The sequence below is a fragment of the Pseudomonas sp. 2995-1 genome (genome assembly GCF_002742505.1).
GTDB lineage: Bacteria > Pseudomonadota > Gammaproteobacteria > Pseudomonadales > Pseudomonadaceae > Aquipseudomonas > Aquipseudomonas sivasensis.
This window is the reverse complement of record NZ_LJSA01000377.1, coordinates 285,673-399,854: the sequence shown is the minus strand read 5'-3', so window position 1 is coordinate 399,854 and position 114,182 is coordinate 285,673. Positions and strand designations below refer to the sequence as shown.

Sequence of the window (114,182 nt, the reverse complement as noted above, 5' to 3'; positions counted from 1 at the left end):
AGCCGTGCATATTGCGAGCGTGCTCGTCGATATCGCGGGTCAGAAAACGTTGGAGCGCTGGCGCCCCTCGGGCAACCACCGCGGCCTCAGGCATCAGCACATTATTGTTGTTCATTGACCCAACCTTTTTCAGTTGCAAGGCTTACCGGTCAGGTACAAGGCAAGTTCCATTCCGAACTCAGGTGATGCGGCACATTTGTGCCGAAAACGGATAGCGATCGGTGCTGCGCGGGGCGAACACATTCACTTATTAACTAAATTTAGCCCATCAAGGCTTTATGTTTTTCAGCTCGTTGAGCAAACCCAGCAGTTGCTCCATTTTTTCCGCGCCAAACTGTTCCTCGATTTTCTGGTAGTTGCTTTCCATGCCTTCACTCATGGAAACGAAGCACTGCTGGCCGCGTTCGGTGAGGGCGACGAACACGCGGCGCTGATCCTGGCTGGACTTCTGCCGACGCACCAGGCCGTCACGCTCCAGGCGACTCAGCACGCCAGTCATGCTCGGTTTGAGAATGCATGCCTGCTGGGCGAGTTGATGGCTTTCAAGTTCCCCCTGCTGGCGCAGTATGCGAATGACGCGCCACTGTTGTTCAGTCAGTTCGTGCTGGTTCAGGGCGGGTCGGAAAAAAGCCATTGCGGCTTCACGGGCTTGCAGCAAGGTCAGGGTCAGCGAAGGTCGGGGGTTGGCCATATCGGCACCACTTGAGGGGGCGAGTCGGCAGCTTAGTGTCGCCGGCCTGTCCGTGCAAGCCGCGCGCAAGCCTGTGAAAAGTGCAATCGGTTCCGTGTAAAAGCCATTCTGTCGCACCGCTGCGCTGGTCATGCTGATCCGTACAAGATCAACAAGATCAAGGCGCAGTTCCCCATGCCTGTCTCAACGCAGCCCCAATTGTCGCTGGCGGTACTCCCCCGGAGTGAGCTGTGCGTAGCGCTGGAAAAACCGACTGAAGTAGGCCGGGTCCTTGAAGCCGAGCTGGTAGCAGATCTCGTTGGCGGAGCTGCCCGTGAACATCAGCAGCCGCTTGGCCTCCTGCATGAGCCGCTCCAGGATCAGGCGCTTGGACGGCAGGTCGGCGATGCGCCGGCACACATCGTTGAGTCGCGCCTCGGTCACCCCGATGCCTTGCGCATACCGGGACAAGGGCCAGTGTTGCTGGTAGTGCGCTTCGATCAGCTCGTTGAAACGGTGGAAAATCCTCAAGTCTTCGTGCCGCGCAGGCGTGGCTTTCAGCGAGTGGGAGCACAGCCGCAACAGGCTGATCATGATCAAGCGCGTCAGGCTGTCCAGGGCCGCACTGTGGCCTGGGCGCTGGGCCTCGACCTCTGCACTGAGTTCCTCGAACAGAAAATCCAATCGACGGACCTCACTCGCGTCATGCAGGCCCAACTGCGCCAGCGCCACGCACGCGGCCGGGAGTTGCGCGCCCGCCGGCGCCAGGCTGGAATCAGCATCGATCAGTTGCCAGACCAGTTGCTGGCGCACCGTCAACACATGCCCGTCACTGTCGGCCTCGGTCACAAAGGAGTGCGGCACCGTGGGCGGCGTGAGAAAGAACATCGGCCCCGACTCGACGTATTGCTGGTCGTCCAGATACACCCGCACCGTACCGCTTTTCACGTAGTGAACCTGGAAGAACCGGTCGTGCCGGTGGATCGGCATATTGCGCCCGAAGAAACCCGCAAGGTTGGCCAGCCGGTCGTAGTGGACCTGCGCGTCGCTGTAGCGCTGGTCGTACACCTGGCCAATGTTGATGTTGGGAATGGGTTGTCGGTCGGTCATCGCACGCTACTCATTTTTATTCTGATTGCCGGGGTGCTGCCACGCTCATCCTGCACCGATTTGGGCAGCGCAACCACCGCGAGAACAGTCTGCCACGCTTGACGATAGTTAACATCTTAATTATAACTATTAATACATTAACAATATTCAGAGCCTTCCCATGGCTCTGCCAGGAGAAAGCATGAGCCATGCCTTGCATGACGTCGCGACCGGCACTCTTTTCGGTGTGGCGCTCAACTACCAAGGGCTGCTGAAACAGCGCCTCGCCGAATTCGAACAGCCGCCATATCAGAAGCCGCCGGTCAAACCGGTGCTGTTTATCAAGACGCCCAATACGCGCAATCAGCACGGTGCAGCGGTGGTGCATCCAGGCCAGGGCGAGCGTCTGCAACCCGGCCCCGCCCTGGGCGTGGTGATGGGCAAGAGCGCCAGCCGCGTCAGCCAGGGCGACGCACTCGATTACGTTGCCGGATTCACCGTCATCAATGAATTCAGCCTGCCGGAAGACAGCTACTACCGCCCCGCCGTCAAAGCCAAATGCCGGGATGGCTTCTGTTCCGTCGGGCCCGAATTGATCCCTACCGCTCAAGTCACAGACCCGCACAGCCTGGCGATCACGCTGTACGTCAACGGCGAGATTCGCCAGCAAAACACCACGGCTAACTTCGTGCGCAACATTCCTTTGCTCATCGCCGAAATCAGCGAGTTCATGACCCTGCACGCTGGCGATGTGTTGATCACTGGCACTCCGGAAGGTCGCGTGGATGTGCTGCAGGGTGACACCGTCGAAGTCGAAATCAGCGGTTTGGGCCGCCTCGTCAACCACGTCGTGGCCGAGTAACAGGAGCTTCCATGAAACACGCCCGTATCCAGTTTGAAGGCGAAGTGCACCTCGCCCATGTCGAAGACCACAACGCCGTGCGCCTGGCCGATGGCCGCCTGCTGGCCGAACATCAAGTGCAATGGCTGCCACCGGCCACAGGCAGCATGTTTGCCCTGGGCCTGAACTATGCCGATCACGCCGCCGAGCTGGCGTTCACGCCGCCGACCGAGCCGCTGGCCTTCATTAAATCTCCAGGCACTTACACCGGTCACAACCAAGTGACATGGCGCCCGGACAACGTCGCCTACATGCACTACGAGTGCGAGCTGGTGGCCGTCATTGGCAAGCCCGCGCGCAACGTCAAGCGCGAAGACGCCCTGGACTACGTGGCGGGCTACACGGTGTGCAACGACTACGCGATTCGCGACTACCTGGAAAACTACTACCGCCCCAACCTGCGGGTGAAAAACCGCGACGCCACCACGCCTGTCGGCCCGTGGATCGTCGATGTGGCCGATGTGCCGGACCCGAGCAACCTGACCCTGCGCACGTGGATCAACGGTGAACTGCGCCAGGAAGGCAGTACCAGAGACATGATTTTCGACATCCCCTACCTGATCGAATACCTGTCCAGCTTCATGACCTTGCAGCCCGGCGACATGATCGCCACCGGCACGCCGGAAGGCCTGGCCGACGTGGTGCCCGGTGATGAAGTGATCGTGGAAGTCGAAGGCGTCGGCCGCCTGGTCAATCGAATTGTCAGCGAAGCGGCGTTCTTCAACGCCCGTAAAGAGGCTTGAGCAGCATGATCAAACATTGGATCAACGGCCGTGAGGTCGAAAGTAAAGACGTGTTCGTCAACTACAACCCAGCCACCGGTGAAGCCATCGGCGAAGTCGCCAGCGGCGGTGCCGAGGAAGTCGCGCAAGCTGTGGCCGCCGCCAAGGAAGCCTTTCCCAAATGGGCTGGCACACCGGCCAAAGAGCGTGCGCGCTTGATGCGCAAGCTGGGCGAACTGATCGAACAGAACGTGCCGCACCTGGCCGAACTGGAAACCCTCGACACCGGCCTGCCGATTCACCAGACCAAAAACGTGCTGATCCCCCGCGCCTCGCACAACTTCGATTTCTTCGCCGAAGTCTGCACCCGCATGGACGGGCACAGCTACCCGGTCGATGACCAGATGCTCAATTACACCCTGTACCAGCCAGTGGGTGTGTGCGCGCTGGTCTCGCCGTGGAACGTGCCGTTCATGACGGCTACCTGGAAGACCGCGCCGTGCCTGGCGCTGGGTAATACTGCCGTGCTGAAAATGTCTGAATTGTCGCCATTGACCGCTAACGAACTGGGGCGCCTGGCCGTCGAAGCCGGCATCCCCAACGGCGTCTTGAACGTGATCCAAGGCTATGGCGCAACGGCGGGTGATGCGTTGGTGCGTCACCCGGACGTGCGCGCGATTTCCTTCACCGGCGGCACCGCCACCGGCAAGAAAATCATGCAGACCGCCGGCCTGAAAAAGTACTCCATGGAACTGGGCGGCAAGTCGCCGGTGCTGATCTTTGAAGATGCCGACCTGGAACGCGCCCTCGATGCCGCCCTGTTCACGATCTTCTCCCTCAATGGCGAGCGCTGCACCGCCGGCAGCCGCATCTTTATCCAGGAAAGCGTCTATCCGCAGTTCGTCGCCGAGTTTGCTTCGCGCGCCAAACGCTTGATCGTCGGCGACCCGCAAGACCCGAAAACCCAGGTCGGCTCGATGATCACTCAGGCCCACTACGACAAGGTTACCGGCTACATCAAGATCGGCCTCGAAGAAGGCGCCACCCTCCTCGCCGGCGGCCTCGAACGTCCGGCCAACTTGCCGGCGCACTTGAGCAAAGGCCAGTTCATCCAACCGACGGTGTTCGCTGACGTGAACAACAACATGCGTATTGCCCAGGAAGAAATCTTCGGCCCGGTGGTGTGCCTCATTCCCTTCAAGGACGAAGCCGAGGCCCTCAAACTGGCCAACGAAACCGACTATGGCCTGGCGTCGTACATCTGGACCCAGGACATCGGCAAGGCGCATCGTCTGGCCTATGGCATCGAAGCCGGGATGGTGTTCATCAACAGCCAGAACGTGCGCGACCTGCGTCAGCCGTTCGGCGGCGTGAAAGGCTCCGGCACCGGCCGTGAAGGCGGCCAGTACAGCTTCGAAGTGTTCGCCGAGATCAAGAATGTGTGCATCTCGATGGGCAGCCATCACATTCCACGCTGGGGCATTTGAGTCACACCAGCCCCCTAAGACAACAACAATAATTTCAGGAGAATCATCATGGGCGAAGTCGTCCTGGCGGCGAAAATCTGCCACGTTCCCTCGATGTATTTATCGGAGCTGCCCGGCAAGCACCATGGCTGCCGTGAAGCAGCGATTGCCGGTCACAAAGAGATCGGCCGCCGCGCCCGCGAACTGGGCGCCGATACCGCCGTAGTGTTTGACGTGCACTGGCTGGTCAACAGCGCCTATCACGTCAACAGCGGTGAGCACTTCAAGGGCACCTACACCAGTAACGAGCTGCCGCACTTCATCAAGAACATGGACTACGAATACCCAGGCTGCCCGGAACTTGGCGAGTTGATCGCCGCCGAGGCCAATGCGGCCGACGTGCGTACCCTGGCCCACAACATCCCCAGCCTGGAGCTGGAATACGGCACCCTGGTACCGATGCGCTACATGCACATGGGCGTACCGGACTCGCAGAAATTCAATGTGGTATCGATTGCCGCCTGGTGTGCCTGGCATCGCCTGCAAGACAGCTTCACGTTCGGCGCCGCCGTGCGCCGGGCCATCGAGAAGAGCGACCGCAAAGTCGTGGTGCTGGCTTCCGGCTCACTGTCGCACCGGTTCTCCGACGACCGTAATGCCGAAGCCAATATCCATAACTGGACGCGCGAGTTCGACAAACAGGTCGACCTGCATGTGGTGGAGCTCTGGCGCCAAGGCCGCTGGAAAGAGTTCTGCGCGATGCTTCCGGACTACGCCGAACACTGCTTCGGCGAAGGCAAGATGCACGACACCGCGATGCTTCTCGGGTTACTCGGCGGGCCGGATTACGACAAGCCTGCCGAAATCATCACCGCCCCGTTCGGCAGCTCCGGCACCGGGCAGATCAACGCCATTTTCCCCGTTTGACCGTATGGCCGCACGGTGTCCCCGCGCGGTCTGAAGGAGCCGTCCATGCCCCACTTCATCGCTGAATACACCGACAACATCGAGCAGCAGGCGGATTTGCCTGGCCTGTTTGAAAAAGTCCATGCCACCCTGGGCGACAGCGGTGTGTTCCCGCTGGGCGGCATCCGCAGCCGTGGCGTGCGCCTGGATACCTGGCGCATGGCCGACGGCAAGCACGACTACGCCTTCGTGCACATGACGCTCAAGGTCGGCCATGGCCGCGACCTGGCGACCCGTCAGCAAGTCGCCGAACACCTCTTCGAGGTGATCACCGCGCACTTTGCCGAGCTTCAGGCCCAACGCCTGCTGGCCCTGTCGTTTGAAATGATCGAGCTGCACGAGCAGCTCAACTTCAAGCAGAACAACGTGCACGCCTTCCTCAAGGCCCAGCTGGGCTAGCACGCCCTGCCCGTTCACTCCATCGGCCTTCTCAGACAAAAAGTATAAAACCATGAGCACAGCCAATATCGCCGACAGCCTCGGCAGCGTCGCCCGCGACCGCACCCACAGCACCATCACCTGGCGGCTGATGCCGCTGTTGTTGATCTGCTACCTCTTTGCCCACCTCGACCGCATCAACATCGGCTTCGCCAAGATGCAAATGAGCGCCGACCTGAATTTCAGCGACACGGTCTACGGCTTCGGCGCCGGTCTGTTCTTTGTCGCTTACGCGCTGTTCGGCGTACCGAGCAACATGGCCCTGGACCGTGTGGGTCCCAGGCGCTGGATCGCCACGTTGATGGTGGTGTGGGGCGCGCTGTCGACCTGCATGTTCATGGTCGACAGCGCCACGGGCTTCTATGTGCTGCGCTTTTTGCTCGGAGTGGCCGAGGCGGGTTTCTTCCCAGGCATCCTGGTGTTCCTCAACCGTTGGTACCCGGCTGGTCGGCGTGCGCAAGTCACCGCCTTATTTGCGATTGCGGTGCCCATGGCCGGGGTGATTGGAGGGCCACTGTCGGGCGGCATTCTTGAGCACTTCCATGACCTGGGCAGCCTGCGCGGCTGGCAGTGGATGTTTGTCATCGAGGGCGCGCCGGTCATCCTGCTCGGGCTGGTGGTGCTCAAGTGCCTGCCGGACAGTTTCGAGACCGTTACCTGGCTGACGCCCGCGCAGAAGCAACAACTGCGCGAACAACTGACGAAGGAAGAACAGCGCAAATCGATCACCTCGTTCTCCGCGATTCTGCGTAACCCGCAAGTCTGGCTGTTGGTGGCGGTGTATTTCGCGGTGATGCTGGCGGTCAACACCCTGGCGTTCTGGATGCCAACACTGATCCACGGCGCCGGGGTCGGCAGCGACGGCAAGGTCGGACTGCTCAGTGCAGTGCCGTATCTGGCGGGTTGCTTTTTCATGATCGGCTGCGGGCGTTCGTCGGATCGCCAGCGTGAACGCCGCTGGCACCTGTGCGTGCCGTTGCTGATGGCGGCTGCCGGTATTGCCATCGCCGGGCTCGCTCCAGCCAACCCGACCCTGGTGCTGAGCGGCCTGATCCTCGCCGGCATGGGCGCCAGCGCGGCATTGCCGATGTTCTGGCAGTTACCTCCGGCGTTTCTCTCCAACACCACTCAGGCCGCCGGCATCGCCTTGATCAGTTCCTTCGGCAGCATCGCGTCTTTCTTTGCGCCCTATCTGATTGGCTGGATGCGCGACACCACCCACAGCGCCAGCCTGGCCCTTTACGCCCTGGCGCTGCTTATTGCACTCGGTGGCCTGCTGGTGCTGCGCACCCAGGCCGCCATCGTCAACCCTCACTGAGAGACCCTTGTCATGCTTGATCAACAGCTCATCCAGCAAGCCGCCGCCCGTCTTGACCAGGCCGAAAGGTCACGGGAACAGGTGCGCCAGTTTTCCCTGGAGCACCCGACGATCACGATCGAAGACGCCTACGCCATCCAGCGCGCCTGGGTCGCCCAAAAGATCAAGGACGGGCGCAAGCTGGTCGGCCACAAGATCGGCCTGACCTCCCGCGCCATGCAAGTGTCGTCCAACATCACCGAGCCGGATTACGGCGCGCTGCTCGATGACATGTTCTTCGATGAAGGCACCGACATCCCCTTCGAGCGCTTTATCGTGCCGAGGGTCGAGGTGGAGTTGGCGTTCATCCTGGGCAAACCGCTTAAAGGCCCGAATGTGACGGTGTTCGATGTGCTGGACGCCACCGAGTGGGTGATCCCGGCGCTGGAGATCATCGACGCGCGTATCCAACAGGTCGACCCGCACACCAACGCCACCCGCAAGGTGTTTGACACCATCTCCGACAATGCCGCCAACGCGGGCGTGGTCATGGGCGGACGCGCCGTGCGCCCCACTGAAATCGACCTGCGCAAAGTGCCGGCAGTGCTCTACCGCAATGGCGTGATCGAAGAATCCGGCGTATCGGCCGCCGTGCTCAATCACCCGGCCAAGGGCGTGGCCTGGCTCGCCAATAAACTCGCCGCGTATGACGTGACCCTGCAACCTGGGCAAATCATCCTCGGCGGTTCCTTCACTCGGCCGGTGGCGGCCAACCCTGGCGATACCTTTCATGTCGACTACGACATGCTTGGCTCGATTGCCTGCCGCTTCGTTTAACAGGAGATCGCTCGATGGACATGCCTATCAACACCTTCAAGCAACGCCTGCACAGCGGTGAGGCCCAGATCGGCCTGTGGTTGGGTTTATCCGATGCCTATTGCGCAGAACTGGCCGCCAACGCCGGGTTTGACTGGCTGCTGATCGACGGCGAACACGCGCCCAACGACCTGCGCGGCATGCTCGGCCAGCTCCAGGCCGTGGCGCCCTACCCCAGCCACCCGGTGATCCGCCCGGTCATCGGTGACACCGCGCTGATCAAACAAGTGCTCGATATCGGCGTACAAACCTTGCTGGTGCCCATGGTGGAAAGCGCAGCGCAGGCACGGGAACTGGTCAAGGCGATCCACTACCCGCCCAACGGCGTGCGCGGCGTCGGCAGCGCGCTGGCACGGGCGTCGCGCTGGAACAGCATCCCCGATTACCTCGACAAAGCCGACGAGCAGATGTGCTTGCTGGTGCAGATCGAAAGCCGTGAAGGCCTGGCCAACCTGGATGCGATTGCGGCGGTAGAGGGCGTGGATGGTGTGTTTATCGGCCCGGCGGACCTGAGCGCCTCGATGGGTTTTCGCGGCAACCCCGGCCATCCTGACGTGCAGGCGGCGATTGAACACGCCATCGCCCGTATCCGCAGTGCTGGCAAGGCCGCCGGCATCCTCAGCGCCGACCAGGCCTTGGCGCGGCGTTACATCGAACTGGGCGCGGCGTTCGTCGCAGTGGGCGTCGACACCACCGTGCTGATGCGCGGATTGCAAAGCCTCGCGGCGGCCTTCAAAGATGCACCGGCGCCCACAAGCACTGCCGGTGCTATCTACTGACGCTGCGGTATTCGCGTTTGCTTTGGCTTTGCCGGCAAACACGCTGGCCGAACGCAGGCTTGAATCCGTGGGCAACCCGGCAGGACGCCGGGTTAGCCCTATCAACGCTTGAGCGTCTTCAGCTCATTGAGCAACGCCAGCAACGTCTGCAACTTCTCCTCACCAAAGCCCGCCTGCAAGCGCTGATAATTCGCCTCCATGCACTGACTCATCGAGGCAAAACACGCCTGACCTTTGTCGGCCAACCGCACCAGCACACGCCGTTGGTCCTGCTGCGCCTTGCGCCGCTCAACCATGCCCGCGGCCTCCATACGAACCAGCACACCGGTCATGCTCGGTTTGAGGATGCACGCAAGCTCCGCCAGACGATTAATCTCCAGCTCATCGTGCTGGCTCAGGATGCGAATGACCCGCCATTGCTGCTCGGTCAAACCGTGTTGGTTAAGCGAAGGACGAAAAAACCCCATGGCGGCTTCACGCGCTTGGAGCAAAGTAAGGGTCAGGGATTGGCGCGGTTTGGGCATGGGTGCAGGCGTCGCAATTAGTTAACAGATTAACAACATTCTAGCACCCGCGACTGATCACCGTGTGCCGCTTTACCGCCTTGCCGGCTCCAGGGTGGACAGTGGCAGCCAGGGTCAAGACCGACGGCACACAGAATCAAGACACCTACCGCTCGGAAGGCAGTTAATAGACCCCAACAGGCACAGAGCTTCTTGTCGGCTCTGCAGTGAGTTCCCTTTCACTTTTCCAGGCTGCGCCATGATCAATATCGAAACGCCGACCTACTACTCGGCAACCAAAAAATACAACCTCAGTTTCCCAACCCTCGAACAGGACGTGGAAGCGGATGTGGTAGTGATTGGCGGCGGTTTCTCCGGCATCAACACCGCGCTGGAACTCGCTGAAAAAGGCATCACCAATATTGTGGTGCTGGAAGCGCGCTACCTGGGCTTTGGTGGCACGGGTCGCAACGGCGGGCAGATCATGGCGGGGGGCGGCCATGACTTGGAGAAGATCAAGCAACAAGTAGGCGACGAAGGCCTGCGCCAGATTTTTGAAATCAGCGAACTGGGCGCCGGGATCATCAAGGACCGCATCGCCAAATATTCGATTGACGCCGACTTCTGCCACGGCTACGGCTATATGGGCTTCAACGCCCGCCAGGAAAAAACCCTGCGCGCCTGGGAGAAAGACTTCAAGTCGATCAATACCAAAGACGAAATCCGCTTTATGGCAGGGTCCGAGGTCAAGCAGATCATCGGGTCCGACGCCTATACCAGCGCGCTGCTGCACATGGGCGGCGGCCACGTGCATTCGCTCAACCTGCTGCTGGGCGAAGCCAAGGCACTGGCCGGCCATGGCGTGCGCATCTTCGAACACAGCCCGGCCCTGGACGTCAGTTATGGCGAGCGCATCACCGTGCGCACCGGCCGCGGCTCGGTCAAGGCGTCCAAGTTGCTGTGGGCCTGCGACAGTTTCCTCAACAAGCTCGAACCCGAACTGCACAAGACGACCGTTAACACCTACGCCTTTCAGTTGATGACCGAACCGTTGTCGGACGAGATGATCCATCGCATCAGCCCGATACGCGGCGCCTACAGCGATATTCGGCCGGTGATCGACTACTACCGCGTCACCAATGAAAACCGCCTGCTGTTCGGTGCCGCCACGCCGTTTGTCGAGCACATCCCGCAGGACCTCAAGGCCTGGAACCGCAACCTGATGCTGAAGATTTTCCCGTACCTCAAGGACGTGAAGATCGACCTGGCGTGGGGCGGGCCGATGGCGACCGGGGCCAACCTGTTTCCGCAGATCGGCACCCTCAATGGTCGCCCCAACGCCTTCTATGTGCAGGGTTACGCCGGCTTTGGCGTCACGCCCAGCCACATCATCTGCAAGGTCCTGGCCGAAGGCATGAGCGAGGGTTCATCGCGCTATGACCTGATCAGCTCGGTCAAGCATGCGCAGATCCTGGGCAAGGACCATATCCGCCCACTGCTGCTGACCGCCGGTAAAAGCCTTCATCAACTGTCGGGTTACTTCAACGGTCGCCGTTGATGCCCACCGTTTCATTCTCAGGAGAACTGCCATGCCCGTTACGACGCTCAAGAAAGACATCCAATTATCGGACCTCGATGCCTGGGGCACCGTCGCCGACCTTGGTTCCGAGATCCTCGAAGGTGAAGTCAACGCCTTCGGCAAAATGACCTTTGGCGCACCGACCGACCCGGTCTGCAGTGCCTATTTCGGCACCACCCAAGGCAAGTTCCGCATGGTCTATCCGTTTGCCGAACAGGCCACCGTGGTCACCGGCGAAGTGGTATTGACCGATGAAAGCACCGGCCAGAGCAGCCGTTACAAAGCCGGCGACAGCTGGTTCGTGACCAAGGGCACGCCGGTGCTGTGGGAGATTGAGAGCGAGAGCTTTGTGAAGCACTATTTCGCGGTTGTTTGATGGTTCTGCCTGCCGGCTTCGGTCGGCAGCATTTTCTCCGGCGCAGGTGACCGACCATGCACGCCATCCCCGCTCAGGAAGTCGCCGGCCATTGCCTGCAGGCTTTCACCCAGCTCGTCCCCGCCAGCCAGGCCGCGTTTTATTGTGTCGACCGCCAACTCCAAGCCCGCGATTTCCAACTGCAAGGCATGAGTGGCGAGATGCACCGCGACTACCTGGACAACTACCGGCAATTCGACCCGTTGCAGCCGCGCAATTGCCTGTCCACCGGGCTGGCCGTGGTGCCGCTGGGTTTGGCCATGGCCCGCCAACCCCAGCGTGACAGCCGCCGCTATCGCGACTTCCTGCAGCGCTACGGTGTAATCGATGTGGTGGAGATCGTTGCCCATCGCGCCGACCAACCCCAGGCGGCCATCTCGTTACTGCGCACTGCCGAACAAGGCGCCTTCACCCCCGACCAATTGGCGCAGCTCACTGCCTTGCAGGCCCTGCTGCAAATGGCAGTGGCCAATATGCAGCCCTGTGAGGATGCATTCGCCGCCTTCACGCCCAAGGAGCGCCAGATCGCGTGGTTATTGCGTCAAGGCGCGAGCAACAAGCAACTGGCCCTGGAACTGGACGTGGGCCTGCCCACCATCAAGACCCACCTGATCCACCTGTTCCGCAAGGCGGGCGTGAGCAGCCGCACCGAACTGGTGGCGGCGCTGTTTCTGTAGCGGGCTCAACCCTTCGGTTGATAGGCGCGCGCCCTGCTCCACCTCATGCTCCGGGTTGTCCATTCAACCCACCGGAGCCATGCAATGACCACCCCATCCGACTGGATCACCGTAGGCGCCCTCGCCGACGGTTTCGCCCCCGCAGCGTTCATCCTGCCCAACCTCGCCGACCTCAACGGCAAAACCTTCACCCTGCACTTTGCCAACGGCTGGCAGATCGAGCATCGCTTTGAAGCCGACGCGCTGCACTGGCACGCCGCCGACGGCCACTCCAGCGGTTCGGCCGCGTACCGCGCTACATCGGTGCGACCGGGGCTGTACCTGGTCGATTTCATCAAACACGAAGCCGGCCAGGCGTGGTCGATCAGCCTGGTGCTGGACACCGCCACGTCGTCGTTCACCGCCGTGATCGGCCGAATGCCGCGCCGCGAGCACACCGAAGAAGGCCTCTACAGCCGCGCCCTGGCCGGCAAAGCGTTGACCTCGGTTGAGGTGGATTTCCTGCACGGCAGCCTGGACCAACCCTGGCAACCCGGCCATTGCCCCCACGCGCCGACCCAGGAGCTGATCGGCTTGCGCAACCTGTACCGCTACAGCCCGAGCGAAGTCTACGAGCACATCTACCTGAACGATCAGTTCTACGCCTGGCAATGCATCAAGGGCGTGGAGCAAGGCCTGTGCGATACCGACCGCTGCCACTACTACAAGATCGCCGACCAGTTGTACCTGTTTGTCTGGCGCGAAAAGATCATCCCGACCTTGGGCCTGGTATTGATCGACCTGCAACAGCACCGCAGCGACGGCAAGATCTTCGGTTATGCCGACGCGTCCTTTGCTGAGCTGTCGAACTTTCCGGTCAGTTCCTACTGCCAGGTACTCAACCGCACGGAGTATCCCGATGCCTGATCCACGCACCGTCGTCATCACGGGCGCCGGCACCGGCATCGGCGCCGCCTGCGCCAGGATGTACGCCGCCGAAGGGGCCAATCTAGTCTTGATCGGCCGGCGTCGCGAGCTGTTGGAGCAGGTGGCGGCCCAAACCGGTGGCCTGATCCTGGTCGGCGATGCGGCCTGCCCGGACACCTGGAAAGGCTTTATCGCGCAGATTCGCGCGCGCCATGGCCGCCTTGATGTATTGCTGGCGTGTGCCGGTGGGCATGGCGTGGGCAGTGCCAGCCAAACCAGCCCGGCCAGTTGGGAAGCCGCGTTGCGCAGTAACCTGGACAGCGCGTTTTATAGCGCCCGGGCTTGCCTGCCGCTGCTGATCGAAAGCGCCGGCAATATCGTGCTGCTCGGCTCCATCGCCTCCCTGGCCGCCGGGCCTGAAGTGTGCGGCTACACCACCGCCAAGCATGCGCTGCTCGGGCTTAACCGCTCGCTGGCACGGGACTACGGGCCGCGTGGGGTGCGGGTGAACGCGGTGTGCCCCGGCTGGGTCACCACGCCGATGGCCGATCAGGAAATGCAGCCCTTGATGGAGGCTTACGGCGACACGTTGCAGCAAGCCTATGTCCGCGTATGCGCCGACGTACCGTTGCGCCGCCCCGCCAGCGCCGACGAAATCGCCAAGGTGTGCCGCTTCCTCGCCAGCCCTGACGCCTCAATCATCACCGGCGCAAGCGTGGTCGCCGACGGCGGTTCGAGCATCGTGGATGTGCCGACGCTGGCCTATGCCCATATGGAGAACGCCCATGCCTGAAGATTTAAATTTCAGCGGAAAAACCGTGCTGGTCACCGGCGGCGCCCAAGGCATCGGCCAGGCCATTGTCGAGGCGTTTGCCTGGCGCGGCGCGCGCGTGATGATCGCCGACCTGCGCCTGGCGCAAGCCCAAGCGCTGGCCGAAGCGCTGCGCGTGCGAGGCTGTCAGGTCGAAGCCATGGAACTTGATCTGGCTGACGCCGCTGCCGTGTTCGACGGTATCAGGACCATAGACCTGGACTGGGGCCGCCTGGATGTCCTGGTGCACAACGCCGGCTATTTCCCGCTGACACCCTTCGCGCAGATCACCCCCGCCGTCCTGGAACGCACCCTGGCGGTCAACCTCTGCGCATTGTTCTGGCTGACCCAGGCCGCCTTGCCCATGTTTCAGCGCCAGGGCGGTGGCTGTGTGTTGGTCACGTCATCGGTCACCGGGCCACGGGTTGCCTATCCGGGCCTCAGTCACTACGCGGCGTCCAAAGCCGGGGTCAACGGTTTTATCCGCAACACAGCGCTGGAGTTGGCCTGCGACGGAGTGCGGGTCAATGGCGTCGAGCCAGGGATGATCGCCACGCCGGCCATGGGCAATCTGGGCGACGAACAAGTCAACGCCGACATCGCCAGCCGCGTTCCTCTGGGACGACTCGGCGCCCCGGAAGATATTGCCGCAGCCATGTTGTTTCTGGCGTCTGACCTGGCCGCCTACATCACTGGCCAGACCCTCGTGGTGGATGGCGGATCGACGTTACCTGAGGTGAAATAGCCTCTGGGTATCTGTAAACCGAATCAACTGTGGGAGGGGCTTGCCCCCCCTCCCACAGTTGATCTAGCGCTCGGCCCTTTCGAGCATCGACAGTGAGTCACCGAACACCCGCGACAACGCCGCTAGCCGTTTGACGTACCCCTGAGCCGTCGAATAAATCAACTCTACATGCAAGCTGTCGACAATCCCCAGATAGGCATCACAAAACACCTCAAGCGCCTCGGGCTCTACCCGGCTGTACCGACTCCGCGCTGCATGCTGAAAACCCTCGCGTATGCAGGCCAGATACCCCTCGAATCCCGCCGTAATCACGCTGCGAATCCGCGCCGGCGGAAAGTACGCCGTACGCAACAGAAAGCGCAGATGCGCAGAGCCTTCATAGCGGCCGATCAAGCGCTCAAGGTGCAAATAACCCGGCATCCCCGTGTAACCGACCTCGTCCTGAAAGCAACCAACGATAGAGTGGTGTTCATGATCCAGGGCAATCTGGAAGACCGTCTGAAACAACGCATCCTTGCTCACAAAGTGCGCATACAACGACGCCTTGCGCATACCCGCTCCCACCGCGATATCGTTCAGCGACGAGGCGTCATACCCATGATCGGCAAAGTGTTCGACCGCCACCGCACAAATGTTACTGGCCGACAGGCTGAGCGCTTTCATTGATCGATGGACAACCTACGCCGCACCGACCGCTTGCTGCAGATGGGTCGAACGAAAGTCCTTGGGCGACAGCTCGAATTGCTTCTTGAACGAGCGACTGAAGTGAGCCGAATCGGTGAAGCCCCACTTATAGGCAATCGAGGTGATCGACTCACTCTTGAGGAACGGGTTGGTCAGGTCATCCGCGCTACGCTTGAGCCGCGCCCGCTGGATGTAGCGGCAGACGCTGTCGTCCTGTTCTTCAAACAGGCGGTACAAGTGTCGCACCGAGATGTTCAGCCGATTGGCCAGGCCCACGGGGCTCAGGCCCGGCTGGGTCAGGGACTCATCAATAACTTTCTGCACATAGCTGCGCAGGTTGCTGCCGTGCAACGAGGCGGTGCTGTCACCTTGGGTGTCATGCGCGTCAAACGCCGAGCCCAGCAAGGAGACAAAGGCCGCCTGCAGTGCCTGCGCCTCTTCCTCTGAATCCTGGCCTTCCAGCCCTTCCCTGCACAGTTGGTCCATCAACACATGGAGCATCCGCCCACAGGCTTTACTCGACGAGATCTTGCCGAAGGTTTTCGAGGCGTTGCCCAGCTGTTTGCACACTGCGTTGCGCGAAAGAGACAGGGATGCATGTTCAATCAGGCCGAAGGGGCTGATCTCGATTGAACCGGTGGAATCCATCAGCAGCATGTCACCGGGGGCCAACTGGATGACCTCGTCGTTCTGGGTGATCTGGCAATAGCCGCTGCGCTGGCTGACGAGGAAGCAATGCTGGTCCATGTCGTGATCGGCGTTGGGCCGTGGGCGCTTGATCAGGCCGGCATTGGTCCGCAGGGAGGCCAGTGAGAGGCAACCACGGGAGAGCGTGGAGACTTCACCGATGAACAGCGAACGGTTGAAGGCCAGTTCAGTGTCGAAATGGCCACAGGCCGCTCGCAAATCCTGAGTCCAGGTGTCCAATCCAGTGTGCGCAGATTGATAGGTGCTCATGGCAACTCCACAGTGGCTTCTTGTTTTTGTTGGCCAATAGTTAACATGTTATCTATATAGGCGCAACAAGTACGTAGTACCGACTGTGGAAGCAGTATTGATGCCAAGTCGCCAAAAATCAGAGCGCGCCCAGCACCCGGTGTAACCCCGCAAGAACATCGAACAAAGCCCCTCGCTGCGCGCCGCTCAAGGCGATGTAGCGACGAAACGCGGGCATGCGGTTGACCACTTCGCTGCCGCCCATATGTTCAAGCCGAACGTGCCACTGCTGGCCGTCCAGTGCGATGCACAGGCGCTTGAAGTCCAGCGCCATCAACGCTTGATGCAGGGCTTGATCCTGCGTCAACGCAGACTCAAGCCTGGGCAGCAAGTTCGGCGTACCAGCGCGTTGCCGACACGCCAGCCCCGTGCGCCGAATCGACCCGCGGTGGTGCAGCTCGAAGCGTGCATTGCCCTGCTCTGAGGCGGGCACGTTGACCATGAATTCGGTCATGACCAAGTGCATCAGCAACTGCGATTCGGTGCGCTCGCCAACCGCCACCTGCACGTCGCTATCGCCCAAACCGAACACTGCGCTTGTCGGCCCAGTCGAGGTAAAACTCGCCAGGCCAAGGTTGCGTCGCAGGTACTCAAGCGTGACGCCGGGACGATAACCGGCCGGGGCACGTTTGGCACTGAACAGCTCAGACAGCTTTTGCAGCATGCTCGATATACCCAGGGTGAGGGTTGCCAGGCTCATGGGAAAACTCCTTGGCCAGCACGTCTTCTACCGACGCGGGCTTGAATGGATTGACCTTCTGCACCGCCAGTGTCCAGAACAGCGCATAGCTCGCGGTGATCCCAAGCATCACGCCAAACGGCACATAAATGTCGGCGGGGTTCATGCCCGGTGGGGTGATGAACCACATGCCCAGCAAGATGCCGACGCTGGACAGGATCTGCGGCAACGGGAAAAACGGCGAGCGATAGGCCCGTGGCAGATCAGGGCGACGAATCCGCAGGATCACCACCGACAGCGTCACCAGCAGGTAGGAGAAACTCCACGCACACACCGCCGCCAGCACCAGGTGCATGATGTTATCGGTGTTGCCACCCAGCCACAGGGCATACAGGCACGGGATCAGCATCGCCACGAGGATGCACAGCAGCGGCGTCTTGAAGCGCGGGTGCAAGTAGGTGAACACCTTGGGCAACGCACCGTCCACCGCCATGCCATAGAGAATCCGCGGCACACCGGCCATTAACGTGTTGATGGTGGCGGCACCCGCGAACAGAAAACCGATCCCCAGCCACAGCGGGCCTACCTGGCCCATGACCTGCTCGGCAAACTTGGGAATCGCCATCGGCGTGTCGAGCAGGTGCACGCCCGACGCGGCGTCCAGCAGCACGTTTTCGACCTGGCGCTTCATCGCCGCGCCATAGATAAACATGCAGGTTGCCACGCTCAGCAATCCAAGAATCATCGCCTTGGGCATGACCTTGGCCGAATTGCGCAAATCCGGGGCCAACGGTGTAACGAACTCGCAACCGACGAACATGAACATGGCCATGCCCACCAGCGACAGAATGGTGATCAGGTCAGTGCCCACCAGCGACACACCAAACCAGCCCTCCAGCTGCACCGCCGGTGCGGCGATCAGGCCCATCACGCCAAACACCATCAACGTGGTCCACATGCCGAAGGTCAGGATGATCTCGGCCCGGCCAAAGGCACTGACGCCGAAAGCATTGAGAATGCCGAACACCACCACGAACCCGACCCCCAGCAACCAGGAGCCGCCGGCCGACTCCGCCAGGGTATTGAGGTGCTCGAAGTTCACCAGGGCCATGACCCCGGACAGAATGGTCTCGGCCGTGCCCGCGAACACGTGCACGATCAGGTACGCCGACAAAGTGCCGGTAATCGCGAAGAATCGACCCATGCCGCAATTGATGTAGTCGTAGACCGAACCGGTGGTCGGCAGGATCGAAGCCGCCTCGGCAAAGGTAGTCGCCTGGGCCAGCATCATTACCACTGCGATCAGCATGGCCACCGCAAAGGCGCTGCCGCCGATCCCGAAACCCATGGTCGCGGTAAGAATCACCGGGCTGGCCATGATCAGGCCAATGGTGCTGGCCAGCGCGGTTGGAAAGCCGACGCTGCCTCGTTTCAAATGCTGCGTGAGCCGGTCATTGATCGACATGGTGCGGATCCTCGAAAGCGGATTTCTTAGTGGATGCATCGAGCCCTACAGGGAGCCGGCGATAACGCCCTCCCCAACCAGTCCCTGATCAAAACGGCATCGAGCGAAATCACTGTGCGCCCATGACCTATCGAGCGTCTTGCCCATGTCTGCCGTCACTTTTGTTGCTGCCTGCCACGGGCAAAGTAAACAGATAACTCAAATTGATCAGGTGTAACACCCATAAAATGCGGGAGGGGGCTTGCCCCCGATAGCGGTGGATCAGCCATCACATCAGTGACTGACACACTGTCATCGGGGGCAAGCCCCCTCCCACATCTGACCGACTGCGTCTGCCCGCTCGGTGAACGGCTCACCACCTATAGCGCCAGGCCTGCAACATTTCAGATCGGCTTACACTCACCCGCCCATCAGCATTGGCTGATCAACTGCTTAAGTACGGCCTTGAACGTTTCGACCTGAGCTTGGCTGAACTCGGCAAACACCTTTTCCTGCTGCTCCCGTGCAATCGCCCACAGATCTTCGGTTTGCTCGACACCGGCAGCGGTCAGATGCACGCCCTGCTCATCATCATCCACCAACCCCTTGCGCTTGAGGTTGGCCACCGCGTCGTCGATCTCCCGCACCGGCATCGCGACTTCCCGCAGCAGGTCGCCGGGGCTCAGGCGGGCGTCGTTCTCCAGCACCATCAACATCCGCGCCTCGTTGGTGCGCAGGCCGGTGGACAGCTGTCGGGGTTGGTAGCTGGATTGGTAGGCGCGCACCGCCTGGGTCATCAAGTAGTAGAGGTTGTGGCGCAGGCGCCCTTGGAAATGGCTGCTCGGCGGCTGGCTTTCGTCACGCTTGGTCATGCGGGTATGGGGCAAGACCATGGAATAGGCGCCCTGATGGTAGAGCAGCGGCGCACGGCCAAAATCGTCGAAGGCCACCACCTTGCCGATCATGATCCAGTGATCGCCGCCGTCCACTTGTTGGTAGTTCTCGCAGTGAAAGCGCGCCGCACAGTCGGCAAACACTGGCGCGCCACCCTCTCCCGGTTCGTATTCGATCTCAGCGAAGCGATCGTCCTTGGGCCGCGCAAAATTGTTCGACAGGTCGATCTGGTCCGCCGCCAGCACGTTGACGGCGAAATGGCTGGCCTGCTCGAACACCTCATGGCTGTTGGAGCGTTTGTCGATGCTCCACAGCACCAGCGGTGGGTCAAGGGACACCGAATTAAAGCTGTTGGCGGTAACGCCCACCTTGCGACCGGAGGCGTCAGCGGCGGTGACCACGGTGACGCCCGTGGCGAAGTTGCCCAGGGCGCGGCGAAAGGCCCGTGGATCGAAGGTCGATTCAGACATGCAAGACTCCCGGACTGCGGCATGCGCAGCCCCTATTGTTGTTTTCAAAAGCGGGTTCAGATCATGCTCGGATCGGGCTCCAGGCCCATCAGCTCACGCCCGAGGATCTGCGCACAGACGTCGTAGTCGGTGTAGGCATGGGCGCCGGTCATGTGCGAATCGCGGAACAGGCGCTGCATCTCGTTATGTTCGAACCAGGTATTGCCGCCAGCGGCTTCGAACAGGCGGTCCACCGCCTGGATGCACATCTTGGTGGCGTAGGCTTGGTTGGTGCGCCAGAACGCCAGGGTTTCGCGGCTAGGGTAGCGTTGCTGCTCACTGTGCTCAGCGTGTTCGGCCCAGGTCTTTTCCAGGAACGCTCGCGCGGCGCCCACCTGGTGCGTCGACTCGGCCAGGCGCATCAGCGCCGGGGTGGCGGCACCGACTGCGGCACCGGTGTAGGCGCGTACTCGCGTTTTGGTCTTCTCGCGGAACACTTCCAGCATCCGCTCGGCGACGCCCAGGCTCACGGTGGAAAAACCGCTGGCGAAATAGGGTCGATACGGCGAGTAGAACACCTTGCTGTCGGGGTACAAGCCGAAGCCTGCGGACTTGCCTTCCATCATGTCCTTGGCCTTCTGGATGCGGTGCTCCGGCACCCTGGCCTTGTCGATGATCAAGGTCTTGGTGCCGCTGCCTTTCATGCCCGCCGCAAACCAGTCATCGCGGATCTGATAGTCACTGCGCGGCAGCACCGCAAAGCAGTAATCCTGAGTGCCCTCGGCATTGGGCCGACGGAATCCGACAATCGCCCATTCGGCGTGATCGCAGCCGCTGCTCCAACCCATCTCACCGCTGAACAGCACGCCACCCTCGACCTCTTCGGTGCGACCGAACGGCGCGATACTGCTGCTGGCCGTGGCATTCGGGTCCAATCCCCAGACTTCCTGCTGCAACTGGGCAGAAAACAGTGCCAGTTGATGGCTGTGCGTACACAGCAGGCTCATGGCCCAGGCCGTGCTGGCGCAGGCTCCGGCGAGCAACGCGATGCAGTCGGCAAACTGTGGCAGCGACAACTCCATGCCACCGAACGCTTTGGGCTGGAACGCACGGTGCAGGCCGATGCCTTTGAGCAGCGCAATATTCTCGGCGGGCACCTTGCGATCCTGCTCGGCTTGGAAGGCATTGGCGGCAATGGTCGGCAAGACAGACTTGAGGTCTTCGAGGAGCGGGTTTGGCTTTTTCATGGATGGCCCTGCTTATTATTGGATGTCCGGGCAACCCCAAAAAGCGAGGCGTGGCGCCGGATGCAGGGCCAGTATGGAGCGCAGTTTGCCGGCCGAACATGCACCTTCCAGAGTCAAGATTGTACTTTTCAAAGGCTCAGAGTGATCCGTCGCGCACAGGTATTGGCAGCCACAGACATGCCACTCGGCAGCCAGAGTCAAGCCCGTTCCGGCCACTGCAATTAACCTCGGGCTTTTCAATGTCTGCCACCAGGAAAAACCCCATGAGCGATATTCCACTGCTGCCCCAGGTTGAAGCCTTCCTCGGTCGAAACCATACGTTGTTCATCGACGGTGGCTACGTCGAGAGCCATTCGAGCCAGCGGTTGGAGGTAATCAACCCGGCGACCGGCCAGGTCATCGCCGATGTCGTCGACGCCGACCAGGCCGACATCGACGCAGCCGTGGCGTCGGCGAGCCGAGGCTTCAAGCAGTGGTCGCAGGTCGCACCGGCGGTGCGCGGCAATGTACTGCTCAAGCTGGCCGACCTGCTGGAGCAACACCGCGAAGAACTGGCACAGATCGAAACCTGCCAGTCGGGGAAGATCATCCAGATTTCCCGTGCTTTCGAAGTCGACCAGGCCGCGCATTTTTTGCGTTATTACGCTGGATGGGCTACCAAGATCAGCGGCCAGACCATCACCCCGTCGCTGCCCTCCTTCGCCGGCGAGCGCTACACCGCGTTCACCCTGCGCGAGCCGGTCGGGGTGGTGGTCGGCATCGTGCCGTGGAATTTCTCGACCATGATCGCCATCTGGAAACTCGCCTCGGCGCTGGTAACCGGTTGCAGCATCATCATCAAGCCCAGCGAGTTCACGCCGCTGACCATCCTGCGCATCGCCGAGCTGGCGATTGACGCCGGCCTTCCCGCCGGTGCGCTGAACGTATTGACCGGTGGCGGCAGCGTAGGCAAAGGCCTGATCGAACACCCCGGCACCGACAAGGTGTCGTTCACCGGCTCCGTGCCGACCGGGATTGCGGTGGGCCAGAGTGCCATGGGCGCCGGACTGACCCGGGCCACCCTTGAGCTGGGCGGGAAAAACTCGGCCGGGTTCCTGCGCGATGTGGACCTGGACAAGGCCGTCAACGGCATCATCGAAGCGGGCTTTTTGCACTCCGGGCAAATCTGCGCCGCCGCCGAACGCTTCTTTGTGCACCGTTCGCAGATCGAAGCGGTCATGGACAAACTGGCCCAGCGTCTGAGCGCGCTGAACATCGGCTCGCCCCTGGATGAGCGCACCGATTTCGGCCCGGTCACCAACCGCCAGCACCAACTCAAACTCGGCGAGTTCTTCGCCAAAGCCCGCGCCGAAAACAACAGCATCATTCACGGGGGAAACCTGATCGACCGTCCTGGCTGTTACGTCGAACCGACGATCATCCTCGCCAACAACGTCAACGACACCCTGCTCAACGAAGAGACCTTCGGCCCCATTGCCACGTTCTTGCCGTACGACAGCGAAGAAGAACTGCTGGCCTTGATGAACAACACGCCCTACGGCTTGAGCGCCAGCCTCTGGACCAACGACTTGGGCAAGGCCCTGCGCATGGTGCCCGCCATCGAGGCCGGCACGGTGTGGGTGAACATGCACACGATGCTGGACCCGGCGGTGCCGTTTGGCGGCAACAAATCCTCAGGTGTGGGTCGTGAGTTTGGCGGCGCCTTTATCGAGGATTACACCGAGCTGAAGTCAGTGATGATTCGCTACTAAAAACTCTTTATTGGATCCACTGGAGCATATCGACCGATAATCGCCCAACAAAATATCAATACAAGATTGACTCCCCATCCTACGGCCCATTTAATGGATCCATTAAATAAAAATAATCCGTTGCCTGGAGAGTCATCATGTACCCCAAGAACACGTGGTATGTCGCCTGCACCCCCGATGAAATCGCGCACAAGCCCCTGGGTCGACAGATCTGCGGCGAAAAAATGGTGTTTTATCGTGGCCAGGAAGGCGCCGTGGTGGCGGTCGAGGACTTCTGCCCCCATCGCGGTGCGCCGCTGTCGCTGGGTTATGTCGAGAACGGCAACCTGGTCTGCGGCTACCACGGGCTGGTCATGGGCGGCGACGGCAAGACCGTGGAAATGCCCGGTCAGCGGGTACGCGGCTTTCCGTGCAACAAAACCTTTGCCGCGGTTGAACGCTACGGCTTCATTTGGGTGTGGCCCGGCGATCAGGCCCAGGCCGACCCGGCGCTGATCCACCACTTGGAATGGGCCGTGAGTGACCAATGGGCCTATGGCGGCGGGCTGTTTGACATCCAGTGCGACTACCGCCTGATGATCGACAACCTGATGGACCTGACCCACGAAACCTACGTGCACGCCTCCAGCATCGGCCAGAAGGAAATCGACGAAGCGCCGCCCGTGACCACGGTAGACGGCGATGAGGTCGTCACTGCCCGGCACATGGAAAACATCATGGCCCCGCCGTTCTGGCGCATGGCCCTGCGTGGCAACAACCTGGCCGACGATGTGCCGGTAGACCGCTGGCAGATCTGCCGCTTCACCCCGCCCAGCCATGTGCTGATCGAAGTCGGCGTGGCCCACGCCGGCAAGGGTGGCTATCACGCCGCCCCCGAGCATAAAGCTGCGAGCATTGTGGTCGACTTCATCACCCCGCAAACCGAGACCTCGATCTGGTACTTCTGGGGCATGGCGCGCAACTTCAATCCCCACGATGAGGCACTGACCGCAAGCATTCGCGAGGGCCAGGGCAAGATTTTCAGCGAAGACCTGGAAATGCTCGAACGCCAGCAACAGAACCTGCTGGCCCATCCGCAGCGCAACCTGCTCAAGTTGAATATCGACGCGGGGGGCGTGCAGTCACGCAAGATCCTGGAGCGACTGATTGCCAAGGAACGCGCCCTCGAACCGCAACTGATCGCCACCGCCACCGCCTGAACAGCACGACAACTTTGCGAGGACTGAACATGATCGATGTGGTGGTGGTATCCCGTAACAACGAAGCCCAGGACATTTGCAGCTATGAACTGGCCAGTGTCGATGGCCAGCCGCTGCCGGCCTTCAGTGCCGGCGCGCATATTGACGTGCACCTGCCCGATGGGGTGATCCGGCAATATTCCCTGTGCAATCACCCCGAAGAACGTCATCGCTACCTGATCGGCGTGCTCAAGGACCCGACCTCCCGGGGTGGCTCGCGCAGCTTGCACGAGCAGGTTCACGAGGGCGCACACCTGACCATCAGCGAACCCCGCAACCTATTTCCCTTAGTCCACGACGCGCGTCGCAGCCTGCTGTTTGCCGGTGGCATCGGCATCACTCCGATCCTGTGCATGGCCGAACGCCTGGCCCATGCGGGGGCCGACTTCGAACTGCATTACTGCGCCCGCGCCAGCGAGCGTGCGGCGTTTGTGCAGCGACTCAAGGCGTCGCCGTTTGCCGAGCGAGTGTTCCTGCATTTCGATGAGCAGCCGCACACGGCCTTGAATGCTGCCGAGGTGCTGGCGGCGCCCGCTGACGACGTACACCTGTATGTCTGCGGCCCTGGCGGGTTCATGCAGCATGTACTCGACAGCGCACGCGCACAGGGCTGGCAGGAAGACTGCCTGCACCGCGAATACTTTAGTGCGGCACCGGTGGACAGCAGCCTCGACGGCGGCTTTTCGGTGAAGCTCGGCAGCAGCGGCCAGGTCTTCGAAATTCCCGCCGACAAGACCGTGGTCCAGGTCCTGGAAAGCCACGGTATCGAGATTGCGGTGTCCTGCGAACAGGGGATTTGCGGCACCTGCCTGACCCGTGTGCTGGAAGGCATACCGGAGCACCGCGATCTGTTTCTCACCGAGCAGGAGCAGGCGCTGAATGATCAGTTCACGCCCTGCTGTTCGCGGGCGAAAACGCCCTTGCTGGTACTCGATATCTAACCGGGTTACGACGCGGGCAGGATCACCTTCATGCGCGCGTCGGCGGTGGCTGAACTGAAAATCTCAGCATAGCGCAGGGTCGCGTTGGCATGCTCGCGCATGATGGCTTCGGCCCGTGCGCCCTGGCGATTGACCAGGGCGTCGAAGACCGAGTGATGCTGCATATGGGCATAGTTGAAGCGTCGGTACTCGCGGGCCATGTCCTCGCGATCCACCGCCAGCGCGGTCACCGAGGCGAACGGCAAGTGATCATTGCGCGCCAGGGCATCGGCGATCGCCGGGTTGTGGCTGCCTTCGACGATGACCTGGTGAAAGCGCATGTTCAGGTCGTGATAGACCTCAAGGTCGTCTTCGGTCACGTAGCCCTTTTCGAACAGTTGATCGCCCTCGACCAGGCAGCGCTCCAGCGCGGCGCGGGCCTCGTTGGATAACCCAAGCTCCGCAGTTTGACGCGCGGCCAGGCCTTCGAGCACGCCGCGCACTTCAACCGCGCCGGCAATGTCGCTGGGGCTGACCGAACGCACCTGATAGCCGCGCCCGCCAAACGGCACCAGCAGTCCTTCTTGTTCGAGGGTACGAAAGGCCATGCGCACGGGCATGCGCGACACGCCGAACAACTGCGCCGTGGGAATTTCCATCAGCCGCTCGCCCGCCGCCAACTCCCCGCTGGCAATCATCTTGCGCAGTGCAACCAGCACCAATTGACCGGGCTTACTCATCCAGGCAACTTCCAGAAAACGTGGGTCGCCATAGTACCGCAAGCCTCTGCCGCCGTCAGACGAATGCCAGTGCCGCCCGCGCCCCGTCTATCGCGCCCAAGTGCTGGGCCAGCCTCGATGGCAGGTAATCAAAAAAGAACCCGGCGCTTTGCAGCTTGGCGGCGCGCAACGGATCCCCTTCGGGCAATGCCCTGGACACCCGTGCCGCCCGCGCCCAGGCAAAGGCCAGCAGCGCAACGCCACACAGCTGGAGGAAATCCGGCGCAGCGCGATACGGGTATTCGCTGTCTTCCAGGGAGCGTTCGCGGATGGCACTCACCACCGTGCCCAAGGCATCGCACAGGCCGCCAAGTGCCCGGGAGAAGGCCGCGCATTCGACGAACTCGCTGCCCTGCCCGGCCTCTGCACGCAACTCGCCCAGCAGCAGGCCGAACACCCGACCGTCATCCCCAAGCACCTTGCGCAGCAACAGGTCATTGGCCTGGATCTCATTGCTGCCCTCGTAGATCATCGCGATGCGACTGTCGCGCAGGGTTTGCTCGATGGCGAACTCGGCGACGTAGCCGTAACCGCCGAAGACCTGCAAGGCATTGCTGGCCTGGCGGAAGCCCTGTTCAGTGAAAAACGCCTTGATGATAGGGGTCAGCAACGGCGCCAATGGGTCGTCCCGATCCAGCAGGTGCGCCGCCCAGTAACCGATAGCGCGCATGCCCTCGCTGGTGGTGCGCAGCTCCAGCAATACACGCCGCATGGCCGGGTGATAGCGGATCGGATCGGCCGCCTGGGCCGCCACTTCTTCAGGCCTGATCGGTGCGCGCATCTGCACACGGTCGGCGGCGTATTGGCGGGCGTTCTGCCACGCCGCCTCGGCATGCCCCAGGCCTTGCAGGCCCACGTGCAGGCGCGCCGAATTCATCATCACAAACATTGCCGCCAGGCCGCGATTGGCCTCGCCGATCAGCCAGCCCTGGGCAGCTTCGAACGTCAGCGAACAGGTGGCGCTGCCCTTGATGCCCATCTTGTGCTCAAGGCCGTCACAGCGCACGCCATTGACGTGGCCATCGTCCAATCGCTTGGGCACCAGAAACAGGGAAATACCGCGACTGCCGGGCGGCGCATCGGGAAGGCGCGCCAGCACCAGGTGCAGGATGTTGGCCGTGAGGTCGTGCTCGCCACCGGAGATAAACAGCTTGCTGCCGCTCAGGCGATAACTGCCATCCGCCTGGGGTTCGGCGCGACAGCGCAGCAAGCCGACGTCGCTGCCGGCCTGGGGCTCGGTCAGGCACATGGTGGGCAAGGCCTGGCCGCTGACGATTTCAGGCAAGTAGCGCGCCTGCAACCACTGCTCGGCGTGGGTCTTGAGGCACAGGTAAGCGCCGTGGGCGATCCCGGTGTACATGGCCCAGGCGTGGTTGCTGGCGTAGAGCATTTCTTGCAACGCCGCGTCGAGCAATTGCGGCAAGCCCTGCCCGCCCACTGCCTCGGCGCACGCCAGCCCTGGCCAGCCACCGTCCACATAGGCCTGGTAAGCCTCGACAAAACCATCCGGGGTGCTGACCTGCCCCGCCTGCCAACGGCAGCCCTGACGATCACCTTGACTGTTCAGCGGCGCCAGCACGCCCTGACTGAAGCGTGCAGCCTCCTCCAGCACCTGCATCGCCAGGGACAGGTCCAAGGCCTGCCATGCAGAGGGCGCCTGCAGCCAATGCTCCAGGACAAATTGCATATCGCGCAGGGGCGCCTCATAGCTCCACATCGGGACACCTCATCATCGAATAAAACGTGTGTGTTCAAGCGCGCCAGTCAGGGTTCTCGATCAGCAGCGCCATGCCCTGCCCGCCGCCCACGCACGCAGCAGCAATGCCGTAGCGCAGGTTGTACTGACGCAGTTGCCGGGCCAGGCTCATGACCAGGCGCAGACCGCTGGCAGCCAAAGGATGCCCCAGCCCAAGGGAGCCGCCCTGGACGTTGAGCCGGGTGCTGTCCAGCTCCAGCTCCTGGGCCACAGCGAGTACCTGGGCCGACTGCGCTTCGTTGATCTCGAAACGGCCGATATCGCTCAGGTTCAACCCGCTGCGGTGCAGCAACAGACGGATCGCCGGTGCCGGGCCGATGCCCATGAATTCGGGGGCCACGCCGACCACCGCGCTGGCCACCAACCGAGCCAGGGCCGTGCGCGTGCAGTCTGAGGCGCGTCCCACCAACGCGGCCGCCGCACCATCGACCACCGCACAACTATTACCGGCGGTCTGCACCCCGTCCGCATGCACGGCGCGCAAACGCGCGAGTGCCGCAAGGTCAGTGGGCCGTGGGTGACTGTCCTCGGTCACCGCAGCGGCGCGACGTGCCAGGGTGAGGCGTCGGGGTTGATAACCGTCAAGTTCGAACACCTGGTTATCGACGCTGACGATCTCTTGCGCCCAGGCCCCCTCACGCTGCGCCTGCAACGCACGCTGATGACTGTCACAGGCATACCGGTCCACCGCCTCGCGGCTCAGGCCATAACGGCGCGCCAGGTTATCGGCGGTGGCGATCATGTCCAGGCCGGGAGCCGGGTCGTACAGCGCCTCCCACAGAAAATCCTTGAATTGCACCTCGCCTCCCAGACGAAACCCGCCCCGGTGGGTGTAAGCAGCAATCGGATTGCGCGACATGGATTCAGCCGCCACGCACAGGGCCAGTTGCACCTCGTCGCGCAGTTGTTCAGCGGCCTGGCGCAACAGCTCGAAACCGGTGGCGCAGATGCGCTGCACCCCCAGCGCCGGGACTGATTGCGCCACACCGCTGTACAGCCCGATATGCCGTGGCAGCAAGTAGGCATCGAAGCTGGCCTGGGCCATGGAACCCGCCAACACGCTGTCCACCGCCTGCGGATCGATATCGGCCCGCGCCAGCACTTCACGGCCGACCTTGATCCCCAGGTCGATGGGTGAGACCTGGGACAGCGCACCACCGAGGTCGACCCACGGCGTGCGCACCGCCTCGAAAATCGCCGCGTCGGCAAACGCCGAATACTGCCCTGCGCCGCTCAAGGCTTGGGCCCGGCGCGCAGGATGGTGGGGTCTTCACCGCGATACAACGCCTCGACCTTGGCCGCGCGCCACTGCAGTACCGCCCGCTGGTTGATCGAACCTTTATCGGTGATTTCCCCACGGTCGATGGACGCGGGTTCGTCGAGCACGGCAATCCATTCCAGGCGACTGGCATTACCGGTGGCGTCGCGATTAAGGCGTTGCAACCAATCGCCGAACCATTGGCGCACCGGCTCGCTGGCCAATACCTGGGCGTCGCTGGCGTCGGCGCCCAAACCCGCCAAACGGCGGCATTCGTAGGCTCTGGGGAACACCAGCGCCCCCAGGCATTCGCGGTCCGGCGCGGCAATTACCAGGTCTTGCACGTAGGGCGAGCCTTCCAGTACCGCGCGATTGCGCAACGGGCCAACGCTGACAAACACCCCGGAAGACAGCTTGAAGTCTTCGGCAATGCGCCCGTCGAACATCAGCCCCAATTGCGGCTGGTGGGGATCGGCGAGTTTGATCGCGTCTCCGGAACAGTAGAAACCCTGGTCATCGAACACCTCGGCGGTTTGCTCGGGCGCGCGCCAGTAACCCGGCATGATGTGCGGCCCGCGAAAGCGCCCTTCGAACTTGCCGTCCACCGGCACCAGTCGCACTTCGCATCCCGGCGCGGGCAAGCCGATATAACCGGCCATGGACAACGGCCCAGTGGTGAACGTGCAGGACGGCGCGGCTTCGGTCATGCCCAGCCCGGCCATCATGCGGATGCGCTCACCGCAGTGCAGCTCGGCCACGCGGTCGAGGCGATCCCAGATGCTCTGTGACAGGCCCGCAGCGGCAAAGAAGAACAGTGTCATCCGCGCAAAAAAGCGCTCGCGCAACTCGGCATCCTGCTCCAGGGCGCTGACCAGTTCTTCCCAGCCCTTGGGGACAGTCAGGTAGGCCGTTGGCGAAATTTCCTTTAGGTTGCGCAGGGTCTCGGCAAAGCCCTGGACCGTGGGTTTGCCGTCGTCGAGGTAAAAAGTGCCGCCGTTATAGAGCACGATGCCGACGTTGTGGCTGCCGCCAAAGGTGTGATTCCAAGGTAGCCAGTCCACCAGCACCGGCGGTTCCTCGCCGAACACCGGAAAGGTCTGCAACAGCATTTGCTGGTTGGCGCAGAGCATGCGTTGAGTGGTGATCACCGCCTTGGGCAGTTTGGTCGAGCCCGAAGTGAAGAGGAACTTGGCAATGCTGTCCGGGCCGGTGGCGTCAAACGCCGCTTCAGCCTCGGCGCCACTCGGCGTTTGAAGCAGGCTGTCGAAGCTCACCCGAGTGCGCCCAGGCACTTCACCGCGCACACTGATCAACGGCGTTTCGGCGGGCAACACCGCCTCGATTGCGCGCTGGTAGGCGGCCGCATCGCTGACGAACACCAGCCCCGGTTGCAGCAGGCCACACACATGCCGCAGCTTGGCGAAATCCTGGGACAGCAGCGAATACGCGGGCGATACCGGGCAATACGGAATACCGGCATACATGGCGCCCAGCGCCACCTGCAAATGCTCGATATCGTTGCCCGACAACAATGCCAGTGGCTTGTCCGCCGACAGTCCGTAACTCAACAGGCCTTGGGCAATAGAGCGCACGCTGTCGAGCATCTCCCTGTAGCTCACGCGGCGCCAGTCGCCACCGCCCTGGCGTGCGGCGATAAACGTCTGCTCGGGGCGCACCCGGGCCCAATGCACAAGGCGATCGAGCAAGCGCGCAGGCAACTCGGCCAACGGCTCCAGGGAACGCATATGCAGCACGCCCTGCTCTTCGGTGACCTGCACCGGTGCGTGGCCGATGGACACTTCGCGGTATCGCGACGCGGACTGGGGTTGCGGTCTGAATTCGGAACTCACAAGGACGTCCTCCATCAAGGCGAATCAACGCCGCCTTGTTATTGTTATGTCGCAGCGCCTGCTCAGATCGGGTAGTGCCGTGGCCCGTTCTGCAAGGTCACCCAGCGCAATTGCGTGAAGTGTTCAATGGAGGCCTTGCCGCCAAAACTGCCGTAGCCGCTGGACTTGACCCCACCGAAGGGCATCTGCGCTTCGTCGTGCACGGTCGGGCCGTTGATATGGCAAATGCCCGATTCGACCCGCTGTGCCAGGGCCAGGGCACGGCCGGTGTCACGGCTGAAAATCGCCGCCGACAGGCCGAACTCCGAATCGTTGGCCAGGCGCAGCAAGGCTTCGTCGCCGTCACCACGCAACAGCACCGCCACCGGACCGAAGGACTCTTCGCGGTACAAACGCATGTCTTCGGTAACGCCATCGATCAGCGTCGGTTGCAGGATGCTGCCGTCCAGTTGCCCTCCGGCCACCAGCCGCGCGCCTTTGCCCAGCGCATCGTCGATCAGGGCCTTGATGCGCGTACCGGCGCTGGCGTCCACCAGGGAACCCAGTACCGAGTCCGCCGCCGTGGGATCACCGGCGCGCAGGGTCGCAACCTTGGCCGCCAGCTTGGCGACAAAGGCATCGGCGACCTTGGCGTCGACAATCAGGCGCTCGGTGGACATGCAGATCTGCCCCTGGTTGAAGTAAGCGCCAAAGGCTGCTGCCGATACGGCGGCGTCCAGGTCGGCGTCGTCCAGCACCAGCAACGGCGCCTTGCCGCCCAGTTCCAGCAAGGCCGGCTTGAGGTGACGGGCCGAGAGTTCACCGACGATCCGCCCGACATGGGTCGAGCCGGTGAAGTTGACCCGACGCACCGCCGGGTTGGCGATCAGCCGTTCGACAATTGCCGCCGCATCCGCCGGGGCGTTGCTGATGACGTTGACCACGCCATCGCCCAGGCCGGCGTCCTGCAGCACCTGGCCGATCAGGCGGTGCACTGCCGGGCTCAGTTCCGAGGCTTTGAGCACCACGGTATTGCCGCAGGCGAGCGGCATGGCAATGGCGCGGGTAGCGAGGATCACCGGAGCATTCCACGGCGCGATACCCAGCACCACGCCGCAGGGCTGACGCAGGGCCATGGCGAAGCTGCCAGGCACATCGGAAGGGATCACGTCGCCGGTGATCTGGGTAGTCATCGAAGCCGCTTCGCGCAGGATATTGGCCGCCAGGCGCACGTTAAAGCCATACCAGTTGGCCATGGCGCCGGTCTCGCCGGCGGCCGCGATAAATTCGTCGCTGCGCGCCTGCAACTGCTCGGCAGCCTTGAGCAGCCGGGTACGGCGTTCGTTGGGCGCCAGCGCCGCCCACGCGGGGAACGCAGTTTGGGCAGCGGCCACGGCGGCGTCAGCATCTTCCAGAGTGGCAGCGGCGACCCGCGAGACCACTTCACCGGTCACCGGGTTGCGACGCTCAAAGGTTCGACCGTCGCGCGCGGGGCACGACTGGCCGCCGATCAACAGGGGCACGTCCAGCATGGTGATTCCTCTTTATTGTCTTTATCGGGAATACGTTCAAGCAGGGTAAAACGGTGCGGCCCGCAGGCCGCATCCTTCAGCGCTTATACGCCTGCAGACCAGGCTTGATGCTCTTGTCGTCGAGGAATTGCTTCATGCCCTGCTCGCGACCGCCTTCGGTGTCGAGCAGCCGCGATTGGTCGAGCTTGGCGTAAAGGTAATCTTCGTTCTGCTCCCAGGTCAGCTCGCGGCAACGCTTGAAGCCATGCTTGGCGGCACGCAGCACCACCGGGTTTTTCTCCAGCAGGTTGCGCGCCAGGTCAATGGTGACTTCACGCAGTTGCGCCAGCGGCACGCTTTCGTTAACCAGGCCCATTTCAGCGGCTTTCTGCCCGCCGAAGGTCTTGCCGGTCATGATGTAGTACAGCGATTGGCGATGGCCCACGGTGTCGGCCATGGCCTTGCTGACCAGGTTTCCAGGCGGGATGCCCCAGTTGATTTCCGAGAGGCCGAAGGTGGCTTCGTCGGCGCAGATCGCCAAGTCGCACGCTACCAGAGGGCTGAAGCCGCCGCCGAAGCACCAGCCGTTGACCATGGCGATGGTCGGCTTGGCGTACATGCGCAGCAGTTTCCATTGCCATTGGGAGGCTTCGCGGCGGATTTTTTCCTGGAGGATTTCCGGGCCGGCATCCACTTCGCGGAAGTATTCCTTGAGGTCCATGCCGGCGGTCCAGGCCTCACCGGCTCCGGTCAGCACCAGCACACCGGCGGCGGGATCCTGTTCCAGGGTTTCCAGCACGTCGATCATTTCCCGGTTCAGGGTCGGGCTCATGGCGTTGCGCTTTTCGGGGCGATTGAGAATGACCCACGCGATGCCTTCCTCAATCTCAACCTTGACGGTGGTCCAGCGGCCTTCGTAATTGCTCATGGCGGTGTGCTCTTGTTCTGGGTTTGAAGATGATTCGAAATTAAACCGCAAATATAGTTATGTCAATTAACTATTAATCTGAATAACCAATATTTAACGACTGTGAAAAACCGTCGTAGCCACAGCGCGCCAACCCCGGCAAACTAGATAGCCTTGTTAACCGCTACCTTCTGAGGATTGCACTGCTAATGGCCAAGCCTTCCAACATCGCCACCAGCCAGGCCCTGCCCGACCATGACGAGGTACAGCCGCCGCTGGATTCAGCCCTGGACGATCTGATCGGTTATGCCATGCGCCGCGCCCAGCTCAAGCTGTTCCAGAACCTGATCGGCCGACTGTCCGACCACGACCTGCGCCCCGCACAGTTCTCGGCCCTGGCGATCATCGAGCAAAACCCCGGCCTGATGCAGGCCGACCTCGCCCGCGCCCTGGCCATCGAACCGCCCCAGGTCGTGCCATTGCTGAACAAGCTGGAAAGCCGCGCCCTCGCCGTGCGCGTGCGCTGCAAACCCGACAAGCGCTCTTATGGGATTTTCCTGAGCAAACCGGGCGAAATCCTGCTCAAGTCCCTCAAGGACATTGCCGCGCAGAGCGACCTGGACGCCACCGCAGCCCTGGACGTCGAGGAACGTGCAGAGCTGCTGCGTTTGCTCAAGAAGGTGTATCAGGACTGATCCCGCGATCTACCAAAGCGCCACGGTGTAGAGCACCAGGAAGCGGGTCTGGTTTTCATCGCGAAAGGCCGCGCCGCCTGGGAAGTCGTTGCGGTAGATCGACTTGCGTGCCATCAGCCCGACGTTTTTCAGCGGGCCGCTTTGGATCACGTAACCCAACTCCATTTGGAACTCGCGCTCCTTGCGGTCCTCGGCATTGAACGCCGCCAACTCGATGTTATCGCCGCGCACATAACGCAGCCGGCCCTTCAGGCCCGGCATGCCGGATGCGGCAAAGTCATAGTCGTAAATGGCCTGCCAGGTGCGCTCCTTGGCGTTGAGAAAATCCGAACTCATGGTCAGTTCGCTCATGCCCATCAGCTCCGTGCCGGAGATATAGGGCGTGGCAGTGTCGCCGCTGGAATGCATGTAACCCAGGCTGACGCGGTGCCCACCCAAGCGGTAGGCAAACAGCGCCGAGAGGTTACGGTTATCCACGTCCCCAGCCTTGGCACTGCCGTCCTCGCGGCTGAAGAAACTGCGCAGGTCGCTGGTGAATACCCCATCGCCCACCGGCAGGTTGTGCAGCAACGCCAGGGTGTCCTGCTGGTAAAGGTCCGCCACTTGGGAGTGATAGACGCGCAGGCTGAGGTCTTTATTGACCTGGTAATCCCCGCCGACATACGCCAAGTGTGAGGTGGTCGCCGTCGCATTGAACCGCCGGTTGGGCGATGCGATGGTCATAGCCTGGTAGTCAGTGGAATCACGCTTGTTGATACGGTCGATATAGCCCGTGTTCAGGGTCAGCCCGTCGATGTCCTTGGAGCTCAAGGTGGTGCCGCGAAAGGTCTGGGGCAGCAGGCGAGACGGGCTGGCGAAGGCGAATGGCAGGAAGATTGACACGTCACCGGCCTTCACCGTGGTTTGTGCAAACCGCAATTTGGCGGTGGGCGCCAGGCGTGAGTATTCATCGGCGGCACGCTTGTCGCTGGCCGACACCGGCAATAGCTCGGTGCCGCTGCGGTCCGGCGACGAGTCGAGTTTGATCCCCATCAGCCCACGCACATCCAGGCCAAAGCCTACGACGCCAGGGGTGTACCCAGACTCCAGGTTGAGCATGAACGCCTGGGCCCATTCTCGCGCGGCGGTCTTGGCGCCGTCGTCCTTGTAGTCACGGTCCAGGTAGTAATTGCGCAGCGTCAGGGTGCCGTGGCTGTCGTCGATGAACCCCGCCGCCCACAGCGGAGTGGGCAGGATGCTGCACATCAGCAGTGCACTGATCAGGCGTGGAGTGCTGTTCGACACACAGCAGGCCGCCGCGACGGCGTCCGTGGGGAGTTTTGGCATGTTCGATGTCCATTTTTTGTTGTTGTTTTTGGGGGTGGCACAGGCGTGGCCCAGTGGGCTTCGCGGACAGAGAATGGAAACAGCTGGAGCCCTTCGTCAACCGCCACTGACCGATAATCGAACATTAATAAACCTATCTATTTTCATATTTTCGACTGACGTTAATCTCAAACACCTGCGTTAGACGGCTTGCGTCATGATTTTAGACTGGGGCCCGGCACCCTTCTTTTTATAGTTATATTTGTTATCTTAATTTCCAGCAGCCGGTCAGGCTCGCCACCACAACAAAAACAACAACGAGGTTTGCCCATGAACAGTTCATCGCGTCGTTCGACGCTGACGATCGCTTTGTGTTTTATCGTTGCGCTGATCGAGGGTTTCGATCTACAGGCGGCCGGCACCACCGCTGCCGGGCTGCGCAACAGTTTTGCCCTTGACCCGAAAATGCTCGGCTGGGTATTCAGTGTCGGGATCATCGGCCTGCTGCCGGGAGCGTTTTTTGGCGGATGGATCGCCGACCGTATCGGCCGCAAGAAAATCCTGGTGATCGCAGTGCTGCTGTTTGGGCTGTTCTCCTTGAGCACGGCATTTGTGCAGAGCTATTCAAGCCTGTTGCTGGTGCGTTTTCTCACCGGCCTGGGCCTGGGCGCCGCGTTGCCCAACCTGATTGCGCTGTGTGCCGAAGCGGTGAGCGAGCGCAACCGCGGCACCGCCATCAGTGTCATGTACTGCGGTGTACCGCTGGGGGGTGCATTGGCCGCCGTGGTGGCGATGTTTTCCAGTGAACACTGGCAGACCACCTTTATCATCGGCGGCCTGGCGCCGCTGCTGGCCGTGCCATTGATGATCCTGCTGCTGCCCGAATCCAACGCCTATCGCCAACAGGTCGACCACTCGCCAGGTGCCCGCCCATCCACGGGCCAGGCGCTGTTCGGCGAGGGTCGCGCCCGCACCACCCTGGCGCTGTGGCTCAGTTACTTCTTCACCCTGACCGTGATGTACATGTTGCTTAACTGGCTGCCTTCATTGTTGCTGGAACAAGGTTTCAGCAAACCCCAGGCGGGCATGGTGCAGATGCTCTTCAATATCGGCGGCGCCCTCGGTTCACTACTCGGTGGCGTGCTGCTGGACCGTTGCAACGCGCTCAAAGTGGTGCTGTTTGTGTACGCCGGGTTGCTGGCGGCGCTGGCCGGTGTCGGCCTGTCGGTGGGCATCGTGCCCATGGCCGTCGCGGGTTTCGCTGCCGGGTTGTTCGTGATGGCTGCGCAATTGGTGCTGTATGCCAGCGCCCCGCCCTCCTACCCCACGGCAGTGCGCGCCACCGGCGTGGGTGCGGCCGTGGCCATCGGCCGTCTGGGCTCGGTGGCCGGGCCACTGGCGGCCGGGCAACTCCTTGCGGCAGGCGCCGGTACCGCCGGCGTGCTGCTGGCGACCTCCCCCGGCGTGGTGATCGCCGCACTGACCATCATCAGCGTGATGGTGCGTGCGGCGCCACTGAACCTGCCCGGCACCTCCACGTCTAGAACTGGTGCAGCCAGTTAAGCACCAGCTTATTGCCCTGGGTGCGGTTCTGCGCCTCCTGCTCAAAGTACGCGTTCACCGACAGGACATTCTCCTTGTTGAACGCGTACACCAGGCCCGGGCCAATGGCCCAGACCTTTTCCCGCCGACCACTCACCGCATGCCCCTCTACCTCGGTGTCGGTGATCTGCTTCAACCAATAGCCATTCAAGCCCACGCTCAACTGCTGGTCGATTGCGTACTGCAACGTCAGGTTGGCATGCAACGCCTGTCCCGCCTGGGTGTCGGAGACATCGCCAAAACTGGCCGATGGTTGGTCATTCTTGCCATTCCACAGGTACATGAAGCGCCCGCTCGCCGACCACTTCGGGTTGAACCAGTAGGTCGCCGCGTAATACGGGTTGAATGACCAGAAGTTGCTGCCAGGGTTGATCGAGCGCTTGCGATCGTAGGCACCTACCGGGATCGCCACATCGACTTCGACCCGCTGGGTCAACAGCGGGCTGCCATCGGCGCGGTTCAGGGTCGGCAGTTGCAGGAAGGGGCCGACGACCACGTCGCCAAAGCCTGCCCGCGAACTCAGTGCCGCGTTATTCAAACCATCGTCCACATCCACATGGGCCAGGGACGTGTTGATCACGGTGAATCCGGGCATCGCACCATTGGCCAGGGGTTGGCCGACGTAGATGATCTGCGTGGTCGGCGCCACCACTTCCACGTCCTGCTTGGGCAGCGCCAGCTTGTTGCCGTTGGCGTCATTGAAGCGGCTGGCGCGCGAGTACGTCAGGTATTCCTCCAGGTACCAACCGGGTCCGGCAGGCGCTGGCGAGCCATCGTAGAAACTGGTGCTGCCCAGGTTGAGTCCGGGCAGGTCGTAAGCGTGTGCAGTGGATGACAGCGCGACAAATGTTGAGGCCGCAACGGTCCGCAAGATTGGCTTGAGCATCTTGTATGTCCTGTATTTTTGTTGTTGTTCAAGACCCCCGGCGCGGTGGATCCGCCCCGGGGTTTAACGCGGCTGCAGCGCCTACACGTAGGTGGCCGCCAACCCGCCGTCCACCGGCAGATTGACCCCATTGATCCATCGCGCAGCGTCCGAACAGAGGAAGGCAATCACCGACGCCACCTCATCGGCCAGGGCGGGACGCGTCATGCGCTGGCTATCCTGGGCCACCCGTTCCGGGCCGAGCATGCTGACGAAATCCCCCAGAATCGGGGTGAACACCGGCCCCGGCGCGACGCAGTTGATGCGTACCGAATGATCGCGAAACCACCCTTGGGATTGCTGCAGGCTCCAGACAATCAGCGCCTCTTTGAAATACTGATAACAGGTGCCCTGGTCCACCGGATTGGCGGCCAGCCACTGCTGCCCGGCCCTGAAACTTTCGGTCGCCGCCAGCGCCTTGTGCAGCGCCAACCGCTGCGGCCACTGCGCACCGAGTACCGAAGCGACATTGACGATGCTGCCGCCCGCTGGCATGCGCGGCAGCAGCGCTTGAGTCAGATGGCGCAGGCCCAGGTAATTGACCTCGGCCACCGTTTGCATCGGCGCCGTACCGGGCACGCCGGCAATGTTGCACAGGGCATCGACCTGCTGCGGCAGGCGCGCCACCAGCGCATCGATGCTGGTGGGATCGCTCAAGTCGGCATGGAAAAAGCCATCAAGCGTCAACTGCGGTTCATGGCGATCGACGCCGATCACCCTGGCGCCCTGGAAGCGCGCCAATCGCGCGACTTCCGCACCTATGCCCGACGCCACGCCGGTCACGATCAAGGTTTTGCGGTACAGGTTCATGGTCAAGCCCTCTTATTGTTGTATAGGCATGCGCGAGCCGGGGCTCAGAAGGGATAGGTCGGCGGCGTGTTTTTTACGGTGACCCATTGCCACTGGGTGTACTCGTCCCAGTCGGCCGGCCCACCCACACTGCCGCCATTGCCCGAGGCGCCGCGCCCGCCGAAGGGGTTGATGCATTCGTCCGCCACGGTCTGGTCGTTGATGTGCAGCAGGCCGCAATCAAGTCGTTCGCCAATGGCCATGGCGCGCCCCACCGAGGGTGAAATGATCGCCGCCGAAAGCCCGTACTCGGTGCGGTTGGCCAATTCGATGGCCTCCTCGTCCGTGGCAAAACTGACCACCGTGGCCACTGGGCCGAACACTTCGCCCTCAAAGGCGCGCATGCCCGGACGTACGCCACTGAGCACGGTGGGCTGGTAGAACAACCGGTCGTATTCGCCGCCCGCTTCCAACCGCGCGCCGGCTTGCAGGCTGTCGCTGACTATCTCGTGCACGCGCTGCAATTGGCGTTGATTGATCAATGGGCCGAGCGCGGCCTCACCCCGGGCGGCATTGCCCACGGTGAGCGCCCGGGCCTTTTCCACCAACTTGCGCGTCAGGCTGGCGGCGATGGATTCATGGACCAGAATCAACCCGGTCGCCATGCAGATTTGCCCTTGATGCAGCCAGGCGCCCCAGGCGGCATTGCTTGCGGCCAGGTCGAGGTTGGCGTCTTCGAGAATAATCAATGGGTTCTTGCCGCCCAGTTCCAGCGCGACTTTTTTCAGGTGCCGACCGGCCACCTCGGCGACTTTGCGCCCTGCCGCCGTGGAGCCCGTAAACGCGATCATCCGCACATTGGGGTCGCGGCACAGCGCCTCACCGGCCGCCGCGTCGCCGGGCAACACGTGCAGCAGGCCCTTGGGCAAGCCTGCTTCTTCGAAGAGTCGGGCAATGAGAAAACCACCGCTGACCGGCGTCTGTGGGTCAGGCTTGAGCACCACCGCATTGCCCGCCGCCAAGGCCGGCGCCACCGAGCGCAGTGACAGTATCAGCGGGAAATTGAACGGTGAAATTACCCCAACCACGCCATGGGGCTGGCGCCGAGCATAGGACAATCGCCCCGCCGCACTGGGCAGCACCACTCCGTGGGGTTGAGACAACAAGCCCGCCGCCTGATGCAGCAGCACAATCGCCTCGCGCACTTCGTGTTCGCCCTTGAACAGCGCGCCCCCGGTTTCCCGCGCGACGTACAGCGCCAGTTCGGCGAAAGACTGCTCGGCGACGTCGGCCGCCTTGCGAAACACCTCGGCGCGCTCCCGTGGACCGAGTGCGGCCCACGCCGGTTGGGCCAGGGCCGCGCTGCGACTGGCCAGGGCGACATCGGCCGGGCTGGCCATGGCGCAGCGCAGCAGCGGCTCGCCGGTGGCGGGTTCGATCACGGGGCTCACGGATCCCGAAGCGGGTATCCAATCGCCGTTAAACAGGCATTCGGACTCAAGGGCCCGCTGTAACAGGTGGGTGGTTTCAGACACTGACATGGCAACTCCCGGTTCTTGTAATTGTCATCGCCTGCACGAGTGCAAACGCCGCATTTGGCCTTTAGCAAAGGCTGTGCCGCTTGCACGTGCTGACGCAGACATAAACCGCCGAGGGCTCTGGACCGGGGCCTGACACGTGCCGCCCATTGACCACTCGCCCATCGGCCGCAAAAACCAGGGGCCTGGCACTTGTTCAATTGATAAGGTTATGTTTAGTAACTATCTGAGCAGTTACTCATATCGTTCATTCGCTTTGCAGGGGCATAACAATGACTAACCCCCACAGCGCGCCAGCCACCGCGCCCTATCATCCGCGCGGCGACAGTCGCCACCTCAGCGACAGCAGCTCGCCGACGCCTGCGGAACTGACCGACTGCCTGTTTTTTTCTCCCGAAGACGGGAGGATCTGGCTCAACGACCAACGCATGCTGCTGCTGCACAGTTCCTCGTTCGGCGCCCTGCGCAGGGAAGTCATCGAGCGTCTGGGGCTGGAGCAGGCGCGTGGTCTGTTCACCCGTACCGGCTATGCCTCCGGAGCGCGGGATGCCCGGCTGATCCGCGAGCGCTGGCCAAACGCTGATGCCGCTGCGGTGTTTCGTGCCGGGACGCACCTGCACACACTGGAAGGCATGACCAAGGTCGAGCCGCTGCATTTCAAGTTCGACGCCGACTCGGGCTTTTATGAAGGCGAGTTTCTCTGGCACCACTCCTGCGAGGCCGATGAGCATGTGGGCGCCTACGGCATCGGCCAGGACCCTGTGTGCTGGACGGAGACCGGCTACGCCATCGGTTTTGTCAGTGGCCTGTTCGGGCAACTGGTGATCTTTCGCGAAGTAGAGTGCCGAGGCATGGGCCACAGCAGTTGCCGGGTGATCGGCAAGACCGCCGAACAATGGGGTGATGTTGAGCAGGACTTGCGCTACCTGAACGTGTCCTCGACCGTCACCCACACCGCCGACGCCTGTGCGCGCCACAGCCCGGTAGACCGCCTTGCCAGCACCAGCGCGCCCCGACCTTTGGTGGGCGCCAGTGCCGCGTTCAACGCAGCAATGCAGGCCCTGCAACGCGTCGCGCAGACGCCCGCCACCGTGCTGATCAGCGGGGAGTCCGGCGTGGGCAAGGAAATGTTTGCGCGCCAGTTACATCAACTCAGCCGTCGCCACGACAGCCCGTTCGTGGCGCTCAATTGCGCGGCCATCCCGGACAACCTGATCGAGGCTGAACTCTTCGGGGTTGAACGCGGCGCGTACACCGGCGCCACCCACTCACGGCCCGGGCGTTTTGAACGGGCCCAGGGCGGCACGTTGTTTCTGGATGAAATCACCAGCCTCAGCCTGGCCGGGCAAAGCAAACTGCTGCGGGCATTGCAGGAGCGCGAGATCGAACGCGTCGGAGGCATACGCGGCATCACGGTGGATGTGCGGGTAGTGGCCGCCACCAATATCGATCTGCGCAAAGCGGTGTCTGACGGCACCTTTCGCGAAGACCTGTTCTACCGGCTGAATGTCTACCCCATCGCCCTGCCGCCGTTGCGTGAACGCCGCGATGATATCCCGCTGTTGATCAACGCGTTCCTCACCCGCTTCTGCCAGGAGTACGCCCGTACACCCGTAGGCCTGACCATGCGCGCCCTGAAAGTCCTGCTGCGCTACGACTTCGCAGGGAACGTGCGCGAACTGCAAAACCTGATCGAACGCGGCCTGATCGCCAGCGACGAAGGCCAGGCCATCGACTTGGTGCACCTGTTTCGCAACGAGCCACTGCCGGCGGATCCGTACGGCCTGGACGACCATGGCAGCCTGTCAAACACCGCACCTTTGCAGCGACCAGCACTGCTGGACACCCTTGGGCAGTTGGACCAGGGGTTTTCCATCGAGGGCCTTGAATCACGCCTGATCACCGAAGCGCTGCAACAGAACGCTGGCAACCTCGCCGCCGCCGCCAGGCTCGTGGGGCTTAGCCGTGCTCAGTTTGCCTATCGGTTGAAGAAGCACCAGCGGCAACAGCCTTGAAGGGATTGCCTGAAAATGAGTGCTTTAAATGTTTTATCCGATTAAGTATTTTGCACGGGTACCGAGCCCCCTTTGAATCGTGACCAGGAGCACCCGTGACCGGACTGCGTGAACGTCAGAAAGCCGAACGCCGACAAGCCATCAGCAAGGCGGCCATCGAACTGTTTGAGCGCCAGGGTTTCCAGAACACCACCATCGAACAGATCGCTAGCCAGGCTGGCGTATCAGCGCCCACGGTGTTCAAGTATTTCGGCAACAAACAGGAAATCATTCTGGAAATCCTGCACCACGCCGATCAACGCGCGATCACCGACACTCGCCGCCTGATCCAGGAAATCGAAGATCCGGTTGACGCGCTGTGCCACCTTGAACGACTGCTGACCGGCTACGCCCTGGAAGTCATGCACCCCAGCCTGTGGCGTGAATTGCTGCCACTGATCCTGTTCGGCGGCACCAACGAACTCCCCGCCGGCTATCGCGCGATGAACGACGCACTCAGGGCTGAGATCAGCCAACTGCTGCGCGAACTGCAACTGGCCGGCAAGCTACGCCCGCAACTGGACGTGGAAATGGCTGCGTTTTTACTGAACGATTATTCACACCTGCAACTGTTCAGACTGGTGAATCAGGAACACCCGGATATAGAAGCGCACTCCACGCAGGTCAGACGTATTACGGAGCTGGTGTTTTATGGCATGCAGGCCTGACTGAGGGGTTGCCCGCATGAGCATGGTTATCTGCACGATTCTTACAGGCTGACGCCTCACTCTGTGGTGAGCGGGCTTGTCCCGCGCTGGAGTGCGCGACGGCCTTAGAGCCGGCCGGATTTTTGTCTGGTGTCCTCAGGTAACCGTGTGGGAGGGGGCTTGCTCCCGATGGCGGTGGGTCAGTTACAGCTCTGTTGGCTGACACACCGCCATCGGGAGCAAGCCCCCTCCCACATTTTGATCTCCATAGATCAGACAGATAGGTCTCAGTCTGCTTTTGCTCTGCTTTTGCTCTGCTTTTGCTCTGCTTTTGCCCTGCTTTTGATCCGGCCCTTACATCCTTTTCGCTGACGAAGTCAGCGGTCTTTTGATCTGCGCTTTTGATCTTGATCTCAGGCGCCCCATCAAACACGCTGGCCGAACGCAGGCTTGAATCCGTGGGTAACCCGGCAGGACGCCGGGTTAGCCGCGCTGGGCCATGGATGGCCCATCGCGGCGGCCCACGGATTCAAGCCGGAGTGAGGGCACACCGAGCCTAGGCGAGGTGCCGAGTGTTGGGGCGAAGCGTTTTTGGTTACTTTTTGCGCTCTTCAAAAAGTGACCCGCTGTAAAAGCGGAACCCATAGCCGCCGTTACCCAAATAACGGATATGTACACCGACAAACCGCCATCGCGCTCGAACTCGGTACCCCCGGACAGAGCCCGCACATCACTGCACCAAACGCCCTCAGTAAAACCGATAACACCGAACCACCACCTGATCAGCACTGGGGTAATGCACCAACCCAATAAAACTCGCACGCCCAAGCCAATCCAACCGCCCCTTCGGCACCTGAAACACCGGCGTACAGGTACACCGATACTCCGTCTCTGGAATCGGCCACTGCCCCTCACGCTCCAACTGACGCCCATACTCCGTCATGTTCAGAACCCCCCGATTACGCAGATTAATCAGCTCTCCCTGATCAGTCCTGAGGCTATAGCGAGCGTCCAGTTGACCCAGCCCATCCGGGCGCAGAACAAACAAATCCTCGCCGCCCGCCAGCACCTGACCGCGAATACCTACCCCCTCGAAATCCCCCCCCACAATCGGGTAGTTGCAGCGCAAACCGTCAACACTGTCGCCCAGCATCACCCCACGCCCTATGGCCACGCGCAACGTCAGCACGCGCTGCAAATTAGGCGCAACGTCCATCAAGTCCAAATGCTCACTCATGGCACAACTCCAAACCCGGCGCGCATGCACCGGGTCGCAGGGGATCAGCGGTTGGTCTTGATGTTGGTCCAGGTGCGCGTACGGATTCGCTCGATCGCAGGCGGAATCGGCTCCAGGGCAAACAACGTCTTACGCACTTGCTCCGGCACATACATGTTGGGGTTGTCGCGGATACTGGCGTCTACCAGTGCAGTGGCGTCCTTGTTCGGGTTGGGGTAGCCGATCTTGTTGCTGATGCGGGCAATCACTTCCGGACGCAGGATGTAATTGATGAACGCATGGGCCTCGGCCACGTCGGGGGCATTGGCCGGGATCATCATCACGTCCGACCACATCGGCGCGCCTTCCTTGGGCAAGGCCATCTCGACCTTGACGCCCTTGCCGGCGGCATCCGCCAATTGCTTGGCCAGCGCGACGCCACCGGACCAGCCCACGCCGACGCAGATATCACCGTTGGCCAGGTCCATGCCGTAGCGCGATGAGTTGAAATAGGTGATGTAGGGACGGATTTTCATCATCGCCGCCTGGGCCTGCGCATAGTCCTCGCGCTTCTGGCTGTTGGGGTCCAGGCCCTTGTAGTGCAAGGCGATGGGCACGATTTCGTTGCCTGCGTCGAGGAAACCCACGCCGCAATTGGCGAGTTTGGCGAGGTTTTCTTCCTTGAAGATGATGTCCCAGGTGTCAATCTTTACGTCGGGACCCAGGGCCTTGCGCACCTTGTCGACGTTGTAGCCGATCAGCGTGGTGCCCCACAGGTAAGGTGCGGCGTAGCGATTGCCAGTGTCACCCACTGCTTCCAGGGACTGCATGAATTGCGGGTCCAGGTGCTCCCAGTTCGGCAACTGCTTGCGGTCCAGGGGCTGGACGGCACCGGCGGTGATCAGGTGCCCCAGGTTGGCAGTGCCGGGGAAGACCACGTCGTACCCGGAGTTGCCCGTCAGCAGCTTGGACTCCATGGTTTCGGCGCTGTCGAACACGTCATAAATCGGGCGAATACCGGTTTCTTCCTGGAAGCTCTTGAGCACTTCCGGCGGCAGGTATTCGATCCAGTTGTAGATCCGTACGGTCCGTTCTTCCGCCAGGCAAAAGCCACTGATCAGAAGGGAGGCGACAGTGCCCAGCAAGGTGTGACGCAAAAACCTGTTCATGATTAAACACTCCAGCGCGGCCACGATGGCTCGCGGCACTTAGTAGCGATAGGTGAAATACAATTCCAGCGCGCTGAACCTCTGGTCATCGCCAAAGACTTGCTTGGCAGCGGCCAGTGGCTTGACCCAGTTGTAGGACAGCGATGTATAGAACGACGGCGTGGGCGTCCAGTCGAGGAAAACCACGCTCTCATCGGCAAAACGCCGGTCACTGACCGCCGCGCCCAGGTAGTTCTTCTCGTCCAGCCAGAACTGATAGTGAATCGTGCCGAGGGTCACGGTGTCGCTGAGGTGGGTCTTGAGCGAGAACTGCTGGACCTTTTCGTTGCTGTTGAACAGCAGGTAGTTACCGACCACGTCGCCGATAAGCCACGTGCTCCAGTCGACAAAGCCTTTGCTCAGCGGGTCCCAGGCTTTCTGGCGGTTGTCGGTGAGGTTGTCGTCACCGGAAAAACTCGCGTAGCGGTAGCCGATGATCGGTGTCAGCGGCAGCGTGCTGAAGGCATAGTCGGCCTGGCCATACCAAGCGTTGGCATCGTAGTCGGCACCCTCGCCGCTGCCGCGCTCAATGGCGTATTCGGCGTTCAGCGTCAGTGCCTGCACACCGGGCACCTTGGCGTTGAGCGCCCTGATGTTGTAGACCTGCATCCCGTCACGAAGACGCGGGAATGTGCTGCCTCTGGGCCCCAGGGCATGGACCTTCATGGCCATCGCCCCCAGGGTCACCTGGTCATCGACGTTGTAATCGAGGTTGACGCCAGTCATGCGGAAGTCGCCCAAATCGTCATCGGTGCGCAAGGTGAATGCCTGGGATTTGAGTGCGCCATGGTTCCAGGCCAGGACCGCCGAATCCTTGAACGCGGTTCGAGGGCCCAGCCAGTAGGCGGCGTCCTTGTACTGGTCGAGGTTGCCGTCCATGACGATGAACCCGGTGCCGATCATGTAGTTCTGGCGGCCTGCGGTGAAGGTCCACTCGCCGGCCCGAAAACCAGCGTAGAGCTCTTCAAACGCGGCTTTACCGTCGGAACTGCGGGTGAAGCCGCCCGCATCGCCATCGCCGAACGTGCTGGCAGCCACCAGGGAGCCGCCCGCCAGCAGGCTGAAATCGGGCTGCAGCGCGTAGTCGAGTTTGACGCCGGGCTTGATGTAGAGCTCTTGCCAGTTGATGTTCGCGCCGCCGTTTTTACCGCTGCGTGCGTCAACCTGGCCACTGCCAAAGTTAACGCCACGGGTAAACAGCGTCCCACCACCCGCCGTGAAGTTGACTTCGCCCTTGAGATTGCCGTCCTCAAAGGTGTAGCCCGCCAACGCGACGTGGGTGGTCAGGGGTAAGCCGACCGCTAAGAGCGCTCGTGAGAAACGCTTGGTGAAAACCATAAGAAGCTCCTATGGAATTATTGTTGTTACAGGGCAGTCAATGGCGACGCAGCGCGCCGCCAACACCTGGCCGGGGCCAGGTGAATAGAACGCAAGACTCTTATTGTTGGGCGTGTGTCAGGGATTCAGGTGGGCCGCAATGGCACGCAGCATCCGCACGCTGTCGGCATCGAACGGGCCGACCGCTTCCGTCAGAGACGATTGCTTGACGATCACTACGCCGGACGGCTTGTCGATGAACAGGTACTGGCCGTGAATTCCGCCGGCCATCAGTGCCTGGCTGTGATCGTTGAACACGTACCACTGGCTGCGATAGGACGCACCCGGCGTCCAGCTGGAAAACTCGTCATTTTGCGCGTAGATCGCCGGATCGGAACCGGCGGCGATCCGGGAGACGGTCGCAGGGGACAGCAGTTCAAGCCCTTCGTGGCGTCCATTGTTGGCCAGCAGCCGACCGAAACGCGCCATGTCCCTCAAGGTGGCGCTGAAGCCTGCGCCCGCCACATTGCGTCCCCAGGCGTCGGCCATGAAGTAGCCGTCACGGTCGCAACCCAGGCGCTCCCAGATCGTCTCCAGCATCTGACTGCAAGCCTTGCCCGACGCACGTTCCATAACCCATGCCAAGGCTTCGGTGGTCGCGGTCACATAATGGAAAAATCCGCCATGGCTGCCGCGTTTCTTGAGAGATGGCAAGTACTGGTACAGGGATGCGAATTGCGCGTAAGCCGCCGGAGCCGGTTGAAAGCCGCAGGCATAACCGTACTGCGAACTCTCTGAGTTGGGATCGTCGTAGACCTCGCTGTAGTCGATGCCCACCGCCATGTCGAACAACTGACGCACCGTGGCATCGCCAAACGCACTGCCGGCCAGCTCAGGGACGTAATACGCAGCGAGCAACTCAGGTCTGAGCACGCCCTCGGTGACCAGTTGCTCACCCAACGTCCCAATCAACGACTTGGTCACCGAGAACATGATGTGTCGATCACCGGCGCGCTGTCCGTTGAAGTAACGCTCGAACAACACCGTATCGCCCTGCATCACCAGGAAGCCGTCGGTCTGGCTGGCCACAAGGTGATCGATAACGCTGATGCTCAGCCCGCATTCGCTGTTGAAATACAGCGAATCCAAGGCTGTCGGGGCAACCTTGAGCGGGCTGGCAGGTGCTGCGCCCGCCTGCACGTCGATGGTGGGACGCAGTCGTGCGAGGTTGCGAAACCCCCATTGACTGAAGGGCGAACGCATCCAGTTGTCCCACGTAACGCGGCGTTCGGGCTCTGACGGGAAGCCCTGCATGAGTAAAGGTGCGAGGCGAGGCTTGGACAACGCCTCGTCAGTCTGGACATACAGGCTGGCCAATGACGGCGTGATTTTCTGACCCATGGTGTAACCCTGGAAATGACTCTGCATGCGAGCAGATGCGAAGCAATAATTAACCGGCAAATATTCTTTAGTCAATAAAAGATTTAACCGATCAAAAGCTTTCCAGGCCAGGGGCCGCCGATCACCTTGCCGTCAGTAGAAGTACGCCACGCGAAACTGCAGCGAATTATCGATCTTCACGCCCTCGCGCACCGAGGTGTCATGCATGAGCTGCCCCATCACCTGCACTTGCTTGCCCAGCATCGTGGCGACAGTGAAACCGAGCGTGCCGTTACTGCGGCTGGTGGCGAGGGTTTCATGGTCAAGCGTCTGGCGCGCGCCCCAGTTATGTCGATACGAAATCGCGGCGTAAGTGTCCGGGGTGAAGTTGTAGCGTAAATGGTTGTGCAACTGGAATAGCGGCGCTTTTTCGGCGTCGGTGGCGCGCTGCTTGTCGTAGAACTCCGTTTCGGCGATCACGTCCCAGGTGATTTTATCGGTGAGTCCCTTGATGTAGCCGACTTGAAAGTCCAAGGCCCAGCGGTTATCGCTCAACGCAAAACCCTGGTTTTTATCGCTGCCGGTGGGTGCCGTGACGAACACCGACCAGCCCAGGTGTTCATTTCTGGCAAGGTCTGCGATGGTCCATACCGTTCCACCGAAGGTGATATCCCCCAGCCCCGAGTTTTTGCTGTCGGTGGCGCCGATCTTCTGATAACCGAAGGGGATCACAATCTGTGGATCCCAGGTCAAGCCTGTGTTGAAGAACTCGGTGAAGTGGATCAATCGCAACACGCCGACAGTCAGGTCGAGGTCGAGGTTGTCGGCGACTTTCTTGCCGCCGGAATACACCTTGTCCCCTCGCGGATTCTGCTGGTACAGCACCACCACATCGGTGCCTTGGGGCAGCGCGGTGTAGTCGCCGGGGTCGGGTTTGACATCGGCCTGGGCCAAGGGCGCCAGACTGGCAAACAATGCGCTGAACGTCAGAGTGCTAAGTATTTTCATGGCGGGTCCCGTTATTTTTATTGGAGGCAGAGCTTCGCCATGACGACTCCGTGGGGAGTCGCCAGGCTTAGGTGAAACGGATTGGAATCAGTGCGCGGTGGTGTGTCCGCCAGCCTTGAGATCGGCTTGCAGATCCTGGGTCCGCTTGACGAGGTATTGACGGATCAATTCCATGTCTTCGCGCTGAAGGATGTCGGAAAAATTCGGCATCCCTCCATTGATCAGCGCCCCGCTGAGAAAGGCGGGAAACGCCGCGTGCTTGTTGTCATCCAGGTACCGCAGGTCTGGCACCACACCGCCGCTGATAGCATTGAGGCCATGGCAACCGGCACACAATCCATTGAACAGACCGCGCGCCTGGGTCAGTTGCTCGGGGGTTGCAGTGAGTGCCTGATGGGTCGTCGGCATGACGGGTGCAGCTTTCGGCGCAGGCAGTTCCCCGTGCGCGCCCAGTTTGAAAGCGATCACCCGCGACTCTGCTCGCAGCTTGCCTTTGTTGGTCAATGGGCCGGTCAGCAAAGGAATGATGCCGCCCCACCCCACAGAGAACGCCACATATTGCTCGCCATTGACGGTGTAGGTGACGGGCCCGGCCATTACTCCTGAATTGGCTCGATGCTCCCATAGCGACTTGCCGGTGTCGGCGCGGTAGGCGACGACGCGCCCATCGGCGGTGCCCTGGAACACCAGGTTACCCGCCGTGGCCAACGTGCCGCCGTTGCCGGCGCTGATGTACGGTTGCTTCCAGGCGGCTTTCTGTTTTACCGGGTCCCAGGCGATCAGTTCGCCGCTCCAGGCGTCGCGGATTTTATTCAGGATTTTCGGGTCCTCAGGCAGGTCCGGCACATCCAGGCCGAAGTTCACCACGGACTTGTTCGATAAGAACATCGGCGCCTTGGCCGCTTTCAGTTCGGCCAGGGTGTATTGGGCCGGGATGTAGACGTAACCGGTCTTGGGGCTGAACGACATCGGGTGCCAGTTGTGCCCGCCGAGGAAACTCGGCTGCACCACTTTCGGCTCCTTGGAATAGTCGGCCGCGCCGGTGAGGATCGGACGCCCGGTTTTCAGGTCGATACCGCTGGCCCAGTTGACCGGGACGAAATTCTTCGCCGAGAGCAATTGCCCGTTGGTGCGATCGAGGACATAGAAAAAACCGTTCTTCGGCGCCTGCATGATCACTTTGCGCAGGCTGCCGTCGATCTTGATATCGGCCAGGATCATGTGTTGGGTCGCCGTGAAGTCCCACTGGTCCTGCGGCGTGATCTGGTAGTGCCACACGTATTCGCCGGTGTCTGGGCGCAGTGCCAGAATCGACGACACGTACAGGTTGTCACCTTTGCCATTGGTGCGGAACTGGTAGTTCCAGGGTGAGCCATTGCCGGTGCCCACATAGAGAAGATCAAGCTGCGGATCGTAGGCCATGGAGTCCCAGACCGTGCCGCCACCGCCCCACTTCACCCAGCCGTCGCCGTCCCAGGTTTTCATGGCCTTGGCCATGGCGGGGTTTTCCGCTGGCAGCTTGGGGTCACCCGGCACCGTATAGAAGCGCCACACCTGTTTACCGGTGTCGGCATCGTAGGCCGTAACGTAACCGCGCACGCCGAACTCGGCGCCGCCATTGCCGATCAGTACCTTGCCCTTGACGATGCGGGGCGCGCCGGTAATCGAATAGCTTTTTGTGCGATCGATAATGGTATCGACGCTCCACACCGGCTGACCATTAGCCGCATCCAGGGCGATCAAGCGTCCATCGAAACTGCCCACATAGACTTTGCCCTGCCACACCGCAACGCCCCGGTTGACCGGCCCACAACACCCCTGGCTAAGGTTTTCGGCGGGCACTTTCGGGTCGTATTTCCACAGCAACTCACCGGTGGCGGCATTGATGGCATACACGATGCTGAAGGCGCCGGTGGTGTACATCACACCATCGACCACCAGCGGCGTGGCCTCGGTGCCGCTGTCGATATCCAGCTTGGTCGTCCACGCCAAGCCCAGCTGTGCGACGTTGCCGGCATTGACGCTGTCCAGTGGGCTGTAACGCTGCTCGTCATAGGTGCGACCGTGGCTCATCCAATTGCCGGGCTCCTGGTCGGCCGCGATGATTCGCTGGCCATCGACCTGCGCCGGGCCCGCCCACACAACAGAGCAGAACGTAGCCATCAGTAAGGGAATGCCTGGCAACAGGCTGCGTAATCTCATTATTATTTTTCTCCAGCGATAAGCGGCTCGGTGTCACCCCCAGCCCAGGCAAGCTTATTAGAGGACTTGGCGCGCTGCGCGACTTGACTGACGCTGCCAAAGCGCTTGGCATTCTCTGCCAGGCGCGCACTTACGTAGCGTGCTGGCGAAAATCCCGAGGGGCGTGCTGAAAATGACGCTTGAACGCGCGGCTGAAATGCGCGGCGTCGACAAAACCCCATTTAAAGGCGATCTGAGTGATGGATTCATGGCGCAGATCCTGGCAGCGCAGATCCTGGGCCACCCGCTCCAGGCGGCGCTGCTGAATGTAGCGAGAGATGCTTTCGTGGCGCTGCTCGAACAACCGATAGAGCTGGCGGACAGAGACGTTCAACTGCCGCGCCAGATAGTCAGGGCCCAATTCAGCCTCTTGCAGGGAAGACTCAACCAGGCGGGTGGCCAAGCCATACAGATCATCATGACCCACGCAGGCAAAGGCGGGCTGCCCGTCGGTGCGTTCATCCAAGCCAGCGACAGCCAACCGGATTAATGCATGTTCCAGCGCGGGCCCATCGCTCCTGCCGCCGGAGTCACGGCTCAACGCAACGTCACTTAACGAACGCACCAGAGCGCGAATCATGTGAGTGGCGACACTGTTGCGCGCGAGCTTGCCAAACAGCGGTTGCGGGCCAAGCTGATGGGTGACTTCCTGGCGTGACAGGTGAATCGAGATATTCTGCACCAGCCCTCGCGGCTCTATGTCGAAGGCCTGGGCCGAGTCCACCAGGGCGATGTCTTCAGGCCCTAACTCAATCACCTGATTTTGCCCGCGGATGCGCTGGTGGCCGCTGCTCTGAAGAATGAGAAAACAGTGACGATCGTCATCGCCGTCACCCGAGGTGCGATGGCGGCTGATCAATCCTGCATTGGTGCGGATATGGGCCAACTCCAGGCCGCACACATCCTGAGCGTGGACGCTGCCGATAAACAGCGTGTGCTGTTCGGACAGGGCTGTGCTGAAATTACCGCACACCGCACGCAAGTCGCGGTTCCAGTTGGCGAACGCCTCACGAGTGCTCAACAAGGCAGGCATATCCTCGCTCCCACAGGTTATTTATAGTTATACCGTTAACATATTATCTATTTTTTCCGGGTGCAAGCGGGCTGGGCTTGATGCGCGTGAGCAACCGGCCGTTCCAAGACCGTCGCGCTATTGCTTTTGACCTCAAATCACCCGTCACACACACTGCCCGGGTACTAAAATCAAGGCTCAAACAGGAGTGGTGGTTATGCGCAATTTTTCAATTCAACGCCTCGACCATGTGGTTCTGCGGGTGCAGGACATCGAGCGCAGCCTGGCTTTCTATACCTCGGTGCTGGGATGTGAGGTCAAAAAGCGCCGGGAAGACCTGGGCCTGATTCACCTGAGCGCTGGGGCATCCATGATCGACTTGGTGGACGTGAATGGCTCCATCGGACGCCAAGGCGGGAAGCCGGCGGGCAAGCACGGGCACAACGTCGATCACGTTTGCCTGCGGGTCGAGCCGTTCGATGAGCAGGCCATTCTCGGCCACTTGGCTGACGCGGGAATATCCGCTGAAAAAGCCGAGATGCGCTATGGCGCAGAGGGCACAGGCTGGTCGCTCTATTTCAATGATCCGGACGGTAATCAAATCGAGTTGAAGGGCCCGGCTGTGCAGCCTTGATGCAGGCTCGGCCCCGTCGCCCCCGTGATACAACATCATAAAAATAGATGATCTTAAAAAACCACATAATGACAATATCTAATAATTAGCTTATTCCAAAAAAGACTTTCCCTCGGTTTTTTTATAGGAATATCTTCACTTCACAGACCGACCCCATACCTGGCGGAGGACGTACCCCCGACCACCAGGAGCCTGCTATCAGGCTAAATGGACCGATCTCGACATGCCAGACCTCACCTCCCCGCTGCCCCTCAAGAACTTTCACCTGTCACTGCTGACCAGTTCCCTGCTGCTCGCCACTGCGCCCTCCTTCGCCGAAGCCGCGACGGAAGACGCCCAACTCGGCACCGTCACCGTGATCTCCACCGGCCTGCGTGGCCAGGAGCGCACCGTGGCCGACAGCCCGGCGCCGATCGATGTGATCAACAGCGAGCAACTGCTCAAGACCGGTCGCGCAGAGTTGTCCGAAGCGATTGCCAAATTGCTGCCGTCGTTCAACTTCGGCACCAATATCGCCGGCTACAACTCGGTGACTCGCCCACTGAGTAACCGCAGTCTCGGCCCGGCCTACACGCTGGTGCTGGTCAACGGCAAACGTCGCCACAACGGCGCCACCGGTCAGCGCGGGTCCATCGACAACAGCGGCGCGAATGCGGTGGATATCGACCTGATCCCGGTCAGCTCGGTGGACCATATTGAAGTGCTCAAAGACAGCGCTGCCGCCCAGTACGGTTCCGATGCGGTGGCCGGGGTGATCAACATCATCCTCAAGACCGGCAACAGCGGCGGGCACCTGGAAACCAGTTACGGCCAGTTATTCTCCGGCCAGGGCGAAACTATCAAGGTGGCCGGCGACCAGGGTTTCAAGCTGGGCGACGGCGGCTTTTTCCACCTCTCCGCCGATGCACGCAAACGCGGCGAAGCCTCCTGGAACGACAAGGCCGACGGCAGCGTGAGGGCCTTCAACGATCCGGCCAAGGAAGCCGCCTGGGACCGTGTGGCAATCAAGAACGGCGACCCGGACCTCAAGGCCTTCAACCTCGCCTACAACGCCGAACTGCCCCTGGAAGACCTGACCCTCTACTCGTTCTCCACCTACGGCGAGCGTGATGCCGAGGCGGCCAACTACTTCCGCCTGCCCACCGGCCGCGCCGCCGTGCCCGAGGTGTTCCCGGACGGTTACTACCCCTTGAACAACATCAAGGACCGCGACTATCAATTGCTATTCGGCGGCAAGGGCCAGGCGGCCGAATGGAACTGGGACCTGAGCACCACCTACGGGCGCAACAATGTCCACCACTCCAGCGACCTCAACATCAACCCGTCCCTGGGCACCGCCTCACCGACCAAATTCGACAACCTGGCCACCTTCCGCTTTGAGCAGTGGGTCAACAACCTGGACTTCACTCGCCGCTACGACAGTTTGTTTAACCTGACTTCGCCGGTGCAGGTGTCGGCCGGCCTGGAACATCGCTGGGAACACTTCAGCACGTTCGCCGGCGACCCCGAGGCTTATATCACCGGGACGTACCCGGCGGCATCGGGCGCTCAGGCGGCGGTGACGATTCGCCCGGAAGATGAAGTCAGCCTGATCCGCAACAACTACGCCGGCTACCTGGATTTAGGCTTTGACCTGACCGAGCGCTGGTTTCTCGACGTCGCCGGGCGTGTCGAACATTACGACGACGACTCAGGCAACACCTTCGGCCTGAAAGTTAACTCGCGCTACGAACTCACCGACAGCGTGGCCGTGCGCGGCACCGTCGGCACCGGTTTCCGTGCGCCATCCCTGACCCAGATCGGCTACACCGTGGCCGACAACCGAGTCGCCGTAGACGTGAACGGCAACGTGGTGCCTGCCGTCACCCGCCTGACCCCGTCGGGCAGCAACCTAGCAAAAGCCTTGGGTGGCGATGACCTCAAACCGGAGAAGTCACGCAACCTCGGGCTGGGCTTGACCTGGCAACCGGCACCGCGCACCAGCATCACCGCTGACGCGTACCTGATCGACATCGACGACCGTATCGCCTTGACCAGCAACATCTACGACCAAGGCAATGGCGTGATCAACGGCATCCTCACCGCCCAAGGCGTGCCCTCCGGCACTTGGGTCAACTACTACACCAACGCTTTCGATACCCGCACCCGTGGCCTGGACGTGGTCGCCGACCACACCACGCCGCTGGATGCCTGGGGTGATGTGCGCTGGAGCCTGGGTTTCAACTGGAACAAAACCACTATCGAAGGCAACCGCGATACCCCGAGTGCGCTGGCCAACTCCGGCGTCACCCTGGTAGGCCGCGACCGCGAAGGCGACCTGACCGAAGCATCGCCCAAGACCAAATGGATCCTGGGCGCCAACTGGAAGGTCGAGGACCTGGCAGTGAACCTGCAAACCAGCCGCTACGGCGCGGTCAAGACCTTGGCGGTCAACCCCACGGGCGACCGCAGCTTCGGCGCCAAATGGATCACTGACCTCGACGTCAGCTACACCTTCGTCGACCAGATCACCGTGAGCATCGGCGGCACCAACATCTTCGACGTGCGCCCAGACCGGCACGCCGTCTACAGCAACCTGGGCCTGGCGCCCTACGGCAACCCGCCGTTCTACCCCGGCGGCGGCTACTGGTACACCAAGCTGGCCTACGACTTCTAAGCCAATCGCCATACGAGGGCATCCCATTGAACACCTCCAACTTGATGAGCCGTCTATTGGCCCCGTGCGCCCTGGCGCTTAGCCTGGCCGCCTGCTCGCCTTCGGGCAGTGACGCCCAGGCCGGCAAGACCCTGAACATCGCCTTTTTTGGCGACAACACCACCCTGGTCAGCGTCGACCCGTTCCAGGTCTATTGGCTGGAACACCGCGTGCTGCTGCGCAATGTCGCCGAGTCCCTTACCGACCAAGACCCGGAGACCGGCAAGATCATTCCCTGGCTGGCCAAAAGCTGGGAAGTCAGTGACGACGCGCTCACCTATACCTTCCATTTGCGCGACAACGTCACCTTCAGCAACGGCGAGCGCTTCAATGCGGCTGCGGTCAAAACCGCCTTCGACAGCAACAAGGCTTTAGCCACCGAGTTGCCGGCCACCTTTGGCGCCACCTACCTGGCGGGGTTCGACCACGCCGAAGTGGTGGATGACCTGACCGTCAAACTGGTACTGGCCAAGCCCAACGCCGGCTTCCTGCAAGCCACGTCCACCACCAACCTGTCGATCCTCGCGCCGGCCTCTTACACACTCAGCGCCAAAGAGCGCTCGTTGGGCAAGATCATCGGCACCGGGCCGTTCGTGCTGGCCAGCTACACCCCGGAAGTCGGCGCGCACCTGACCAAGCGCAAGGGTTACGCCTGGGCTTCGGCGAATATGAAGAACCAGGGCGAAGCGCACCTGGATGCGGTGGACATCAGCTACATCCCCGAGGAAAGCGTGCGCAACGGCCTGTTCCTGCAAGGCAAGGCCGACATCCTGTGGCCGCGCAACCCGTTCTCCGAGGTGGACCTGAAGCTGTTCCAGTCCAAGGGCGCCACCATCCAGAGCCGTTCGCTGCCGGGGCCGGCCCTGAACCTGTATCCCAACACCCGTGATGGGCGTGCACTGAGCGACAAGCAAGTCCGCCTGGCCCTGCAAAAGGCCATCGACCGCAAGAGCTACGCCAGCACCGTCTACAACGCCGAATTTCCGGTGGTGGACGGCATCTACGACGTCACCACGCCTTATTTCAAGAGCCAGGGTGCAAAGTTGGCCTACGACCCGGCAGGCGCGGGGCAGCTGCTGGACCAGGCCGGCTGGGCCAAGGGCGCGGACGGCTACCGCCAGAGAAACGGCAAGCGCCTGAGCCTGAGCTACAACATCACCCCATCCGAAACCGCCGGTGACGTGCTGCTCCAGGACCAACTGCGCAAGGTCGGTATCGAGGTCAAACTCAACGTGGTCACCCGTGCCGAATGGGTCGCCAACAACTCGGCCGGCAACTATGACCTGACCAGCACCTACATGACCCGCGCCGACCCGATCATCCTGCAAACCATCCTCGACCCACGCACCGCCAACAGCTCGACCCTGGCCACCAACCTCTACGAACCGACGGTGCTGAACGCTGCCAAAGGCCTGTTCGATGCAGGCATCACCGCCACCCAAAGCCAACAACGCGCAGCGGCCTACGGCAACCTGCAAGACCTGCTGGTGGATGAAGGCTCGGCGTTCCCGGTGTATGAGCGCGTGTGGCAGGCCGCAACGTCGGCCAAGGTGAAAAACTTCCGCTGGACCGCCGAAGGTTTTGCGCTGCTGGGTGATATCGAGGTCGCCGCGCCATGAGTCGTTACCTGATTGGCCGGGTCGGCCAGGCGCTGCTGGTGCTTTGGGGGGCCTACAGCATCACCTACTTCATCCTCTATCTGCTGCCCGGCGACACCTTGTCGATCATGCTCAGTGCGTCCGGCATGGAAGCCGACGCGCTGTCGGTGGAAGACCTGGCCAAGGCGCGGGCCTATTACGGATTGGATAAAGGTCTGTTTGAGCAATACATCGACCTGCTGCTGGGCGCGCTGCGCGGTGACTTTGGGCAGTCATTGTCACTCAACCGCCCGGTGGCCGAGTTGCTCGCCGAGCGCCTGCCACAGACGCTGTCCCTGGCGGGGCTGGCGATTGTGCTGTCGCTGCTCGGCGGCATTGGCTTGGCGTACCTCACCGCGTATATCCGTTGGCAACCCCTGAAAAAAGCACTGGCGCGCTTGCCGTCCCTGGGCTTTTCGGTGCCGGTGTTCTGGATGGGTTTGTTGCTGATCCAGGTGTTTGCGTTTGGCCTGGGTTGGTTTCCCGCGACCGGCACCCGAGGCTTCGAAAGCTTGGTGTTACCGGCGATCACCCTGGCGATCCCAAGTGCCGCGGTGTACGCCCAAGTGCTGCAACGCAGCTTCCAGGGCGTGTGGAAAGAGGCCTATATCGTCACCGCCTACGCCAAGGGCCTGAGCCGGGGCCAGGTGCAGGCACGCCATGGGTTCAGGAATGCCGCGCTGCCCATCCTCACCCTGATCGGCCTACAGGTGGGCAATACCGTGTCCGGCGCGGTGCTGGTGGAAACCATCTTCGCCCGTTCCGGCATCGGCCGCCTGGCCCAGGAAGCCGTACTGCGCCAGGACATTCCGGTGGTGTTGGCCATCGTTGCAGTGTCGGCGGCAGCCTTCGTCCTCGTGAACCTGCTGGTGGACTTGCTGTACCCCTGGCTCGACCCGCGCATTTCCCACACGCCAAAGGTGTCCTAGACCATGACGACGCTCACCCAGAAACGCGTGCGCAGCGAAACCCTCTGGCACCGCCGCAGCCACTTGCAACGCGCCACGTCCACCCTGCTGCCCTTGCTGCGCCGGCCGGGGTTCAGCCTGGCCGTGGCAGTGGTGGTGTTCTCGCTGGTCGCCGCCCTGGCGCCGCACCTGCTGAGCAGCTTCGACCCCTACGCCACCGCGCCGCTCGCCAAACTCACGGCGCCCAACTTGAGCCATTGGTTCGGCACCGATGAACTGGGCCGTGACCTGTTTACCCGCGTGGTCTACGGCGCGCGCCTGTCGGTGCTGGCGGCCTCGCTGGCGGTGGGGATCGCGCTGGTAGGCGGACTCGGGCTGGGCATTTTGTCCGGGTTTGCCGGTGGCCGTATTGATGCAGTGATCATGCGCGTGGTCGATGTACTGCTGGCTCTGCCTGGACTGCTGCTGGCCCTGGCGATCGTCACGGCCATCGGTTTCGGCACCGTACCGGTGGCCATCGCGGTGGGCATCGGCATTATTCCGGGCTTTGCCCGTACCACCCGCGCCGAGGTACTGCGGGTGAAAACCCTGCCCTATGTCGAAGCCGCACGGCTGGGCGGTGCCAGTTGGGGCCGCACGTTGTTGCGGCACATTCTGCCCAACGCCTGGGGCCCGGTAGCGGTACTGGCAACGTTGGACTTCGGCGCAGCCATCCTCGCCACCGCAGGCTTGAGTTTTCTCGGTTTCGGCGCCGCACCACCGGCGGCGGAATGGGGCACCTTGATCGCCAACGGCCGGCACTTTCTGATCACCGCACCTTGGGTGTCGTTGCTGCCCGGCCTGTTCCTGGTGGCCGTGGTGTTCAGCCTCAACCATATCGCCCGCACCTTCGAGGAGATCCAGCGATGAGCCCGTTTTTGGTCGATGTACGCCAACTCAGTGTCGATTACCGCTCCAGCGGCCAGGTCAATCCAGCGGTGCGTTCGCTGTCGTTTTCCCTCGCCCAAGGCGAAACCGTGGCGATTGTCGGCGAGTCCGGCTCGGGCAAATCCACCCTGGCCAACGCCATCCTTGGCCTGCTGCCAGACAACGCGCAAATCAGCGCCGGTCAACTGTGGGTGGATGGCCATAACTTGACCCACGCCAGCGAACGCCAGAAACGCAACCTGCGCGGCCGCACCATTGGCCTGGTGCCCCAGGACCCGATGGTCAGCCTCAACCCTACCCTGCGCGTCGGCCAACAGATCGCCGAGGCGTTGATCCTGGCCAAGGGCAAGCGCTACCCCGGCGTCGATGCGGATATTGTCGAGTTGCTGCAACAGGTGGGGATCGACAAACCGGTGCTGCGCGCCCGCCAATATCCCCATGAACTCTCCGGTGGCATGCGCCAGCGCGTGCTGATCGCCATCGCCCTGGCCGGTAATCCGCGCCTGATCATTGCCGACGAGCCCACCAGCGCGCTCGACGTCACCGTGCAGCGCAAGATCCTCGATCACCTGCAACGGCTGGTCAGAGAGCGCGGCATTTCGCTATTGATCATCACCCATGACCTCGGCGTGGCCACCGACCGCGCCGACCGCATTCTGGTGATGCAGCACGGCGAGGTGGTCGAACAAGGCCTGCCACAGCAGATCCTTTCCCGCCCCAGCCACGACTACACCCGCGCACTGATTGCCGCCGCGCCCGCCTTCGCCAAGCGCCGCGATCCGTTGATCAATCTCGATCTGGGGCGCCAGCCGATCCTCAGCCTGCACAACGTCGGCAAGACGTTTGCCCTACCCAAGGTCAAGGGAGAAGCCTCGACCTTCCTGGCCCTGGAAGGTCTCAACCTTGAGGTGTACCCCGGCCAGACCCTGGCCATCGTCGGCGAGTCCGGTTCGGGCAAGAGCACCGCGCTGCGCATCGCCCTCGGGCTGGAGAAGCCGAGCCAGGGCCGGGTCTGCTTCGAACAACAGGACGTTACAGACCTCAGTTGGCGCGACTTCCGCCCGTTGCGCCAACGCCTGCAACTGGTGCAGCAAAATCCCTTCGCTGCGCTGGACCCACGCTTCACCGTGTTCGACAGCATCGTGGAGCCGCTGGTGTCGTTTGGCTTGCTCAAGGGTGCCGCCCTGGAACAGGCGGCGCGGGAGCTGATCAGCCGCGTGCACCTGCCGGTGAGCTTTCTGGACCGTCTGCCCCGTGAACTGTCCGGCGGCCAGTGCCAACGCGTCGCCATCGCCCGCGCCCTGGCGTTGAAACCCGACCTGCTGTTGCTGGATGAACCGGTCAGCGCCCTGGACGTGTCGGTGCAGGCACGCATTCTTGACCTGCTGCAAGAGCTGCAACGGGAGATGGGCATTGCGTATGTGCTGGTGTCCCACGACTTGTCAGTGGTGGCCAACTTCGCCCATGAGGTGCTGGTGCTGCGCAATGGTCGCGTGGTTGAACAAGGCTCGGTGGCGCAAATCTTCAACCAGCCGGCCACCGAGTACACCCGCGAACTGATTGCGGCCATCCCTGGCCGGCAAGTCGCGGCAAGCGCCGCCTGAGGTTTACTGCGCCGAGCAATCACGCGCCACGATGCCCTTTTCCTGGGCATACGCGGCGGACTTGGCTTCGATCAACGGACGCAAGGTGGCGCGGTCGGCTTGCAGCCAGTCGGTCACCAGCACCCACTTTTGCCCATCCCACTGCTGCACTCGCGCCGAACCGCCGCCTTCGTGGTCGGCACAGGACAATGTCAACGGCGCCAACAGCCCGTCGAAGCCCATGGCCTTGAGGCGTGCCGCATCGATATTCAGGTGCTCGAACGCCCAGCGGGTTTCCTCACCGTTCAGTGCGCGGTTGCCGAATTTGGCCTGACCAGTGCGCAGCGCTTCGACAGCAATCGCGGCGTTGATCAGGCCGATGTTGTAGTAGACCTTGCCGAAGTAGCTGGTGTCCTTGAGGTTGCTCTTGCCGGGATCGAGGATGAACTGCTTGAGCTTTTTATGGATCTCGAAACCGTCGCCACCGGGGAACGGCGCCAGCGCCTGGTAGCCTTTGGCGGCGGTGCCGGCGGGAATCACATCGGCTTCAGAGCCTGCCCACACATCACCGATCAGACGGTCCACGGGAACGCCAAAACGCACGGCGGTCTTGATCGCCACCGGTGTCGAAACACCCCAAGTGCGCAGGAATACCCAGTCCGGGTTGATCTGGCGCACTTGCCGCCATTGAGTGGACTGCTCGTTACCTGGGTCTGCTACGGGAATCTGGATGTTCTCGAAACCGTACTTTTGCGCCAGCAACTGCATGGCCGCCTGGGTTTCGCGACCGTAGGCAGAGTCGTGATAGACAGTGACGATCTTCTTGCCCTTGAGCTTGTCCAGCCCACCTTCGCGCTGGGCAATGTAGTTGATGCCCACCGAGGCCTGGCCGTAGTAGTTGAGCAACAGCGGGAACGCGTAAGGGAACACGCGGCCATCGGTGGATTCGGTACGCCCGCCGGCGCCATCGATCAAGGGGATGTGATCGACGGCAGCACGGTCCATCAGCGCATAGGAGGCCGGGGTGCTGTGGGTAAAGAAGAACCCGGTGGGCGCACCGTCCAGGCCGCCTTTGTAGCGTTCGTAGCATTCGATGATGCGGTCGGTCTTCCACTCGGTCTCGCATTCCTGCCAGACCAGCTTCACGCCGTTCACCCCGCCTTCGACTTCGTTGATATAGCGAAAGTAATCAATTTCCCCGGCCCACCACGGAATACCGCTGGAGGCATAGGCCCCAACTCGGTAGGTGGCCAGCGGGATGAACTGTTGATCGTTGGCGGCCTGGGCGATGGTCGACAATGGCCCGCCCAAGGCGCCTAGTGCCAGCAGGCTGGCGATGACTGTGCGTTGCAAGACGTTGTGCATGGGTGTGGTTTCTTATGAAAGGTGAGGTTTCCCCTCCCGTTGTCGGGTCAGCGCCAATCGGGTCACAACACAATTCATGCCAAGCGCATAAGCCACCTTATTCAAGGGGTTGCGCTGTACCGGTCACCCCGCACGGCTCGGATAATCGAACACTTTATTGAACCGCTGTTGCGCCACCAACACCGCGTTCGGTCGCCAGGCCTGCGGCAAAATAGCGCGTTTTACTTCATGCCTGAACTGCGGCTAAATACGCGCCCCTTTGCGTCGATGGCTTTATGGCTTTGTTCAAACGCATCAGCCCCTGGATCGCCTGCCTGGCCCTGTTGCTCAACATGCTGGCCATGCCGTTGAGCCGCGCCCTGCAAACGCCGGATATTGGCCTGATGCTGTGGGGTGGATTCTGCTCGGGCGGCGCCTCCCAAGCCCTGCCACCAGGCTTTGACAAGCTGATCGACCCGCTCAAATCTGCGCCTTCGACTGCCGCCATGAAGCATGGCGACTGCTGCTGCGGGCATGCCGGCCTGGCCGCGCTGCCGTCCAACTATTACCGGCATTGGCTGCCGCGCTATGCGCCGGATGTCGCCCTCGCTGATCCGCTGTTACCCACGTTGCATCCCAGGGTTCGCTGGCCGAGCCTGAGCCCTCGCGCCTCCCCTGTCGCCTGACTGCCCCGAAACCCTGTGTTTTCTGCCGCCCCTTGAGGGTGGCTGAACGTCCTTGAAGTCTTTTGGTCATCAGGAAGCGTGCTCATGCCTGCTCCATTTACTCTGTCCCGCGCACAGCGTATCGCTGTGCCCTCCTCACTCTGGCCGCTGCTCTCAGTGTTTGCACTCACGCCACTGGCCCATGCAACCGAAAGTTCGGCCCTCACCCTTGGCACCGTCAGCGTCCAAGGCAGCACCAACGCCAGCGGCCCGCTGAACACCGCCAGCGTGCTCAGTTCGGTCGACATCCTCGGTGCCGACATCCTGGAGAAAATGCCGGTCAACTACAGCTGGGAGCTGTTCAGCCGTGCGCCAGGGGTCATGCTCACCGAATTCAACCAAGGCACCACCTCCGGCAAGATCTCCTTTCGCGGTTTCAACGGCGAAGGTGAAGTGAACGCGGTGAAGCTGCTGATCGATGGGATCCCCAGCAACAGCAACGACGGCAACATGCCGTTCATGGACATGATTTTCCCCATGGAGCTGGACAGTATCGAAGTGGTACGTGGTACCAGCGACGCGCGCTACGGCCTCAACAACATTGCCGGCAACGTCAACATGCTGACCCGCACAGGAGGCGACTACACCAAGGCGCGAATCCGCTACGGCAGCTACAACACCCGCGAGACGCAACTCGCCAAAGGCATCGAAGGCAGCAACTGGACGCAGAATTACTTCTTCGCCTACCAGAAAGCCGATGGCTACCGGGATCATGCCCAGGCGGATAAATTCTCGATGTCCGGCAAATGGTTCTACACCCCGGACGACAGCAGCTACCGTGTCGGCCTGATCGCTCGCCATTACGAAACCGAGGCGCAAGAGCCGGGTTATTTGAGTGAAGACGACGCCCGCCACCACCCCACCATGACCAACCGCTACAACGCCACCGACAAAGGCACGCGGCGGATGAACCAACTCAGTGTGCACTTCGATACCGAACTGGCCGAAACATTGGCCTGGTCGGCAAAAACCTACCTCAACACCTTCGACGACCGACGCTGGACGCAATACTGGCGCACCAGCTCCCAGCAGGAGCGCGACGCCTACGAAACCCAGTACGGCGCCCTCACCTCCCTGACCTGGCGGCCCGAGGTAAGCTGGCTCTACGCCTTCGCCCTGGAAGGCGGCGCGGATGTCCAGCAGCAACAGAACACCAGTGAACGCTACCGGACCCAGAACCGCACACGCCTGGCGCAAACCCGCGACCAGCAGTTCGACTTTGACACCTACGGGGCTTACATCCAGGCTGAGATCAAACCGTTTGAATCGCTGAAAATCATCCCGGCCTACCGCGTCGATAAAATCCACGGCGACTTCACCAACCAAATGACCGGCATGGATTACGCCATCAACAACTATGGGCTGATCAAACAACCCAAGCTCAGCGTGGTGTACTCGCCGTGGGACGTGGCCAGCGTGTACGCCAACTGGGGCCGTACCTTCCAGGTCGGCACCGGCGCCGCTGCCTACAAGATACCGCCACGGGATACGGACCTCGCGCCGTCGATCAACGAAGGCTGGGAAACCGGTATCAAGTTCACCCCCGCCGACTGGATCGACGGCCGCGTCGCCTATTGGCAGCAGGAAGCCAGCGGCGAAGTCAGCCGCCGGCTCAATGACCCGAATGGCGAATCGGATAACGTCGGCGAAACCCGCCGCTGGGGTTACGACGCGCAGTTGAACCTGCACCCGAACGACCGCACCGACATCTGGATGGCCTACGCCTGGCAGTACTCGAAAATCCTCCAGCCCAGCGCCACCCTGCCCAACAGCAAAGGCCAGGAAATCGACCACATCCCCCATCACCTCTACAACGCAGGCATAAACTACAAAGCCACCCCCGCGCTGCAACTGACCGCGTGGATGAACGGCCAGACCCACTATTACCTGGAGCGCGAAAACACCAAGGGGACTTACGGCGGTTACGTGTTGATGAACCTGGGGGCGACGTACCAAGTGACTGAATCCGTCAGTGTCGACCTGCAACTGAAAAACCTCACCAACCGCTACTACGAATACGTCTGGTACGACCCGGACGGGGCAAAGGCGTCACTGCACTCACCCGGCGACGGGCGTGCGCTCTATACCGGCGTCACCTTGGACTTCTGAAAGACAACCCCTTGTTATCAAAAATAAAATAAGTCACTGATTTTAAAGGGTTAACTATTTCCCTAAACGGGCCTGTTTTTGTGACGAGCGTGGCCTCTCACATTTGGATAGGGAGAGGTCGTCAAATGCCCATGGGTTCCGGGTCCGTCACAGGGGCACTCTCCCAACCACCACAAAAAAATGCCTACCCCCGCCAAGGGATAGGCATTTTTTCCTCCCATCGTTACTGCTTAGCGTGCTTGACCTGCACCTCAGGCATCGCCGAAGAGTGGTGATTAAGAATTTTCCACTGGCCCCCCACCTGCTCATAAACGAAGGTGTAGCGCGCCTGCACATGGCTGACCTGCCCCTTCGCGTCGGTCAGGGTGAAGGTGTAGACCCCGCTGTCCATGGCTACGTTAGTGCCCAGTTGGCGAATTTCACGGTAGTTGATCTGGCCTACCGGCTTGAGTGCCAGGAAGTGATCGAAGTAGTCCTTGATCTGATCCGGCGTAGTGCGCACTTGGTTGGACACGGTGGGCTGCAGCACCGCGCCCGGCGCATACAGGTCGACCACCGAGGTGACGTTGCCGGTCTGCAAAGCGCTGTTCCAACGGTCAAACAAACCGGCAATCTCCCGGTCCTTCACATTGGCCGGCGCCTGGGCCACCTCACGGTAGACATACGGCGACGTTTCGGCGGCCTGAACAAACGGAACGCTCAAGGCAAACATCAGGGCGATTGCTGCGGGCTTGAATTGCATTGGGATACTCCAGTGGTGTTCGTTGAGCCCACTTTGCCAAGCCGACCGTGGCGCGCCATCGGCCAACCGGAGTCATTTACCTATGCCATTTGGCAGATAGCGCCCAAGGTGTTTAACCATGTTTAATAGAAGCCCCGCACGCCCGCAGCACTGGAGCATCACCCATGCATAACCCGCCCCATGACCCCGGCAGCGCCTTGGCCATGCGCGCGCATTTCCGGCAATCGGAAAGCCGCACGGCGCGGCTGCGGCTGTTAGTGGATACCGGGCAGGAGCTGAGCCAACTGGCCCCCGACGCCATGCGCGAACGCGTACTCGCGCGGGCTTGCGCGTTCCTTGCGATGGACCATGGCCTGCTGCAGGAATGGGCCGCCGACGGAGCTGTTCGCACCACGGCGAGCCATGGCAGCCCGGCACGCTTGACCAGCCTGGCCGCCCTCGCTGACCGCGATCTGCGCGCACCTCGCTGGAAGGAGCAACCTCACAGCGTGCTGCAAGTGCCGTTGCGAGGCAGTGACGGCAAAGCGTTTGGCCTGCTGGTGCTGGGCAATAGTGTCAGCCTGCGGGCACCGGAGCACGAAGACAGCGAATCCCTGCAACTGCTCGCCACCCTGCTGGCCACTCACCTGGAAAACGATCGCCTGCTGACCACCCTCAAAACCCGCGACAAGACGCTGTCCGACCTGGTCAACCGGCTGTTTCGCGCCCAGGAAGACGAACGCAAGCGCGTGGCCTACGACCTGCACGACGGCCTGGCACAGACCCTCGCGGGTTTGCACCAACGGCTGCAAGGGTTTGCCGGCCGCTGCCCCGTACTGCCGGACGCACTCGCCGCCGACTTGCAGGCGATTCTCACCCTGGCCCAGCACTCCGTCGGTGAAGGCCGTCAACTCATCGCAGGTCTGCGCCCCACCGTGCTGGATGATTTCGGCCTGTTCAAAGCCCTCGACAAAGAAGCCGACCGCCTGCGCGACGCTGGCATCAACGTGGTGTGGCTCGTCCACTGTGAAACGCGATTGCCCAGCCAGGTGGAAATCGCCCTGTTCCGGATCGGCCAGGAAGCCATCAACAATATCCTCAAGCATGCGCATGCCAGCCGGGTGAACCTGACCCTGGCCTTGCACGACGGACAGGCTTCCCTGCGCATGGACGACAACGGCAAAGGCTTCACTTCGGCCCCCTCACGCGATGACGCCCAGCATCTTGGCCTCGCGACCATGCAGGAGCGTGCCAGCCTGCTGGGCGGCAGCTTCACCTGCGTCAGCGCAGTCGACTGCGGTACCCAACTGCACGCCCGCGTGCCAGCCCACTTGCCTGGAATTCCTCAATGACCGACGTCCTGCGTCTCGTGCTGGCAGACGACCATGAAGTCACGCGCACCGGTTTCGTCTCTCTGCTGGCCGGCCTCGCGCAGTTCGAGGTGGTCGGTCAAGCCAGCGATGGCCTGCAAGCAGTGGAGCTGTGTGAGCAACTGCTGCCGGATATCGTCATCCTCGACATCCGCATGCCTGGGCTCAACGGCTTGGGCGCCGCTCGGTTGCTGCAAGAGCGCCTGCCAGCGGTGAAAGTGGTGATGTTCACCATGGACGACAGCCCCGAATACCTGGAAGCGGCGATGAATGCCGGTGCGGTCGGCTACTTGCTCAAGGACGCCAGCCGTGCCGAGGTGATCCAGGCCCTGCAAAAAGTCGGGGCCGGCGGCGAAGCGCTCAACACAGCGGTCAGCACGCGGCTATTGCGCCGCATGACCGAACGCCAGGCCAGCGGCGCGGCCCCCACCGAAAACCTCACCCCGCGCGAGCGCCAGGTCCTTGGCCTGGTGGCCAACGGCATGAGCAACCGCGCCATCGGCGAGCAGCTCGGGATCACCACTGGTACCGCCAAGGCCCATGTGGAACGCGTGATCGGCAAGCTTGGCGCAGCCGATCGCACCCAAGCCGCCGTACGCGGCATCGCCTTGGGCCTGGTGACGTCACCATGAAGCGGCGTTGGGCCGATCTGCCACTGCGGGGCAAGGCGCTGGTGGTGATCTCGCTGCCGCTGGTGGTGCTGTTGCTGTCGCTGGTGCTGATCTACACCACCGAACGCCAGACCGCCCGCGCCGAAGAGGACGTGCGCCGGGTGCTGCGCGTGCAAGGCGATATCCAGGCCGTGCACACCCTGCTCGCCGAGGCCGCCGCCAGTGTGCGCGGCTACCTGCTCACTCGCCGCGAAGACTTCCTGCCCAGCTACCTCAACGCCAGGCCGCAGATCGAGTCCGCCCTACGCCGGCTTGACCACAACGTGCGTGATCAACGGGTACGCGAGCAACTCAGCGCCATCAAGCCGCTGATCGATGGCAAGGTCGACGGGCTTGAAGAGATGCTCAAGGACCGCGACGCCACGCCGCAATCGATCAGTGCCATCCTGATCAGCAACAAACACATCCTCGATGCGTTGCGCCAACACATCAGCACCATGCTCACCCTTGAGGCGTCGTTGCTGGCCGAGCGCAGCGCGGCGGCGGCCGAAACCCGTCAGCGTTTGTTGCTGTCCACCTGGCTGGCAGCGATCTGCGGCTTGTTTGGCGCCATCGTCGCCGTGTTGTTCCTGTCCAAAGGCATTGTGGCGCGGGTCCAGAATGTGCAGCGCAACGCCCAGCGCCTGGCCCTCGGTTCGCCGCTGCTGCCGCAAGCGCCGGAGCACGATGAAATCGGCCAATTGGGCACCAGCCTGGTAGAAGCCGGGTTGCTGCTGGCCGAGCGCGAGCGCGCATTGCGTGACAACGAAGAACGCTTGCGGCTGATCATCGATGGGGTCAAGGACTACGGGATCTTCGCCCTCGACACCGCGGGCTATGTCACCAGTTGGAACAACGGCGCCGAGCGGATCAAGGGCTACACCGAACAGGAAATCATCGGCCAGCATTTCTCGGTGTTCTACTTGCCCGAGGAATGCCCTCAGCACCCGGACATGGCGCTGCGCGAAGCCACCCGCAACGGCGATTACACCGAAGAAGGCTGGCGTTGCCGCCAGGACGGCACGCGGTTCTGGGCCAGCGTGGTGATCACCGCGCAGTACGACGGCACCGGCGCCTTGCGCGGTTTTTCGAAGATCACCCGCGACATCACCGACCGCCGCGCGGCCGAGATCGCTCTGCGTAAGGCCCGTGAGGAAGCCGAACGTGCCAGCCGCGCCAAAAGCGAGTTTCTGTCGCGCATGAGCCACGAACTGCGCACCCCGCTCAACTCGATCCTGGGCTTTGCACAACTGCTGGACATGGACGCGCCCAAGGCGCAAAAGGCCGACGTCGGGCATATCCTGCGGGCCGGCCAGCACTTGCTGACACTGATCAACGAAGTGCTGGACATCGCCAAGATCGAGGCGGGAAGCCTGGCGTTGAATATCGCGCCGATCCCTTTGGCGGAGGCGTTGCAAGAGGCGCTGTCGCTGGTGTCGCCGATGGCCGCCGAGGCGGGCATTCGGTTACAGCCATTGCCCGCCTTGGCGGCGGATGTGGGCATCGTGGCCGACCGGCAACGCCTGACCCAGGTGCTGCTGAACCTGCTGTCCAATGCGATCAAATACAACCAGCGCGATGGCGACGTCAGCATCGAAGTCAGCGTTGATGGGCCGCGTATCGCCGTGTCGGTGTGTGATACCGGCAACGGCATCGCGGCGGATCACCTGGGGCAACTGTTCAAACCGTTCGAACGCCTGGGCGCCGACCCCAATGTGGAAGGCAGCGGCCTGGGCCTGGCCCTGAGTAAAAGCCTGCTGGAAAACATGGACGGCCACCTCAACGTGCAAAGCCAGGCCGGCATTGGCTCACGCTTCACGCTGGAGCTACCGTTTGCGCGCGTAGCGGCATTCCAGCGCAGTACCACGCCCGTTATCGACACCCAGTTGCCGCGCCCTGTCCCCGCCGCCTGCACTTTCCTGGGCAAGGTGTTGTGCATCGAAGACAATCTCTCCAGCCTGGCGCTGATCGAAACCCTGCTGCAACGCCGACCGGGGATAAAACTGCTGTCCAGCATGCAAGGCCAACTGGGCCTGGACCTGGCCGCGCAGCACGCGCCACAGTTGATTCTGCTGGATGTCTGCCTGCCGGACCTCGACGGATTGAAGGTGCTGCAACGCTTGCGCCATTCACCGATCACCCGTGACACACCGGTACTGATGATCACCGCCGACGCCAGCGACCTTACCCGCCAGGCTCTGCAAGACGCCGGCGCAACCGCCGTGTTGAATAAACCGATCAACGTGCCCGCGTTTCTCGCCCACCTCGACCAGTCTTTCCCGGAGCCCGCGTGAACCTCGACCTGCGCATTCTAATCATCGACGACCAACGCCCGAACCTCGACCTGGTGGAGCAACTGCTGGCGCGCGAAGGGCTCACCAACGTGCTGAGCAGCACCCAGCCGCTGCGCACCCTGGAGCTGTTCAACAGTTTCGAACCGGACTTGGTGATTCTTGACCTGCACATGCCGGAATTCGACGGTTTTGCAGTGCTGGAACAACTCAACCGGCGTATCCCCCAGGGCGAATACCTGCCGATCCTGGTACTCACCGCCGACGCGACCCGCGACACCCGCCTGCGCGCCCTGGCCCTGGGCGCCCGGGACTTCATCAGCAAACCCCTGGACGCGCTGGAAACCATGCTGCGGGTGTGGAACCTGCTGGAAACCCGGGTGCTCTACAAAACCTTGCGCACCCTGGTACCCGCGCAGCACATCGAGTTGTTGCAACGGCGTGAATCAACGGGCAATCTGCCCGCCGCCGGGGAGGACTCGGCTTAACTTCCCCCTCGGCTCATGCACCTCAAGGACGATCCGCACATGGCGGCTTCAAACAAATGGCTGATGTCGTCAGTCGCGTATTACCTGGATTTCTTCACCGTTCCCCTGTTTATCGGCCTGGCGCTCTGCCTGGCGCCACTTGATCCGCTGCAACTGCTCGCGGGCTTCATGGCCTGGACGCTGGTGGAGTATTCGGCACACCGCTTTCTGTTCCACTCGCTGTATCGCCACGAGCACTGGACCCACCATGTGGATGTGCTGGCCTATATCGGTGTGTCGAGCTGGAAAACCAGCTCCACCTTTGCGGCATTGCTGCTATTGGCCTGGTACGCCGGTTTGACCTCGGCGTTTGTCGGCGCGGTGACGGGCTACTTCTATTACATCTCGGCGCACTACGTGATGCACCGCCCGGCGCATTGGGCCTATCGGTTTATTCCGGGGCTGGTGGCCAACCACGACCTGCATCATCGCAAAGGCATCGAGAAGAACTTCGGCGTGTCTTCACCGCTGTGGGACCATGTGTTTCGCACCTATATCCGCGCAGAGCGTGCCTGAAGCGCCTCTGAGCGATTGTTTTTATTACGAATAAATCTAGCGTCCCGTACACCGGCATTTCCAACCTTATCTACGCTCAAGCCCGTGCCAGGAGGCGCATTGAAGAGTCCATGACGGACCCACTGTCTCCTGGCGTCTGATGCCTAGGAGATACCGATGAGAATGGAAACCCATCGCCCCCGGCCCGGGTTCGGCTGTGCGCTGTTTGGCGCGTTGCTGAGCCCCCTGGTCGTCGCGGCCCCCACGTTGTCTACGCAAATACCCTTCGATGTCACGGCGACCCCGCCCTTCTCTCTCGACAGCCTGCAAGCCAACTTCGATGAAATGTCGTGGCAGACGTTCATTGCGCTGAACTGGCCGGTCCTGGCCGATGGCAAGCCCAATACCGGCGTGCAGATCGGCCAGCAGGACGCGGCCACGGTGTGGGAAAGCTACAAGGAGAGCTACCAAATCTTCCTGCCCCAAGGGCAGAAACCAGCGGCCTGGCAGGCGCCGGCCAGTGTACCGGCGGCCTGTGAAGGCAAGGGGTCGGGGCGCTTGTTGCAGCAAATGGGCAAGGTCCCGGATGTGCTGGACGAGTTTATTCAGCCGTTTCAAAGCGGCCCGTTGGTGGACCAGAGCGGCGTGTACACGCGCAATGAAATCGTGGTTAACCAATCGATGTTCGACGGCATCGTCAACAATGGCCTGTACAGCATCCAGGGTCAGCAGGCATTTTTTGCCGCCAGTGCGACCAATGCGGTGGCATTCAGTTGCGGCAACCCGGCCACCAGTGAAGTGGGTTCGTTGATGGTCAAGGCCTCGTGGAAGGTGCTGGACGGCAACGACAACCCCAGCCGTTTCCACACCGTCGATGCCCTGGTGTATACGCCAGGCAACAGCGACCCGAGCAAAGGGCCGGTGGTGGCCGAGTCCTGCGTTGCCGAGCCGGTGGGGCTGGTGGGGCTGCATATCGTGCATAAGACCACCAGTGCGCCGCAGTGGGTGTGGTCGACCTTCGAGCACGTTGACAATGTCCCGGAAAAAACCACGCCGCCTGCCGAGCGCAAAGGCCCGTACCTGTTCTACAACGCCAGCAGCCATGCCGAGATCAACCAACCGCCGCCACGGCCCTGGAACCCGGCGGTAAAGGCCACGCCATCGCAGATCGTGCGCGAGATCCCTTTGACCGATGAAACCAAGGCGCTCAACAGCACTTACCAGAACCTGCTGCGTACGGTTAATCCCAACAGCGTCTGGGCCAATTACCAGTTGATCAGCACCCAGTGGCCTACCCTCAGCGGCCAGCCACCGTGCCAGATCTCGGCCACCAAACCGTTGGGCAATCCAGCGCCTTCGTTCCTCGCCAATGCAACGCTGGAGACCTATATCCAGGGCACGGTGCCCCAGGCGTCCTCCAGTTGTATCGCCTGTCACGGCAATGCCGCCACCCACGTGACGCAATCACCGCGCACCAGTTTCGCCGACTTCACTTACCTGCTCGAACGCGCTCAATCCACCGGTGTGACAAGGAGTCAGCCATGAGTACCGACTTGGACAATTTTACCGGCCTGAGCGTGGTGCTCACCGGCATCAATCAGGAACTGCTGGCGCCGTCGGTAGACCCCATCGGCCTGCCCACCCTGTTTCTGAATTTCGTTGGCCCTCGCGTGGGCCAAGACGTGCTCAGCGCCCTGCTCGCCCAATACGCCGCGCTGGCGAGCGAGCAGCAGACGCCGCAGCAAATCGGCAACGCAATCCTGATGCAGAACGGCCAACCCGCCGCCACGCAAACCGCCCAAGCGGCGCGCGCGATCATGAAACTGTGGATGCTCGGCGTGTGGTATCAGCCGTACACCCAAGGCGCGTTCCCGGTGAACGAGCAAACCGTGGTCAGTGCCGAGGCCTACACCCAGAGCTGGGCGTGGAACATCGCCCAGGCCCATCCGATGGGCTACAGCGAGTTCTTCTTCGGTTACTGGAACAGCCCACCACCGAGCCTGGAAGACTTCACCGGGGTTACCGCCAGCCCACAGCCTGGAGCATCGTCATGAGTACCGAACAAGCAGACGTAGTGATCGTCGGTGCTGGCCTGGCGGGCAGCATCATTGCCTATCAATTGGGCCTGGCGGGGGTGAAGGTGCTGGTGCTGGAATCCGGCCCGGAAGTCCCGGCCAACCGAAACCAGTACCTGGAGCGTTTCTACACCGCCACACTGAAGACCCCCGAGTCCCCCTATCCGCCGGTGAGCACCCTCAGTCCGACGCGCAACCCAGCCGAACAGAACGCACCGCGCGCGACCATCGCTGACCTGCTCGATGACAACTGGAAAAATCCCGAGGTCAGTTACCTGGTGCAAAAAGGCCCGTTGCCGTTCACCAGCACCTATGAGCGCGTCGGCGGCGGCACTACCTGGCATTGGGTCGCCACGTGCCTGCGCATGCTGCCGAATGATTTTAAGATGAAGACGCTGTACGGCGTGGGCGTGGACTGGCCGATCAGCTACAACGACCTGCAAAGCGCTTATTGCCGCGCCGAAGCAGAAATAGGCGTGGCGGCCAACGTCGCCGACCAGGCCTACCTGGGCATCACGTTCCCGACCAACTATGAATACCCGATGACCAGCATTCCACTGTCGTTGGTGGATGGCAGCTTCGTCAGCGCGGTGCAGGGCCAATCGTTCCAAGGACTGCCGCTGGTGGTGAGCCCCACTCCAGCCGGGCGCAACTCGCAGCCGTATGCCGGGCGACGGGTGTGCGCAGGCAATACCAACTGCACGCCGATCTGCCCGATCCAGGCCAAGTACGACGCCACGGTGACCCTGAACAATGCGCTCAACACCGGCAATGTGCGGGTGCTGTACAAGACCGTGGCGAGCAAGGTCACGGTGGCAGCGGACAAGACTGTCAGCGGCATCGAGTTCATTCAGTATCAGTTGGGCGATGGGCCGGCCACCGGCACTGGCGTCGCGATCGGGCAGCGCTACGTGATCGCCGCCCATGCCATCGAAACGCCAAAACTGCTGCTCAACTCCACCAGCAGCGCCTGGCCCAAGGGCGTGGCCAACAGCAGTGGCCAGGTCGGTCGTAGCCTGGCGGACCACCCGATCTACCTGGCGTGGGGCTTGATGCCCGAAGGCAAGACGGTGTTCCCGTACCGTGGCCCGGTGTCCACCGCCGGCATCGAAAGCCTGCGCGACGGCGCCTTTCGCAGCCAGCGCGCGGCCTGGCGGATCGAGATAGGCAACGAGGGTTTCAACTGGCCGATCGGCGACCCGTACACCACGGTGGCCGACCTGATCGATGGCACCAACGTCAGCCGCACCAACCCACTGCCAAAGTCCACGGACGCGTCCCAGGTGCTGTTCGGCACGGCACTGGTGCAACAGCTGAACAACCTGCTCACCCGGCAGTTTCGGGTGGGGTTTCTGGTGGAACAAGTCGAGGACGATCCGAACAAGGCCAACTGCTACATCGTGCCGTCCAGTCAGTACAAAGACCGTCTGGGCATCCCGCGACCGGAGATCCATTACAACCTGTCGGACTACACCAAGGAAGGCTTCAAACAGGCGCGGATTCTTGCCAGCCACGTCATCACTGAGCTGCTGGGCGCCACCGAACTGACCACCAATATCAAGCCCGGTTTGTTTGAATACCAGGGCGAGTCGTACTCCTTCCAGGGCGCCGGGCACTTGATGGGCACCTACCGCATGGGCGCCGACCCGGCCACCTCGGTGGTCGACAAATACCAGCGCAGTTGGGACCACAACAACCTGTTCCTGGTGGGCGACGGCGTGTTCCCCACCACCGGCACCTCCAACCCGAGCCTGACCATTGCCGCGCTGTCGATCCAGGCCGGCGACACCCTGTGCAACGACCTCAAAGCCGTCACCGTGCAGGTGCAAGCCAACCAGCCATGGCAAGGGACTGGCGTGCAGATCAGCGGCCCAAGCCCGCGTGTGGTGCGGTATGTCAGCGGCCATTGGCTGGCCAGCCCGGTCGGCGGCATGGTTGATGGCAATGGCAGTCCGGGGTTGATCGCCAAAGCGGGCTACACCCTGCCGGGCGCAAATGAAGGCGCGCTGGTTGGGCGTGTGGGCAGCAGCGGGACACCGTTTCTGGTGGGGGATCTGGCCGAGATTCCGCCGGGGCAGACGGGGGAATTGCAGCTGTGTATCAACGATGATCTAGAGGGGCGCTATGGCATTGGTTTGGGGGATAACCAGGGAGCGCTGACGGTGCAGATCGGGTTCGGTACAGCGTAGGGCCCACGGCCAAACACCGTCCGGTCGTTTTGACTGGACGGTTTCACCCGTCCATACGCCCACCTCAATGCAATGCCTGACACCCCAACCGCCACACCCTCTCAGTGCTTGTTGCGAACCACGCAACAGTCCTTTGTCATCACGCCCATTGATAGCACCCTAACGAAACCCCCATCCTAGAGGGCTAATCTCGCGCTTATATCATTCGCAATGATAGTTACCTTTGCTTCATTCGATTCGTGACATACCACCCCGCCGCGCATGATCCGCCCATCTCAAATACATTGGCGGATGCACCTCATGGAACAGTCACTCAAACATTTGCGCTTCCCCCTGGCGATTTTGGCCGTGGTGGTGATGAGCGCGTGCGGCAAGACCCCGGAACAAGCGGCCGCCATGCCAGCCGCCAAAGTCAGCGTGGCCAAGGTGCTGGAACAACCGGTGAACGAGTGGGATGAATTCACCGGCCGTTTGGAAGCACCGGAAACTGTGCAGATCCGTCCACGGGTTTCTGGCCAGATTGACCAAGTCGCTTTCACCGAAGGCGCTTTGGTCAAGAAAGGCGACCTGCTGTTCCAGATCGACCCGCGTCCGTTCCAGGCTGAAGTGCGCCGCCTTGAAGCCCAGTTGCAACAGACCCGCGCCGCCGCCACTCGCAGTGACAACGAAGCCCAACGCGGCGAGCGCCTGCGCCAGAGCAATGCGATCTCCGCCGAACTGGCCGACTCGCGCACCACCGCCGCCCAGGAAGCCCGCGCCGCCGTCGCCGGGATCCAGGCGCAGTTGGACCTGGCCAAGCTGAACCTGAGCTTTACCCGCGTAACCTCGCCAATCAGCGGCCGCGTCAGCCGTGCCGACATCACCGCCGGCAACCTGGTGACCGCTGACGTCACTGCGCTGACCAGCGTGGTTTCCACCGACAAGGTCTACGCCTACTTCGACGCCGATGAGCGCGTTTACCTCAAGTACACCGAGCTGGCTCGCCAAGGCCGCCGTGGCGCTACGACCCCGGTTTACCTGGGCCTGTCGAATGAAACCGGCAACCCGCACCTGGGCCAGATGAACTTCGTCGACAACCAGGTCAACCCGGCCACCGGCACCATTCGTGGGCGCGCCGTGTTCGACAACAGCAAGGGCGAATACACCCCTGGCCTGTACGCACGCCTGAAGCTGGTGGGCAGCGGCACCTACTCCGCCGTGCTGATCAACGATGAAGCCGTGGGCACCGATCTGGGCAAGAAATTCGTACTGGTGATGGACGGCGACAAACCGGCTTATCGCGCCGTGGAACTGGGGCCGAAGATCGAAGGTTTGCGCATCGTACGCAGCGGCCTGAACAAGGACGACACCATCATCGTCAAGGGCCTGCAGCGTGCACGCCCTGGCTCGCCGGTCGCCCCGGAAACCATCCCGATGGCCAGCAAAGAAACCCTCGCCGCCTTGGCCCAACAACGACAAGCGCTTGAAGCCAGCAACCTGGAACAAGTGGCGCCGGATAAAGCCGCGCCCAAACTTGCCAGCGTCGCGACTCCACGCGGTTAAGGGATACGACTCAAGATGAATTTTTCCAAGTTCTTCATTTCGCGGCCGATCTTCGCAGCGGTGCTGTCGCTGCTGATTCTGATCGCCGGCGCGATTTCGCTGTTCCAACTGCCGATCAGCGAGTACCCGGAAGTGGTACCGCCGACCGTGGTGGTGCGCGCCAACTTCCCCGGCGCCAACCCCAAGGTCATTGGCGAAACCGTGGCCGCGCCGCTGGAGCAGGCCATCACCGGCGTCGAGAACATGCTGTACATGTCCTCGCAATCGACTGCTGACGGCAAGCTGACCCTGACCATCACCTTCGCCCTGGGCACCGACCTGGACAACGCGCAGGTGCAGGTACAAAACCGCGTGACGCGGACTCAGCCAAAACTGCCTGAGGAAGTGACGCGTATCGGTATCACCGTGGACAAGGCCTCCCCCGACCTGACCATGGTGGTGCACATCACCTCGCCGGATCAGCGCTACAACATGCTCTACCTGTCCAACTACGCGATCCTGAATATCAAGGATGAGCTCGCGCGGCTCGGCGGCGTGGGCGATGTGCAGTTGTTCGGCATGGGCGACTACTCGTTGCGTGTATGGCTGGACCCGAACAAGACCGCCTCGCGCAACCTGACCGCCACCGATGTGGTGACGGCGATTCGCGAGCAGAACCGCCAAGTCGCCGCCGGTGCCTTGGGCGCGCAGCCTTCACCTAACGACACCAGCTTCCAGCTGTCGGTCAACACCCAGGGGCGCCTGGTCACCGAAGAAGAGTTCGAGAACATCGTGATTCGCGCTGGCGATAACGGTGAAATCACGCGCCTCAAGGACATTGCACGGGTCGAGCTGGGCTCCAGCCAATATGCCCTGCGCTCGTTGATCGATAATCAGCCAGCGGTGGCGATCCCGATCTTCCAGCGCCCGGGCTCTAACGCCATCGACATCTCCAACGATGTACGCGCCAAGATGGCGGAGCTGAAAAAAAGCTTCCCCGAAGGCATGGACTACCGCATCGCCTATGACCCGACGGTGTTCGTGCGCGGCTCCATCGAGGCGGTGGTTCACACGCTGTTCGAAGCACTGATCCTGGTCGTGCTGGTGGTGATCCTGTTCCTGCAGACCTGGCGCGCCTCGATCATCCCGTTGGTGGCGGTGCCGGTCTCGCTGATCGGTACGTTTGCGGTGATGCACCTGTTTGGGTTCTCGCTTAACGCACTGTCGTTGTTCGGATTGGTATTGGCGATTGGTATCGTGGTGGACGACGCCATCGTGGTGGTGGAAAACGTCGAACGTAATATCGAGTTGGGGCTTGAGCCCTTCCCCGCCACTGAAAAAGCCATGAGCGAAGTGACCGGTCCGATCATCGCGACGGCGTTGGTGCTGTGCGCGGTGTTCGTGCCAGCAGCCTTTATCAGCGGCTTGACCGGGCAGTTCTACAAGCAGTTCGCGTTGACCATTGCGATCTCGACAGTGATCTCCGCGTTCAACTCGCTGACCCTGTCCCCTGCACTGGCAGCGGTGTTGCTCAAGGGCCACAACGCGCCGAAAGATGGCTTCTCCAGGTTCCTCGACAAGCTGTTGGGTGGCTGGTTGTTCCGTCCATTCAACCGCTTCTTCGAAAAAGCCAGCCACGGCTATGTCGGCACCGTTCGCCGGGTGATTCGCGGCAGCGGCATCGCACTGTTCCTGTACGCAGGCCTGATGGTCCTGACCTGGCTGGGCTTTGCCCACACACCGACCGGTTTCGTACCGGCCCAGGACAAGCAATACCTGGTGGCCTTCGCCCAGTTGCCCGACGCCGCCAGCCTGGACCGCACTGAAAACGTGATCAAGCGCATGTCTGACATCGCCTTGAAACAGCCCGGCGTGGAAAGCGCTATTGCCTTCCCGGGCCTGTCGATCAACGGGTTCACCAACAGCCCGAACAGCGGCATCGTGTTCGTGACCTTGAAGCCATTCGATGAGCGCAAAGACCCGAGCATGTCCGCCGGTGCGATTGCCGGCGCGTTGAACGGCAAGTACAGCGACATCCAGGAAGCCTACATGGCGATCTTCCCGCCGCCACCGGTACAGGGCCTCGGCACTATCGGCGGGTTCCGTCTGCAGATCGAAGACCGTGGCAACCTGGGCTATGACGAACTGTACAAAGAAGTGCAGAACGTCATCACCAAGAGCCATGGCGTGCCGGAACTGTTCGGCCTGTTCACCAGCTACACGGTCAACGTGCCCCAGGTCGATGCCGCCATCGACCGCGAAAAGGCCAAGACCCACGGCGTGGCGATCAGCGACATCTTCGACACCCTGCAGATCTACTTGGGCTCGTTGTATGCCAACGACTTCAACCGCTTCGGCCGTACCTATCAGGTCAACGTGCAGGCGGAGCAGCAGTTCCGCAATGATTCGGACCAGATTGGCCAACTGAAAGTGCGTAACAACAAGGGCGAGATGATCCCGTTGGCAACCTTCATCAAGGTCAGCGACACCTCGGGCCCGGACCGCGTGATGCACTACAACGGCTTTATCACCGCTGAAATCAACGGCAACGCCGCTCCGGGCTACAGCTCCGGCCAGGCAGAAGCGGCGATTGAAAAACTGTTGAAGGATGAACTGCCCAACGGCATGACCTATGAGTGGACTGACCTGACTTATCAGCAAATCCTCTCGGGCAACACTGCGCTGTTCGTGTTCCCGCTCTGCGTACTGCTGGCGTTCCTGGTACTGGCTGCTCAATACGAGAGCTGGAGCCTGCCACTGGCGGTGATCCTGATCGTACCGATGACGCTGCTGTCGGCCATTACCGGGGTGATCATCTCGGGTGGCGACAACAACATCTTCACTCAGATTGGCTTGATTGTACTGGTGGGCCTGGCGTGTAAGAACGCGATTCTGATCGTCGAGTTCGCCAAGGACAAACAAGCCGAGGGCCTCGACCCGCTGGCCGCGGTGCTGGAAGCCTGCCGCCTGCGTCTGCGGCCGATTCTGATGACCTCCTTCGCCTTCATCATGGGTGTGGTGCCACTGGTGTTGTCCAGCGGTGCCGGTGCCGAGATGCGTCATGCCATGGGCGTGGCGGTGTTCTCCGGGATGATCGGTGTGACCTTCTTCGGTCTGTTGCTGACGCCAGTGTTCTACGTACTGATCCGTCGTTATGTGGAGCGCAGCGAAGCGCGCAAAGCGGCCAAGGCCTTGAAGCTGGAGACACAGCAATGAGTGTGAAAGTATTCCTGCCGAGCTTGCTGGTACTGGCGCTGAGCGCCTGTGCCGTGGGCCCGGACTACAAGACCCAGACCCCGGAGGCGGCGAACATCACCGCCGCCGCGGACGCCAAGCAGTATGACCACGCCAAGTTCGAAGGCATCTGGTGGCAACAGTTCGAAGACCCGACGCTTAACCAGTTGGTGACTCAATCGCTGCAAGGTAACCGCGATTTGCGCGTAGCGTTTGCCCGCCTGCGCGCTGCTCGTGCAATCCGCGATGACGCCAGCAACGACGCCATGCCGACGATTACCAGCCGCGTCAGCAGCGACCAGGGCAAGGGCCAGATCCCGGGCCAGACCACCCGCAGGGTCAAGACCGAGCGTTACGACCTGGGCCTGGACATGGCCTGGGAACTGGACCTGTTCGGCCGCATCCAGCGCAACCTGGAAGCCACCGACGCCGACCAGCAGGCCGCCGAAGCCGATCTATACCAGCTGCAAGTCACCCTAATTGCCGAACTGGTGGACGCCTACGGTCAACTGCGCGGCGCACAACTGCGTGAAAAGATCGCCCTGGACAATCTGAAGAACCAGCAAGATTCGCGCACCATCACCGTCAGCCTGCGCGACGCCGGTGTGGGTGACCAACTCGACGTGGAACGCGCCGACGCACGCCTCGCAGCCGTTGAAGCCAGCGTGCCGCAACTGCAAGCCGAACAAGTGCGCGAACGTAACCGCATCGCCACCCTCCTCGGCCAGCGTCCGGACAAGTTGAGCGTGGACCTGGGCCCGAAAGACCTGCCGGCGATTGCCAAGGCGTTGCCGATCGGTGATCCAGGCCAACTGCTGCAACGTCGCCCGGACATTCTCAGCGCCGAACGCAAACTGGCCGCCGCCACCGCACGTATCGGCGTGGCCAAGGCCGACCTGTTCCCACGGGTCAGCCTCAGCGGCTTCCTCGGCTTTACCGCCGGGCGCGGTTCACAGATCGGTTCGTCCGCCGCGAATGCCTGGGCCCTCGGCCCGAGCATCACCTGGGCCGCGTTCGACCTGGGCAGCGTGCGCGCCCGTTTGCGTGGCGCAGACGCCGAAGCCGATGGCGCCCTGGCGACCTATGAGCAGCAAGTGTTGCTTGCCCTGGAAGAATCCGAGAACGCCTTCAGTGACTACAGCAAGCGTCAGCAACGCCTGATCTCACTGATCCGTCAAAGCGAATCCAGCCGCGCCGCCGCCGACCTCGCCGCCATCCGCTACCGCGAAGGCACCGTGGACTTCCTCGTCCTCCTCGACGCCCAACGCGAACGCCTCGCCGCGGAAGACTCCCAGGCCCAGGCCGAAGTGGACCTGTATCGCGGGATCGTGGCGATCTACAAGGCACTCGGAGGTGGATGGAAGCCAGATACCGTTGTAGCAACGGCAAAGTGATGTAAAGAGCTCCTTTGGTTGGTCGCATCCAACCAATTTTTAGCCCCGTGGCCTGTTTGGTCATGGGGCTTTTTTTTGGTCGGATACTTTTCAGGCGTGTGCATTGGGACGTGCCCCCCACACTCCCCAGCGATATCGGTCAGAACATTCTCCATTCACATCGCAAACTAACGTTGGCCGATTCATGGTCGACAAGGAATGGAATGCTTAATACAAACAGCAGATTGATATGAGTATGGTCGTTACGAATGCATTCAGTGTTGATGACGAAACTTGGAGAAAGGAAAAATGCAAACCAAGCAATGAACGATCTTGCCTACTTTGTCGCCTCTGCGAACTATAGTTCCTTCGTAGGTGAGCGTGCGTATGCGATGACAAAAGGGAGCGGCGCCAACAAAACTCTCTCCATGCCGCTCCCGATTCTCGCTCAACGCCCAACGACATCCAAGATACCGCTATAACTCTCAGAAACACTCAAACATAAAGCGGACACATGTAACGACAACCCCATTAACAATGCAAACGACAGCGCAACATACCTTTTCATACATTCACCCTCTTAAACTCAACTTCATAAATTAATGATCAACATTTCCGCATGCAATACATGCATTAAAACGACCTCACTCTTTCAGCTACCCATACGTTCTCCTCATAGCAGGCGCAGTTTTTTTTGCATTGAGTGCTTATGCCGCGACACCTGAGTAGGAGTCCGCGAATACATCGGTGAGAACCGCGCCACCACTGTGCATGAATTATAAATCCATGTAAGCCGGACACTTCCCCAAAAGCCGTAGGATCGCGCCGTCAGACATCGACTAAGGATATAGCCAGTTATTTCTTAGTCCCTTATACCCCGGACACATACCCAGTTGTAGCAACGGCAAAGTGATGTAAAGAGCTCCTTTGGTTGGTCGCATCCAACCAATTTTTAGCCCCGTGGCCTGTTTGGTCATGGGGCTTTTTTTTGATTAATGTCTCAGCCATCTATATAGGGTGTCGGCTATGGCAACCGTTAAAAAAACCACTCCCCCCAGCATCATGCTTTGAAGTACACGCTTAAGGCCGCGAGGAAAGTCCTGCACTTGCTGCCTGTCCACGACACCACGCCGTATGTTCCACCTCGGCATTGATACCGTCGCCATGACGGCGCATAGCCGAATCACCCTCCCCAGTATCCCGTCACCCCAGATGCGCTTGTGAGAAGTGACAAGACGGCACTTGTTTAATCGATCCTCCATCTGATCCAGTCGCGTATACGCCAGAACAATGCCTGTCACATTGAAGGCAAGGGCCAGACACATGACTCCTACATCAAACCAAAATTTTTGAGGGTGATTGAACAAGTAATCAATACTCATAGATTTTCTCGCCTACGGTTTCCCCGAGCGCGACCCTATCGCCAACAGCGTCCCCGACTTGAGTACTTAGACTGTTTTGGTGGTTCACCCGGCGAATTTGCCGGCTATTTTTAACTTTGGTAAATGAGTTACTGGGTGAATTCATGAGCCTATCAGGCACTGCAATAGTGGACGCAATCAAGTTAGCCAAATAACGGCGAAATAGGCGAAGAAAATTATGCTGGTGAAATACATCCCCAGGAATAGGGTTCTATAGCGTTTAGGAAACGCCTCAGTTTGCTGCCAGTCGATAAGACCACGTTTCAGAAATCTCATGGGTAGTAACACTACCGCTGCAACTGCAGCGAGCCGCATCATCCTACCGCGCGGTGAGTTGCCCCAAAACCGAGAGTGAAACACAACAAAGCTACAGTTATTCAGAAGGTGCTCAATGTGTTCCAAACGCCGATACATCAGAAAGACGTAAATTAAAACGCTAATCATAAACGAGAGACACAATGTTGATTCAAACCAAAATTGGCTATGCGCGTTAAGAACGTCGTCAATACTCATAAAGCTTTTCACCCACTCTTTCCCCTCCAATGCTGCCAAGCGCGCCTCCCGCACTCCCTCCTGCCTCCCCCCCGATCAATAAACAAGCGATCGCGCCTGGGCCGGTGGTCGGGGCCATTACCATGAAACATAAACTTGTCACCAAAGCTGAACCTCCAAAGCCTCCCAGAATCCCGCCACCCAGCTTACCCACCTCCACATACTTCGCCCGGCTACACTGCTCCTCCCTCCCCGTAGAACACGCCTCCTTGATCTCCAGTGCAGCAGACGCCGTACTCAACGCGATGCCCAGCGGCGTCCCCGCTTTGAGTACCTTGGCTGTTTTGGCAATTCGCGCAATTCTCTCTGCATAACGACCGATCTCGCCGCTGTTCAGGTAACTCCTGGTGGAAATCCCCAGCATCTTCTTGATCGAGCCTTCATTACGCAACCCAGTGCCATAACGGGCGAACCCGCGCAGTTGCGATTCCAGTTTGGTAAACAAAACCTGGCGACGCGCAAGGAACTCATCCCGGGCAGTACCGCCGCCTCGGCGCAGGGACTGTTTGTGCAGGGCGTCAATTTCTTCCAGGGTTTTTGCGATTTCCTTCAGGTGTCGACTCCACGCATCCCCAGCCGTGCCGACGCCGAGCGCGGTGTAGCCAAGCATGGCCTGCAAGACGTCGTAGTTCTGCAACGCAAAGCCTGCGCCGCCTTCGGCCATGACGCTGTGGCGTACACTCCAGGCGGCCTGCATCAGCCGAGCCTCCTGCGGTGTACAGGATGCGCTGGCGGGGTCGCCAATGATCACCAATTGGCCGGGCAAAACCACCATATTGCGGATGTGGCTGTTCAGGCTGTCGAACTTGACAGCACTAGACTTGCTCAAGTCGAGGCGAGCCTTAAGCTCGGTCGGGGTCTCCGGGCGATCGTTGATAGAGGCATAGGGCTGAGTCACCGGAGTGTCCTCAGCAATTGAAAAGTAGATTGGGAGAGTGCCATGCATTCGGTCCTTTTCGAATGAAGAAGACTGCAAAATGTAAGGAACGCTCAGGTGTGATGTCGTGGGTTTATCGGCTGAACAGGACGGCGATTTTTCAGTTTAAGAAATAGACTACGCGGCGAACTCCAGCATCTTTCAGTACCCGCCGCCGGGCCGCCTCGATTTATGTATTGCGGTGAGCACAACTGGCGTATTCGGCTTTACCCACAGGGGTGGTTCGCAGATTGGGTCGCCGGCCTCGAATGCCTGGCGCCATTCAGAAATCGACCTGTATCGCGGGAACGTGCCTATCGACAAGGCGCTCGGAGGTGGATGGGAGCCGGACACGGTTGTGGCAACGGCGAAGAGATGTAAAGAGCTCCTTTAGTTGGTCAACTCCAGCCATTTTTAGCCCTGCGGCCCGGTTGCTCATGGTTCTTTTTGTTTGGAGCGTCCTAAAATATTGAAGGACACTTTTGTAAGCCAAGTTAGAAGTCCTACGTAAGTAATTTCCTAGTACAGCGCTGTTAGTGGTGACAAGCCCAAACTGTTTACTGTCTCGGGCATATCGCACTAGCCTTCCCCTGCAATCGACTCATTGATGCATGAGATTACAAGGCGTACATTTTCGCGACAGCGGCAACTCAGTTACTACTACAGAGAACGCTGATTCACCTAAGGCAATCACGCGACCACAGTTAACCGAGCTAATCAATCAATGCTTATTACATCTGCACCTTACCGAATAAAAATAAAGCATTTACTAACAAAACCATGTTTCTCGACAGTTCTTGCGCGAACCCATAAACGCAGGCATTAAAATACGATGAGCACATTAGGTTTTTATAAGGCCAAAAACAACAAGCCATACTATCTATTATCAATATTTATGAACCTGGACGTTCAGAGAAGCTTGTTTGTACTTTACTTGCTGCAGCTTGGTGTCACACAAGGAGAAATAGGCATTCTTCAATCATTTTTATTTTTCTCCTCAGTAGCATTAGAAATCCCATCCGGATTAATCGCAGATCGATACGGTCGAAGACTCTCTCTTATAATCGGATTCTTAGGTTTATCTTTAAGTGGCATTGGCTTCTTAATCTTCACCTCCTTTATACCTTTCGCAATTATATTTTGTCTATTTGGCGCTAGCATTGCCATGGGTTCCGGGTCAGACAGAGCGCTACTTTATGATAACTTATTAGCTGAGCACCGAGCTGAAGAATTCCCTAAAGTATTATCGCGCGCCCGTGCCATTGGGGCTGTATCACTAGGTTTGTCTATGATCCTCGGAGGTATCTTACAAGACAGCTGGTCTTGGAACAGCGTGTATATTGCTTTTGCAGCATCAAAGCTTATAGGAGCGCTTATCGCAACACTCACCCCAGAGTTAAAACTGCCATCTATTTCACACCAGGAAAATAAGATACCCAGCATCAGCAATCATAAAACCGAATCAACTTCCACCTCGCTCGTTAATTTTTTTCGCACAAAAAATGGCGCCTTTCTTATACCTTTATTTATTGGATACGCCTTATTCGAGCTGTCAACGATTCCATTATTTATATACGGACAGCCATTTTTTTCCATGCGCGGTTTGGAAGCACCTATGATTGCTGGTATTTATGCAGCGGTTGAAGCTATATCAGCAGGGGTGTTCATAGCTGCTGGTTTCATTTGTTCCAGACTATCTCTAGGCATAATTGCGCTAACTACTACCTGCATTACTACCTTTCTTCTTTTTATCCTTTCATTAGATTTGGGCATAACCATTTCGATTGCTGCTTTTGTCCTGACCATGTCCCTCCCTGCGATCTACGAGACTGCATACGAGACATACATCCATGAAAATGTCGAATCACGCATCCGCGCTTCCTGCGTCTCTTTTGCAAATCTAGTTAACTCAGTCATTATCGGCATTTCCTATACGGTTTTTGGAGGACTATTGGACAGGCATGGTTTTTCGCTGACGTTAATTATAATTGCAGTCTGCTGTTTTACTGGTTTACTTGGTGTAAATGCAACATTACTGCTAGGCAGGCAAATAGCTCACTCAAAAAACAAGAAACTTGAATCTTCTCGTTTTTTTTAGAGACTCCCCGGGCTCGCGCCGATTTTTGCCTTTAGCTCTGCGCCTAGCGGGCGAACGCTTTAAAACATTGCCCTCACTCTGCCCAGCAGTATCTGTCAGACCATTCTGAAATTACAGCGCTGACTAAGGTTGGCCGGTCCTAGGTCGATAAGGGATGGAATGCTTAATACAAACAGCAGATTGATATGGGAATGCTCGTTACGAATGCCGCAGCCACGCTATCGAAGCAAACTGATGCTCGCGTAGTCAGAAATCCGACGATGGTGACAAATGCGTTCACTGTGAATGAAGAGGCCAAGGCGGCGGAGACACTGAAACTGAAGGATCAAGAAAAAACCAATAACTTAAAGGCATTCTTAAAAAATTATGACATGACATCTATTAGCATGTACGAGCTGAAAGATGTAGGAGGAAGGCTATACGAGGCAGATCTGATAGATGGGAACACATTTAGTATGTTCATTTCCGGCGATGGCGCATTCGATGAAAATGGGCACCAGACAAAACAGGACGTTAAGTTCAATGCTATAGCGCTATTCAATGAGAAATATGAAGATCAACTGGCATATTTCAGTACCGACCGCTACTCGAAACCCGAAGATGTCACCTATATTCTTGGTGGAATGAAAAGTGCAAATCAAGTGATCAATGCCCTGGCCTATTTTGTAAACTCTGAAAATAACAACCTGTCGGTAGATGAGCGTGCCTGAGCCACGGCTCGTAGAATTGCAGTGCAATCAATCGCGCATGAATTATCAATCCAAGTAAGTCGGGCACTTCCTAAAAGTTCGAAGGATCACGCTGTCAGACGCAAACGCAAGACACAGCCAGTTATTTCTTAGTCCCTTGCGCCCCGAACTTAAACGCGAGTGACTTCATTCAAAATCAAACTCCGATAATGCCCAGGATTGGACCCCGCCCACTTCCGAAACGCCTTATAAAACGAGCTCGTGTCCGCAAACCCCAACCGCGCGGCAATCTCGGCGAAGCTGATCTGCGGTTCCGCCAGCCACACTATCGCCAGTTCTTTGCGCACGCTGTCCTTGAGGCCTTGGTAGGTTTGCCCTTCTTCCGCCAGACGGCGGCGCAGGGTTGAGGCGGAGATGCATAAGGTGGCCGCAAGGCCTTCGGTTTCTGGCCAGGTGTCGGGTGGCATTTGGCGCAGGTCGTGTTTGATCCGTGTGGCGAGGCTGTCGGGGTCGCGGTATTTGACCAGGATGTTGGCCGGCGCGTGGGCGAGGAAGCGCTTGAGTTCTTCAGGGCTGCGCTTGATGGGCAAGTCGAGGCAGTCGGCGGAAAAGATCATACGGGTGCGCGGTCGGTCGAAGCGTAGGTTGTCGGAAAACATCACTTGGTAGTCGTCGTAAAAGTCTGGCTGTGGGCAACGCAACTCAATAGCCAGGATGGGAATGCGCCGTCCCGCCAGCCAGCAGGCGACGCCGTGCACGATCATCCAATAGGTAAAATAGGTGAACGCGCGCTGCGGCTTAGGCTCTGGCTCGTGCAGGACAATCTCTGCCAGGCTCTGTTGGCGCACCAACTGGGCGGGCATGCGTTCCAGCATCAGCGAGAGGAACCCCAAACCGGTTTCCAGGCTGGTAGCAAGCGTTGGTTGCGCCACGCAGGCATGGCACAAAAACGCCAGGCTGCCGGACTTGAGCTTGCGCGGGTCCATGCCGAAGAATTCATCGTCCATGCGCCGTGCCAGCAAACGCCACAGCCGCGCATAAGCGGTAGCCGAAATGCGTGCGGTCGGCAGTTCGAGCAACCCAGGGTCAATCCCGACTTTGCGCAAGACTTCAATCGTGGCTGCACCGGTTGCACAGCTCTGCAACAAGGCCTCGCGCACGAGGTGGATGGAGATGGTGTCTTTTTCCAACATTGGCGCCGCCGTGCCCTGTGTGGCGTGAAGTGCGGCCATCTTAGGCAGTCGCGCGGCAAAAGAGTAGGCACCGAGGTATTGGTCTCGGGTATTCTGCGCCGGGATTTTTACCGACAGGGAGTGGAATCGATGAGTTGCTGGGAAGTACTTGGGCTGCCGTCCGACGCCGATGCTCGCAGTATCAAGCGCCAATACGCGGTGTTGCTCAAACAGCATCGCCCGGATGAAGACCCTGTCGGCTTCCAGCGCCTGCGCGAGGCCTATGAGCACGCGCTGCAATGGAGCCGTTATGAAGCGCCCGTCGAAGTGCCGCAAGCGCTCCCGGTCGACACAGTGCAGCCCGCTACGACCGAGCCCGACACGCGCTTGGACCAGGCGCAAGCCTTGGTGGACGACGCCACACCGGCCAATCTTGCGCGTCTCTATGAGCAAGCCCAGCACATTGGATGCGCCGAGGCTTTTGAGGCCCTGCTGCTGCAACGCTGCCTGAATGGCACGGAACCCGCGATTGCGGCCTGGGCCGTCACTCATCTGCACTGGCTCACGCCCTGGCAACGGGAAACACCCGTGCGACTGCCCGACTATCGTCTGGCTGCCTTGTTGGAGCAGATGTTTACCGACGTCGAGCACACGCTCACCGAATTACTCAATCAACAACAGGTCGAGGCCTTCACGGCGGCCTTGATCGAGTTGCATAACACCGAATGGCTCAAGCCCCTGGCGCGCCATGCGCGGCTCAATGACGTACTCGCGCGCACGCTGCTGGCCAGCACCTTCTGGTCCGAGCCGCTGTTCGAAACCCTGTGCACCGAGCAGGCCTGGTCCGATCAGTACCTGGAAAACCACTGCCCCGAGCCTGAGTGGTCGGCGTTAAAGGAACGCAATCTACTGGAGCGTTTCAGTGCACAGGTCTACCACCAGGCCAGCCTGGACAGCCGTGACCCCAAGGCGCGCGCGGCCAGGTTGCTGTTCGGCGACATGACGCTGGAACAACGCCAACGCTTTGCCCGACGCTTCGGCGAGTCCGACTGGAACGCCTGCCGCACCCTCAGCGAAACCCTGCTCAACCAGTACCCGGCCCTGTGCGCACACATGCCCGGTGAGGATCCCTACTTCTGGCGCGACTGGGAACGCATCAGCCGCCCCTGGCCGATGTTTGTGGCGTTGCTGGGCATGGCCGTCGGCTGGGCGATCCACGACCAGCAAATGACCGACCACACCTTGATGGAATCCCTCGGCATGGCCCCTACCTGGGCCTTCCTGATCGCCATACCGGCGCTGCTCATCCTCGCGATCTGGCGTCCGGCCACCGACGGTTTTGGTGAAATCGATGAGCGGCTTGCCGTGCACCTGTCGCCCTGGCTGAGCTTTCGCCGGCCGCCACCGTTGGTGATCCGCGAGATTCTGCTGTGCTGGGTGCTTGGCCTGTTGATCTGGATGATCCTCGGCAACTACGCGTTGGCGGGCTATGTGTTGACGTTGCAGGGCCTGGGCCTGGCGCAGCGCGTGCTTGGCCGGCCGGGATTACGTGCAGCACTGAGGTGGCGCTGGCCGGCGCGACCGTCGACGCGCCAATGGGCCATCGGCCTGGGCCTCGGCGCCCTGCTGCTGAGCGCCGCGCAGATGTACGAAAACAATCAACGTATCCACCGTGATGAGGGCTTGCAGCCGTTCTTGATGAGCCGTTGCAGCGGACTCAAAGCTGGCGCGCCGGGGTGTACACCATGAACCGCATCACCTTTGCTGCCCTCTGCACCTTCGTGCCCCTGGCGCTGAGCACCGTGGGCCTGCTGACGAATACCGATATGCTCGCCCCGCTGAAAACCTGGGCCAACCGCCCGGCAGCGCTTGAGCACCAGCAAGCCCAGGCGCTGCGTCCGGTGATCGACTGCCTCAACCGAGTCGACAGCAATTGGCGAGTGGCGTACTTCAACTACCGCAGCCGCAGCCCCCGCGCCAACGACCCGAATCTGGCGTTCATCGAGCGTTTCCCCGAGCTGTATCAGCGCACACAAGGCCCGCAATTGAGCCTGCTGGACTACGACGCCAAACGCCCGGACCTGTGCCTGCTGACGTCCTCGCAAAGAAGCGCACTGCAAAAATACTTGCCGCAGATCGCCGCGCTTCGCAACGACTATATGGACCACCTGCTGCAGGTCTATTCATCGGTGAAAACGTTCGACTTCTACCCCAGCGCAACCGTCCCTGGCCTCACCCCTGCGCAGCGGGCGATCAGCGATGCGCAGTTCTTCCCTGTGGCGGAAAAATTCCTCACGGTCTCGTCCGAACTGCGCGCCGCCGTGGACGTAGCCGACCGCCGGATACGCCTGCAACAACTGCAGCACTTGCAGGTACGTGACGAACACCAGATGGCGCTTATCGCCGGCCTGATCCTGCAGACCCGCGACACGATGCACAGCCTTGACCCACGATCCCCCAAGCAATTGGCGGACGCATTGAGCGACATACAGCAGACCTGGGATTACGCCCAGCGGTACCTGCGCCCCAACCTACCGACCTCCGAAGCCAAGGCCCAACAGTTGTGGCAGCGGATTAAACAACCCGGTTACGACTACCTTGGCGCGCTCCAAGCACTTGCCCAGCATTCCAGCGAAACCCCCGATCCAGACCGGCTAAACGCTGATTACTTTGAAACACAACGGCGCTTTGACTTGCTGGTGGACGCCTATAACCAGGCCGTCGGACAGGACTACTGAGCGGCCTTCTCTTGGTCGTTCAGCCACTGTTCAGCAAACGTCAATATTTCCTGTTTAGCAATGAGTATCATTATGTTACAACTTAGGCTCCTATCTAGTTACGCTCTGGTGCCGAATGCTTGTCCCCTTTCTCATCATGCTGCGCGAAGGCATTGAAGCAGCATTGATCGTTGGCATCATCGCCAGTTACCTGCAACAGACTGGCCGCGGCCAATGGATGCCGGCGGTGTGGATCGGGGTGTTCCTCGCCGCCGCGTTGGCTTTGTTGGTGGGCGGTGGCCTGGAGCTGGTCAGCGCCGAATTCCCGCAAAAACAACAGGAACTGTTCGAAGGCATCGTCGGCTTGGTCGCCGTGGGTATTCTCAGCTCCATGGTGTTCTGGATGCGCAAGGTCGCGCGCTCCATCAAACATTCCCTGCATGCCTCCCTTGATCAGGCTCTGACCGGTTCCAAACACCAGGTCACGGCCCTGATCCTCATGGTGTTCTTCGCCGTGGCCCGGGAAGGCCTGGAAACCGTGTTTTTCCTGCTGGCGGTGTTCCAGCAAAGCGAAGGCCCGGGCGCGCCGATTGGCGCCTTGCTCGGCCTGGTCCTGGCGATCATCGTGGGTTTCCTGATCTACACCGGCAGCATGCGCCTCAACCTCGGCGCGTTTTTCCGCTGGACCGGCCTGTTCATCCTGGTGGTCGCCGCCGGCATTCTGGCCAATTCGGTGCAGGCCCTGCACGAAGCAGGCGTGTGGAACCACCTGCAAACGGTGCTGTTCGACTTCAGCGCCGCATTGCCGATGGACAGCCCTCTGGGTTCGGTGCTCGCCGGCATGTTCGGCTACCAGGAAGCGCCGACCGTCAGCACCCTGGGTGCCTACCTGATCTACCTGGTGGTCGCGCTGGTGATGTTCTTTCTGCCTGCCGCACCGGCCAAACCCGCCAACATGCCCTCTTCCGTTTCCAGCCAGTAAGGACCGTCTCTTGTCCAACCCAACGCCTCAACCCGCCTCGCCACCCCGCGCCCTGCGCTGGGCGGTGGCCGGCTCGGTGGTCGTGATGATCGCCGCCGGTGGCCTGTTCTATTACGCATCGCAATTGGCCGCCGCCAAGCGCCAGACCAACAGCAATGAGATCGCTGTAACGATTCATGGCCACGCCTGCGAGCCCAACACGTTGACGGTTCCTGCCGGGCGCGCGAGCTTTCGTATCATCAACCGCTCCGACCGCGCGGTGGAATGGGAAATCCTCGACGGCGTGCTGGTGGTCGAAGAGCGGGAAAACATCGCCCCTGGCCTGAGCCAGGTGATCAACGCCAACCTGCTGCCGGGCGACTATGCGATCACCTGCGGCCTATTGAGCAATCCCCGTGGCACCCTGCATGTGACGCCAACGGCAGCCTCCGATGCCCAGGCCAAGGCCAAGCCGTCGATGGTGGCGTTTATCGGCCCGCTGTCGGAATTCCGCGTGTACTTGAGCGGCCAGGGCAGCGCGCTGGTCAAGGCTGCGACCGCCTTGCAACAAGCAATCGACGCCGGTGACCTGGCGCAGGCCCAGGCCTTGTATGCGCCGGCCCGTGAGGCTTACCAACGACTGGCGCCGGCGTCACAACGCCTGGCAGAGCTGGACAACGCGATCAACGCCCGCGCCGATTACTTCGAGAAACGCGAACAGGACCCGGCCTTCAGCGGCTTCCATCGCCTCGAATACAGCCTGTTCCAGCAACGCAGCCTCGACGGCCTGGCCCCGGTGGCGCAGCGCTTGGTGACCGATGTCACCACGCTTAAGCAGCAACTGCTGGCTCAATCGCTGCCACCGGAGCAACTGGTGAGTATCGTGGTGCGCAACCTCAACAGTCTGGCCGATGTGCGCGCCATCAGCGGTGAGGAAGAGCGCTACAGCCACCTAGACCTGAACGGTTTCGCCGCCAATCTGCAAGTGGCGCACAAAGTGGTCGAGTTGATGCGTCCACTGTTGACCAAGTCCGCTGCCGACCTGTTGCCTGACATCGACAACGCCCTCGCCGCGTTCGATGCCGAGCTCGCGGGGTTCAAGGTCAATGACAGTTACAGCACGTACGACAGCGTGACCGCCGATCAGCGCAAGCAGATCGCCGACAAGGCCAAGGCTCTGGCCGATGCACTCGATGGAATCGACCCCGCCCTTGGCCTTTCCGGCCTGCAGTGAAGACGACCGAATTTTATGAGTGACTCAGAACAGTTTTCAGCCCAACGTCGCCGTGTCCTCTTGGGCATGGCCGCCACCGGCGCGGCCATCGCCGGCAGCACCCTGACCTGCCCGGCCATGGCGGCCGCCGCCGAGCAAGTCACTACCGCACCGCGCAGTGACAAGACCCAGGACCACCACGATTTTTTCGGCAAGCACCAAAGCGGTATCGTCACCCCGCGCCCGGCCTGCGGCATGCTGGTGGCGTTCGACGTATTGGCCAGCGACCGTGAAGACCTGGAGCGCCTGTTCCGCACCTTGAACGAACGCATCAGCTTTCTGATGACCGGCGGCACCGTGCCCCAGGTCGACCCGAAGCTGCCGCCCACCGATTCCGGGATCCTTGGCCCGGTGGTCACACCGGACAACCTGACCATCACCGTGTCTGTCGGCGAATCGCTGTTTGATGAACGCTTCGGCCTGGGCGCCGCCAAACCGAAGCGTCTGAGCCGCATGGTCGGTTTTCCCAACGATGCGCTGGAGCCGGCGCAGTGTCATGGCGACCTGAGCCTGCAATTCAGCTCTAACACGCCGGACACCAATATCCACGCCCTGCGCGACATCGTGAAGAACCTGCCCGACCTGTTGCTGGTGCGCTGGAAACAAGAAGGCAGCGTGCCGCCGCAGGCGCCGGCCAAACCCGGCGAGCCGGCGCAGAGCGCGCGTAACTTCCTGGGTTTCCGTGATGGTTCGGCCAACCCGAATTCCAACGACAACAAGGCGATGGACCAGATTGTGTGGGTCCAACCCGGCAGCGACGAACCGGCCTGGGCCGCCAATGGCAGTTACCAGGCGGTGCGCATCATCCGCAACTTCGTCGAGCGCTGGGATCGCACGCCCCTGCAAGAGCAAGAAAGCATCATTGGCCGCGTCAAAACCACCGGTGCGCCCATGGATGGCCAGAAAGAATCCCAGGTGCCCGACTACAGCAAGGACCCGGAAGGCAAGCTGACCAAGCTCGATGCCCATATCCGCCTGGCCAACCCGCGTACCCCGCAGACGCAGGCCAACCTGATCCTGCGTCGGCCGTTCAACTACTCCAACGGCGTCAATAAAAACGGTCAGCTGGACATGGGGCTGTTGTTCATCTGCTACCAGGCTGACCTGGAGAAAGGCTTTATCAGCGTGCAGACCCGACTCAACGGCGAGCCCCTGGAGGAATACCTCAAGCCCGTCGGCGGCGGGTATTTCTTCACCTTGCCGGGAGTCACCGGGCCCAAGGATTTCATCGGTCGCACGCTGCTTGCCGCCACGCACCCTCAAACCACTGCCAACACCTGAAACCAACCCCCACAGCGGAAACCGCCCTATGAAGAAGTCGACCCTCGCATTGTCGTTGTTAGTGACCCTCTCACCCCTGGCCGCCTTCGCCGCCACCACGGCGCCGCTGGATCTGGTAGGGCCGGTGTCGGACTACAAGATCTACGTCACCGAAGAAATCGGTGAATTGGTCACCCAAACCAAGGCGTTCACCGACGCCATCAACCAGGGCGACCTGGCTACCGCCAAGAAGCTCTACGCGCCGACCCGCGTGCATTATGAGTCCATCGAGCCGATCGCCGAGTTGTTCAGCGATCTGGATGCGTCCATCGACTCCCGTGTCGACGACCACGAAAAAGGCGTGACTGCCGAAGACTTCACCGGCTTCCACCGCATCGAATACGCGCTGTTCTCGCAGAACTCAACCAAGGGCCTGGAAACGTTGACGGCCAAGCTCAACACCGACGTCAACGACCTCAAGACCCGGGTCGACGGCCTGACCTTCCCGCCGGAAAAAGTCGTGGGCGGCGCCGCAGCCCTTCTGGAAGAGGTCGCTGCAACCAAGATCTCTGGCGAAGAGGACCGCTACAGCCACACCGACCTGTATGACTTCCAGGGCAACATCGACGGTGCGAAGAAAATCGTCGACCTGTTCCGTGGCCAGATCGACAAACAGGACAAGGCCTTCCTGGCCAAGGTCGACAAGAACTTCGCCACCGTGGACAAGGTCCTGGCCAAGTACAAGACCAAGGACGGCGGTTTCGAGACCTACGATAAGGTCAAGGACAACGACCGCAAGGCGTTGGTAGGCCCGGTGAACACGCTGGCTGAAGATCTGTCGACGCTACGCGGCAAGCTGGGCTTGAACTGATCAAGACCTGACGCCATGTCCCGCGCTCCGGCGCGGGGCATCACCGGCTCGGCGCTGCTCGCCTGGCCCCCCGCAACCATCATGTACGTACGCAATTTTTCTTCAGCCGTGAGCAGATGCGGCGCCGTCTTGCCCCATTTCGTCGCCCCCCCCGCCAGCAGCACCGGCAGTTTTACCAGGCCCTTCGTCGCGGCATGGATCATCTGCGGATAACCATCCAGCGGGTTTAACGCGGCATTGGCAAACAGGCCGGAGTGTTTGATGAAGTCAAACGCACGCTCGCTGAAACTGGCCGCGACTTTAGCCGTATTCGCCGTAGCGGCCGCGGGTCTGAACCGCGTGGCAAGTCGCTGCACCGGGTTGGGCAGCAAGGCCTTGGCCGAACGCAGCAGGCCACTCGCCTGACCGCCGGCGCCGATGGCCACGCCGATCATATCCACGGTCAAATTGCCCAGGCCCTGGGCGATATCGCCGCGCTTGAACGCCTGGTACGCACCGAGGAATGGCACAAACCCCAATAGAAACTCGTGCTCGCGGGCCCGGGCTTCCCGGCGTTTTTCAAGTGGTAACGGATCACGCGCGCGCTGCAAGAGAGCCTCGGCGGGCTCATAGAAATTGTCCTGAGCGATTCTGCCGGCAATGGCCGCGATCTTGCGAGAGCCATAAGTGTTGGGCACGAAGCTTTGCAGCGTGTGGTTGGCAGGCAACTCGCCTGGCGCAATCGCTCCTCCCAGCGGTTCAACGATAACCGACGACGCAATCGCCTCCGGCCGTGGCGCAGAGCCGGTCGTGTAGGCAGCAAGATCGAAGGGCATCTGTGTGCCACGGACTATCGGCACATACACCGAACCATGCGGCGCGCTGATGCGCTGCTTGCGAATCACGCCGTGTAGCTCGATGGCGTCGGGCAGGTCTGTACGCTTGATCAGCTCGCCGCTGGCGAAGACCTCGTAATAGGCCACCGTCTGGTCATGCTCCACACGCATCAGGGTTGCGTGGCGACCGCGCTGCGCATCTTTGCGGGCCTGGGTCTCCTCGACCTGAACGACGCCAGTTTCGCCACGCAGGGTGAACAATTCGACCTTGCCCAGCTCGATCAACGTGCGCTCGGCAAGGGGTAACTGGGCAAACATCAACTTGAGCTTCGTGGCATAGGCGCCCTGGAGCTGTTTGAGGTGACGGTTGACGGTGCTTTTGAGTAACGGTTCAAGCTCGGGCAGATGACGAACGCGTCGATCCAGTAACTCCAGGGCGCCCTCCGCCACCTGCGGCGCGCGGTCTGGCTGATAGGGCGTTTGCGCAGACGTCGGCGGTGCTAGCAAATGCTTGCTGAGCACCCACTTTCCCGGTGTGAGGTCGCCGGTCATGTAGGTTTCCAACAGCGAACGGCTGCGCGGTTCGGTGACCGGTGCGTTGCGGCGATCTTTGCCGTTGGCCAGTTCCAGGCTCATGCGCTCAAGCTCAGACGCCGTGCTGTCGGGGAATACTCGCAGCAACTCCCGGATGGCCAGCGCCTTGCGCGTCGGCAGTTCCACGCTGGCGCTGGCGAAGGCCTCGGCCGTCTCTTCTTGCTGTTTGAACAGTGCCCGCGACGCCTCCTGAAGGTCGTGTTGCGAATACTCGCCGTCACTGCGCAACCTGACGGCGCCGTTCAACACGCCCCAGTCGGCGAGGATTTTCAGCGCATTGAGTTGCATCAATTCTGCTTGCGCCTCACTGGTGGGCACCAGGGTCGTCAGTGCACGGACCTGGTGTTCACTCATCATCCGTGACGTGCCCGGCGCAGCATGATCGGCCAGCGTGCAGCCCAGGCGTAGCTCCATCCAGGCCAGAGTGCCGATACGCAACGTGTCCGGCACTTCCTTGACCAGCATTTCCGGCGCCGCTTGCGCCAGGTATACCGGGGTGACCAGCGCCGCCAGGTCGGGCGTCAGCTTTTTATGTTGCTGCAGGTGCTGCTCGATATCGCGCCGCACCTCGCTGAACGAACGGCCCATATTCGCCGGCTGATAGATCGAATAACCACCGATGTGGCCAGGTTTGACGTCGTCCAGGTTGATCCGCGCGACTTTAGTCAGTGTGGTCTTATCAGCCTCGCTCAATGTGTCGGGGGAATATGGCCCGGTGTAGTCACCCACTGCGGGCGCCGGCGGCAGCGACAGACGTAACCAGCGGATGACATTGCGTGTCTCGGCCACGGTGCGTGGCGACCCCAGCCCCTTCAATTCGAGGAGCTGGCGAGCGTCAACCCGTGGCGTCGAGTACACGGCATTCCCCAGTGGTTCGGTCAGTGGGATCAACGCTGCAAGCTCATCACGCAACGTGTCTACGTCGTTGACGTAATGGGTCAGATTCACCCAGCCGCCCACCGGGCTCAAGCGTTCAAGGCGGCCTTCAGATACTCGAAAGGGCTTACCGTCCCAATCGAACCGTTCGCGCTGCAGCAGGGCGAGCATTTGCGGGCGAGACACAAATGCCTGCAAACGCTCCATCGCCGCTTGGCTGCGCGCGAGCAGTGACGATGTGAGTGGAACGTCCCAGGCCTCGGCGGACCAGTCGGTGCGTGCGCCGTCCGGCAGGTCTTCAAGCCCGGCTTCAAGGCGCTCGGCCAGCGCGTCCCGTTCCACCAGCTCGGGACTCAGGCGCGGCGCCTGGGCAAGGTTGGCGACGTTTGCCGGGGCGGCCCATAGGCGCGACTGCTGGACCGTGGGCTTGGCACTGTCCTCTCCGACTACGGGAGCCTGCACAGCATATTGAAGGGGCGAGCCGGTGCTCGACAGTGGCGTCAACATATTCAATCCTCTCTGCGCTAGGCCGTGGAATACGGCTTCGTCTGGAGAGGCAATCTAAGGAAAGCTTAAACGCGCTGAATGTAAGCCGAGTCTTGCCGCCTTACGCGTTGCGTTGCGGCGGATTACAGGATCCGGTAAAGCAGTCGCTCGATCCGCACGCGGCTCACCCGACGCAGAAACTTGCCGACCGCCGGGGGGTAATCCACCAGTGTCTGCAACTGCGCGTACCCGTCGATGCGGGTGGTGTGCTGGAAAATCTGCTCAAGCTCGGTCCGCCGTGGTTCCAACCATTGCCCCTGGGGATCGTCGATCAACAAGGCGTTTTCCAAGTCGAGACGGAACGCCCGAGGGTTTAGGTTGTTGCCGGTGAGCAAGGTGTAACGCTGGTCGATCCACATGCCTTTGAGGTGGTAGGTGTTGTCGCCATCGCGCCATAGGTGCAGGTTCAATTGGCCGCTGTCGATAATCGGCTGGTGGCGCTTGGCAAAGCGACGCAGGCTGATTTCGTACAGGTATGGCAGTGCCGCGATGACCTTGAAAGGCTCGCTGGGTGGGATGTAGAAGTCGTTGGCGGTCTTGTCACCGACGATGATGTCGATCTTCACGCCACGCGCCAGGGCACGGTTGATCTCGCGCGTGACCGCCAATGGCAGGTTGAAGTACGGCGTGCAAATGGTCAGTTGCTGCTGGGCGCTGGCGATCAGCTCCAGGATCACCCGGCTCAGCGGGTTGTTCTTGCCGACGCCGAGCAACGGGCTGACTGACAGGTGGCCATTGGGCAACTGACCGGCCGTGGTGTCGTAGGTCGCGTGCTTGAGGCGGCTGCGCAGGTCGCCGATGTCGTTGCGCAGGCTGCGGGTGGTGGGCGGGTTGGGCAGGTCGAGGCGGTGCACCGCTTTGGACGCTACCAGGCCGTGTTCCACCAGGTGCTGCATCGAATCGGCCAGAGGCTTGCTGTGGATCAGGTGATAACGGTCAAACCGGTATTTGTCGAACTTGTGCAGGTACACGTTGTTCAGGCTGGCGCCGCTGTACAGCACGCTGTCATCGATCACAAAGCCCTTGAGGTGCAACACGCCAAACAGCTCGCGAGTTTGTACCGGAACGCCGTACACCGGCACTTCGCTGGCATGGCTCTGTGTCATGGCCTGGTACCAGGCGCTGTTGCCGGGCTGTTTGCCCGCACCAATCAACCCGCGTTGGGCGCGCAACCAGTCGACCACCACCACGATGTCCAGCTCCGGCCGTGCAGCCTTGGCGGCGTGCAAGGCGTCGTAGATCTCCTGCCCTGCCTCGTCCTGCTGCAAGTACAGCGCCACGATGTAGATACGCCGGGTGGCCTGGGAGATTTTTTCCAGCAGGCAGCGGCGGTACGCATCCGCACCGGACAGCACATCGAGCGCGTCGGGAGTGAGGGGGAAACCACGCAGTTTGGGCAACAGGGAGCGTTTGAAGAACGACGGCATAGGGCTCGCAATGGGTCGAATCCGAAGAGGCACCGAGCTTACACCATGGGGTTGCTCAGGTCTCGTTGCCTCGTAGGAAAAAGCCCATTGACCATGAAGAACGATCGTTCTACTGTGTACGACATGAACGACATTACTGGCAATGAAACCCGCGACATTATCCTCGACGTCACCGAGAAGTTGATCTATCGCCACGGCATCGCCGCCACCGGCATGGACTTTCTGGTGAAAACCGCTGGCGTCTCGCGCAAGAGTATTTACCGCTACTTCGCCAATAAAGACGAGTTGGTGATCGCGGCCCTGCAACGCCGCGATGAACGCTGGATGCACTGGCTGCGCGGCGAAGTGGAACGAGTCGACGGCAGCGGCGAACGCCTGCTCGCGCTGTTTGACGCGCTCAGGACGTGGTTCGGCTCGGCGGATTTTCGCGGCTGTGCCTTCATCAACACCAGCGGTGAAACCGGCGATCCGCACAGCCCGGTGCGCCTGCTGGCCAAAGCGCATAAACAGAAACTGTTCGAGTACGCGCTTGAACTGTGCCAAGCCCATGGCACCTGCGACCCCGAACGGCAGGCAGCACACCTGCTGATCCTGATCGATGGCGCCATTACCGTTGCCTTGGTCATGGGCGATACAACCGCCGCTGATAACGCGCAATGCATGGCGCGAACGTTATTAGGGCTTTGAATGCACTGGCCGAGCCACTTTGCCTAAACAGGAGCGTTGAAATGTCATCCACCCCAGAAACACGCCCGCCGCTGCCGCCATTCACCCGCGAATCAGCGATTGAAAAAGTCCGCCTGGCCGAAGACGGTTGGAACTCCCGCGACCCACAACGTGTGTCCCTGGCTTACACCCTGGACACCCAGTGGCGTAACCGCGCCGAATTCGTCCATGGCCGCGAAGAAGCCAAAGGCTTTCTCACGCGCAAATGGGCCAAGGAGCTGGATTATCGGCTGATCAAGGAATTGTGGGCCTTCACCGACAACCGCATTGCCGTGCGGTATGCCTATGAATGGCATGACGACTCCGGCAACTGGTTCCGCTCTTACGGCAATGAGAATTGGGAGTTCGACGAAAACGGCCTGATGGCCAACCGTTTTGCCTGTATCAACGACAGGCCGATCATGGAAAGCGAGCGGCTGTTCCATTGGCCGCTGGGCCGACGCCCGGATGAGCATCCGGGGTTGTCCGATCTCGGCCTGTAAAACCTGGTGCGGTTCAAATGTGTGAGGGGGCAAGCCCCCTCCCTACGCTGAGCGCCTCAGTCCTGATTAAGGCCGACCCGATACAACGCACCATCATCCTCATCCGTCAGCACATACAAAAAGCCATCCGGGCCCTGCCGCACATCGCGAATACGCGCCTTCAACCCCCCCAGCAAACGCTCCTCGTGGATGACCTTGTCGCCCTCGAACTGCAACCGAATCAGCTCCTGGCTGGCCAGCGCGCCGATGAACACGTTGTGCTGCCACGCCTTGAACCGGTCACTGTCGTAGAACGCCATGCCGCTGATGCCCGGTGACTTTTCCCACACATGATGGGGCGCCACGGTACCTTCCGCCGTCTTGCCTTTGGCCTCCGGAATCGGCGTCAGGGAGTAGTTGATGCCGTGCGTCGCCAGGGGCCAGCCATAGTTTTTGCCACGTTCGACGATGTTGATCTCGTCACCACCACGGGGGCCGTGCTCGTTTTCCCAGATCGTGCCGCTCCAGGGGTTCAGTGCCAGTCCCTGTGGGTTGCGTTGGCCGTAGGACCAGATTTCGGGGCGTACGCCCGGCTGACCGACGAAGGGGTTGTCATCCGGCACGCGGCCGTCGGGGTAGATCCGTACGACCTTGCCTTGCAGCTTGTCCAGGTCCTGGGCAGTGGGTCGGTCGTTGTTTTCGCCCAGGGTCACGAACAGGTACCCATCCTGGTCGAAGGCCAGTCGCGAGCCAAAGTGATTGCCGGTGGAGAGCTTCGGCTCCTGGCGCAGGATGACTTTGAAATCGATCAGGCCGCTGAGGTCCGCCGCCAAACGTCCACGTCCCACCACAGTGCCGGCCGTGCCGCCTTTGCCGCCGCCTTCGGCGTATGACAAATAGACCGTGCGGTCCTCTTTGAAATCGGGCGACAGCACCACATCGAGTAAACCGCCCTGCCCCTTGGCCCACACCTCAGGCACGCCGCTCAGCGGAGCCGAGAGCTTGCCATCCGGGCTGACAACGCGCAGGTGGCCAGGGCGTTCGGTAACCAGGAAACCTTGCTGGTCCGGCAGAAACGCCACGGCCCATGGGTGGTCCAGGCCTTTGACGATCGAGGTGACAGTGAGGCTGCCTTGTTCACTGGGGAACTGCTGCGAATCGGCGGCGTAGACCGTCGTCAGGGTCGTCGCGCACATAACGGCTAACAGGGTTTTGCGTATAAACATAAGACGAGTCCTTACCGGCGATTGCCGTTGGCATCAAACGTGGGGGCTTTAGTGTCGGTGGCCGGGCGGCTGGGCGCGGCCTCACGCTGGGGGTAACGGTTGCCGATGCCGCCGTTTTCCAGGGTCGGCGGGCGCGTGGCCGGCACGGTCTGGATACCGCGAATCGCCGGCGCATTGGGCTGCGTGCCCTGCATGCTATTGGGGTTGGCCCGGTGAATGGGGCCATTGTTGGTGTTGTTGCCGCCAGGCAAGTTCTGCGCTTGAACGGTGGCTGCAAGTGCCAGGCTCAGCGCCAGCACTGCAAGATGACGCACGCGGGTGATCATGACAAAGCCTCTCTGGGACGAGGAGTACCTGCTTTCGATACCACGCTACGCCTGGGGTTCGGCTTTGGTAACTAAATACTTCCTCATCAGGTGTAACACGATCTGTCCGCGCATCCATCCAGGGAAACTTTTTTAACCGCCCGCGAGTCACCCGAACACAGTCTCTTCTCAAGGAATCGCACTTATGCCACGGGCCATCTGGAAAGGCGCCATCAGCTTCGGTTTGGTTCATATCCCTGTATCGCTGGTCTCCGCCACGTCAGCACAGGGCGTGGATTTCGACTGGTTGGACAAGCGCAGCATGGACCCGGTGGGCTACAAGCGCATCAACAAAACCACCGGCAAGGAAGTTACCAAGGAGCACATCGTCAAAGGCGTAGCGTTTGAGAAGGGACGTTATGTGGTGCTCAGCGAAGAGGAGATTCGCTCGGCCCACCCCAAGTCCACTCAGACCATCGAAATCATCGCCTTTGTCGCCAGCGACCAGATCCCCTTGCAGAACATCGACACGCCCTACTTCCTGGCGCCGGACAAACGCGGCGGCAAGGTCTACGCGCTGCTGCGGGAAACCCTTAAGAAAACCCGCAAGGTCGCCCTGGCCAATGTGGTGCTGCACACCAAGCAGCACCTGGCGGCATTGATGCCCCTGGAGTCCGCACTGGTGCTGGTGATGCTGCGCTGGCCCGCCGAGGTGCGCAGCCTGGATGAATTGGAACTGGGCAGCGACGTAACCAAACCCTCCCTGGCCAAAGGTGAACTGGACATGGCCAAGCGCTTGGTGGAGGACATGAGCGCCGACTGGCAACCGGATGCCTACCGCGACAGCTTTCAGGAAAAAATCATGGCGCTGGTGGCGAAGAAGGCCAAGGCCGGCAAGATTGAAGATGTGGAATCCAAGGAAGGCAGCGCAGAGCGCAAGTCGGCCGATGTGCTCGACCTGACCGAACTGCTCAAGCGCAGCCTGGCGGGTAAGCCTGCGGCGAAAAAAACCGCCAAGAAAAAGGCCTCTTGAGCCTGGCATTACAGGGAGAACGCCATGGCAAAGCCGCTGAGTGAATACAATCGCAAGCGCGATTTCGAGATCACCGCAGAACCTTCCGGCAAGGCGACCACGGGCAAACGAAAGACGTCGGCACTGTCGTTCGTGATCCAGAAGCACGACGCACGCAACCTGCACTATGACTTTCGCCTGGAACTCGATGGCGTGCTCAAAAGCTGGGCCGTGCCCAAGGGCCCAAGCCTCGACCCCAGCCAGAAGCGCTTGGCGGTTCACGTGGAAGACCACCCGCTGGGCTACGGCAGTTTCGAAGGCAGCATCCCGGCCGGTCAATACGGCGCCGGTGATGTGATTGTCTGGGACCGTGGGGTCTGGCAACCCCATGACGACCCACACAAGGCTTACGCCGCCGGCAAACTCAAATTCACGCTGGTAGGTGAAAAACTCTCGGGCGATTGGGCGCTGGTGCGCACTCGCTTGAAAGGCAGCGGTGACAAGGAACAGTGGCTGCTGATCAAAGAGCAAGACCCACAGGCGCGCCCTGCCGCCGACTACGACATCGTGCAGGCTGAGCCTAAAAGCGTGCTCAGTGATGCCTCCATCGCCCCCACCAAGACCCAGCCGAAAGCCAAGAAAGCAGCCGCTGCACTGCCCGAGCAATTCACACCGCAACTGGCAACCCTGGTAGACCGCGCGCCCGACGGGGACTGGCAGTATGAAATCAAGTTTGATGGCTACCGCATGCTGGCGCGGATTCGCGACGGCGAAGTCCGCCTGTTTACCCGTAACGGCCATGACTGGACCGAGCGCCTGCCGCGGCAGGTCAAGGCCCTGCACGCCCTCAAACTCAAGGACAGTTGGCTGGATGGCGAAGTGGTCAGCCTCAACCCTGAAGGTTTACCGGATTTCCAGGCCCTGCAAAATGCCTTTGACAGCGGCCGTAGCCTGGACCTCGTCTATTACCTGTTCGATGCGCCGTTTCTGGATGGCGCAGATCAGCGCCAGGCCCCCGTAGAGGATCGCCGGGCCATGCTCAAGGCGGCGCTGTCTGGAAGCAAAAGTAAGTTACTGCGGTTTTCTGAAGCCTTCACCGCCCATCATCAGGACATTTTACAGAGCGCCTGCAACCTGGCCCTGGAAGGCGTGATCGGCAAACGCATGGGCAGCCCCTACACGTCCGCTCGCAGTACTGACTGGATCAAGCTCAAATGCCGTTTGCGCCAGGAGTTTGTGATTGTCGGACATACCCGTCCCCAGGGTTCGCGCAGCGGTTTTGGCGCATTGCTGCTGGCGGTGAATGACGACAGCGGGCTGAGGTACGCCGGTCGCGTCGGCACCGGTTTTGATCAAGCGTCGTTGGAGGCTATCTACACGCAGCTCAAAGCGCGGGCGCGCAAAACCTCGCCTTTGCACAAACCCCTGACCAGTGCCCAGGCGCGAGGCGTGCAGTGGGTGGAGCCGACGCTGGTGGGCGAAGTACAGTTTGCCCAGTGGACCCGTGACGGTTTGGTGCGCCACGCCACTTTTATGGGCCTGCGCAGCGATAAACCGGCCGCGCAGATCGTGCACGAACAGCCGCAGGTGGCTGAATCCATGAAAGCCCCGCAAGCCAGGACCGTGTTGAAGATCACCCACCCTGAGCGAGTGATCGATCCACTAAGCGGCACGCAAAAGCAGCAATTGGCGCAGTTCTACGAAAGTATCAGCGAATGGGTCCTGCCCTTTCTGCGGCATCGCCCGGTGTCCTTGCTCAGGGCTCCGGAAGGCATCGAGGGCGAGCAGTTCTTCCAGAAGCACTCGGAACGCCTGGCGATTCCCCATATCAAGCAATTGGACGCCGCGCTGGACCCAGGCCACGCGCGGCTGATGGAGATCGACAGCGTCCAGGCACTTGTCGGCGCTGTGCAAATGGGCACCGTCGAATTTCATACCTGGGGCGCCACCTCAGACAAGATCGAAACCCCTGACCTGTTTGTGCTCGACCTCGACCCGGATCCCGCGCTGCCCTGGAAAAGCATGCTGGAAGCGGCACAACTCACCTTGTCGGTACTGGACGAACTGGGCCTCGATGCGTTCGTCAAAACCAGCGGCGGCAAAGGCCTGCACTTGGTAGTGCCGCTGGCACGACGGGACGGTTGGGAGCCGGTAAAAGCCTTCGCCAAAGCCATTGCCCAGTTTATGACCGAGCAACTGCCGGAACGCTTTACCGCCACCTCCGGGCCGAAAAACCGTGTGGGCAAGATCTTTATCGATTACCTGCGCAATGCACGGGGCGCGAGCACCGTGGCCGCCTACTCGGTACGGGCTCGGCCAGGGCTGCCGGTGTCGGTGCCGGTCAGTCGTAAGGAATTGCAGGGGTTGCGTGGCGCGCAGCAGTGGACGGTGGCCAATCTGCACCAACGCTTACAGGGACTGAAGGAGGATCCGTGGGAGGGTTATGCCCATCGGCAGAAGATCAGCAAGAAAATGTGGGACAAACTGGGCGCCCAGCCACCGCAGTGAGGACGCCCTGGCCGAGTGTTAGATGAGCACGAAGATCAGCGCCAAGGCCGCAAAAATCGCCCATTTTTCCAGGTAGTAACGGGTGCGATTGCGTTTCTTCAGCTCTTTGCCGCGCAGGCGGATCTTGTACAGCCGCGTAAACGCTCGGTTCAGTCCGCCGGTCTTGTCGCCAGCGTCGTTGGGCGAACCCGCCGCCGCCATCACTGTGCGGCTGAACCAGCGATTGAACGCAGCAGCCCAGCGGTATTTCATCGGTCGCTCGACATCGCAGAACAGGATGATGCGGTTCTGCTGCGTGGTGTTTTCGGCGTAGTGAATATAGGTCTCGTCGAACATCACCGGTTCACCGTCACGCCAGTAGTAGCTCTCACCGTCCACGTTGATGTAGCAGCCAGGATCATTCGGGGTATCCAGGCCCAAGTGATAGCGGTAAGAGCCGGCGTAGGGGTCGCGATGGCGTACCAGTTTGGAACCCGGCGGCAGCTCGGCGAACATCGCGGCCTTGATCGAGCCGATGCTCTGCACCAGCTCGGTGGTGCGCGGGCACAGCTTCATTGCGGAAGGATGGCTGTCGCCGTACCACTTGAGGTAGAAACGCTTCCAGCCCGACTTGAAAAACGAGTTGAAGCCCACGTCGTTGTACTGGTCGGAGCGCTTGATCGCCCCTGCGCTCATGAGGTTCTGGCCTTCCTGGCGAATCTCTTCCCAATGTTCCTGCAACGGGCTTAGGTCAGGGAAGTCGCTGGGCGAGAGAAACGGTCGACCGGGGAGTTTGGAGAACAGGTATAGAAAACAGTTGATGGGTGCCAGGAAGGTTGAATGGTCACTGAGCTGGCGACCCAGTTTGTGTCGCACCCGGCCACGCAGGTGTACATACGCAATGGAGGCGACATAGAGAACAACAATGATGAGCTTCAAGGGATTTCGTCACACGTCAGTAGAGAACAGGCTGCTCCTGCGTGCCCACGACGGCCGAGGATGAATAGCAGCACCTGAAATCACAATTCACAGACAGGCAACATGAGCGGCTTGATGACAAGCGGTTACATGGCCATTGGCAGTTATTTAGCCATATTCTGTAACGAAAAGTTAACTAAGAATTGTGAAAAGCTGTCTACTTAGGCAGGGTTCGCACCTGCAAAACTACAAGGAATGGTTATGTCGCCCACTTTAGATCCGGATCATCAGGCCCTTCAGGGCGCCTGGGAGCAAACGTCACTTGAGGACAACGGTGTCCTGAACCCGGTAGACGCTCACACTGCGCCCGGTGCCATCACCACCATTTCAGGCGACCGCTTCGAAGTGAAAACCGTGCAGGGCGACCTGTTGCTGGCCGGCCGATTCTCCCTGGACAGCAGCACTACACCAAAAAGCATTACGTGGATCGATTCCATGGGCGATGACGCCGGCAAGCCGTTGCCTGCCAGCTACCGCCTTGATGGCGACGAATTTGTATTTATCGCGGCCGATGAAGGGATGCCCAGGCCCACCGTCTTCAGCACCGGCCCCGGTCAGACCATGCGCAGCTTCGTGCGGCGCGCTTGATCAATACGCCGTCCGAACCTGCGACATGCTTTTCACACAGCCTTCACTTTCGGCGCGATAGGGTAAAGCCTACCTACTCCAGTGAATCCCTTGGCCCGCCTCTTTAGCGGGCTTTTTTTTGCGTGGACAAACCGTATCAGGCAGGCCTTTTAGTGGCGGTCAAGGTAAAGCACAGCGGCAATTGCGCCGCTTGGTGCTCGTACTGATCGTAGAGTTCTTCACGATTGGAATGCGCGTATTCCTGCAAGTGACTGATCTGCAGGTCTGCGCAAATCGCGGCGCTCACCACATCGCCCAACGTGTGCACGTACCAATAGGAAGTCGGTCCGACTACCTCACCCTGACCTTCATAGACAATCGACTCCTGCAGCACAAAGGGTTCACGCTGAAAGTACGAGCTGGCAGGTAGCAGCGGGTTCTGCGCCCTGGGGTCGAACACTTCCAGGAACGGATGGGTTTCGTACATCACCAGCGAACCGCCGGGCTTCAGCGTGCTGGCGACATGGCGCATGAACAACGCCACATCCGGCATCCAGCCGAGCACGCCGATGGTGACCAGGGCGATATCAAAGCGCTCGTGTAACCGCTGCGGCAACTGGTGGATATCGCTTTCGATAAATTCAGGAGCATGAGGCGACACATCGGCAAGCTCACGCGCTTGCCGGAGAAATGCGGCGGACTGGTCCACCCCCACCACCGAGCGTGCGCCGAGGGCGAACAGCGACAGGCTTTCTCGACCGTTGTTGCAGCCCAGTTGCACCACGTCCTTGCCGGCGACACCCAGGTCCTGCAGAACCCCTGTAATGGTTGGGTCCAGGCAGGAAAAATCGGCGTTACCAACACCGGTCAGCAATGCGCTCCAGGTGTCGGTGGTTTTATGCAGGCCGGCAGATTGGTCCCAGGCGTCCTTGTTGCTGGCAATTGCCTGTTGAGCTGAGGGCATGTCCATTGCGTCTCCAGATAAGTCTTACGGCGGGGCACCGAAGATAAGCCACATGCCGGCGTATTGAAACTCCAGGCAACTGCGGAAACTTAACGCTCACCGCGCAGGTCATTAACGCAATGAGTGTTCAGCCGTTGAACGCCCCCTCTGCGAAGCCGTCATCGTGGCCAATCACTCCGACCTGCGAAATGCCTTGTCCCTGGACAGCCTGAACTTCTTTCTGGCGGATGTGCGCGACGGCCTCGGCCCGTACCTGGCCATCTACCTGCTGGCCGTGCACAAGTGGGACCCGGCCAGCATCGGCGTGGTCATGACCCTGGCGGGCATCGCCGCGCTGCTCACCCAGGGCCCGGCGGGCGCACTGATCGACCGCACGCGCAGCAAACGCGCCGTGGTTGCGCTTGCCGCCATCCTGGTGACCGCCAGCTGCCTAGTGCTGCCCTTCGTCAGCTCCTTCAGCCTGGTGGCGTTGACCCAAGCTGCCAGCGCCGTCGCCGCGTCCGTGTTCGCCCCGGCGATTTCCGCTATTTCCCTGGGGATCACCGGCCCGCGAGCATTTACCCGCCGCACCGGGCGCAATGAAACCTTCAATCACGCCGGCAACGCCGTGGCCGCGCTGCTCGCCGGTGGATTGGCCTACCTGTTCGGACCGGTGGTGGTGTTCTACCTGATGGCGTTTATGGCGGTGGCCAGTGTGGTCGCGGTCAGTTGCGTGTCAGCCAAGGCCATCGACCATGAAGTGGCCCGCGGCTTCGACCCTGCCCACGCCACCGATCATGAACAACCGTCGGGCCTGAAGGTATTACTGGCCAACCGTCCGCTGCTGCTGTTTGCCATTTGCTGCGCCTTGTTCCACTTGGCCAATGCCGCCATGCTGCCGTTGGTCAGCCAGAAGCTGTCCCAGATCAACCTGCAGATGGCCACCCCGCTGACCTCGGCCTGTATCGTCGCCGCGCAATTGGTGATGGTACCGATGGCCTGGCTGGTAGGGGTCAAGGCTGACGTGTGGGGACGCAAGCCGCTGCTGATATTCGGTTTCATGATTCTGCCGCTGCGTGGCGTGCTCTACACCGTGTCCAGCGATCCCTATTGGCTGGTGGCCGTGCAAATGCTCGACGGCATCGGTGCAGGGATCTTCGGCGCGCTGTTCCCGGTGATCGTCAAAGACCTGACCCAGGGTACCGGGCGTTTCAATGTCAGCCTGGGTGCGCTGTCCACCGTGTTTGGCTTGGGCGCGGCACTGAGCAACAGCCTGGCGGGGTTCGTGGTGCAACAGGCGGGCTATAACGCGGCCTTCTTAACCCTGGCGGGCGTGGCAGGCGCTGCGTTGGTGCTGTTGTGGGTGGCGATGCCGGAGACGTTGGAGAAACCGCTCTATGCGCCCCATGCGCCTGCTGCATGATAGAAGAGACACAGAAAACCCGGCACATGGCCGGGTTCCTTTCTCTACACATACTCAGTTGTCGGGATGTTCGCTGGCGACCGAATCGGCAGCATCGACATCGGACATGTCCTCTTCTAGAGGTGCATCATCGTCCGGCGGTAGAGGGATATTGTCCTCATCATTTCTCGGGTCGTGACCTGTCTCGTTGTCTGTGCCACGTGTTACGGCCTGCTGTGAAAGATTGCCGGGGGCGTTCTCATTGATGTCCATGCTGGCTCTCCGTTCTTACGCTCGGGATATCCGCGCTTAAAGATGTGAGGCGGCAGATCCTGGCAAGTGCCAAGCATTAGACGAATGGCGAAAAATACAGGCATCGTGTGCGGGCCTTTTAGCTACCAACTGCGTACGCACTGATTACCGATAGCCGTCCGGACTCGTCTTCCTCAGGTTTTCACAAATATCACGCAGGACATCCGCAAGTGGAGGTTGGAGCAGAAAGGACTTCATTTCCGAGACTGCCGCTTTGTATGAAGGATCAGCGTTGACCCTCCGGAACTCGGACTTTCTCTCTTCGCTGAAGGTGGGATCACTGACCAGTCCTTCGAGGGTCAAGCCACGCTCGGGATCTCGCTCGTCGCATATCTCAAGTGCAGCGATGAAGCTGACGGCGACCTTTTCTTCGCGTATCGGGTGAGTTGCTGTAGCTGCCTCGACTGCAGTGGCAGCGGATAGAAGCCCCCACAACGCTGCGCTTTTTCCTGAGAACACTTATTTACTCCTGATTTGGGCAACTGAAACTGCCTCTCACTTATGGACCGTATGAGTCGTTCATTTGTCCAGATTCAGTAGTTCGTGCATCCGCTCGCCAATTATTCCTCGCAGCCAGGCAGCATGAAACTCCATCTCGTTCAGGGAAGTACCCTCAGCAAATTGGTATTCGAACACCTTGTCCTTCGGCCCCCGATACACAACGCTGAAATGACCATCGCGGTCATACGAAGCGACTACGTAGGGGCAGATGTAAATAATGTCGCTAAACAGCACGCGCACTTGGGTGGGTTTACGTGCGCGACGGATGAGAGTGAGGGTAAGCAGTTGCTGGTTTTCGTCGAACGTAAAGGCCTGCACCCTAGGCTCAGAGACAATCCACGCGAAGACCAATCCCATAACCACGACAGAGCCGAGCAGGAACAGGATGAGCGACGACGTTGTAAAACTCGACTCATCGCTGGACGGCACATCCTGCATCGCACCGAGCCCGATAACGAGCAAGATCGCCAGCCCGAAGGCAGGCAATAACATAATCACCGCAGCGCAAAAGCCCAAAATGGCCGAACCCGTGCTGCCAATGATCGGTAAGTCCGGACCACCCTGCCAAATAGATGGGTGGGCGGCGGGATTTTCAGTGCGTGGTGCGGCGGGTGGTGCGGCGACGTGGTGAGGTGGACTTGGACGATTCATTAGGCAGGCTCAAGGGTGCTGTATAGACGGTACCACTACTGCCACTTCTCTAACCCGCAGAGCGTATTGATTCAACGGGTATGAAGGCAGGGCTACAGAAGCTGTTTCATGAACTCCTGAGTCGGAACATCAAGCCCCATGCTCTCACCGAACACCACCTTGATCCCATCATTGGCAATTAACAGCATCTCGCAGTGCATACCAATGGCAGTCGTCAAATGGTTGAAATCACGCAGTTCTTCCACATACTTGTCTTTATAGGATTGCAGCCGATGAGAGGCCAGGTCTCTGAGACTCGGGTCAGTTTCTTGAGCTAAAGCGCCCTCTTCTGCTAACAGACGTCGCTTAGTCAACCCCACTTGTAAGTTGGACATCCGAAAGCGCGTGTATGTGCGTATGACGCTTATGGCGCGAGATGTGAACTCGATTGCCGCGTCTTTTTTCGTCTCAGCACCCGACCAATCGGCAGATTGCATCTCCAGCAAATCCGCTGTTAGCGCCTTCTCGGCATCTTCACCGCGTGCCAAGAAGCTAGACAGGTCTAATGCCGGCTCAGCGTCAAAAGCAAGTAGGTGCGAGGCGACTAATGATGACGCTTTAGCCACATTGTCACGGCCCTGATATGCGCTCCATCCAGAACCGGCTATTCCACATCCAAAAACAATCAGCAAAAGCGCGACGGTAATTTTTCTCATGGATCCCTCCAAATCATCCAGAAAGGCTATCACGGCGACTTTCAAAAGCGGAATTGAGCCAATTGGCATCATGACAATGACTAGAGCGCGGGGCTTCTTGAGCGCGCGCAGTAAAGCCTAGGGCGCTCAGAACATCTTTCCTGTAATGCGTTGCTGGTGGAGGCCAGGTCCAGCACACTAAGTCCGCGCTTTTCACTTGAAGGAGTAGGTTCAAATGACAGCTCTACCAGGCTCGATCCCGCTTGTTATCCTGGACGTTCAAGATGCGATTGATAGACCAAACTGGGATGAAAAAAGTAATCCTGAATACTTGGCAGTGATCCAGCGCCTTCTAGGCCACTGGCGATCAAACGGCTGGCCAGTTATTCATGTGAAGCACGATGAGCGCACTCCTACATCCAGCTACTTCGTCGACGGCCCTTGGAATGGCATCAAGAAAGAGGTCGCCCCGATACAGGGAGAAGCCGTCATCATCAAACAGGAAAACTGCGCCTTTATTGGCACCGAATTGGATGCCACTCTCACACAGATGCAAGTAAAACGGTTGGTGCTGACGGGCGTTGTTATTCACAACAGCATGGACGCCACCGTCCGTGCGGGGAAAGCGCTCGGATACAGCATCATCTTACCGTCAGATGCAACGACCGCCGTGCCCGTTGTTGGGGCGAATGGAAAGTCTTGGGACGCGACAACCGTTCATGAACTGACCCTGGCAATACTCAATGATGAATACGCCGACGTAATGTCATCGGACGAAGTGATCGCACAATTCACGCTATGAACTATGAAGGTACCCAGTGCCGCAGAAGCATTTGACACGCATCAATCGCCAGCTATTTCGACAGGCGTAAGCATGTCCTTTGGGTACCGAAAATACCTAGGGCATATCGCAATTGGAGTGACCTTTATCTTTTCCCCCACGCTGCTCCAAGCCAAACACCGGAGCAGACGATCATTCCAGCGTCTGCCAGTAATAGGGATGGCAACTTGCGCTTCATTGCGTGATCCCTCACAACAGAGTCGAACCCCTAACATACCGCCCTGTCCAGGCATCCAGCGTGGGTGGCATTCCAGTGAAAGTAACCGACAGGTTTGAACAGGCAGGCACTGCGCTTAAAAAGTTATTTTATGAGGGGGTGCATCCACTTTGATCGTTGGCTCGTAGATTCAATACCCTCACCCGGAGGGCATAAGAGCCAAGGAGATACATCATGCACGCTTTTTTCAAAAAACTTGCTGCAACAGCCTGCTTCGCGATTCTCTCCGTAACTGCAACGCTCAGCTTTGGTGCCGACCCCGTAATGGTCGGAGGTGCAGCTATGTACCCGACCAAAACCATCGTTGAGAACGCGGTCAACTCGAAGGACCACACGACACTGGTAGCCGCTGTCAAAGCTGCCGGCCTGGTTGATACGCTCAATAGCAAAGGTCCGTTCACCGTGTTCGCCCCCACAAACGAAGCCTTTGCAAAGCTGCCAGCGGGCACCGTCGATACTCTGGTCAAGCCTGAGCACAAAGCCGACTTAACTAAAATTCTGACCTACCACGTCGTGCCGGGCACTCACACATCGGCACAGCTGATGGCCGAAGCCAAAAAGAACGGCGGCACCGTTGTGTTGAAAACAGTTCAAGGTGAGTCGCTGAATATCAAGCTGCATGACGGCAAGCTTTGGGTGGTGGATGCCAAAGGCGGTAAGGCTGGTATCAGCATCGCAGACGTAATGCAGTCCAACGGCGTAATCCATGTTGTGGACTCAGTGTTGATGCCTTAAGCGCTCTTTAAGCCCGGCAGACGCAAAGTTTGCCGGGTATTGGCAACCTGCATAGACACTTCAGTTAATCCGAATTCAAGGTATGGAAATTTCGCCGGGTGGCGCTGGGTGAGAGCCTAGGTAAATCCCGGCATGATGAGGGTGAACCGTGTGCCCGACCTGCATCACGATCATGTCGCCAAGCTGCGGCCGTCTAAGTGAACGAACCTGCCAGCAGTCCCAGGCACCGTGAACAAACGAACGCTTGAGCAGCGGCGTCTGTCCGTTCGGCATGATCGTCCAAAGGTCACCGGCCTGTTGAGGCACCCTGTAGCGTCAGGCACACTGGCGCGGACTCATCGCCCAAAAAGGAATTTACGATGCCGTTTTCACCGGAGGAAAGAGCCGCTTTGCTCGCGCTCAAAGGCGTAGGACCAACCGTCATTACTCGGCTTGAGCAAATGGGTATCGAATCGCTCGCCGAACTCCGCAAATCAAATGTTAGTGACATCCTGGCTCAAGCATCCGCGGCATTAGGCTCGACTTGCTGGAAGAATAGCCCTCAAGCCAGAGCGGCCATCACCGCTGCAGTGGAGCTTGCGAAGCGCTCTACAGAGCAAATCCCGGCCCGGTAGGCACGTTCGATTGACTCCCAGTCGGGTTGCTTTTGGTCATGGAGAATCCCCTACCATCTGATGGGTCTGTGCATGGGCATGGAGCAAGCGTTGGGGCAGACCGGAAGCCTTTGCAGCGTCCACAGCATCGGCAATTGCCTTGTCGAGCAGGCGCAGCAGACAGTCCATGCGCTCGTCTCCGCGGGGCATGATTGAACAAAATGTCTTCTTAGCCA

Annotated in this window: 99 protein-coding genes and 1 pseudogene (1 of these 100 running past the window's edge); 57 read left to right on the top strand and 43 right to left on the bottom strand. The window is 60.6% G+C overall.

Going from position 1 to position 114,182, the window contains the following annotated elements:
• The 3 genes from AOA61_RS19090 to hpaA all read right to left on the bottom strand — a co-directional run.
• Nucleotides 1-115: the start of a helix-turn-helix domain-containing protein gene (locus AOA61_RS19090; protein WP_099602418.1), read on the bottom strand. 878 nt of this gene lie to the left of the window's left edge; only the first 115 of its 993 coding nucleotides appear in the window; it begins with the start codon at nucleotides 113-115; its stop codon lies beyond the left edge, outside the window.
• Nucleotides 116-268: 153 nt separating this feature from the next.
• Nucleotides 269-691 carry a homoprotocatechuate degradation operon regulator HpaR gene (gene hpaR / locus AOA61_RS19085; RefSeq protein WP_032891392.1) on the bottom strand — a complete coding sequence of 141 codons (423 nt, stop codon included), beginning with the start codon at nucleotides 689-691 and terminating at the stop codon, nucleotides 269-271.
• Nucleotides 692-874: 183 nt separating this feature from the next.
• On the bottom strand, nucleotides 875-1,780 hold the full coding sequence (gene hpaA / locus AOA61_RS19080) for a 4-hydroxyphenylacetate catabolism regulatory protein HpaA (RefSeq protein ID WP_099602417.1): 906 nt from the start codon (nucleotides 1,778-1,780) through the stop codon (nucleotides 875-877).
• A gap of 181 nt (nucleotides 1,781-1,961) precedes the next feature.
• On the opposite strand from hpaA, the gene AOA61_RS19075 reads away from it, so the two are divergent.
• Genes AOA61_RS19075 through hpaI form a run of 8 tightly spaced genes read left to right on the top strand, consistent with a single transcriptional unit; the run spans nucleotide 1,962 to nucleotide 9,204 of the window.
• Nucleotides 1,962-2,621 (top strand): fumarylacetoacetate hydrolase family protein, encoded by a 660-nt coding sequence (locus AOA61_RS19075; RefSeq protein ID WP_099602416.1) that lies wholly within the window; start codon nucleotides 1,962-1,964, stop codon nucleotides 2,619-2,621.
• 11 nt (nucleotides 2,622-2,632) lie between these two features.
• Nucleotides 2,633-3,403: a fumarylacetoacetate hydrolase family protein gene (locus AOA61_RS19070; RefSeq protein WP_095184845.1), complete on the top strand. Its 771-nt coding sequence runs from the start codon at nucleotides 2,633-2,635 to the stop codon at nucleotides 3,401-3,403.
• Between the two features lie 5 nt (nucleotides 3,404-3,408).
• Nucleotides 3,409-4,869, top strand: a complete 1,461-nt coding sequence (hpaE, locus tag AOA61_RS19065; protein ID WP_099602415.1) for a 5-carboxymethyl-2-hydroxymuconate semialdehyde dehydrogenase — start codon at nucleotides 3,409-3,411, stop codon at nucleotides 4,867-4,869.
• A 48-nt stretch (nucleotides 4,870-4,917) separates the two neighbouring features.
• Complete coding sequence (gene hpaD, locus AOA61_RS19060) at nucleotides 4,918-5,775, top strand: 3,4-dihydroxyphenylacetate 2,3-dioxygenase (protein ID WP_099602414.1); 858 nt, start codon at nucleotides 4,918-4,920, stop codon at nucleotides 5,773-5,775.
• Nucleotides 5,776-5,820: 45 nt separating this feature from the next.
• Nucleotides 5,821-6,213, top strand: a complete 393-nt coding sequence (locus tag AOA61_RS19055) for a 5-carboxymethyl-2-hydroxymuconate Delta-isomerase (RefSeq protein WP_099602413.1) — start codon at nucleotides 5,821-5,823, stop codon at nucleotides 6,211-6,213.
• Nucleotides 6,214-6,265: 52 nt separating this feature from the next.
• On the top strand, nucleotides 6,266-7,570 hold the full coding sequence (locus AOA61_RS19050) for an MFS transporter (RefSeq protein ID WP_099602412.1): 1,305 nt from the start codon (nucleotides 6,266-6,268) through the stop codon (nucleotides 7,568-7,570).
• 12 nt (nucleotides 7,571-7,582) lie between these two features.
• A complete protein-coding gene (gene hpaH, locus AOA61_RS19045; RefSeq protein WP_032891384.1) occupies nucleotides 7,583-8,386 on the top strand; it encodes a 2-oxo-hept-4-ene-1,7-dioate hydratase in 804 nt (267 codons plus the stop codon).
• Nucleotides 8,387-8,400: 14 nt separating this feature from the next.
• The gene (hpaI, locus tag AOA61_RS19040) at nucleotides 8,401-9,204 is read left to right on the top strand and encodes a 4-hydroxy-2-oxoheptanedioate aldolase (protein ID WP_099602411.1); all 804 of its coding nucleotides are present in this window, start codon (nucleotides 8,401-8,403) and stop codon (nucleotides 9,202-9,204) included.
• A gap of 101 nt (nucleotides 9,205-9,305) precedes the next feature.
• Here hpaI and hpaR (AOA61_RS19035) read toward each other — a convergent pair whose 3' ends face one another.
• Nucleotides 9,306-9,728 carry a homoprotocatechuate degradation operon regulator HpaR gene (gene hpaR / locus AOA61_RS19035; RefSeq protein WP_032891381.1) on the bottom strand — a complete coding sequence of 141 codons (423 nt, stop codon included), beginning with the start codon at nucleotides 9,726-9,728 and terminating at the stop codon, nucleotides 9,306-9,308.
• A gap of 238 nt (nucleotides 9,729-9,966) precedes the next feature.
• On the opposite strand from hpaR (AOA61_RS19035), the gene AOA61_RS19030 reads away from it, so the two are divergent.
• The 6 genes from AOA61_RS19030 to AOA61_RS19005 all read left to right on the top strand — a co-directional run bounded on the left by AOA61_RS19030 (nucleotide 9,967) and on the right by AOA61_RS19005 (nucleotide 14,840).
• Nucleotides 9,967-11,265 (top strand): FAD-binding oxidoreductase, encoded by a 1,299-nt coding sequence (locus tag AOA61_RS19030; protein ID WP_099602410.1) that lies wholly within the window; start codon nucleotides 9,967-9,969, stop codon nucleotides 11,263-11,265.
• A gap of 31 nt (nucleotides 11,266-11,296) precedes the next feature.
• The gene (locus AOA61_RS19025; protein ID WP_099602409.1) at nucleotides 11,297-11,662 is read left to right on the top strand and encodes a cupin domain-containing protein; all 366 of its coding nucleotides are present in this window, start codon (nucleotides 11,297-11,299) and stop codon (nucleotides 11,660-11,662) included.
• 56 nt (nucleotides 11,663-11,718) lie between these two features.
• On the top strand, nucleotides 11,719-12,378 hold the full coding sequence (locus AOA61_RS19020) for a LuxR C-terminal-related transcriptional regulator (protein ID WP_032891377.1): 660 nt from the start codon (nucleotides 11,719-11,721) through the stop codon (nucleotides 12,376-12,378).
• Nucleotides 12,379-12,462: 84 nt separating this feature from the next.
• The gene (locus AOA61_RS19015) at nucleotides 12,463-13,284 is read left to right on the top strand and encodes a molybdenum cofactor biosynthesis F family protein (protein ID WP_099602408.1); all 822 of its coding nucleotides are present in this window, start codon (nucleotides 12,463-12,465) and stop codon (nucleotides 13,282-13,284) included.
• Complete coding sequence (locus tag AOA61_RS19010; protein ID WP_099602407.1) at nucleotides 13,277-14,077, top strand: SDR family NAD(P)-dependent oxidoreductase; 801 nt, start codon at nucleotides 13,277-13,279, stop codon at nucleotides 14,075-14,077. The genes AOA61_RS19015 and AOA61_RS19010 overlap by 8 nt, the downstream gene beginning before the upstream one ends.
• Nucleotides 14,070-14,840 (top strand): SDR family oxidoreductase, encoded by a 771-nt coding sequence (locus tag AOA61_RS19005; protein WP_099602406.1) that lies wholly within the window; start codon nucleotides 14,070-14,072, stop codon nucleotides 14,838-14,840. The genes AOA61_RS19010 and AOA61_RS19005 overlap by 8 nt, the downstream gene beginning before the upstream one ends.
• 63 nt (nucleotides 14,841-14,903) lie before the next feature.
• Here AOA61_RS19005 and AOA61_RS19000 read toward each other — a convergent pair whose 3' ends face one another.
• The 6 genes from AOA61_RS19000 to AOA61_RS18975 form a co-directional block, all read right to left on the bottom strand.
• Nucleotides 14,904-15,503: a TetR/AcrR family transcriptional regulator gene (locus AOA61_RS19000; RefSeq protein WP_099602405.1), complete on the bottom strand. Its 600-nt coding sequence runs from the start codon at nucleotides 15,501-15,503 to the stop codon at nucleotides 14,904-14,906.
• 15 nt (nucleotides 15,504-15,518) lie between these two features.
• Nucleotides 15,519-16,481, bottom strand: coding sequence for a transcriptional regulator FeaR (gene feaR, locus AOA61_RS18995; RefSeq protein WP_099602404.1), 963 nt, complete (start codon nucleotides 16,479-16,481; stop codon nucleotides 15,519-15,521).
• Between the two features lie 118 nt (nucleotides 16,482-16,599).
• Nucleotides 16,600-17,184 (bottom strand): DUF3156 family protein, encoded by a 585-nt coding sequence (locus AOA61_RS18990; RefSeq protein WP_099602629.1) that lies wholly within the window; start codon nucleotides 17,182-17,184, stop codon nucleotides 16,600-16,602.
• Nucleotides 17,165-18,664 carry an APC family permease gene (locus AOA61_RS18985; protein ID WP_099602403.1) on the bottom strand — a complete coding sequence of 500 codons (1,500 nt, stop codon included), beginning with the start codon at nucleotides 18,662-18,664 and terminating at the stop codon, nucleotides 17,165-17,167. The genes AOA61_RS18990 and AOA61_RS18985 overlap by 20 nt, the downstream gene beginning before the upstream one ends.
• 410 nt (nucleotides 18,665-19,074) lie before the next feature.
• Nucleotides 19,075-20,007, bottom strand: coding sequence for a p-hydroxyphenylacetate 3-hydroxylase reductase component (locus AOA61_RS18980; RefSeq protein WP_032891366.1), 933 nt, complete (start codon nucleotides 20,005-20,007; stop codon nucleotides 19,075-19,077).
• 56 nt (nucleotides 20,008-20,063) lie between these two features.
• Nucleotides 20,064-21,233: a p-hydroxyphenylacetate 3-hydroxylase oxygenase component gene (locus AOA61_RS18975; RefSeq protein ID WP_099602402.1), complete on the bottom strand. Its 1,170-nt coding sequence runs from the start codon at nucleotides 21,231-21,233 to the stop codon at nucleotides 20,064-20,066.
• Nucleotides 21,234-21,496: 263 nt separating this feature from the next.
• Here AOA61_RS18975 and AOA61_RS18970 point away from each other — a divergent pair, with 263 nt between their 5' ends.
• The 3 genes from AOA61_RS18970 (at nucleotide 21,497) to AOA61_RS18960 (ending at nucleotide 25,163) form a co-directional block, all read left to right on the top strand.
• Nucleotides 21,497-22,984, top strand: a complete 1,488-nt coding sequence (locus AOA61_RS18970) for an aldehyde dehydrogenase family protein (protein ID WP_099602401.1) — start codon at nucleotides 21,497-21,499, stop codon at nucleotides 22,982-22,984.
• 137 nt (nucleotides 22,985-23,121) lie between these two features.
• Nucleotides 23,122-24,183, top strand: coding sequence for an aromatic ring-hydroxylating dioxygenase subunit alpha (locus tag AOA61_RS18965; protein ID WP_099602400.1), 1,062 nt, complete (start codon nucleotides 23,122-23,124; stop codon nucleotides 24,181-24,183).
• Nucleotides 24,184-24,212: 29 nt separating this feature from the next.
• Nucleotides 24,213-25,163, top strand: a complete 951-nt coding sequence (locus AOA61_RS18960) for a PDR/VanB family oxidoreductase (protein WP_032891362.1) — start codon at nucleotides 24,213-24,215, stop codon at nucleotides 25,161-25,163.
• 5 nt (nucleotides 25,164-25,168) lie between these two features.
• Here the strand turns inward: AOA61_RS18960 and AOA61_RS18955 are convergent, their stop codons facing one another.
• The 6 genes from AOA61_RS18955 to AOA61_RS18930 all read right to left on the bottom strand — a co-directional run bounded on the left by AOA61_RS18955 (nucleotide 25,169) and on the right by AOA61_RS18930 (nucleotide 33,203).
• Nucleotides 25,169-25,882: a GntR family transcriptional regulator gene (locus AOA61_RS18955; RefSeq protein ID WP_095184855.1), complete on the bottom strand. Its 714-nt coding sequence runs from the start codon at nucleotides 25,880-25,882 to the stop codon at nucleotides 25,169-25,171.
• Nucleotides 25,883-25,937: 55 nt separating this feature from the next.
• Nucleotides 25,938-27,638, bottom strand: a complete 1,701-nt coding sequence (locus AOA61_RS18950; protein WP_099602399.1) for an acyl-CoA dehydrogenase family protein — start codon at nucleotides 27,636-27,638, stop codon at nucleotides 25,938-25,940.
• A 34-nt stretch (nucleotides 27,639-27,672) separates the two neighbouring features.
• Nucleotides 27,673-28,914, bottom strand: a complete 1,242-nt coding sequence (locus AOA61_RS18945; RefSeq protein WP_099602398.1) for a thiolase family protein — start codon at nucleotides 28,912-28,914, stop codon at nucleotides 27,673-27,675.
• The gene (locus AOA61_RS18940; protein ID WP_032891358.1) at nucleotides 28,911-30,785 is read right to left on the bottom strand and encodes a feruloyl-CoA synthase; all 1,875 of its coding nucleotides are present in this window, start codon (nucleotides 30,783-30,785) and stop codon (nucleotides 28,911-28,913) included. The genes AOA61_RS18945 and AOA61_RS18940 overlap by 4 nt, the downstream gene beginning before the upstream one ends.
• 62 nt (nucleotides 30,786-30,847) lie before the next feature.
• Nucleotides 30,848-32,296: an aldehyde dehydrogenase gene (locus tag AOA61_RS18935; protein WP_032891356.1), complete on the bottom strand. Its 1,449-nt coding sequence runs from the start codon at nucleotides 32,294-32,296 to the stop codon at nucleotides 30,848-30,850.
• Nucleotides 32,297-32,372: 76 nt separating this feature from the next.
• Nucleotides 32,373-33,203, bottom strand: a complete 831-nt coding sequence (locus AOA61_RS18930) for a p-hydroxycinnamoyl CoA hydratase/lyase (RefSeq protein ID WP_032891354.1) — start codon at nucleotides 33,201-33,203, stop codon at nucleotides 32,373-32,375.
• A gap of 188 nt (nucleotides 33,204-33,391) precedes the next feature.
• On the opposite strand from AOA61_RS18930, the gene AOA61_RS18925 reads away from it, so the two are divergent.
• Entirely contained in the window at nucleotides 33,392-33,877 is a 486-nt protein-coding gene (locus tag AOA61_RS18925) for a MarR family winged helix-turn-helix transcriptional regulator (RefSeq protein WP_032891352.1), read from the top strand.
• A 9-nt stretch (nucleotides 33,878-33,886) separates the two neighbouring features.
• Here the strand turns inward: AOA61_RS18925 and AOA61_RS18920 are convergent, their stop codons facing one another.
• Entirely contained in the window at nucleotides 33,887-35,203 is a 1,317-nt protein-coding gene (locus AOA61_RS18920; RefSeq protein ID WP_099602397.1) for an OprD family porin, read from the bottom strand.
• 309 nt (nucleotides 35,204-35,512) lie between these two features.
• Between AOA61_RS18920 and mhpT the strand changes: the two genes are divergently transcribed.
• The gene (mhpT, locus tag AOA61_RS18915; protein WP_099602396.1) at nucleotides 35,513-36,745 is read left to right on the top strand and encodes a 3-(3-hydroxy-phenyl)propionate transporter MhpT; all 1,233 of its coding nucleotides are present in this window, start codon (nucleotides 35,513-35,515) and stop codon (nucleotides 36,743-36,745) included.
• Here mhpT and AOA61_RS18910 read toward each other — a convergent pair.
• The 3 genes from AOA61_RS18910 to AOA61_RS18900 form a co-directional block, all read right to left on the bottom strand.
• The gene (locus AOA61_RS18910) at nucleotides 36,723-37,670 is read right to left on the bottom strand and encodes a transporter (RefSeq protein ID WP_032891347.1); all 948 of its coding nucleotides are present in this window, start codon (nucleotides 37,668-37,670) and stop codon (nucleotides 36,723-36,725) included. The genes mhpT and AOA61_RS18910 overlap by 23 nt on opposite strands.
• An 81-nt stretch (nucleotides 37,671-37,751) precedes the next feature.
• Nucleotides 37,752-38,519: a coniferyl-alcohol dehydrogenase gene (locus AOA61_RS18905; protein WP_099602395.1), complete on the bottom strand. Its 768-nt coding sequence runs from the start codon at nucleotides 38,517-38,519 to the stop codon at nucleotides 37,752-37,754.
• A 44-nt stretch (nucleotides 38,520-38,563) separates the two neighbouring features.
• The gene (locus AOA61_RS18900; RefSeq protein WP_099602394.1) at nucleotides 38,564-40,039 is read right to left on the bottom strand and encodes a benzaldehyde dehydrogenase; all 1,476 of its coding nucleotides are present in this window, start codon (nucleotides 40,037-40,039) and stop codon (nucleotides 38,564-38,566) included.
• Between the two features lie 269 nt (nucleotides 40,040-40,308).
• Between AOA61_RS18900 and AOA61_RS18895 the strand changes: the two genes are divergently transcribed.
• Together AOA61_RS18895 and AOA61_RS18890 are read left to right on the top strand one after the other, a co-directional pair.
• The gene (locus tag AOA61_RS18895; protein ID WP_099602393.1) at nucleotides 40,309-42,051 is read left to right on the top strand and encodes a sigma-54-dependent Fis family transcriptional regulator; all 1,743 of its coding nucleotides are present in this window, start codon (nucleotides 40,309-40,311) and stop codon (nucleotides 42,049-42,051) included.
• Nucleotides 42,052-42,146: 95 nt separating this feature from the next.
• Complete coding sequence (locus tag AOA61_RS18890) at nucleotides 42,147-42,758, top strand: TetR/AcrR family transcriptional regulator (RefSeq protein WP_032891341.1); 612 nt, start codon at nucleotides 42,147-42,149, stop codon at nucleotides 42,756-42,758.
• A gap of 727 nt (nucleotides 42,759-43,485) precedes the next feature.
• Here the strand turns inward: AOA61_RS18890 and AOA61_RS18875 are convergent.
• The 7 genes from AOA61_RS18875 to feaR (AOA61_RS18845) form a co-directional block, all read right to left on the bottom strand.
• Nucleotides 43,486-43,974 (bottom strand): DUF3237 domain-containing protein, encoded by a 489-nt coding sequence (locus tag AOA61_RS18875; RefSeq protein WP_032891339.1) that lies wholly within the window; start codon nucleotides 43,972-43,974, stop codon nucleotides 43,486-43,488.
• A gap of 44 nt (nucleotides 43,975-44,018) precedes the next feature.
• The gene (locus AOA61_RS18870) at nucleotides 44,019-45,122 is read right to left on the bottom strand and encodes a polyamine ABC transporter substrate-binding protein (RefSeq protein ID WP_099602391.1); all 1,104 of its coding nucleotides are present in this window, start codon (nucleotides 45,120-45,122) and stop codon (nucleotides 44,019-44,021) included.
• Nucleotides 45,123-45,161: 39 nt separating this feature from the next.
• Nucleotides 45,162-46,499, bottom strand: a complete 1,338-nt coding sequence (locus tag AOA61_RS18865) for a hypothetical protein (protein ID WP_099602390.1) — start codon at nucleotides 46,497-46,499, stop codon at nucleotides 45,162-45,164.
• A 117-nt stretch (nucleotides 46,500-46,616) separates the two neighbouring features.
• Entirely contained in the window at nucleotides 46,617-47,879 is a 1,263-nt protein-coding gene (locus AOA61_RS18860) for a serine hydrolase (RefSeq protein WP_099602628.1), read from the bottom strand.
• 132 nt (nucleotides 47,880-48,011) lie between these two features.
• Nucleotides 48,012-48,866 (bottom strand): transporter, encoded by an 855-nt coding sequence (locus tag AOA61_RS18855; RefSeq protein ID WP_095184865.1) that lies wholly within the window; start codon nucleotides 48,864-48,866, stop codon nucleotides 48,012-48,014.
• A gap of 87 nt (nucleotides 48,867-48,953) precedes the next feature.
• Nucleotides 48,954-51,068, bottom strand: coding sequence for a PQQ-dependent dehydrogenase, methanol/ethanol family (locus AOA61_RS18850; protein WP_099602389.1), 2,115 nt, complete (start codon nucleotides 51,066-51,068; stop codon nucleotides 48,954-48,956).
• Nucleotides 51,069-51,198: 130 nt separating this feature from the next.
• The gene (gene feaR, locus AOA61_RS18845) at nucleotides 51,199-52,140 is read right to left on the bottom strand and encodes a transcriptional regulator FeaR (RefSeq protein ID WP_099602388.1); all 942 of its coding nucleotides are present in this window, start codon (nucleotides 52,138-52,140) and stop codon (nucleotides 51,199-51,201) included.
• 196 nt (nucleotides 52,141-52,336) lie between these two features.
• Between feaR (AOA61_RS18845) and AOA61_RS18840 the strand changes: the two genes are divergently transcribed.
• The 6 genes from AOA61_RS18840 to AOA61_RS18815 all read left to right on the top strand — a co-directional run bounded on the left by AOA61_RS18840 (nucleotide 52,337) and on the right by AOA61_RS18815 (nucleotide 60,524).
• Complete coding sequence (locus AOA61_RS18840; RefSeq protein WP_099602387.1) at nucleotides 52,337-52,753, top strand: VOC family protein; 417 nt, start codon at nucleotides 52,337-52,339, stop codon at nucleotides 52,751-52,753.
• Nucleotides 52,754-52,976: 223 nt separating this feature from the next.
• Nucleotides 52,977-55,409 (top strand): TonB-dependent siderophore receptor, encoded by a 2,433-nt coding sequence (locus AOA61_RS18835; protein WP_095184868.1) that lies wholly within the window; start codon nucleotides 52,977-52,979, stop codon nucleotides 55,407-55,409.
• A 44-nt stretch (nucleotides 55,410-55,453) separates the two neighbouring features.
• Nucleotides 55,454-57,067: an ABC transporter substrate-binding protein gene (locus AOA61_RS18830; protein WP_099602627.1), complete on the top strand. Its 1,614-nt coding sequence runs from the start codon at nucleotides 55,454-55,456 to the stop codon at nucleotides 57,065-57,067.
• Nucleotides 57,064-58,014, top strand: coding sequence for an ABC transporter permease (locus AOA61_RS18825; protein ID WP_032891316.1), 951 nt, complete (start codon nucleotides 57,064-57,066; stop codon nucleotides 58,012-58,014). The genes AOA61_RS18830 and AOA61_RS18825 overlap by 4 nt, the downstream gene beginning before the upstream one ends.
• 3 nt (nucleotides 58,015-58,017) lie before the next feature.
• A complete protein-coding gene (locus AOA61_RS18820) occupies nucleotides 58,018-58,902 on the top strand; it encodes an ABC transporter permease (protein WP_099602386.1) in 885 nt (294 codons plus the stop codon).
• Nucleotides 58,899-60,524, top strand: a complete 1,626-nt coding sequence (locus AOA61_RS18815; protein WP_099602385.1) for an ABC transporter ATP-binding protein — start codon at nucleotides 58,899-58,901, stop codon at nucleotides 60,522-60,524. Before AOA61_RS18820 ends, AOA61_RS18815 begins: the two co-directional genes overlap by 4 nt.
• Before the next feature lie 3 nt (nucleotides 60,525-60,527).
• On the opposite strand, the gene AOA61_RS18810 is transcribed toward AOA61_RS18815, so the two are convergent.
• Nucleotides 60,528-61,868 (bottom strand): ABC transporter substrate-binding protein, encoded by a 1,341-nt coding sequence (locus AOA61_RS18810; protein ID WP_095184870.1) that lies wholly within the window; start codon nucleotides 61,866-61,868, stop codon nucleotides 60,528-60,530.
• A gap of 275 nt (nucleotides 61,869-62,143) precedes the next feature.
• Here AOA61_RS18810 and AOA61_RS18805 point away from each other — a divergent pair, with 275 nt between their 5' ends.
• Together AOA61_RS18805 and AOA61_RS18800 are read left to right on the top strand one after the other, a co-directional pair.
• Nucleotides 62,144-62,533, top strand: a complete 390-nt coding sequence (locus tag AOA61_RS18805; RefSeq protein WP_099602384.1) for a DUF2946 family protein — start codon at nucleotides 62,144-62,146, stop codon at nucleotides 62,531-62,533.
• Nucleotides 62,534-62,617: 84 nt separating this feature from the next.
• Nucleotides 62,618-64,681 (top strand): TonB-dependent receptor, encoded by a 2,064-nt coding sequence (locus AOA61_RS18800; protein ID WP_099602383.1) that lies wholly within the window; start codon nucleotides 62,618-62,620, stop codon nucleotides 64,679-64,681.
• Between the two features lie 223 nt (nucleotides 64,682-64,904).
• On the opposite strand, the gene AOA61_RS18795 is transcribed toward AOA61_RS18800, so the two are convergent.
• On the bottom strand, nucleotides 64,905-65,423 hold the full coding sequence (locus tag AOA61_RS18795; RefSeq protein WP_095184873.1) for an SgcJ/EcaC family oxidoreductase: 519 nt from the start codon (nucleotides 65,421-65,423) through the stop codon (nucleotides 64,905-64,907).
• A 164-nt stretch (nucleotides 65,424-65,587) separates the two neighbouring features.
• Between AOA61_RS18795 and AOA61_RS18790 the strand changes: the two genes are divergently transcribed.
• From AOA61_RS18790 to AOA61_RS18740, 11 genes are all read left to right on the top strand, one after another.
• Nucleotides 65,588-66,754 carry a sensor histidine kinase gene (locus tag AOA61_RS18790; RefSeq protein ID WP_099602382.1) on the top strand — a complete coding sequence of 389 codons (1,167 nt, stop codon included), beginning with the start codon at nucleotides 65,588-65,590 and terminating at the stop codon, nucleotides 66,752-66,754.
• Entirely contained in the window at nucleotides 66,751-67,404 is a 654-nt protein-coding gene (locus AOA61_RS18785; RefSeq protein ID WP_032891304.1) for a response regulator transcription factor, read from the top strand. Before AOA61_RS18790 ends, AOA61_RS18785 begins: the two co-directional genes overlap by 4 nt.
• Nucleotides 67,401-69,716, top strand: coding sequence for an ATP-binding protein (locus tag AOA61_RS18780; RefSeq protein ID WP_099602381.1), 2,316 nt, complete (start codon nucleotides 67,401-67,403; stop codon nucleotides 69,714-69,716). Before AOA61_RS18785 ends, AOA61_RS18780 begins: the two co-directional genes overlap by 4 nt.
• Nucleotides 69,713-70,201, top strand: coding sequence for a response regulator (locus AOA61_RS18775; protein WP_095184877.1), 489 nt, complete (start codon nucleotides 69,713-69,715; stop codon nucleotides 70,199-70,201). The genes AOA61_RS18780 and AOA61_RS18775 overlap by 4 nt, the downstream gene beginning before the upstream one ends.
• 39 nt (nucleotides 70,202-70,240) lie before the next feature.
• Entirely contained in the window at nucleotides 70,241-70,756 is a 516-nt protein-coding gene (locus AOA61_RS18770) for a sterol desaturase family protein (protein WP_099602380.1), read from the top strand.
• A gap of 156 nt (nucleotides 70,757-70,912) precedes the next feature.
• Complete coding sequence (locus AOA61_RS18765; RefSeq protein WP_099602379.1) at nucleotides 70,913-72,280, top strand: cytochrome C; 1,368 nt, start codon at nucleotides 70,913-70,915, stop codon at nucleotides 72,278-72,280.
• Nucleotides 72,277-72,789 (top strand): sorbitol dehydrogenase, encoded by a 513-nt coding sequence (locus AOA61_RS18760; protein ID WP_032891299.1) that lies wholly within the window; start codon nucleotides 72,277-72,279, stop codon nucleotides 72,787-72,789. The genes AOA61_RS18765 and AOA61_RS18760 overlap by 4 nt, the downstream gene beginning before the upstream one ends.
• Nucleotides 72,786-74,999 carry a GMC family oxidoreductase gene (locus tag AOA61_RS18755; protein ID WP_032891298.1) on the top strand — a complete coding sequence of 738 codons (2,214 nt, stop codon included), beginning with the start codon at nucleotides 72,786-72,788 and terminating at the stop codon, nucleotides 74,997-74,999. Before AOA61_RS18760 ends, AOA61_RS18755 begins: the two co-directional genes overlap by 4 nt.
• A gap of 300 nt (nucleotides 75,000-75,299) precedes the next feature.
• Entirely contained in the window at nucleotides 75,300-76,541 is a 1,242-nt protein-coding gene (mexE, locus tag AOA61_RS18750) for a multidrug efflux RND transporter periplasmic adaptor subunit MexE (RefSeq protein WP_032891296.1), read from the top strand.
• 15 nt (nucleotides 76,542-76,556) lie between these two features.
• On the top strand, nucleotides 76,557-79,736 hold the full coding sequence (locus AOA61_RS18745) for an efflux RND transporter permease subunit (RefSeq protein WP_032891294.1): 3,180 nt from the start codon (nucleotides 76,557-76,559) through the stop codon (nucleotides 79,734-79,736).
• A complete protein-coding gene (locus AOA61_RS18740; protein WP_095184880.1) occupies nucleotides 79,733-81,148 on the top strand; it encodes an efflux transporter outer membrane subunit in 1,416 nt (471 codons plus the stop codon). The genes AOA61_RS18745 and AOA61_RS18740 overlap by 4 nt, the downstream gene beginning before the upstream one ends.
• Nucleotides 81,149-83,050: 1,902 nt before the next feature.
• Here AOA61_RS18740 and AOA61_RS18725 read toward each other — a convergent pair.
• Complete coding sequence (locus tag AOA61_RS18725) at nucleotides 83,051-83,998, bottom strand: hypothetical protein (protein ID WP_099602626.1); 948 nt, start codon at nucleotides 83,996-83,998, stop codon at nucleotides 83,051-83,053.
• 850 nt (nucleotides 83,999-84,848) lie between these two features.
• On the opposite strand from AOA61_RS18725, the gene AOA61_RS18720 reads away from it, so the two are divergent.
• Together AOA61_RS18720 and AOA61_RS18715 are read left to right on the top strand one after the other, a co-directional pair.
• On the top strand, nucleotides 84,849-86,114 hold the full coding sequence (locus AOA61_RS18720) for an MFS transporter (protein WP_241150149.1): 1,266 nt from the start codon (nucleotides 84,849-84,851) through the stop codon (nucleotides 86,112-86,114).
• A 185-nt stretch (nucleotides 86,115-86,299) separates the two neighbouring features.
• On the top strand, nucleotides 86,300-86,824 hold the full coding sequence (locus tag AOA61_RS18715; RefSeq protein WP_099602376.1) for a hypothetical protein: 525 nt from the start codon (nucleotides 86,300-86,302) through the stop codon (nucleotides 86,822-86,824).
• Between the two features lie 149 nt (nucleotides 86,825-86,973).
• Here the strand turns inward: AOA61_RS18715 and AOA61_RS18710 are convergent, their stop codons facing one another.
• Nucleotides 86,974-87,996, bottom strand: coding sequence for an AraC family transcriptional regulator (locus AOA61_RS18710; protein ID WP_095184882.1), 1,023 nt, complete (start codon nucleotides 87,994-87,996; stop codon nucleotides 86,974-86,976).
• A 129-nt stretch (nucleotides 87,997-88,125) separates the two neighbouring features.
• On the opposite strand from AOA61_RS18710, the gene AOA61_RS18705 reads away from it, so the two are divergent.
• The 6 genes from AOA61_RS18705 to efeO (AOA61_RS18680) all read left to right on the top strand — a co-directional run bounded on the left by AOA61_RS18705 (nucleotide 88,126) and on the right by efeO (AOA61_RS18680) (nucleotide 95,057).
• Nucleotides 88,126-89,724, top strand: a complete 1,599-nt coding sequence (locus AOA61_RS18705) for a J domain-containing protein (protein WP_099602375.1) — start codon at nucleotides 88,126-88,128, stop codon at nucleotides 89,722-89,724.
• Entirely contained in the window at nucleotides 89,721-90,713 is a 993-nt protein-coding gene (locus AOA61_RS18700) for a hypothetical protein (protein ID WP_122822549.1), read from the top strand. Before AOA61_RS18705 ends, AOA61_RS18700 begins: the two co-directional genes overlap by 4 nt.
• Nucleotides 90,714-90,828: 115 nt before the next feature.
• Nucleotides 90,829-91,674, top strand: coding sequence for an iron uptake transporter permease EfeU (gene efeU / locus AOA61_RS18695; protein ID WP_032891284.1), 846 nt, complete (start codon nucleotides 90,829-90,831; stop codon nucleotides 91,672-91,674).
• A 10-nt stretch (nucleotides 91,675-91,684) separates the two neighbouring features.
• Entirely contained in the window at nucleotides 91,685-92,887 is a 1,203-nt protein-coding gene (efeO, locus tag AOA61_RS18690) for an iron uptake system protein EfeO (RefSeq protein ID WP_099602373.1), read from the top strand.
• A 15-nt stretch (nucleotides 92,888-92,902) separates the two neighbouring features.
• Nucleotides 92,903-94,207 carry an iron uptake transporter deferrochelatase/peroxidase subunit gene (gene efeB, locus AOA61_RS18685; RefSeq protein ID WP_099602372.1) on the top strand — a complete coding sequence of 435 codons (1,305 nt, stop codon included), beginning with the start codon at nucleotides 92,903-92,905 and terminating at the stop codon, nucleotides 94,205-94,207.
• 28 nt (nucleotides 94,208-94,235) lie between these two features.
• Nucleotides 94,236-95,057, top strand: a complete 822-nt coding sequence (gene efeO, locus AOA61_RS18680) for an iron uptake system protein EfeO (RefSeq protein WP_032891279.1) — start codon at nucleotides 94,236-94,238, stop codon at nucleotides 95,055-95,057.
• Here efeO (AOA61_RS18680) and AOA61_RS18675 read toward each other — a convergent pair.
• Both AOA61_RS18675 and pssA read right to left on the bottom strand, forming a co-directional pair.
• On the bottom strand, nucleotides 94,955-97,849 hold the full coding sequence (locus AOA61_RS18675; protein WP_099602371.1) for a hypothetical protein: 2,895 nt from the start codon (nucleotides 97,847-97,849) through the stop codon (nucleotides 94,955-94,957). The genes efeO (AOA61_RS18680) and AOA61_RS18675 overlap by 103 nt on opposite strands.
• Before the next feature lie 122 nt (nucleotides 97,850-97,971).
• Complete coding sequence (pssA, locus tag AOA61_RS18670; RefSeq protein ID WP_099602370.1) at nucleotides 97,972-99,315, bottom strand: CDP-diacylglycerol--serine O-phosphatidyltransferase; 1,344 nt, start codon at nucleotides 99,313-99,315, stop codon at nucleotides 97,972-97,974.
• Between the two features lie 123 nt (nucleotides 99,316-99,438).
• Between pssA and AOA61_RS18665 the strand changes: the two genes are divergently transcribed.
• Entirely contained in the window at nucleotides 99,439-100,002 is a 564-nt protein-coding gene (locus tag AOA61_RS18665) for a TetR/AcrR family transcriptional regulator (protein WP_095185029.1), read from the top strand.
• Nucleotides 100,003-100,043: 41 nt separating this feature from the next.
• Nucleotides 100,044-100,523: a nuclear transport factor 2 family protein gene (locus AOA61_RS18660; protein ID WP_095184891.1), complete on the top strand. Its 480-nt coding sequence runs from the start codon at nucleotides 100,044-100,046 to the stop codon at nucleotides 100,521-100,523.
• Between the two features lie 56 nt (nucleotides 100,524-100,579).
• Here AOA61_RS18660 and AOA61_RS18655 read toward each other — a convergent pair whose 3' ends face one another.
• Together AOA61_RS18655 and AOA61_RS18650 are read right to left on the bottom strand one after the other, a co-directional pair.
• Nucleotides 100,580-101,728: a PQQ-dependent sugar dehydrogenase gene (locus AOA61_RS18655; RefSeq protein WP_032891272.1), complete on the bottom strand. Its 1,149-nt coding sequence runs from the start codon at nucleotides 101,726-101,728 to the stop codon at nucleotides 100,580-100,582.
• An 11-nt stretch (nucleotides 101,729-101,739) separates the two neighbouring features.
• Nucleotides 101,740-102,054, bottom strand: coding sequence for a hypothetical protein (locus tag AOA61_RS18650; RefSeq protein ID WP_099602369.1), 315 nt, complete (start codon nucleotides 102,052-102,054; stop codon nucleotides 101,740-101,742).
• A gap of 184 nt (nucleotides 102,055-102,238) precedes the next feature.
• Between AOA61_RS18650 and AOA61_RS18645 the strand changes: the two genes are divergently transcribed.
• Nucleotides 102,239-103,066, top strand: a complete 828-nt coding sequence (locus tag AOA61_RS18645; protein WP_099602368.1) for a Ku protein — start codon at nucleotides 102,239-102,241, stop codon at nucleotides 103,064-103,066.
• A gap of 24 nt (nucleotides 103,067-103,090) precedes the next feature.
• A complete protein-coding gene (ligD, locus tag AOA61_RS18640) occupies nucleotides 103,091-105,553 on the top strand; it encodes a DNA ligase D (protein ID WP_099602367.1) in 2,463 nt (820 codons plus the stop codon).
• Nucleotides 105,554-105,571: 18 nt separating this feature from the next.
• On the opposite strand, the gene lpxO is transcribed toward ligD, so the two are convergent.
• Nucleotides 105,572-106,471: a lipid A hydroxylase LpxO gene (gene lpxO / locus AOA61_RS18635; protein ID WP_099602366.1), complete on the bottom strand. Its 900-nt coding sequence runs from the start codon at nucleotides 106,469-106,471 to the stop codon at nucleotides 105,572-105,574.
• A 240-nt stretch (nucleotides 106,472-106,711) separates the two neighbouring features.
• Between lpxO and AOA61_RS18630 the strand changes: the two genes are divergently transcribed.
• Nucleotides 106,712-107,098 (top strand): TIGR03067 domain-containing protein, encoded by a 387-nt coding sequence (locus AOA61_RS18630; RefSeq protein WP_099602365.1) that lies wholly within the window; start codon nucleotides 106,712-106,714, stop codon nucleotides 107,096-107,098.
• Between the two features lie 136 nt (nucleotides 107,099-107,234).
• Here AOA61_RS18630 and AOA61_RS18625 read toward each other — a convergent pair whose 3' ends face one another.
• Nucleotides 107,235-108,047, bottom strand: coding sequence for a bifunctional 2-polyprenyl-6-hydroxyphenol methylase/3-demethylubiquinol 3-O-methyltransferase UbiG (locus AOA61_RS18625; protein WP_032891262.1), 813 nt, complete (start codon nucleotides 108,045-108,047; stop codon nucleotides 107,235-107,237).
• 157 nt (nucleotides 108,048-108,204) lie between these two features.
• Between AOA61_RS18625 and AOA61_RS18620 the strand changes: the two genes are divergently transcribed.
• Nucleotides 108,205-109,443, top strand: coding sequence for an MFS transporter (locus tag AOA61_RS18620; RefSeq protein ID WP_099602364.1), 1,239 nt, complete (start codon nucleotides 108,205-108,207; stop codon nucleotides 109,441-109,443).
• Between the two features lie 54 nt (nucleotides 109,444-109,497).
• On the opposite strand, the gene AOA61_RS18615 is transcribed toward AOA61_RS18620, so the two are convergent.
• From AOA61_RS18615 to AOA61_RS18600, 4 genes are all read right to left on the bottom strand, one after another.
• Nucleotides 109,498-109,695 carry a hypothetical protein gene (locus AOA61_RS18615; RefSeq protein ID WP_095184895.1) on the bottom strand — a complete coding sequence of 66 codons (198 nt, stop codon included), beginning with the start codon at nucleotides 109,693-109,695 and terminating at the stop codon, nucleotides 109,498-109,500.
• A 144-nt stretch (nucleotides 109,696-109,839) separates the two neighbouring features.
• Nucleotides 109,840-110,193: a hypothetical protein gene (locus AOA61_RS18610; RefSeq protein ID WP_099602363.1), complete on the bottom strand. Its 354-nt coding sequence runs from the start codon at nucleotides 110,191-110,193 to the stop codon at nucleotides 109,840-109,842.
• A gap of 60 nt (nucleotides 110,194-110,253) precedes the next feature.
• On the bottom strand, nucleotides 110,254-110,886 hold the full coding sequence (locus AOA61_RS18605; protein ID WP_164444910.1) for a hypothetical protein: 633 nt from the start codon (nucleotides 110,884-110,886) through the stop codon (nucleotides 110,254-110,256).
• Nucleotides 110,887-110,978: 92 nt separating this feature from the next.
• On the bottom strand, nucleotides 110,979-111,581 hold the full coding sequence (locus tag AOA61_RS18600) for a hypothetical protein (protein ID WP_143499365.1): 603 nt from the start codon (nucleotides 111,579-111,581) through the stop codon (nucleotides 110,979-110,981).
• A 214-nt stretch (nucleotides 111,582-111,795) separates the two neighbouring features.
• On the opposite strand from AOA61_RS18600, the gene AOA61_RS18595 reads away from it, so the two are divergent.
• On the top strand, nucleotides 111,796-112,362 hold the full coding sequence (locus AOA61_RS18595) for an isochorismatase family protein (RefSeq protein ID WP_099602360.1): 567 nt from the start codon (nucleotides 111,796-111,798) through the stop codon (nucleotides 112,360-112,362).
• Between the two features lie 430 nt (nucleotides 112,363-112,792).
• The gene (locus AOA61_RS18590) at nucleotides 112,793-113,353 is read left to right on the top strand and encodes a fasciclin domain-containing protein (protein ID WP_099602359.1); all 561 of its coding nucleotides are present in this window, start codon (nucleotides 112,793-112,795) and stop codon (nucleotides 113,351-113,353) included.
• An 84-nt stretch (nucleotides 113,354-113,437) separates the two neighbouring features.
• Here AOA61_RS18590 and AOA61_RS32300 read toward each other — a convergent pair.
• A pseudogene (locus tag AOA61_RS32300) lies at nucleotides 113,438-113,644 on the bottom strand (phage tail protein); the annotation flags it as partial.
• 68 nt (nucleotides 113,645-113,712) lie between these two features.
• Here AOA61_RS32300 and AOA61_RS32295 point away from each other — a divergent pair.
• Nucleotides 113,713-113,967: a Pathogenicity locus gene (locus tag AOA61_RS32295; RefSeq protein WP_032891253.1), complete on the top strand. Its 255-nt coding sequence runs from the start codon at nucleotides 113,713-113,715 to the stop codon at nucleotides 113,965-113,967.
• Nucleotides 113,968-114,003: 36 nt separating this feature from the next.
• Here AOA61_RS32295 and AOA61_RS32290 read toward each other — a convergent pair whose 3' ends face one another.
• On the bottom strand, nucleotides 114,004-114,135 hold the full coding sequence (locus AOA61_RS32290; protein ID WP_256583473.1) for a hypothetical protein: 132 nt from the start codon (nucleotides 114,133-114,135) through the stop codon (nucleotides 114,004-114,006).
• Nucleotides 114,136-114,182 lie beyond the last annotated feature (47 nt).

What these genes read in the sequence shown, in the direction of transcription:
- AOA61_RS18910 (WP_032891347.1), bottom strand. Translation starts at nt 37,670, where the DNA reads ATGCTCAAGCCAATCTTGCGGACCGTTGCGGCCTCAACATTTGTCGCG.
- AOA61_RS19075 (WP_099602416.1), top strand. Translation starts at nt 1,962, where the DNA reads ATGAGCCATGCCTTGCATGACGTCGCGACCGGCACTCTTTTCGGTGTG.
- AOA61_RS18970 (WP_099602401.1), top strand. Translation starts at nt 21,497, where the DNA reads ATGAGCGATATTCCACTGCTGCCCCAGGTTGAAGCCTTCCTCGGTCGA.
- AOA61_RS19025 (WP_099602409.1), top strand. Translation starts at nt 11,297, where the DNA reads ATGCCCGTTACGACGCTCAAGAAAGACATCCAATTATCGGACCTCGAT.
- feaR (WP_099602404.1), bottom strand. Translation starts at nt 16,481, where the DNA reads ATGAGCACCTATCAATCTGCGCACACTGGATTGGACACCTGGACTCAG.
- AOA61_RS18950 (WP_099602399.1), bottom strand. Translation starts at nt 27,638, where the DNA reads ATGTGGAGCTATGAGGCGCCCCTGCGCGATATGCAATTTGTCCTGGAG.
- AOA61_RS18860 (WP_099602628.1), bottom strand. Translation starts at nt 47,879, where the DNA reads ATGGGTCAGAAAATCACGCCGTCATTGGCCAGCCTGTATGTCCAGACT.
- AOA61_RS18665 (WP_095185029.1), top strand. Translation starts at nt 99,439, where the DNA reads ATGAACGACATTACTGGCAATGAAACCCGCGACATTATCCTCGACGTC.
- AOA61_RS18655 (WP_032891272.1), bottom strand. Translation starts at nt 101,728, where the DNA reads ATGTTTATACGCAAAACCCTGTTAGCCGTTATGTGCGCGACGACCCTG.
- AOA61_RS18755 (WP_032891298.1), top strand. Translation starts at nt 72,786, where the DNA reads ATGAGTACCGAACAAGCAGACGTAGTGATCGTCGGTGCTGGCCTGGCG.
- hpaE (WP_099602415.1), top strand. Translation starts at nt 3,409, where the DNA reads ATGATCAAACATTGGATCAACGGCCGTGAGGTCGAAAGTAAAGACGTG.
- AOA61_RS18980 (WP_032891366.1), bottom strand. Translation starts at nt 20,007, where the DNA reads ATGTCTGAATCGACCTTCGATCCACGGGCCTTTCGCCGCGCCCTGGGC.
- AOA61_RS18865 (WP_099602390.1), bottom strand. Translation starts at nt 46,499, where the DNA reads ATGGTTTTCACCAAGCGTTTCTCACGAGCGCTCTTAGCGGTCGGCTTA.
- AOA61_RS18720 (WP_241150149.1), top strand. Translation starts at nt 84,849, where the DNA reads ATGAGCACATTAGGTTTTTATAAGGCCAAAAACAACAAGCCATACTAT.
- AOA61_RS18710 (WP_095184882.1), bottom strand. Translation starts at nt 87,996, where the DNA reads ATGTTGGAAAAAGACACCATCTCCATCCACCTCGTGCGCGAGGCCTTG.
- AOA61_RS19015 (WP_099602408.1), top strand. Translation starts at nt 12,463, where the DNA reads ATGACCACCCCATCCGACTGGATCACCGTAGGCGCCCTCGCCGACGGT.
- mexE (WP_032891296.1), top strand. Translation starts at nt 75,300, where the DNA reads ATGGAACAGTCACTCAAACATTTGCGCTTCCCCCTGGCGATTTTGGCC.
- AOA61_RS18895 (WP_099602393.1), top strand. Translation starts at nt 40,309, where the DNA reads ATGACTAACCCCCACAGCGCGCCAGCCACCGCGCCCTATCATCCGCGC.
- AOA61_RS18965 (WP_099602400.1), top strand. Translation starts at nt 23,122, where the DNA reads ATGTACCCCAAGAACACGTGGTATGTCGCCTGCACCCCCGATGAAATC.
- AOA61_RS18840 (WP_099602387.1), top strand. Translation starts at nt 52,337, where the DNA reads ATGCGCAATTTTTCAATTCAACGCCTCGACCATGTGGTTCTGCGGGTG.
- AOA61_RS18815 (WP_099602385.1), top strand. Translation starts at nt 58,899, where the DNA reads ATGAGCCCGTTTTTGGTCGATGTACGCCAACTCAGTGTCGATTACCGC.
- AOA61_RS18600 (WP_143499365.1), bottom strand. Translation starts at nt 111,581, where the DNA reads ATGAGAAAAATTACCGTCGCGCTTTTGCTGATTGTTTTTGGATGTGGA.
- AOA61_RS18615 (WP_095184895.1), bottom strand. Translation starts at nt 109,695, where the DNA reads ATGGACATCAATGAGAACGCCCCCGGCAATCTTTCACAGCAGGCCGTA.
- hpaD (WP_099602414.1), top strand. Translation starts at nt 4,918, where the DNA reads ATGGGCGAAGTCGTCCTGGCGGCGAAAATCTGCCACGTTCCCTCGATG.
- AOA61_RS18700 (WP_122822549.1), top strand. Translation starts at nt 89,721, where the DNA reads ATGAACCGCATCACCTTTGCTGCCCTCTGCACCTTCGTGCCCCTGGCG.
- AOA61_RS18830 (WP_099602627.1), top strand. Translation starts at nt 55,454, where the DNA reads ATGAGCCGTCTATTGGCCCCGTGCGCCCTGGCGCTTAGCCTGGCCGCC.
- AOA61_RS18920 (WP_099602397.1), bottom strand. Translation starts at nt 35,203, where the DNA reads ATGCCAAAACTCCCCACGGACGCCGTCGCGGCGGCCTGCTGTGTGTCG.
- AOA61_RS18705 (WP_099602375.1), top strand. Translation starts at nt 88,126, where the DNA reads ATGAGTTGCTGGGAAGTACTTGGGCTGCCGTCCGACGCCGATGCTCGC.
- pssA (WP_099602370.1), bottom strand. Translation starts at nt 99,315, where the DNA reads ATGCCGTCGTTCTTCAAACGCTCCCTGTTGCCCAAACTGCGTGGTTTC.
- AOA61_RS18820 (WP_099602386.1), top strand. Translation starts at nt 58,018, where the DNA reads ATGACGACGCTCACCCAGAAACGCGTGCGCAGCGAAACCCTCTGGCAC.
- AOA61_RS18625 (WP_032891262.1), bottom strand. Translation starts at nt 108,047, where the DNA reads ATGGACATGCCCTCAGCTCAACAGGCAATTGCCAGCAACAAGGACGCC.
- efeU (WP_032891284.1), top strand. Translation starts at nt 90,829, where the DNA reads ATGCTTGTCCCCTTTCTCATCATGCTGCGCGAAGGCATTGAAGCAGCA.
- AOA61_RS18770 (WP_099602380.1), top strand. Translation starts at nt 70,241, where the DNA reads ATGGCGGCTTCAAACAAATGGCTGATGTCGTCAGTCGCGTATTACCTG.
- AOA61_RS18825 (WP_032891316.1), top strand. Translation starts at nt 57,064, where the DNA reads ATGAGTCGTTACCTGATTGGCCGGGTCGGCCAGGCGCTGCTGGTGCTT.
- AOA61_RS18905 (WP_099602395.1), bottom strand. Translation starts at nt 38,519, where the DNA reads ATGAACCTGTACCGCAAAACCTTGATCGTGACCGGCGTGGCGTCGGGC.
- AOA61_RS18850 (WP_099602389.1), bottom strand. Translation starts at nt 51,068, where the DNA reads ATGAGATTACGCAGCCTGTTGCCAGGCATTCCCTTACTGATGGCTACG.
- AOA61_RS18760 (WP_032891299.1), top strand. Translation starts at nt 72,277, where the DNA reads ATGAGTACCGACTTGGACAATTTTACCGGCCTGAGCGTGGTGCTCACC.
- AOA61_RS18930 (WP_032891354.1), bottom strand. Translation starts at nt 33,203, where the DNA reads ATGAGCAATTACGAAGGCCGCTGGACCACCGTCAAGGTTGAGATTGAG.
- AOA61_RS18650 (WP_099602369.1), bottom strand. Translation starts at nt 102,054, where the DNA reads ATGATCACCCGCGTGCGTCATCTTGCAGTGCTGGCGCTGAGCCTGGCA.
- AOA61_RS18925 (WP_032891352.1), top strand. Translation starts at nt 33,392, where the DNA reads ATGGCCAAGCCTTCCAACATCGCCACCAGCCAGGCCCTGCCCGACCAT.
- efeO (WP_032891279.1), top strand. Translation starts at nt 94,236, where the DNA reads ATGAAGAAGTCGACCCTCGCATTGTCGTTGTTAGTGACCCTCTCACCC.
- AOA61_RS18715 (WP_099602376.1), top strand. Translation starts at nt 86,300, where the DNA reads ATGGGAATGCTCGTTACGAATGCCGCAGCCACGCTATCGAAGCAAACT.
- AOA61_RS18805 (WP_099602384.1), top strand. Translation starts at nt 62,144, where the DNA reads ATGGCTTTGTTCAAACGCATCAGCCCCTGGATCGCCTGCCTGGCCCTG.
- AOA61_RS18855 (WP_095184865.1), bottom strand. Translation starts at nt 48,866, where the DNA reads ATGAAAATACTTAGCACTCTGACGTTCAGCGCATTGTTTGCCAGTCTG.
- AOA61_RS18955 (WP_095184855.1), bottom strand. Translation starts at nt 25,882, where the DNA reads ATGAGTAAGCCCGGTCAATTGGTGCTGGTTGCACTGCGCAAGATGATT.
- AOA61_RS18745 (WP_032891294.1), top strand. Translation starts at nt 76,557, where the DNA reads ATGAATTTTTCCAAGTTCTTCATTTCGCGGCCGATCTTCGCAGCGGTG.
- AOA61_RS18960 (WP_032891362.1), top strand. Translation starts at nt 24,213, where the DNA reads ATGATCGATGTGGTGGTGGTATCCCGTAACAACGAAGCCCAGGACATT.
- AOA61_RS18605 (WP_164444910.1), bottom strand. Translation starts at nt 110,886, where the DNA reads ATGAATCGTCCAAGTCCACCTCACCACGTCGCCGCACCACCCGCCGCA.
- AOA61_RS18800 (WP_099602383.1), top strand. Translation starts at nt 62,618, where the DNA reads ATGCCTGCTCCATTTACTCTGTCCCGCGCACAGCGTATCGCTGTGCCC.
- AOA61_RS18975 (WP_099602402.1), bottom strand. Translation starts at nt 21,233, where the DNA reads ATGAAAAAGCCAAACCCGCTCCTCGAAGACCTCAAGTCTGTCTTGCCG.
- AOA61_RS18835 (WP_095184868.1), top strand. Translation starts at nt 52,977, where the DNA reads ATGCCAGACCTCACCTCCCCGCTGCCCCTCAAGAACTTTCACCTGTCA.
- feaR (WP_099602388.1), bottom strand. Translation starts at nt 52,140, where the DNA reads ATGCCTGCCTTGTTGAGCACTCGTGAGGCGTTCGCCAACTGGAACCGC.
- AOA61_RS19050 (WP_099602412.1), top strand. Translation starts at nt 6,266, where the DNA reads ATGAGCACAGCCAATATCGCCGACAGCCTCGGCAGCGTCGCCCGCGAC.
- AOA61_RS19020 (WP_032891377.1), top strand. Translation starts at nt 11,719, where the DNA reads ATGCACGCCATCCCCGCTCAGGAAGTCGCCGGCCATTGCCTGCAGGCT.
- AOA61_RS19055 (WP_099602413.1), top strand. Translation starts at nt 5,821, where the DNA reads ATGCCCCACTTCATCGCTGAATACACCGACAACATCGAGCAGCAGGCG.
- AOA61_RS32295 (WP_032891253.1), top strand. Translation starts at nt 113,713, where the DNA reads ATGCCGTTTTCACCGGAGGAAAGAGCCGCTTTGCTCGCGCTCAAAGGC.
- AOA61_RS18935 (WP_032891356.1), bottom strand. Translation starts at nt 32,296, where the DNA reads ATGCTGGACGTGCCCCTGTTGATCGGCGGCCAGTCGTGCCCCGCGCGC.
- AOA61_RS19030 (WP_099602410.1), top strand. Translation starts at nt 9,967, where the DNA reads ATGATCAATATCGAAACGCCGACCTACTACTCGGCAACCAAAAAATAC.
- AOA61_RS18795 (WP_095184873.1), bottom strand. Translation starts at nt 65,423, where the DNA reads ATGCAATTCAAGCCCGCAGCAATCGCCCTGATGTTTGCCTTGAGCGTT.
- AOA61_RS19070 (WP_095184845.1), top strand. Translation starts at nt 2,633, where the DNA reads ATGAAACACGCCCGTATCCAGTTTGAAGGCGAAGTGCACCTCGCCCAT.
- AOA61_RS18900 (WP_099602394.1), bottom strand. Translation starts at nt 40,039, where the DNA reads ATGTCAGTGTCTGAAACCACCCACCTGTTACAGCGGGCCCTTGAGTCC.
- AOA61_RS19005 (WP_099602406.1), top strand. Translation starts at nt 14,070, where the DNA reads ATGCCTGAAGATTTAAATTTCAGCGGAAAAACCGTGCTGGTCACCGGC.
- efeB (WP_099602372.1), top strand. Translation starts at nt 92,903, where the DNA reads ATGAGTGACTCAGAACAGTTTTCAGCCCAACGTCGCCGTGTCCTCTTG.
- AOA61_RS18740 (WP_095184880.1), top strand. Translation starts at nt 79,733, where the DNA reads ATGAGTGTGAAAGTATTCCTGCCGAGCTTGCTGGTACTGGCGCTGAGC.
- AOA61_RS18630 (WP_099602365.1), top strand. Translation starts at nt 106,712, where the DNA reads ATGTCGCCCACTTTAGATCCGGATCATCAGGCCCTTCAGGGCGCCTGG.
- AOA61_RS19000 (WP_099602405.1), bottom strand. Translation starts at nt 15,503, where the DNA reads ATGAAAGCGCTCAGCCTGTCGGCCAGTAACATTTGTGCGGTGGCGGTC.
- AOA61_RS18765 (WP_099602379.1), top strand. Translation starts at nt 70,913, where the DNA reads ATGAGAATGGAAACCCATCGCCCCCGGCCCGGGTTCGGCTGTGCGCTG.
- AOA61_RS18675 (WP_099602371.1), bottom strand. Translation starts at nt 97,849, where the DNA reads ATGTTGACGCCACTGTCGAGCACCGGCTCGCCCCTTCAATATGCTGTG.
- hpaI (WP_099602411.1), top strand. Translation starts at nt 8,401, where the DNA reads ATGGACATGCCTATCAACACCTTCAAGCAACGCCTGCACAGCGGTGAG.
- AOA61_RS18875 (WP_032891339.1), bottom strand. Translation starts at nt 43,974, where the DNA reads ATGAGTGAGCATTTGGACTTGATGGACGTTGCGCCTAATTTGCAGCGC.
- AOA61_RS18790 (WP_099602382.1), top strand. Translation starts at nt 65,588, where the DNA reads ATGCATAACCCGCCCCATGACCCCGGCAGCGCCTTGGCCATGCGCGCG.
- mhpT (WP_099602396.1), top strand. Translation starts at nt 35,513, where the DNA reads ATGAACAGTTCATCGCGTCGTTCGACGCTGACGATCGCTTTGTGTTTT.
- ligD (WP_099602367.1), top strand. Translation starts at nt 103,091, where the DNA reads ATGGCAAAGCCGCTGAGTGAATACAATCGCAAGCGCGATTTCGAGATC.
- hpaH (WP_032891384.1), top strand. Translation starts at nt 7,583, where the DNA reads ATGCTTGATCAACAGCTCATCCAGCAAGCCGCCGCCCGTCTTGACCAG.
- AOA61_RS18590 (WP_099602359.1), top strand. Translation starts at nt 112,793, where the DNA reads ATGCACGCTTTTTTCAAAAAACTTGCTGCAACAGCCTGCTTCGCGATT.
- AOA61_RS18785 (WP_032891304.1), top strand. Translation starts at nt 66,751, where the DNA reads ATGACCGACGTCCTGCGTCTCGTGCTGGCAGACGACCATGAAGTCACG.
- AOA61_RS19010 (WP_099602407.1), top strand. Translation starts at nt 13,277, where the DNA reads ATGCCTGATCCACGCACCGTCGTCATCACGGGCGCCGGCACCGGCATC.
- AOA61_RS18985 (WP_099602403.1), bottom strand. Translation starts at nt 18,664, where the DNA reads ATGTCGATCAATGACCGGCTCACGCAGCATTTGAAACGAGGCAGCGTC.
- AOA61_RS18870 (WP_099602391.1), bottom strand. Translation starts at nt 45,122, where the DNA reads ATGAACAGGTTTTTGCGTCACACCTTGCTGGGCACTGTCGCCTCCCTT.
- AOA61_RS18780 (WP_099602381.1), top strand. Translation starts at nt 67,401, where the DNA reads ATGAAGCGGCGTTGGGCCGATCTGCCACTGCGGGGCAAGGCGCTGGTG.
- AOA61_RS18595 (WP_099602360.1), top strand. Translation starts at nt 111,796, where the DNA reads ATGACAGCTCTACCAGGCTCGATCCCGCTTGTTATCCTGGACGTTCAA.
- AOA61_RS18810 (WP_095184870.1), bottom strand. Translation starts at nt 61,868, where the DNA reads ATGCACAACGTCTTGCAACGCACAGTCATCGCCAGCCTGCTGGCACTA.
- hpaR (WP_032891381.1), bottom strand. Translation starts at nt 9,728, where the DNA reads ATGCCCAAACCGCGCCAATCCCTGACCCTTACTTTGCTCCAAGCGCGT.
- hpaA (WP_099602417.1), bottom strand. Translation starts at nt 1,780, where the DNA reads ATGACCGACCGACAACCCATTCCCAACATCAACATTGGCCAGGTGTAC.
- AOA61_RS18660 (WP_095184891.1), top strand. Translation starts at nt 100,044, where the DNA reads ATGTCATCCACCCCAGAAACACGCCCGCCGCTGCCGCCATTCACCCGC.
- AOA61_RS18990 (WP_099602629.1), bottom strand. Translation starts at nt 17,184, where the DNA reads ATGCTGCAAAAGCTGTCTGAGCTGTTCAGTGCCAAACGTGCCCCGGCC.
- hpaR (WP_032891392.1), bottom strand. Translation starts at nt 691, where the DNA reads ATGGCCAACCCCCGACCTTCGCTGACCCTGACCTTGCTGCAAGCCCGT.
- AOA61_RS18645 (WP_099602368.1), top strand. Translation starts at nt 102,239, where the DNA reads ATGCCACGGGCCATCTGGAAAGGCGCCATCAGCTTCGGTTTGGTTCAT.
- AOA61_RS32290 (WP_256583473.1), bottom strand. Translation starts at nt 114,135, where the DNA reads ATGGACTGTCTGCTGCGCCTGCTCGACAAGGCAATTGCCGATGCTGTG.